Here is a 90,943-nt window from a genome sequence, read left to right as displayed (position 1 = left end):
CACCTACAACCATCACCGCCACCACACCGCGATCGGCGGCCCACCCGCCCACCGCATCCCCAACCTCACGGGACAGAACACCTAGCCCTGCAATTTGCGCCCAAAGAGCTCTGCGGCTCGGCATGACCCACGGGGCGCGGCAGGCAGGAAGCACCTGACCCCGCCTGCGGTCCATCACCGATTTCAGGGGTAGTGCCGCTGTCACAGTCGTGCGACACCGCACGACTGTGACAGCGGCCAGCATCGCTCTACCACGGCATCCCATTCGCGTGGTGCCGAACGGACCCCGTACGGGTCAGCCCACAGCGAAACACCGCGCTTGTTTCTGGGACATCTTTCGCAGAGCTGGCACAGTGAGGCGCCGCCGGAAACCTCAACGCTCCGCCGCCCGACCCAGCGTCCACACGCACAACCTGCGAAGCACCGGCTTCGTCGTGGTGATGGCGTCACCGAGACGTGCCAGAACCTCACGTAGATCCAATGACGGAGGCGCAGTGCCGACCCTGGAGGACGGTCTCGCGTTCCGTACGCTAATCGGTCTAGTCCCTCTTCCCTAGTCCCAACGTCGCCTTTCCTCATCCACCCTGTTGCGGCAATCGTTGGTTGCAGGAGGGGAAAACCTGAAGCGCACGAGCCCGTCCGGGCCCGAACGGCCGATGTCGCCGGGTCGCCAGGTCTCCCCTGTCGACGAGAGAACCCCGTGGCCGGAAAGGTGATCTGATGACGAACACGACGGACAGCTCTCGGCCGGCCAGCCGGCCCTACACGGGTGCGGAGTACATCGAGAGCATCCGTGACGGACGCGAGGTATGGCTCAACGGCGAGCGAGTCGAGGACGTCACCACCCACCCCGCCTTCCGTAACAACGTGCGGATGGCGGCCCGGCTGTACGACGCCCTGCACGACCCGGAGCAGAACGAGCGCCTCGTGGTGCCCACGGACACCGGCAGCGGCGGCTACACCCACGCCTACTTCAAGGCCGCCCGCACCCCGGAGGACCTCCGGGCGGGTGCGGACGCCATCGCCGACTGGTCCCGCATCACCTACGGGTGGATGGGCCGGACCCCGGACTTCAAGGCCGCGTTCCTCGCGACGCTCGGTTCCTACGCCGAGCACTACGCGCCGTTCGAGGACAACGCCGACCGGTGGTACCGGGAGGCACAGGAGAAGGTGATGTTCGTCGGGCACGGGATCGTGAACCCGCCGATCGACCGGCACCGCGGCATGCAGGAGCTCAAGGACGTCTACCTCACCGTCGACGAGGAGACCGACGCCGGCATCATCGTTTCCGGCGCGAAGGTCGTGGGCACCGCCGCCGCCATCACCCAGCAGATCTTCATCGGCAGCTACGCGAAGATCCCCAGCGGGGCCAAGGAGTTCTCGGCCTACTTCATCGTGCCGATGGGCGCACCCGGTCTGAAGATCATCTCGCGGCCGTCCTACGAGTTCGCCGCCAGCACCGTGAGCAGCCCGTTCGACGCCCCGCTGAGCAGCCGGCTCGACGAGAACGACGGCATCCTCGTCTTCGACCGGGTGTTCGTGCCCTGGGAGGACGTCTTCTGCTACGACGTCGACAAGGCCAACAACTTCTTCGTCGGTTCCGGGTTCTTCTACCGGGCCATGTTGCACGCCTGTGTCCGGTTCGCGGTGAAGATGGACTTCCTCACCGGCCTGCTCACCAAGGGGCTGGAGACCACGGGCACCATCGAGTACCGGGGCGTGCAGAGCCGGCTCGGCGAGGTGTTGTCCTACCGCAACATCTTCTGGGCCCTCATCGACTCGATGGTGCACAACCCGACCCCCTGGCCGGACGGGACGGTCGCGCCCAACGGCGAGACCGCCATGGCCTTCCGGGTCCTGGCGACCAGCGTCTTCCCGCGCATCAAGGAAACGTTCTTCCGCGACCTGGGCAGCGCGCTGATCTACAACAACTCCCACGCCAGCGACTGGAAGATCGACGAGCTGCGTCCCTACCTCGACCGCTACATCCGGGGCCGGGACGTCGAGGCCATCGACCGCGTCAAGCTGATGAAGCTCATCTGGGACTCCCTCGGCAGCGAGTTCGGCGGCCGCTGGGAGCTCTACGAGATGAACTACGCGGGCAACCACGAGCAGATCCGCTTCGAGGCCCTGCACGACCAGCAGCACACCGGCAAGCTCGAGCAGTACAAGGAGCTCGTCGAGCGCTGCATGTCCGAGTACGACATCGACGGCTGGACCGTGCCCGACCTGGTCAATCCGGGCGAGCAGAGCATCATCGGCCGTACGGCGCCGCGCTCCGGCTCGCTCGTGGCCGGGAGCTGAAGATGTCCGTCGTGGCCGAGCGGGCCGCCCTGCGCGAGGTCATGGGCGAGCTCGTCACCGGGGTCTGCGTGGTCTCCACCCTCGTCCACGGCCGACCGGGCCGGCCGGCCGACGCGATCGTGGTCAACTCCTTCACCTCTGTCTCACTGCGGCCACCGCTGGTCTCGATGTGGTTGCGGGAGGACTCGACCTTTCTCGGCCACGTGTTGCGGTCCGGGGTGTGGGCGGTCTCGATCCTGGCCGAGGACGGTGCTCCGCTGGCCCGGGAACTGACCGTGGCCAGCGAGCACCGGCCGCCCCTGGACGAGCTGGACCACATCGCCCGGTGGGTGCCCGGGCCGCGTACGGGCTGCCCCACCCTGGCCGGTTCCCCGGGCCGCATCGAGTGTGAGCAGCACCGCCACGTGCCGCTCGGCGACCACGTGCTGGTCGTCGGCCGGGTCGTCGGCCTGGACCGGCAACCCGGCCGGCCGCTGCTGTTCCACCGCGGCGGGTACGGCGCGCTGCCGGCCGACGACCCCGAGTTCTGCGGCGTCCACAACTTTCCTGGAGGGAACCCGTGAGCACAGACAACACCGTCTACCTGGTAGGCGACCGCTTCGCCGAGTTCGCCCGGATGGCCGGGGCACGCACGTTCTCCGCGTTCGTAGCCGACTTGGACAGCGGCGCGCTCGACGGGATCGACGAGCCGCTCGTCATCCGCGCCGGACAGGGCGTCGGCGAGTACGAGGTGCGCTATCTGCGCGACGCACTGGACCGTAGGGGCCTGCGGCCCGACCGGGTGCGGTTGCTGGTCGACGAGCCCGCGCTGGCCGACCGGCAGGACCTGCACAAGGGCCGCGCGGACAACGTGCTCGTGGCCGACCTGCGGCAGGACGGCGACGCCGTGTACGCGGCCTCGCTGCGGTTGCACAACGACAACGAGCTGCTGGTCGACCTGCAGAACCGGGCTCACGTACAGGGCATGGTGGCGATCGAGGCGAGCCGCCAGATGTTCCTCGCCGTCACCGAGCGGTTCTTCCTGTCCCGGTTCCCACAGCGGCGCTACTACATCGTCATCAACTCGATGAGCACGACGTTCCAGAACTTCCTGTTCCCGGTCCAGGCCACGCTGCGGCTGGCCCTGCAGGAGACGGAGCTGTCCGACCCCGCGCGACTGATGTTCAAGGCCACCGTGGAGATCGAGCAGGCGGGCCGGCCGGCCGCGGTGACCCACGTCGACTACGCCGCCTTCGACCCCGACATGATCGACGAGAAGGAGAGGCGCCGGGCGGGGCGGGCTCTGGAGTCCGTGCGGGAGCCGGCCGCGGCGCTGGCCTGAACACGGGGTGCTCGGTGCCGGGCCCCACGGTGGTGAGCCCGGCACCGAGCTCGACGACGGGAGGAAGAGATGTCCGCGCGTGCCCTACGGGTTGCGGTGGTCGGTGCCGGAATCGGTGGCCTGACCACGGCAATTTCCCTGCGGCGTAAGGGAACCGACGTCGTGGTCTACGAGCAGGCGGCGGAGCTGACTGAGATCGGTGCCGGTATCGCGGTGGGTGCCAACGCGAGCCGCCTGCTGCGCCGGATGGACCTGCTCAAGGAGCTGGACGGCGCAGCGGTCCGGCCGCAACAGATCCAGTTCCACCGTTGGTGCGGCGGAGAGGTCTTCTGCAGCCACGAGATGGCCGACGCCTATGAGAAGCGGTTCGGCGCCCCGTTCTACACGGTTCATCGCGCGGACGTGCAACGCGTGCTGTTAGAGGCGTATCTCGGCGAGGGCGGCAGGCTGGAGTACGGCCGCAAGTGTGCCCGGGTGACCGAGGACGCCGACGGGGTCGACCTGGTCTTCTCCGACGGTTCGGCCGAACGCGCCGACGTCGTGATCGGTGCGGACGGGGTGCACTCGGCGGTCCGCGAGGCCATTACCGGACCGGACCTCCCGGCCTTCTCCGGCACGAGCGGCTACCGTGGCCTGGTACCCGTGGAACGGCTGCCCCGGCTGCCCGAGCTGGGCTTCGATCCGCACCATCCGAAGTTGTGGCTGTTTCCCGGACCGGGCCGGCATCTCATCTCCTACCCGGTGAGCGGTGGCCGGCTGGTCAACTTCCTCGCGGTGGTGCCGGACCCGGAGTGGACACTGGAGTCCTGGGTCGCCCGCGGCGAGGTGTCCGAGGCGGTCGCGGCGTTCGAGGGGTGGAACGAGGTCGTCGCCATCCTTCTCGGCGGCGTCGACACGATTTCCCGTTGGGCGCTGTACGACCGGGAGCCCCTGTCCCGGTGGAGCACCGCCCGGATGACGTTGCTTGGTGACGCGGCCCATCCGATGTTGCCGCACCAGGGACAGGGCGCGAACCAGGCCATCGAGGACGCCGTCGTTCTCGCGGACTGCCTGGCGGGCACGTGGTCGGGCGAGGTGGCCTCGGCGTTGCGCCGCTACGAGTCGGTGCGCAAGCCCCGGGCCCGCCAGCTCCAGATGGCCTCCCGCCGTAACCGCGAGTGCTTCCAGGTGCCCGACGGCCCGCGGGCCGTGGAGCGCGACGAGAGGCTGACCCAGCTGCCGGACGACCTGGCGTGGATCCACGGCCATGACGCCCAGCTGGAAGTACTCGCTGCCGCCCACTGAGTCGCACGAACTGGAGGAACCCGTGGCCCGGGTTTACGAAATCGACGGCGTCGTGCCGCTGATCCACCCCAACGCCTTCGTCCATCCCGACGCCGTGCTCATCGGCGACGTGGTGATCGGCGCCGGTTGCTACGTCGGTCCGCTGGCCAGCCTTCGCGGCGACTTCGGCCGGATCGTCCTGGAGGAGGGCGCCAACATCCAGGACGGCTGCGTGGCGCACTGCTTTCCCGGCTCGTCCACCGTGGTCGAGCAGGACGGTCACGTCGGGCACGGTGCCGTGTTGCACGGCTGTCGCGTTGGACGCGGCGCGTTGATCGGCATGAACTCGGTGCTGATGGACCACGTGGTCGTCGGTGAGCGGGCGTTCGTCGGTGCGAACAGCTTCGTCAAGAGCGGCTTCGAAGTTCCCGCGGCCCACCTGGCCACCGGCAGCCCGGCGAAGGTGCTGCGGGAGCTCACCGAGGACGAGATGGCGTGGAAGGCCAACGGAACCCGGGTCTACCAGGACCTCGCCCGTCGCTGCCGCAAGACCCTGAAACCGGCCGAACCGCTGGTCGGGGACCCGACCGAGCACCGGCGCGCCGTGACCACGGCCGGCGGCGAGCCGGTGCACGTCACGTTGCCGGAGTACCGCAACCAGTGAGCAGCGCCACCGTCAACGGTGACGTGGCGGGCCCGTGAACCGAGGAGGGGAGTCGCAGTGTCATCCACCGCCGAGCAGGCGAGCACGGAAGCCGCCGCCATGGTGGCCGTGAGCACCGTGCGGCAACGGATCGACGATCTCGACCACGACATCATCGAGCTGCTGCGCCGCCGACAGGAGGTTTCCCAACAGATCCAACAGATTCGGACCGGTGCGGGAGGCCAGCGGGTGGAGCCGGCCAGGGAGGAACTGATCCTGGAGCGGTACCGGTCCGCCTTCGGCGGTCCCGGCCGGGACATCGCCACGGCACTACTGCGGATCTGCCGCGGCTGACGAGGCGGATTCCAGGTGACGACGACGATGAGCGACCACCACACGTGGCGGTCCCTGCCCGCCGCCCAACAGCCGGACTGGCCCGATCCGACCGCCGTCGAGGAGGTGGTGGCGGAGCTGTCCGGCTATCCACCACTGGTCTCGCCCCGCGAGTGCGACCGGCTCCGCGATCGGCTGGCCGCTGTGGCCAGCGGAAACGCCTTCCTGCTCCAGGGCGGCGACTGCGCCGAGACCTTCACCGCATCCTCCGCCGAGGCCGTGCGTGGCAAGCTGCGCACCCTGGCACAGATGGCCGTGGTGCTGGCCCGGGGAAGCGGGCTGCCCGTGGTGACCGTCGGCCGGATCGCCGGCCAGTACGGCAAACCCCGCTCGCGCCCGACGGAGACGCAGGACGGGCTGACCCTGCCGGCCTACCGGGGCGAAGCGGTCAACGGCGCGGCGTTCACACCCGCCGACCGCGCCCCGGACCCGCGCCGCATGCTGCGCGCCTACCACGCCTCGGCGGCAACCCTGGACCAGCTCTGGCGGCTGATCAGCCAGGGCTACCCGAACCTGGGCCAGGTGCACGGCTGGACCCGGGAGTTCGTGGCGCGACCGGAGATCGCCGACCGGCACCGGCGGCTGGCCGGGGAGATCGAGTCCGCGCTGACCTTCCTGCGTGCCTACGGGGCGAACCCCGACGAGCTGCGAAGCGCCGAGTTCTACACGAGCCACGAGGCGTTACTGCTGCACTACGAGGCCGCGCTCACCCGGTTCGATCCGCGCACGCGGGCCGCTTACGCCACCTCCGGTCACCTGCTGTGGATCGGGGAACGGACCCGCCAGCTCGACGGCGCACACGTTGCGTTCGCCGAGTCGATCCGTAACCCGGTGGCGGTGAAGCTCGGTCCCGCCACCACACCCGACGATGCGCTCACCCTGGTGGAAAGGCTGAATCCGGACGCCGAGCCCGGACGGCTCACCCTGATCACGCGGATGGGGGCGGACCGGATCCGGGACGTGCTGCCGCCACTGGTCGAGAAGGTGACCGCGAGTGGCGTGCCCGTGGCCTGGGTGTGCGATCCCATGCACGGCAACACCTTCACCGCGCCCAGCGGCCACAAGACGCGGCGGTTCAGGGACGTGGCTGACGAGGTGACCGGATTCTTCGCGGTGCACCACATGCTCGGCACGCACCCGGGCGGGCTGCACCTGGAGGTCACCGGCGAGGACGTGACCGAGTGCGTGGGCGGGTGTGCGGCGGTGAGCATGGCCGACCTGGGCAAGCGGTACGAGACCGCATGTGACCCCCGGCTCAACCACAACCAGGCACTGGACCTGGCGTTCGAGGTCGCCGGCCTGTTCCGGGAGCCATCCGGGCGGGCCGCCGCATGACGGTCGCGCGCACGAGGAGGGACATGCGTTACCTGGAGGACTTTCACGCCGGCGACCGCCACGAGCTGGGCCGGGTCGTGGTCACGCGCGACGAGATCGTGGAGTACGCCCGTCGCTGGGACCCGATGCCGTTCCACACCGACGAAGCCGCCGCCGCAGCGGGACCGTTCGGGGGCCTGGTGGCCAGCGGCGGCCACACCACCGCCCATGTCACCCGCTGCTACGTCACGGAGCTGGTGCTCGACTCCGACTGTCGGGGCTCCTACGGCCTGGACGAGGTGCGTTACCTGCACCCGGTGCGACCGGGTGACGAACTGACGGTGCACGCGGTGGTGGATGACGTGGAGGACCATCCGCGCCGCCCGGACACCGGGGTGGTGCATTTGCGGGTGGAAGCCGTCAACCACGAGGGCGAGGACGTGATCCGGCTACGCACGCGGCTGCTGATGGGGCGCCGGACCGCGGTCGCGGTCGGCTGAGGAGGGGTTCGAGGGGATGACAGTCGTGACCGCCGCGGCCGAACCGCGGCCTACCATTGCCGACCACACCACCCTGTTACCAGGGGACGAACCGGTGCGGATCCTCGGCACGGACCAAGCATCCACCATAGACAGTGGGCTGGTTCGCGGGTTGTATCGGCAGCTGGTACTCGGTCGGCGGTTCAACCGGCAGGTGACCGCCCTGACCAAGCAGGGTCGGCTCGCCGTCTACCCCTCGACCACGGGCCAGGAGGCGTGCCAGGTCGGCGCGGCCGCCGTGCTGGGGCCGCAGGACTGGCTGTTTCCGACCTACCGGGACACGCTTTCCGTGGTGCTGCGCGGTGTCGACCCGGTGGAGACCCTGACGTTGCTGCGCGGTGACTGGCACACCGGCTACGACTCCCGAGTCCATCGCGTGGCCCCACTGTGCACTCCACTGGCGACGCACTGCCCGCACGCGGTGGGGCTCGCCCATGCCGCCCGGCTCCGTGGGGACGACGTGGTGACACTCGCGCTTGTCGGCGACGGCGCCACCAGCGAGGGCGACTTCCACGAGGCGTTGAACTTCGCCGCCGTCTACCAATCGCCCACGGTGTTCTTCGTGCAGAACAACCGCTATGCGATCTCGGTTCCGCTGTCCAAGCAGACCGCTGCGCCATCCTTGGCGCACAAAGGGATCGGCTACGGGATTCCTGGTGTTTTGGTGGACGGCAACGACGTTCTCGCCGTGCACACGGTGCTGACCGAGGCGATGGAGCGGGCACGTGCCGGCGGCGGTCCCACGCTCGTCGAGGCGTTGACCTATCGGATCGACGCGCACACCAACGCCGACGACGCCACCCGCTATCGCACCGACGACGAGGTGGCCTTCTGGCAGGAGCGGGACCCCGTCACACTGCTGGAGCGACACCTTCGGGAAACCGGGATGCTGGACAGCGACACCGAGCGCCGGGCCCGGGACGCCGCGGAGGAGATGGCGGCCGACCTGCGAACCCGGCTCGGCGTCGACGCCACCCCTGACCCGATGGACCTCTTCCGGCACGTGTACGCCGAGCAGACCCCACAGCTGAGGGAGCAGCAGACACGACTGGCCGCCGAGTTGGCGGCGGAGTCCGAGCTGGCAGGAGGCGGACAGTGAGCGGGTCGACCACGATGGCCCGGGCGTTGAACACCGCGCTTCGGGACGCGATGCGCGCGGACCCGACGGTTCACGTCTTCGGTGAGGACGTGGGACAGCTCGGCGGTGTCTTCCGAATCACGGACGGCCTGGCGGCCGAGTTCGGTGAGGATCGGTGCGCCGACACCCCACTGGCCGAGGCCGGAATCCTCGGCACCGCGGTCGGAATGGCGATGTACGGGCTGCGACCCGTCGTCGAGATGCAGTTCGACGCTTTCGCGTATCCGGCGTTCGAGCAACTTGTCGACCACGTGGCCAAGATGCGGAACCGGACGCGCGGCAATCTCCCCATGCCGATCACGATCCGCGTTCCCTACGGGGGCGGCATCGGCGGTGTGGAGCACCACAGCGACTCCTCGGAGGCGTACTACGTGCACACCCCGGGGCTCCACGTGGTTTCGTCAGCCACCGTCGCGGACGCTTACGGATTGCTGCGGCAGTCGATCGCCAGCGACGACCCGGTGATCTTCCTCGAGCCCAAGCGGCTCTACTGGACCAGGGAGGACTGGGCTCCGCAAGCGCCCGTCGAACCGATCGGCCGGGCCGTGGTCCGCCGCTCGGGAACCTCGGTTGTCCTTGTCACCTACGGACAGACCGTTCCGGTGTGCATGGAAGCCGCGGCGCTCGCCCAGGCGGACGGTCGCGACGTCTCCGTGATCGACCTCCGCAGCCTGGTGCCGTTCGACGAGGAGACCGTGTACGCGGCGGTGCGCCGGGCCGGCCGGGCCGTCGTCGTGCACGAGGCGTCCGGATTCGCCGGTGTGGGCGCGGAGATCGCTGCTCGGATCAGCGAGAACTGCTTCCACCACTTGGAGGCGCCGGTACTGCGGGTCACCGGCTTCGACGTGCCCTACCCGCCACCCATGCTGGAACGGCACCACCTGCCCGGCACGGACCGGGTGCTGGACGCGATCGAGAGGCTCCAGTGGGCCGACGACATCGAGAGGGCCTGGCATGCCGTCAGTGCGTGAGTTCCTGCTCCCCGACCTCGGCGAAGGGCTGACCGAGGCCGAGGTGGTGCGCTGGCTGGTGCGGGTCGGTGACGTGGTCGCGGTGGACCAGCCGGTGGTGGAGGTCGAGACCGCGAAGGCGACGGTCGAGGTGCCATGCCCCTACGCGGGCGTGGTTTCCGCCCGCCACGCGTCCGAGCGCGAGACGCTGGACGTGGGACGTCCGTTGATCTCGGTGACGGTGGAGGAACCGGGGGAGTCCGCTACCACCTCCGGCACGGAATCCGGCCAGGTTCTGGTCGGATACGGCACGTCGAACGCTTCCCGATCGCGTGCCCGGCGTCGGGTGGTCACCGACTCCGCCGTTACGAGAGGTACGGCGGACGACCCGGTCGCCGTCGTGTCTCCGGTCGTGCGCCAGCTTGCCCGGCGCCACGGTGTGGACCTTGCCCGGCTGACGGGGAGTGGGCCGCAGGGGCTGATCACCCGATCCGACGTCGAGCGCACGATCGCCCTGCGGGAAAAGGAAACCTCGGCTGCCGAGACCGCCCGGCCCGTACCGGGCCGACCTGGCGGGGCGGAGCGCATTCCGTTGCGGGGAACGCAGCGCATCGCGGCCGAGAAGTTCAGCCGAAGCCGCCGGGAGATCCCGGACGCCACGTGCTGGGTCGACGCGGATGCCACCGCGTTGATGGAGGTGCGGGAGCACCTTGCGACGGGCGGCCAGCGGGTCGGCCTGCTCGCGCTACTGGCCCGGATCTGCCTCGCCGGCCTCACGCGTTACCCCGAGCTCAACGCCACGGTCGACACCGAGCGCGCGGAGATCGTGCGGCCGTCGGCGGTGCACCTCGGGTTCGCCGCGCAGTCCGATCGGGGGCTGGTGGTCCCGGTGGTGCGTGACGCGAACCGGATGACCACCGTCCAGGTCGCCGCGGAGCTCGAGCGGCTGACCGAGTCGGCGCGGTCCGGCAGGCTTGATCCTTCCGAGCTGACGGGCGGCACCTTCACCCTCAACAACTACGGCGTGTTCGGCGTGGACGGGTCGACCCCGATCCTCAACCACCCGGAGGCGGCGATGCTGGGGGTTGGCCGGATCATCGACCGCCCCTGGGCACACCAGGGCCAGCTGGCGCTGCGCCAGGTGGTTCAGCTTTCCCTCACCTTCGACCATCGGGTGTGCGATGGCGCGGTGGCCGGCGGTTTTTTGAGGTTCGTCGCCGACCGGGTGGAGCGCCCGGCCTTACTGCTCAGGGACTTCTGAGCCCTGTCACGGTGCGGCCGCGCGAGTGACTCCAGTCACCGTCGCGGTCGCACCGTGTTCGGCTGTGTCGCGGCTGAGCAGGACGAACCCGCGGCTTGTCCCACGATGAAGACACGGTTTCCGGTATTGCACTGGTGGCCTCGCCCCGGTGTGGATAGCTTCGAGGTTGTCGGGAAACAAGGAAAGGGAAAACGGCGGTCAAGGCCGCCGGTTGCGCCGACGTCTTCCTCGGTGCCCCCTTTCCTGGCGGCACTCGCCGTACATTTGTCGCGGCGGGTTGTCCGCTGCGCTCAGGTAATAACTCCCGCTACTTCGGAGGAATTCGTGGTCGACACGCAGCAATACCGGGTACCCACGGGAGTTGGCCGGCGCCGCGCCTTCGATATGGGGCGGTTGTGGACCTACCTCGTGGGCTGCATCGTGTTCGCTCTCGGCGCGTACCTGTTCATCCTCTCCGAACTCGGCACCGACCCGCTCGACGTGTTCGTCCTCGGCCTGCTGCGGCACCTCCCGCTCACGGTCGGTCTGGGGCAGGCCGGTGTCGCGGTGGTGTGCCTGCTGGCCGTCGCCGCGTGGACCCACCGCAGGCCGCAGCTCTCCCCGATGTTCACCTTCTTCTTCTGCGGCAGCATGATCGACGCCCTCCGGTGGCTCGACGTCGGCCGGTGGCTGGCGTTCCCGTCGTATCTCGTGCTGGCCGTCGCCACGTTGCTGTGCGCCTACGGTTCCGCGCTGATCATTATGAGCGGCTTCGGGATCCGCGCGATGGACCTGCTGGCGATCACCATGACCAGCCGCTGGCGGTGGCCGTTCTGGGCGGCCAAGGGCACTCTGGAAGGCCTGCTGCTGGTGTCCGGCTTCCTGCTGGGCGGTCCGCTCGGGATCGGCACGGTCTGCTTCCTCGTCGGCGTCGACCTTCTCATCCAGCCACTGATCTACCTCAACACCCGCCTGGGAGTGCGCAACCTCGGGCTTCCGGTACGGCCCGAACCCGTGCCAGCCGGCCGGTGACGGCGCTGCCCCCAGAGCGTCGTCACCCCTGCTGTCCCGCCTCCGCCCGGAGGCGGGACAGCTTTTTCCGGGTCTTGTCGCGGAAACATGGATTGCGCGCCGGTAAACCTACAATTGCAATGATTGCACTGGACGAAAGGCTCGTTTGGTCATACGTTCGGGATGTGACCAAGGAATTGAGTGGCTTGCACGGTCTTGCCGACCCGAAAGTTGGCGAGATGGTCGAATACATCGTCGGTGAACAGCAGCGGATCGACGATGTCGAACAGCCGAAGCTGCTGAAGATCGTGCGCGCCCGCACCACGCCGTGGACCCCCGGGGAACTTGTCGAGGCGTGCGCCCCGGGCTACTACGCGGCACCACTGCCCATCTGCCGGATGCTCTACACCACGGTGCGGGCCATGCGGCCGGAGCGGGTAGTCGAGTTCGGCACCTCCTACGGCCTGTCCACGCTGCACATCGCCGCCGCCCTGCGGGACAACGGCGGTGGCCGGGTGACCAGCGTGGAGATGCACGAGGGCAAGGCGGCCGCCGCACGGGAGAACATCGCCGAGGCCGGGCTGTCCGACCACGTCGAGATCGTGGTCGGCGAGGCGAGTCAGGTGCTGGCCGAGGTGCCCGGTCCGGTCGACTTCCTGTACCTGGATGGCTGGGCCGAGTTCTACCTGTCCGTGCTGAAGGCCGTGGAGCCGAAGCTGCGGTCCGGCGCGCTCGTCCACGCCGACGACACCGGCAAGTTCGCCGCGGGGGCCAAGTCCTACCTGGACTACGTCCGCGATCCGGCCAACGGCTACGTGTCGGTGGAGATCACCGACGGCCAGGGCCTGGAGCTGTCCACCTACACCGGTGCCGGCCGGGAGGCGGTGTGACCGTCGGTCGGGCGGACGCGGCGCGGCCGGCAGTGGCCGCGCCGCGGCGCGCCGCCACCGCCGCCATTTGCCTGTGCGTGGCACTGGTCTTCGGCCTCGGTGCCAGCGTCAACCTCGCGGTCGGTCGGCTGGCGACCAGCGCGCTCCAGCCCTCGGCCACCGAGGTGCTGTGGATCGTCGACACCTACCTGGTCGTCTTCGGCTGCCTGCTGATCCCGGCCGGCGCGATCGGCGACCGGTTCGGGCGCAAGGGAATCATGATCACCGGCCTGGCGGTGCTCGCCGCGGGCTCGGTTGCCTCCGCCGTGGCGCCCAGCGTGCCGCTCCTGCTGGCCGCCCGCGCGTTGACCGGGGCCGGAGCCGCGTTCATCCTGCCGTGCAGCCTCCCGCTCATGGTGGCGAACTACCCGGCCGAACAGCGCGGCCACGCCGTTGCCGTGTGGACCGCCATGAGCGGCATCGGCGGGGTGGCCGGCAACGTGCTGGGCGGATTGGTGTTGCAGTTCTTCGACTGGCAGGCACTTTTCGCCGTAGCAGCACCCATCGCCCTACTGGGTCTGGCCCTCATCGCGGCCACGGCACCTACCGTGGAACGCCATGACCACCGGATCGACCTCGGCGGCGTCGCGATCCTCGTGGTTGGTGTGTTCGCCCTGCTGTTCGGCATCATCCAGGGCCAGGAGCTGGGATGGACCTCGGGGCCGGTGCTCACCGGGTTCGCCGTGGCCCTCGTGGTGCTGACCGCGTTCGTCCTCTTCGAGCTGCGGCAGCAGCACCCCCTGATCGACCCGAGGGCGTTCCGCTACGCCGGGCTGCGCGCCGGAACGCTCGGCATCATCGTGTCGTTCATCGCCATGTACTCGGTCTTCTACCTCAACGGTCAGTACCTGATGAACGTCAAGGGTTACGCGGCGGTGCTGGCCGGTCTCGGCACGGCGCCGCTGGCTGTGGTGTTGTTCCTGGTGTCCCCACGTGCCGTCAAGCTGGCGAACCGGTTCGGCGGGCGGAGCGTGGTGACCGTCGGGTTGCTCGTGGTGGTGACCGGGCTCCTGCTGTTCTCGTTGTGTGGACCGGAAACCGTCTACCCGCTCTATGCGGCGTGCATCGTGGTCGTCGGGCTCGGCTCGGCGCTGTCGAACCCTCCGCTGTCGACGGCGATCATCAGCTCGCTGCCGCCGCACCAGCAGGGTGTGGGTTCCGGGATCAACAGCTTCAGCCGGGAGATCGGTGGCGCGCTCGGGTTCGCGATCTTCGGGACGATCCTGAACGGCCACTTCGCCACCGGGCTCCCGTCACGGGTTCGCGACATGCCCGGAGAAGCTGGTGACGTTGCCCGGCGGGCGGTGGGCTCGGCGCTCGCCGTCATCCGGGACTCCGGCGTTGACGTCGAGTCGTTGAGCCAGGCCGTGCGGTTGGCCTTCACCGACGCCATGAGCGTCGCGCTGCGGGTCGTTGCCCTGATCCTGCTGCTCGCGACCGTCCTTGTCGCCATCTGGTACCCGAAGGCGGAGCGACGCGATGCACCGGCCAAGTAGCGAGCAGGTGCGAGCATCGGCCGGAGCCTCTCTCCCGGGCGAGGCGGGGGTCGCGTCGGTGACGGCCGACCTCCGCCTGCTCGTCGCCCTGGACGCGTTGCTGCAGGAGGAAAGCGTTACCGGGGCTGCCGAGCGACTCCACCTGTCACCGCCGGCCATGAGCCGCACGCTCGTACGCATCCGCCGCGCGCTCGGCGATCCGGTGCTCGTCCGCGCGGGCCGTCAGCTGGTACCGACGCCCCGTGCGGTGGCGCTACGGACGCGGGTTCACGCCCTCGTCCAGGAGGCCCGGCTGTTGTTGTCCCCACAGGGGGATCCGGACCTGGCACGGGTCGAGCGCAGCTTCGCGGTGGTCGCGGACGACGGTTACGCCGCCGTGATGGCACCGCGGATCGTGGGCCGGCTCGAACGCGAGGCACCGCACGTCACCGTGCGGTTCCTCGCGGAGGGGCACCGGGAAGCCGCCCCACTGCGCAGCGGCGTCGCGGACATCGAGATCGGCGTGATCGACGAGGCGTCACCGGAACTCCGGATCGAGTCCCTCTTCCAGGACCGGCACGTCGGGGTTGTGAGGGCGGATCACCCCTTTGCTACCCGACGTGTCACCTTGACGCGGTTTGCCGGCGCCAGGCACCTCAGCGTCTCTCGTCGTGGCCGCCTCACCGGCCCGGTGGACGAGCAACTGGCCAAACACGGCCAGCGTCGCGCGGTAGTGGCTTCACTGCCCAACTACTCCTCGGCGCTGTTGATGTTGCTAACCAGTGACCTGGTGGCCGCGGTGCCGGAAACGCTGGCCGTGCACGCAGCCGAAGTGCTCGATCTCCACGTGTTCGAACTCCCACTGGAGATCGAACCGATCGACATCTGCCTGGCCTGGCATCCCCGCCATGATGGGGATTCGGTGCACGCGTGGTTGCGAAGATGCGTGCGGGAGATGTTCCAAGAGGGGACGACTCATCGAGCAGAGACAGCAGCGACACCAAACGCACACTCCGCGTAGCCAACGGCCTCCCTGAAGCGCGATCTGGGCGGTAGGAAGTGACTGCTTAAGCTGCAGTGTCCTCCGGCGCGTCTGATCAGCGCCGGTCGTCCAGCCGATACGCGACTTCGGAGATCTCCCGGGTCAAGCGGACGTTTTCGCCGAGACGGAACTTCTCGGTGGTCTCGGCGCGTAGGCGTTCGGCCGGGCCGGCGAGGTAGGCGTCGAACGCCGCGCGGTCCGCGAAGTGGTAACGCGCCTCGGTCGAACCGTCCTCGTGCACGAGGACCTCGGCGTCAAGTGCGCCAGCCTCGACGACGGCGGCAGCATGACCCGAGCACAGCCAGGAAAGAAAGGCATCGCGCATGCTGTCGTCGTCGAACGTGGCACGCACGGAGTAAACAATCACGAGGCGAGCGTAGGGAGAACTTCGCGGGTTAGGAACCCGTCCACCAGGAGAACACCTCGTGCGCGGCATCCGCGGCGGCCACGAGGAGCCCATCCTTGGGGAGCGGGTCAGGTTCTCCACTGCGGTTCAACACAACAGCGCCCGCCTCGATAGCCAACGCCAGTGCCGCTGCCACATCCCATTCGTGGTAGCTGTCGAGAACCGCGGCCACCGCGTGCCCCAGCGCAACCTGCGTGATCGACAGCGCACTGGAGCCGAGCACACGCATGCCACAGCTTCCGCTGGCCACGCCCTGAATGAACTCCACCATGCCCGGCCACGGGCGTCCGTCGGTCAACTCGGTGCACACGATGCCGCCCCGCAGGTCGCACCGCTCGGGCAGTCGCACCGGCATGCCGTTCGCGCGCATCCCACGCCCGCGCGCGGCGGCGTAGATCTGCGCGTGGTACGGATCCGCGATCACGCCGACAACGGGCCCGTGCGCGTCGACCAGTCCCAGGCTGTAGACACACCAGGGCAAACCGGCCACGTAGTTGGCGGTACCGTCCACCGGGTCGACGACCCAGCGGAACTCGCTCGTCAGCGCGCGGTCGTCGGGTTCGAACTCCTCACCGACGATCGGGATGTCGAACTCGTTGGCCAATACGCGGCGCGTGTGCCGCTCCAGGGTCCGATCGGTGTCGGTCACCCAGTCGAACGGGGACTCCTTCACCCCGGGTCGGGCGCCACGGCCCGCAGTGGCGGCGATCACGTCGGCGGCGTCGTTCGCCAGCCGGCCCGCCACCTCCAGGGCGCGGGAGACGAGACCGGGGTCGACGGGCGGAGCCGCGCGGTACGACAGGGCGGTCATGCCGCTCAACTGTCCCCGCGATGGGTGTCGGCGGCGCGACACCGAGGTGAACGACCGCTCGCACTTGCCTTTCCGGCTGCGTGCCAGGAGCGGAGTTGGCCCAGCGTTCCCCGCCACGTCACGCCCCCGTCGCTCCGCCACGTCACCGTGATGCCGTGCGCGTCGCAATCGTGACGGAGAGCTTCCTGCCCCAGGTCAACGGGGTCACCAACTCGGTGCTGCGGGTGCTGGAGCACCTGCGGCGCGCCGGCCACCACGCGCTCGTCGTCGCGCCCGGGGCCGGCCCGGACGAGCACGAGGGCTTCCCGGTCGCGCGGGTGCCCGCGCTCGACCTGCCGGTGGTGGACTCGCTGCCGATCGGCGTGCCGACCCGGAAGGTCTTGACCGCGATGGCCGGTTTCCGGCCCGACGTGGTCCACCTGGCCTCGCCGTTCGTGGTGGGCGCGCGTGGCGTGAGCGTCGCGCGCAAGCTCGGTGTGCCCGCCGTGGCCGTGTACCAGACCGATGTCGCCGGTTTCGCGAGCAGTTACGGCCTCGGGCTCACCGCACGAGCGGCCTGGCGCTGGACGCGCCGCCTGCACTCGCTGGCCGACCGCACGCTCGCCCCATCGACGTGGGCCGCGGACGCCCTGCGGGCACACGGAGTGCCGCGGGTCCACCGGTGGGGCCGGGGCGTCGACACCGTCCGTTTCCACCCGGACCGACGTAGCGCGGCGCTGCGATCCGAACTGGCGCCCAACGGCGAGCTACTCGTCGGCTACGTCGGCCGGCTGGCACCGGAAAAGCAGGTGCACAAGCTGGCTGCGCTCGCCCACGAACCCGGGACGCGGCTTGTTGTGGTCGGCGACGGCCCGGACACCAACCAGCTACGCCGGCTGCTTCCCAACGCGGCCTTCCTGGGCTTCCGTGGTGGCGACGAGCTGGCGACCGCGTACGCGAGCCTGGACGTCTTCGTGCACACCGGGCCGCACGAGACGTTCTGCCAGACGGTGCAGGAGGCGCTCTCGTCCGGTCTCCCGGTGGTCGCACCGGATGCCGGCGGGCCACGGGACCTTGTTCGCCCAGGACACACCGGATTCCTGTTCCCGCCCGGTGACGAGGACGCGCTCCGGAACACCGTGCGTGCCCTGCGTGACGCCGAGCTTCGTACCCGCCTCGGCATGGCCGCGCGCCGGTCGGTCCTCAACCGCACCTGGCCGGCGGTGTGTGCCGAGCTGATGAGGCACTACGCCGAGGTCATCGCGGGATCGGCGCAGCGGGCGGCGGCGTGAGCCGATGCGGATCGTCCAGCTCGCCAACTTCTACGGGCCCCGCTCCGGCGGGCTCCGCACCGCGCTCCACCACCTCGGCGCCGGGTACGTGGCATATGGGAACGAAGTCGTCCTCGTCGTCCCCGGCGGGCGCGCCGGCGACGAGATGATGCCGACGGGCGTCCGCCGCATCACGTTGCCGGCGCCGCGGATTCCCGGGACCGGCGGCTATCGCGCCGTCGATCCCTGGCGGGTGCAGAGACTGCTCAGCGAGCTCCGACCCGACCGGCTCGAGGTGTCGGACCGGCTCACGCTCCGGGGAATGGGCCGATGGGCGGCACGACACGGCGTGCCGAGCGTGGTGATCTCCCACGAGCGCCTCGACCGGCTGCTGGAACAGTTCCTGTTGCCGGGCAAGGCCGCGCGCCGGATGGCAGACTGGGCGAACACCCGTATGGCGGCCAACTACGACACTGTCGTCTGCACAACGGGATTCGCCCGGCAGGAGTTCAATCGCATCGGCGCGCGGAACGTGCTGCGCGTGCCGCTAGGCGTTGATCTCGTCGAGTTCCACCCGGGAAGGCGGGACGCCTCGCTACGGGCCGAGCTGGCTCGCGGTTCCGATGCCCTGCTGGTCCACTGTGGACGTCTCTCGCCGGAGAAGCAGGTGGAGCGCAGCGTGGACGCGCTCGCCGAGCTGTACGAGTGCGGTCACCGGGTGCGGCTGGTGATCGCCGGCGACGGCCCACGCCGCGCCGCCTTGGAGCGACGAGCCGCGGGGCTGCCCGTCACCTTCCTCGGGTTCGTCGGGGCACGGCGCTCGGTCGCCCGGCTGCTGGCGACCGCCGACGTCTCCCTCGCTCCTGGACCGCACGAGACGTTCGGCCTGGCCGCGCTGGAGGCGCTGGCCTCCGGCACGCCCGTGGTGGTCTCGGCGTCGTCGGCGCTGCGGGAGATCGTCCGGCCCGGATGCGGCGCCGCCGTGCCCGACCACGCTCCGGCGTTCGCCGGAGCCGTCACGAACCTGCTGGCCGTGCCCGAGCCGAGCCGCCGGGCGGCGGCTCGCGCCCGCGCCGAGCGTTACCCCTGGCACTCGAGCGTGGACGGGATGCTGCACGCCCTCCGCGTCGCCGACTGAGTCGCACCGGGTCATCGGAGCCGGCCGGAGCTGCCCGGGCCCGACCGGGTCCCGGACCGGGGCGTGCCCCGGCCCCGCACCCCGGAGAACCCCGGGCTGCGCGACTTGATTTTCCAGTCCACTGGAAGTTCTAGCGTCGCGGTCGGAGGTGATGACCATGGCAAGGCGCCACGTTGAGGTCTTCGTCGCCGGCTGCCCGGTCTGCGAACCGACGGTTCGCCTCGTCCAGGAGCTGGCCTGTTCCGACTGTGAGGTCACCATTCACGACCTGCGCCGGGAAGGAACGGACAAGGCGGCCGCGTACGGGGTCACGACCGTTCCGTCCGTCGTGGTCGACGGCACCCTGGCCGTCTGCTGCCAGCGGGGCGCGCCGACCCGCGACGGCCTGATCGCCGCCGGCATCGGCCAGCCGAGGTAGCCGAACCCCCGGCCGCGGGCTCGTCAGAACCCGCGGCCGGGTCCCCGCCAATACCCGATGGGCGACCCGGAGTCCGGACGGGCGCATGCGCGATGCCCCGGGTGGCCGTCGTACGCTGCGGGAATGGCCAGGGCGGACTTGCAGAAGAAGCCGAACGAGGTCGCCGCGATGTTCGACGGCGTCGCGCGGCGTTATGACCTGACCAACACGGTGCTCTCCTTCGGCCAGGACCGCCGCTGGCGGACCCGCACCGCCCGCGCCCTGGACCTGCAGCCCGGCGAGCGCGTGCTCGACCTGGCCGCCGGCACCGCGGTGTCCACCGCCGAGCTGGCCAGCTCGGGCGCCTGGTGCGTGGCCGCCGACTTCTCCCTCTGCATGCTGGAGCAGGGCCGCGACCGGGGCGTGCCGCTGGTCGCGGCCGACGGGCTGCACCTGCCCTTCGCCGACCAGACCTTCGACGCGGTGACGATCTCGTTCGGCCTGCGCAACATCGTCGACCCCGACGCCGCCCTCCGCGAGCTGGCCCGGGTGACCCGCAGCGGCGGCCGGCTCGTCGTGTGCGAGTTCTCCACCCCGGTGTGGGGCCCGTTCCGCCGGATCTACATGAACTACCTGATGCGGGCGTTGCCGCTGGTCGCCCGCAAGGTCTCGTCGAACCCGGACGCCTACGTCTACCTCGCCGAGTCGATCCGCGCCTGGCCCGACCAGCGCGAGCTGGGCGAGCGGATCCACGCGGCGGGCTGGGACGACGTCGCCTGGCGCAACCTGACCGGCGGGGTGGTCGCGCTACACCGTGGCGTCAAGCCCTGACCTGCGGTGACGTAAACCCGGCCCCGGCCCGGGACCAGGTGCTCCGGGTCGGTCGGTTCGGGCCCGTCGTCGCCGGACATGAGGATGACTAAACTCCGCAGCACGACTTCGTGAAGGCGTTCACAAGGAGGGCGCGATGCGCAGGGGGCCTGGCGAGGACGCCGAAGTGATCGTGGTCGGTGCGGGCCCGGCCGGGGCCACGGCGGCGACCTACCTCGCACGCGCCGGCGTGGACGTGCTCCTGCTGGAGAAGAGCGTCTTCCCCCGGGAGAAGGTCTGCGGCGACGGCCTCACCCCGCGCGGCGTCAAGCAGCTGATCGACCTCGGCATCGACACCAGCGAGAAGGCGGGCTGGCTGCACAACCGCGGCCTGCGCATCGTGGGTGGCGGGGTCCGGCTCGAGCTGCCCTGGCCCGAGCTGGCCAGCTTTCCGCCCTACGGCGTCGTGCGCCCGCGCCAGGACTTCGACGAGTTGCTCGCGCGCAACGCGCAGCGGGCCGGTGCCCGCCTGCTGGAGGACACCAACGTCATCGGCGCGATCACCGACGAGCGCACCGGCCGGATCGTCGGGGTGACCGCCAAGATCGGCCCGGAACGCAGGCCGGTCACCTACCGTGCACCCCTGATTCTGGGCTGTGACGGGGTCTCGGCCCGCCTCGCACTCTCCGTCGGTCTGGAGAAGCGCGACGACCGGCCGATGGGTGTCGCGGTGCGTCGCTACTACACCAGCCCTCGCAGCCACGACGACTACCTCGAGTCGCACCTGGAGCTGTGGGACCGTTCCGTTCCCGGCGAGCCGCGGCTGCTGCCCGGCTACGGGTGGGTCTTCGGCATGGGCGACGGCACCGCGAATGTCGGGCTCGGCATCCTCTCGACCTCCAAGGCGTACGGCAAGACGGACTACCGCGCACTGCTCCGCTCCTGGCTCGACGGCACGCCGGAGGAGTGGGGCCTGCGCGAGGAGAACGCCACCGGCAAGGTTGGCGGGGCCGCGCTGCCGATGGGCTTCAACCGGACTCCCCACTACCGCAACGGTTTGTTGCTCGTCGGGGACGCCGGCGGCATGGTGAACCCCTTCAATGGCGAGGGAATCGCCTACGCCATGGAGTCGGCGCGGGTGGCCGCGGAGTCGGTGGTGCACGCCCTCGCGCGCGCCGAAGGATCTTCGCGCGAGCGTGCCCTGGAGGGATATCCGACCGCGCTGCGGCAGCGCTTCGGCGGCTACTACCGGCTCGGCAACCTGTTCAGCCGGCTCATCGGGCAGCCGTTGGTGATGCGCGCCGCCACCCGCTACGGCCTGCAGATCACCCCGCTCATGAAGGTTGTCCTCAAGCTGCTCGCCAACCTCTACGACACCAGGGACGGCGACACCATCGACCGTGTCATCACCACCGCCACCCGCCTCGCCCCCAGCGTCTGATCCGATGTCGTCGGGAACCGTGGCAACACGCTGAAACCGCCGCAAGGCGGATGGTCGCCACGTCGACATGGCGCCTGTCCCCCTCCAGAACAGCCAGAGTCGCGATCAGTTGATTACGTACCACCAGCGCGACACTACTGTTAGTGAGGAGGGGTATCTCGGTGAAGCGGGCGGCGATATGGCGAGGGCGCTCGTACCGCGGTTCAGTCCACCAGTGAGCCGTTGACGAAGTCGATCAGTGCGCGGGGGGTGCTCATCTCCACCACCTGGTCGTCCGGGATGACGACACCCAGTTCGCGCCTGATGAGAGCGGCGGTTTCGAGCAGAGCAAGTGAGTCACACCCGAGCGCATCGAAGGGCATCTCCATGACCTCGGGCGTGGTCGCCAACCCCGCCACATCCCCACCACAGCTCTTCAACATGTCGAACAGGTCGTCCAAGCTGAGTTTCTGCATGGTCTTTCCCTTTCCTGTCCTGCGGAACTAACCATCGGTGCAACGAACCACGACGGCGGAGTTGAACCCGCCTTTCCCCCGCGCGAGCACGAGTGCTGACCGGAGTTCGGCCCGGCGTGGTTCGCGCAGCACGAGGTCAAGCCCGTAGCTGGCGGGCACGGCGCTCGTGTGCGCGGTGGCAGGAATGACCCCATCCCTGATCGCGAGCAAGGCGGTTGTGACGTCCAGCGGGCCACCGCCCGCGTAAAGCCGACCGGTCAACGCCTTGGGCGCGCTGACTGGTACCCGTCCCGGCCCGAACAGGTCCGCGAGAGCCGCCGCCTCGACGGCGTCCAAATTCCGAACGCCCGACCCGTCGGCGAACACGACGTCGATGTCGGTGGGCCGCAGACCCGCATCGGCGACAGCGAGCTCAGCGGCACGCCGTAGGCCCGGCGGCCGTTCGGACGAACCGGGGCGGGGATCGAAGGTTGCGGCGTAGCCGGCGATCTCACCATAGAGCCGGGCGCTTCGGGCCCGGGCGGAGCTGGCTTCCTCGAGCACGAGAAGCGCACCGCCCTCGCCGGGTACATAGCCGTTCGCATCGACGTCGAAGGGCAGGTAGGCACGTTCCGGATCCCTTCCTCGACTCAGACGGCCACTGGAGACGTGCGAGGCCCAGCCCCACGGATCGAAGGACGAGTCCACCCCACCGGTGACCATGACGGGGGTTCCGAGCCGGATGGCCCGGCGAGCATTGCCGATCGCGTCGAGACCGCCGGCCTGCTCGCTCACCAGCACGCAGCCCGGGCCACGCAGGCCATGCCTGATGGAGATCTGGCCGGTGTTGACGGCGTAGAACCACGCGAAGGACTCGTAGACGCTCACCGCCCCCGGGCCCTGGGTCCACAGTTTCTGAAACTCCCTGTGAGTGAAGGCGAAACCGCCGGTCGCGTTGGAGGTGACGACGCCGGTCCCGTAACGGGAGAACCGTGCTGGATCAACATTGGCATCAGCGAGTGCCTCGGCTGCCGCGGCCAGTGCGAACTGCGTTGAGACATCGGTCTGGGGTAACAGCTTGCGCGGAATCTGCTCGACAGGGTCGAAACCATCGATCTGCCCGGCCAACACGGCTGGATGGCTCGTCGCGTCGAAGCGGGTCAGCGGTCCGATTCCGGTGCGTCCGGACAGGGTCGCGGACCAGAACTCACTCGCGTTCCGGCCGTTGGGGGCGATCACTCCGATGCCGGTCACCACCACGGCGGTCACAGCGCCACCCCGATGCCTGGCCGCCGGAGGACCATCGCGCTCTGGAACCCACCGAAACCGCTACCTACGCTCAACACCGCATCAACAGCCATCTCGCGTGCCGTCAGCGGGACGTAGTCGAGGTCGCACTCGGGGTCGGGCTCGTGCAAGTTGGCCGTGGGCGGCACCACCCCGTGCTCGATCGCCAAGGCACAGGCTGCAATCTCGATGGAGCCGATCGCACCGAGGGAGTGACCGACCATCGACTTGATCGAACTGACCGGAATCTGTCGAGCGTGCTGTCCGAGACTCCGCTTGAACGCCGCTGTCTCGTGCCGGTCGTTCTGCTTGGTTCCGGAACCGTGGGCGTTGACGTAGTCGACGTCCTCGGCATTGAGCCTGGACTCGTCCAGTGCGACGCGGATCGCCTCCGCCATCTCCACTCCGTCCGTCTTGAGGCCGGTCATGTGGTACGCATTCAGCCGAGTGGCATAGCCGGTGATCTCCGCGTAGGGCCGGGCGCCGCGCCGCTGCGCGTGCTCGAGGTCCTCGAGCACCAAGATCGCGGATCCCTCGGCGAGCACGAACCCGTCGCGGGTCCGGTCGAATGGCCGTGACGCGTGCTCAGGGTCGTCGTTGCGGGGAGTCGTGGCCTTGATCGCGTCGAAACACGCGACGACGATCGGGGTGATGGGAGCATCCGTTGCACCCGCGATCGCGACGTCGACGCTGCCTTCACGAATGAGGCGGAAACCGTGCCCCACCGCGTCCAGCCCGGAGGTGCAACCGTCGGATACCAGTGACACCGGACCCTCGGCGCCGGCTACCCAGGCCACCTCAGCCGCGGCGACACCGGGCGTGAGGTAGTCGAACATGTGTGGCGACAGGTAGTCGTGGTCGACCATCCACTGCCGGCCCGAGTCCGACAGGACGAGGTACTCGTTCTCCAGGCTGGTCGCTGCGGCTACCGCGCTACCCAGGGCCACACCGACTCGGTGCGGGTCTGTCTGCGCCGTGTCCAACCCGCCGTCGCGTAACGCATCACGGGTGCTGGCGACCGCGAGCTGCGTCGCGCGATCCATCCGGCGGATCTCACGGGGAGTGAGCCCCTCCCGACGCGGGTCGAAGTCACACTCCGCGGCTACCTGCGAACGGAACTCGCCGGGATCGCACAGGGACATTCGCCGTGTCGCGGTGCGACCCGAGGTCAACAGACCCCAGAACTCCTTGACATCATTCCCGCCCGGGGTGCGCACCCCGATTCCGGTGATGACAACCCGACGTGCCATCAGCCCCTCCCTCCCCGTCGCCGTCCTCCCGCACCGGCAACGACACCTGACCGCACGGAGTGCTCCGGGAAAACGCGGTCGAGCCCATCGGATGCGAACAGTGTTTCGCCGCTGACCCAACCGGGTCCGGACGATCAGGTGTCGACGATGGCCACGACCCGAGCCCACCCGGCGCCTGCTCCGTGAACCGGGATGGGGAAACAGGCGACCCGAAAGCCGGTGGATGCGGGCAGCGCGGCCAGATTGGTCAGCTTCTCCAGCTGCAGGTACTCCCGGCGACGGCCATACACGTGTGCCGGCCAGAGATGGCTGCGGTCCCCGGTTCGCCGGTAATCCTCGATCATGCGTGCCATGGGGCGATCCAGACCCCAGGCGTCGATGCCGATCACCCGTACCCCGCGCTCGACGAGAAACGCGGTGGCCGCACCACTGAGCCCGGAGTAGGAGGTGAGGTAGTCGGGGCTGCCCCACAGTGCGTCGGCGCCGGTCCAGAGCAGGACGATGTCCCCGGCGGTGGGCTCGTGACGCGCGGCGGCAGCAGCCTCGAGGAGATGCTCGACCTCGATACTCTCCCCAGGCGGCACCTTGCGGACGTCCAGGACCACGCCGTCGCCGTAGCACCACTCAAGTGGGACTTCGTCAATACTCTTCGCCGGAAGTCCTGCGCTGAATGGCCCGTAGTGCAGTGGCGCATCCATGTGGGTGCCGGTGTGCGTCGTCAGTGTGACCGTCTCGTTCGAGATCGCCATTTCGTCCGGAAAGTCCGCGGGCTCCAGTCCGAGGACGCGGGCGCCATCACGGTGACTCAGCGGATGGATCGTGACGGGCGTGGCCTCGCTGGGCGTGGGCTGGATCCGGACGCTGAGGTCGACGAAACGTGTCATGACACCCGGCCCGCGCCGACGGCCTGACGTTCCGCCGCGGCCTTGACGGCGGCGAGGTCCGCCACGCTGTTGCGTTCGACCGCCGCCCGGAGTAGCTCGTCCGCCTCCTCGTAGGTGAACTTCCCCGCGACCTTGCCGTCGACTGGGGTGCGCGGGCAGAAGTCGTGAGTCAGGACGAGCTGGGTTCGATCGTCTCCGAGTGGCAGGGCGCGCCATTCGCCGCCCATGTGGCCCATGAGGGGCGCGGTCTCGAGCTGGCGGTAGGCGATCACCTTCCGCTCGACGTCGATGTCGCGACGTGAGACCCACGACTGGATCTGCCCGTTGACGTCGACGACCAGCCTGGCGATCTGGTACTCGCCGGTCTCCTCGAGGATCGTCACTTCCTGTGTGGGCGGGAAGATCCGCGCATAGCCCTCGACGTCGACGAGAACGTCCCAGACGATCTCCGCCGGCGCATCGATCGTCACGGTGTGCTCGGTGTGGCGCACGTTGGCTCCTTCTCTGCGGTCGGGGAAGTACTCGTTGGTCGTGCGGGGGTGGGAGGCACGGGAGTCAAGACGTTGCGCGCGGCGAAAGTTCCTCGTGGTTGGCGTACGCCGCCCGGTACTGGATTCGCGATCGCCAACCCCGGATGAACTCGTGTACCTGTGGAAGCTCGGAGAACTTCCGCAGGGACTCCAGATCCGGACACGTGTACCGCGCGATGGTGGTTCCGGTCATCCCTTTCGAGTGCTCGTCCACCGGCAACCAAAGATGGTCCTTGCGATCAAAACCCTCGACATATCCAGAATCAAGTACGAGATCACGCAGCCCTGCGAAGAACCGCTCCTGCTCGACATCCGAGACAGACTGGTCGAACTGATAGATGAGAGTATGCGCGATCATTCAGCAATCCCATAAGTGTCGGCGACTCTTCCGAGAGCGCTTCCGTCAATTGTCTCACGTCCGATCCCGGGACGTGCACGAGAAATTCCTGGTACGCAGTGAGAGCTCGATCCCGTCACCTATCGGCAGGCTCACGCTCAGGTAACCGTTGGCCGGGTTCCGCACGTGGTCCAGGTACTCGCGCAGGATCTTCGGCCCTTCGGGCATGCCATCTGCCACGACGAGCGCGCCGGGCGCGAGAAACGGCTCGACCAGCCGCAGCACCTCCAAGTAGAGACTGGCGAAGCCGTCGACGAGCAGGAGGTCGACCGGCCCGGGCAGCTCCCGCAAAGTGTCCCTGGCATCCCCGGTCCGAATCTCCACGAGGTCGTCGAGCCGTGCCTCCACCAGGTTGGCCTCGGCGATCGGCACCTTGTTGGGCTGCAGCTCCGTGCCGATCACCTGACCACCGCCGTTGTCCCGGACCGCCGCGGCGAGGTAGATCGTCGAGACGCCGTGCGAGGTTCCGTACTCCACGACGCGCCGGGCCCCGCACGCCCGCGCGAGCACGTAAAGCAGCTCGCCGGCCGCACGCGGTACCGGGATGGGCACCCCCGAGAGGACCTCGGCCAGCTCCTGCGCGGGCAGGTCGTGCAAGGTGCGCCGTTCCTTGTGCGGGCCAACGTCTGGGCGCTCCCGGGCGAGCTGCCGAATGACCTGTGCGTCGTCCTTCCCGGCGGCGAAGATTCGGTCGAGCACCGAGCACACGAGTTCGGAGTCCAAGGTGGACATCATTCTCCTGTTGTCCTTTTTCGGCGGTGCGGAGTCAACGTTGTTTCGCGCTTCTCAAGGGTTGCTCAAGGAACAACAAGGACCTTCGGTGGTTTCCTCGGTGCGCAACCGGAGGAAAACCTTGGTCAGGCTTGATCGGTCCTTGAGTGCATCGGGTGGATTGTGGGCTGACGGCGACGAAGGAGTGTTGGACCTCATGGTGCCTGACGAAAGCTGCGACAGGTTTGACGTCGTTGTCGCGGGGGCCGGGCCGGTGGGCCTCATGCTGGCGTGCGAGCTTCGACTGGGCGGTGTCTCCGTGCTGGTTCTTGAACGCTCACCCGAGCCGGAACGCATGACCAAGGCCGGGTCGATCGGGCCGCTCGGGTTCGAAGCCCTTGCCCGCCGTGGGCTCCTCGGTGTGGTGCTGGAGGCGGAACGCAGGACGCTACAGGGATACCGGGAGATGGCACTGGCCGCCGGTCGTGCTCCGGAGGACGGGCTTCCCAAGGAACACTTTGCCGGCTTGGAGAAATTGGACGGCACACAGGCCGGTGATGCTGACCGCCGCAGGGTACGGGTCGAGCAACCGGCATTGGTCGACATCCTGTTGCGTCGTGCGGGTCAGCTCGGCGTCCAGCTACGGCGGTCGCACGAGGTGGTGGAGGTCGACCATGAGCACGAAGCGATCCGGGTCCTGGCCAGGACGCCGTCCGGGACCAGCCGGGTGCTGGCGCGATATGTGGTGGGATGCGACGGTGCCAGCAGCGCCGTGCGGTCGCTGGCCGGCTTCGAGCTCACCGGCACCCCACCGACCCTCACCGGACGGCAAGGTGTGGTCGAATTCGCAGGCGCTTCCCCCGTTCCACACGGTTTCCACTACACGCCCGACGGGCTCATCGTCTACGGGCTCGGCGTCGACCGGGTCGCGACGGTGGAGTTCGACGGGCCACCCGATCCCTCGTGGCCTCCCCTGGACGAGCGCGAGCTCGAGCGGAGCATCCACCGGGTCAGCGGCATCGAGGTGGAAATCGCGGCGATGCGTTCGGGGGGACGGTTCACCGACCACGCCTACCAAGCGACGAACTACCGACGAGGACGAGTCCTGCTGGCAGGAGACGCGGCGCACTGCCACGCACCATTCGGTGGGCAGGGGCTCAACGTTGGCCTCACCGACGCCGCGAACCTCGGGTGGAAGCTCGCGGCCGAGCTCCAGGGCTGGGCGCCAGCGGGATTGCTGGACAGCTATCACGCCGAACGACACCCGGTAGGTGTTGAGCTGCTGCGCAACGCCAGGGCACAAGCCGCGCTGATGCGGCCGGATCCGCAGAGCACGGCGCTACGGAAACTCTTCGAAAAGCTGCTGGATATCGACGCGGTGAAGGGGTTCGTCGCTGACCGGCTGGGCGGCCTCGACACACGCTACGACCTCGGCGACAGCCACCCGCTCGCGGGCACGCTCTACCCGAACATCCGTGTGTTTCCGGTGGAGGAGACCGGTCAGCTCGGCTGCGTGCGCACCCTCGCCAACCTGCCACCGGACCCTCGCGGCCTGCTCCTCGACTTCGCGAACCGCACGGAGCTGCGGACGGTTGTGGACCGCTGGTCCCGACGGGTCCGAATACTGACCTGCAAGAGCGAGCAGAAGGAGGCCGATGCGCTCCTGCTACGTCCGGACGGCTGTGTGGCATGGGTCCTGCTGGCCGGTGCCGCCCTCGAGCAGGACGATCTCATGCTGGCGTTGCGTACCTGGTTCGGGCGGCCGGAGTGAACGGGAAGGCGCCGGAACGTCGTCCGGTCCCGCCCAGTGGTGGGTGTGGGTGCGACGGTGTGGCCCGAACCCACGACGTTCTCTTGACGAACGATCTCGTCGGTGTCTGGCACCTGGTGTCGTTCCAGGACCTCGACGAGGACGGCGGCGTGCGGGAGGGGCCCCTCGGCCCGCGACCGCGAGGACTGCTGATCTACACCGGCGACGGTTATCTGGCTGTGAGCATGATGCGGACCGAGGGTTCGGCCGACGGAACCTCCGCACCCCGGTACATGGGGTACGCCGGCTGCTGGCGGATCGAGGGCGGCCGGGTCGTCCACCTGGTGTCGGTCACCCCGAACCCGGACTGGGTGGACGTGGAGCAGGTCCGCGACGTGGAGCTGAATGGCGAACACCTCACCCTCTATGGCACCGCCGTCATCGCGGGTAGGCCCCAGCGTCGCGTCCTGAACTGGCAGCGAGGTCGAACTCCGGAGCGTCCTCGGCGATCTCGTCCGTCAAGACAGGACAAGAAAGGCTCGTGATGACAACCAACACGTCTGCCGGTGCGCGACTCTTGGCAGAGGTGGGCAGCACCGCCGAGATCGCGGCCCGATACGCGGGAGATGCCGACCGCGACCGCGTCCTGCATCCCGACGTGGCGCAAGCCCTGGTCGGGGCCGGCTTTGCCAGACACTTCGTGCCGACGGAGTATTGCGGCACGGCAGGAACGTTCACCGTGCTGGCGCGGGCACTGATCGAGGTGGGTACGGCCTGCGCGTCTGCCGCCTGGTGCGGGATGATCTTCGCCACCTCCAGCCGGATGGCGGGTTTCCTGCCCGCCGAGGGACGTCACGAGATCTGGGCGGACAGTCCTGATGTTCCGATCGCCGCTGCCCTGGTCCCGAACGGGAGTGTTCCCGTCCGAGGTCACGGTGGCTGGCGGCTGTCGGGCCAGTGGCGCTACCTCAGCGGCGTGGACTTCGCTCACTGGGCGCTTCTGTGTGCCACGCCGGACTTCCCGGGCGACCGGGAGAACTGGTTCTTTGCCGTGCCCAGCGACGATTTTTCGATCCAGGACACCTGGCACACAGTCGGAATGCGGGGCACGGGCAGTAACACCTTGCTGCTCGATGATGTCTTCGTGCCGGACCACCGGTGCTTCCCGCAGCGCACGTTGCTCCGGGGCGTGGATGACGCGGTGGCAGCTCCCTGCTACCGGATCCCACTCCTCGGCGCCCATCCACCCTTGTTCGCCGCTCCCACACTGGGGGCAGCCAGGATGGGTGTGGCGGCGTGGACAGAGATGACAGGTAGAGCAAGGACCTCGGCTGGACCAGCCGCTACCCGGACGTCGAGCCAGCTGGCACTCACCCGCTCCACCTCCGATCTCGACGCCGCCCAGCTCCTGCTGGAACGCGCCACGGCAACCGCCGACTCCGGTGCACTGGACGACCTGCTCGTGGCCCGCAATGTCAGGGACGCAACGGCTGCCGCCGAGCACGTTGTCGCCGCCGTTGAGCGCGTGTTTCGGTCGGGCGGTATGCGAGCCCAAACCGAGCAGGGTCCGGTACAGCGGGCCTGGCGCGACGTTCACACTGCTACGTCCCATGCGGTGCTCGACATTGAGTGCAGCAGTCAGCTCTTTGCCCGCTCCGTGTGGCGTTGGGGGGACTGATGTCAGCACGAAGCTCTGTTGCTCGGCACGGGTTCTGCGGTTTGGCCACGACTGTCGGGGCGAGGCATCCTTGCGGGGTGGACAAGGCGGAGCTTGCACATTTCCTGCGCAGCAGGCGCTCCCGGCTTGAACCTGGGGAGATCGGGCTACAAGTTGGGGGACGACGGAGAACCCCCGGACTGCGTCGCGAGGAGGTCGCCCAGCTCGCCGGCATCTCCACCGACTACTACATGCGGATGGAGCAGGCGCGGGGAGCCAACCCGTCCCGGCAGGTGCTGATGGCGTTGGCCCGTGCCCTGCGGATGTCCACGGACGAGCGGAACTACCTACTCTGCCTCGGCGGTGTTGCGCCCGCTCCCGCCCGTGAACGGCGGGTGTCCAGGAGTGTGCAGAGCATGCTCGACCGGCTCGACGACGTGCCCGCCGTCGTTATGGACGGCAAGTACGACATACTCGCGTGGAACAGCATGGCCGCTGCGCTGATGACGGACCTCGAGTCAATGCCGGAGCACGAACGCAACACCCTTCGGTGGATCTTCCTGCACCGCAGGTCTTGGCTGCGGACGGCCGACGGCTCCAATTACGCACGCAGGTGTGTCGCCGATCTGCGAACCGGTGGTCGGCACCACGACGAGGCCGAGGTTCGGGCGCTGGTCGACGAGCTGTCTGCAGCGAGCCGGGAATTCACCGAGATGTGGACCGCACACGATGTCGAGGTCCAACGCACCAGCGTGAAACGTACGGTACATCCGGTCGTCGGTCCGCTGGAGCTGCACTGTGAGACTCTCCAGATTCCGGGCGTCGACCAACGCCTGATGATGTACACCACGGAGCCCGGGTCAGCGACCGCACGCGCCATGAGGTCGTTGAAGAGATTGGTCATCGAGCCGAAGAAGCTGCAGGCGCAGCGGAACTGATCCTGCGTGCGGCCTTGTGCCACCACCCGGAGGCACCGCACGCTTCGCGCGTGTTGGCGGCTTCCGGAAGGCAGCCATGACCATGAGCATCTTGCGCGACACAACGCGATATGCGCACCCCTGCCGGCGACGTTGTTCCCAGCCTAGCCCTGCGAGTCCGGGGATAGTCCGTCCCTTCCTCGCTCCGGGACCGTCTTCCAAGATGTGAAGCAACAGAACAGACGGCGTCTGTCTCTGCGTTGGTATCAGAGGTTCAGCAAGGAGTTGTCGTGACGATCCTGGTAACCGGAGGGCGTGGCCACGTTGCGCGCGCCGTGGTTCAGCAACTGCTCGATGTCGGCGAGAAGGTGCGGTTGGCCAGCCGGAACCCGACCGCCGTCACGGCCCCGGACTCGGTCGAGGTGGTGGGGGCCGACCTCACCCGCGCGGACTCCCTCATCCCAGCCCTGGCCGGGGTCTCCAAGGTCTTCCTCTACGCCGATCCGGCGGGGATCGACAACTTCGTCGAGGCGGCCCAGAAGGCGGATGTCGAGCACGTCGTGCTGCTGTCCGCCAGCCCGGTCACCGGGGCCAACCCGGGGGCCAACCCGCTGGCGGTCATGCACAAGGCAGCCGAACAGGCGCTGCTCGACTCCGAGCTGTCGTGGACCTTCCTCCGCCCGGCCACCTTCGCGACGAACACGTTGCAGTGGGCGTACTCCATTCGTACCGAAGGAGTCGTCCGGGCGGCGTATCCGGAGGCGTACAACGACGCCATCCACGAGGCCGACATTGCCGCGGTCGCGGTGCGCGCGCTGACCGAGGATGGCCATGTGGGGCGTGCCTATCTGATGACCGGGCCGGAGTCAGTGACCCAGCGGCAGCAGGTCGAGGCGATCAGCGCGGCGATCGGGCGCCCGGTGGAGTTCGTGGAGCTGACCCCGGCCGAGTACCGGGAGACCCTGGCCAGGTGGGGAGGTGGCCTGGTTGACCAGCTGATCAGGTACCTGGCCGAGAACGATGGGGTGCCGATGCCCGTGATCAACACGGTCGAGTTGGTGACCGGGCGGCCGGCGCGCACCTTCGACGAGTGGGCACGCGACCACGCGGACGATTTCCGGTAAGCCGCCCGGCCGGCGCCTCACCGACGCGGGCGGGCTCCCGGAACGGGATGGGCGGCAGGCCCTGCTCCATCGGGTACCTGGAGTGCGGCCTGGCGAGACGCACCGAACAGTCCGGCGAACACGGCGGCCGGATATCCGGCCCGGAAGGCACACCACGTGCGTTCGCTGGGTGGCATGGGAAACCGCCACCCAGCGAACTACCCGGCGGCGTAGCGTTCGCTGTCAGCGACTCGAACACAGGCGTGGTGACGAAAGCTCCTCGTTGTCGATCTCCATCGAGTTCAGGATCGCCTCCTGGAGTTGCCGCAGCTTTGCGGAGGGTTCCAGACCGAGTTCCGCGGTCATCTTGGACCGGAGCCGCTGGAAGACCTCGAGCGCGCAGGTGCGGCGTCCCGACCGGTAGAGGGCCACCATGAGATACGCATGGATGTTCTCGTGAAACGGATGCTGCAGCGCGAGCGCTGCCAGCTCGCTCAGGATGTCGGCGTGCCGACCCAGCCGGAGCTCGGCCGCGATACGAAGTTCCATGGCGGTCAGCCTGGACTGGTTCAGCCGGGTGACTTCGACCTCCAGCGGCAGGCCGAGCTCGACCCCGGCCAGCGGCGGACCGTCCCACAGGTTGTCCGCCCGCCGGAGGGACCGTACGGCGGCGCGGTCGTCCCCGGCATCCAGTGCCTTTCGCCCCGCGCTCTCCAGTTTTCGGTACTCCTGGAGATCGAACACAACGGACGCGCAGTTGAAGAGGTATCCCCCGCTCCTCGTCACCAGCAGGTCCCGGTAGACCGTCTTCGAATCCGCTCGCAGCGCGCGTACGAGGCTCTTGCGGATGTTGAGGATGTAGGTCTGAACGGTGGCCAGCGCGCGTTTCGGCGGTGCGGCGCCCCACAGCTCGTCGATCATCAGGGACACCGGCACCACCCTCGAGTAATTGAGCAACAACAGGGACAGGATCCTTCGTTCCTTCTTGGCGCTCGGCGTGGCCTCGCTACTTCCGAGGCGGAGCGACAGTGGTCCCAATATCTTTATATGCAGCGTTTCCTTCACGGCGATTCCCGGTCTCGAGGTTCGGTGGTCTCCTGCCGGCCGTCAGCGTGCCGAAGGGACCGGCGACCGGCGCCCAGTGCGGCGGTGCGCGGGTAAGGGGCAGATCGCGCGGCTACCGGTCATATTCGCTCCGGGAGCGCTCGGCACTGGCGGTAAGCGCAGCCTAGGTCGGTTCAAATACTTGATCATCGCCCGTTCAGGCTAAATTCACTAATTCTTTCATGGTGGGCTCGTGGGGGAGCGTGGCATAAACCGAATAATTCGTTGTTGGTGGCCCTTATCGGACATCGGGGCCCGGCATGCTGTGGCGCCTCGGCTCGCGACGTCTCCATGAGGGCCGCGACATCCACGGGTTGCGAGGGTGCCACACGCGACGTACTGGTCGGGAACCGCGCCGACAGCACCGCGCTGCTGCGCCGGCTGCGTTCCGATCCCGTGCTCGGCCCGATCGCGGTCCAATTCCTCGTCACCGAGGGAGAGCTGGCAATGGAGGACCTCACCGAGCGGGAGCACTTCCTGGGCATCGCCGAGCAGATGATCCGGCTGCTGGAGATGGCCGGCCCGGATGCCGCCGCCGACGTCCTCGAGGAATCGCCCGACGTGGCGGCGGAGGAGGTCCCTTCGGTGGTGCTGGACTCCGGCCACCCGAACGAAACTGGCCTGGAGGAGCCGCGCACGTTGATTCTCGAACCACTGCGGGAGCGCGGGTCCCGACGCTTCCCAGCCCACCCCCTTGGCGGCCTGCGCGGAGTAAAAGTGTTGTGTGTTGGTCCAGTTGGGCGGAGGGGGCGGGGGGCGGGTCACTGTTTGACCAACGTGGGATCACGGACGGTGTTTGATCGCTAACATCCGAACATTGTTCAGGATCACCATGTTGCGGGGGAGGAGCATCTGGTGCACGTGGTGCAAGGGGGATCGGACCGTCACTTCCACGGTGGCGACAACTACGCCTCGATGTCGTTGGAGCAGCTCAAGGACCTGTTGGGCAGTGTCTCCGACGCCTCGGGCCAGTCGCTGGCGATCGACTTCCAGAAACGCGGCCAGAACGCCCAACACCTGGCCGACATGATGAGCCAGCTCGCGACCGCGTTGACGGGCCGCTGGCACGCGCCCTCCGTCGACCGGGCCAAGGACGCGGGCGACAAGCTCCGCACCTACGGCGACGAACAACACGGCACGGCCAAGGAAATCAGCTACCCGTTCCAGTCGTTCGCCACGACCGCGAAGGTTACCGCGGACAAGGTGCGCGAACTCGACGTCGACGGCCCGGCCTGGCCGGAGACCGTCTCGCCCGCCGGCCTCGACCCGGTCACGCTCGCGCTGGTCAAGCTCGACCAGGCCCGCTACGAGCAGGAGAAGGAAGCCAAGCGCCAGGAAGCCATCGAGCTGGGTCGCCAACTGGACGCCACCGCCCAGCAAACGGATGCGGGCACACCGATCTTCGCGGAGCCACCCTCGCTCTTCGATACGGACAGCAGTGGAAACACGAACTACCCGCAGAGCAGTGGTAACGAGCCGACCGGCCGCAGCGGAGTAATCCCGACGACCCATGGCACGGGTACCGGTCCGGTCATCCCGCCCCCCGCGGGAGTCCAGCCGAACGCGGTGACGCCGCCGCCGACCAACCCACCGCCCCCAAGCACGCCCCCGCCACAGAGTTCCTCCGCATGGACGCCGGTAGCAACCCCGCCGGTCGCGAACCCGATGGGATACGTGCCGCCGCAGGATGGCGGCGGCCCGCAGCCCGGTCACCACGGCAACAAGCCACCGACCGAGGGCGGCCATCAGCGGGGCCATGGAACGGTGCCGCCGGGCACGCCTCCCGGCATCGGTCCAGGCGCACCCGGACGCGGTGGCTTCCCACCGGGCCGAGGCCCGGGCGGCGGCATCACCAACTCCGGCACGGTGCGTGGCTTCAATCCCGGCGGTCCCAGTGGCCCCGGTGGCCCGGGCGGCCCCGGTGGTGGCTTTGGTGGTCCCGGCAGTACCGCTGGCGGTCAGCCGGGAACGGGCCAGGGGCCGGGCGCGACGGGTGCACGTGGCGGCGCGGCCCCCGGCCGCCCCGCCGGCTCGATCATGCAACCGGCAGGCATGGGCGGCGCCGGTACCGGCCGGGGCGAGGAGGACAAGGAGCACCAGAGCCGCGTCCCGATCGACGGCGGCGGCCTCTTCGACGACGACCGCCTGGTAGCGCCCCCGGTGATCGGCGAGCTGCCACCGAACTACCGCGACTGATCGCAGGGGAGGAGATCAGCGATGCCCATGCAGCCCGACGGCATGTCCCCGGCCGCCCACGCGGCACTGGCCAGCAACCTGGCCAATGCGGTCGTCTCCGGCGACATCAGGATCGATGACGTGAACGCCGGCTGGGTGAAGTCCCAGCTGGATGAGATGATCCAGCTCGCGCAGGAGGAGATCAACAAGTCGACGCAGTTCTACATGGCGGCCCAGCGAATCGACTTCGGTCGGACCAGAGCGGGACAAGCGATGAAGGCCAAGTTCGTGCAGCGATCCTCCGAGGAACCTGGAGGGGCGGTGTGGTTCTGGAAGCAGTACCACCAGACCCTGGTCCGCTTCCGAGAGAACGTGGTAGCCATGGCCAGGAGCTGGGAGGCTGCCGACGAGGACAGCGCCGCGAGGAACCGGAGCATCCACACCTGATGAGCCATCGACTCCCGAAGATCGTCGCGTCGGTTGCGGCGCTGGTTGCTCTGGCTGCCTGCTCGAACGGCAGCGGCGGTGAGGCAAAGCCGGCACCCACTGACACGGATACACGGCATGGAAAGGCCACCAGGACATCGGCCGACACCAAGCCGATCACGGCAGCTGACGCCTGCAGGTTCATGACGGCCGCCGACTTTCCCTACAAGGGTGAGGAGGCACGGCCCCCGGAACTCAAGGAAAAGCCCTTTCCTGAGTGCAGCTACCATATCAAGATTGATGGCGACATCACGAGGCGCCTGGTGGCGAGCCTGTCGTTCTTTCCCAAACGCCCTTTGTCTGAGCGAGGACTCAAGAACCCCAGCACAACTGAGTTTGCTGGGAAGAAGGCATTTGTTGGGCAGTCCGACGTGGCGATGAGCTCCGGTGAGTGCGTCGCCCTGTTCGAGGGGGCCGGAGGTCACTGGATGATCAACGTTACCGATAGCTCGTCGGAAGGTGTAAACGGCTGCCAGACGGCGAAGAGCATCGGGGAGAAGGTCGCGGCGAGGGTGCCGTGACCTCCGTAGTGACTGACATGACGCTTCCGCGAATCCCCACGCTCGTCTACGAGGTACTGTGGGAACGTCTGGACCTTGGGGTCATGCCGTTCCCGCTGGTGGTGTTCCAGCACGGCCGGGACGACCGCGAAAGGTCGATCTTCAAGCAGCGCGCGTACGAGTGGCTGCAGGGTCAGGGCCTCGGCGACGAAATGCGTCTCGACACCGAGCTGGACACGGCGTTGCGGACCATGGCCAACTTCGACGTCGAGCTGACGCTGTTCTACAGCGACCAGGAGGGCCAGACCCGTATCGGCTGTTTCGCCGCGGGCGGTCGGGCGCTCCGGGTCGTGCTGCGGGGCGACGAGATCGACCTGGCCTGGACCCGGACCACGCACATGGCAGCGTCCGCCTTGGAGCTTCTCCCGGCCTACGGGCCGGGCTGGACGCAGTCGCTACGGGTTCCCGGAACGGCGTTGGAACACGCGGGCAAGGCGTGGCACGAGTCGGGCATGCGTACCGAGGCGGTGCGCATGTTGGCGGAATCCGGCGCGGATCCAAGGCAGGCCGACAGGTTCCTACAGCTCTACTCGACGGCCCACGCCATCGGGCAGGCGAGTGCGCTGCGGCCGGGACCGCGACGCGACCGCTGGCTCACGGCCGACAGCCCGCTGACGTTCATCGACACCGATACCGGCCGATACGCCATCACCCAGCAAGGAGGCTGGCTCACGCTGGCGCCGGCCGACAGCCGGGGCATGCTGTCCCGGCTCGCCGGCCTGCTCGCCAGCGGTTTCTCTTGACCTGGCCAGCGGTTCCCATTGATGGAGCCGCGAGCCGACGGAGCTGCCGGAACCTGACGGGGCGGCTAGAAGTCGTCCTCGTCAGGCGGGCCGTGGCCCACCGCTGCCTGGCAGTTGCCGCACGGGACGGGCTCCTCCGGCAGGGCCACCGGGATCGGAAGTAGCGCGAGACCGCAGCAGGTTTCGTGCCAGCCGGTTCCGGTGGCTCGTCGGGTGAAACGGTCGATCGCGTGTAGCCGGCGGTCCGGGCCGCCGATCCACCAGATCATGGAACGCGGATGAGCTCGCAGCGGGTGCCGTAGCCGTAGATGTCCCGCGCCCGCTCGGCCGAGGAGAACTCGCCGAAGACCGAGCCCTCCCCGCCGCGGTGGCAGATGATGGCGTAATCCGGGAACTCCAGACCCCAGATGTATTCCTCGGTCTCGACGCCGTCCTCGTCCTCGTGCAGGAGTAGGGCGAACAGCCTGGGAACCTGCATCGGTACGCTCCTCCCCGTAGTCGATCGTGTGCTCCAGGTCACCGACGAGGCTAGCGCTCACGTGAGCGGTGACAGAGAACTCGATCAGGTGGATTCTGTCCGCGGGAGGTCCTGATGCCCGACAAGCCGAGCCTGCAACGGCGGCAGCTCGGGATGGAGTTGCGCCGGCTCCGGGAGGAGGCTGGCCGTTCACGGGACGACGCGGCGGCCACGATCGACCGCACGATCAGCATGGTCAGCCGGATCGAGAACGGCCTCACCGGCATCCGGCTCTCGGACCTGGAGCGGCTGTTGAAGCTCTACAGGGTTACCGGTGAGCAGCGTGCGCAGGTCCTGGCGCTCGGCGAAGCCGCACGCCACCGCAAGCGGACCGCGACCACCTACGTCGACTCGGCGCCCAACTGGTTCCGGAGGTATGCAGCTCTGGAACGCGAAGCTAGCGAGGTTCGGTGCGTCGAGGCCGAGTTGGTTCCCGGGCTGCTGCAATCCGAAGGCTATGCCGAAGCGATCATGGCTACGGCTCGTGCCTTCGCCGGAGCGGAGGAGGTCGAGCGGCGTGTGCAGACACGCCTTGCGCGACAGCAACTGTTGACGCGCGAAGACCCACCAGCTCCGCTCTTCTGGTTCGTCATCAACGAGGCCGTGCTTCGTCGGGCGGTAGGTGGGCCAGACGTGATGAGGGAGCAGTTGAAGCATCTGCTTGGTGCCGCCGAGTTGCCTAATGTTGACCTCCGTGTGCTGCCCTTCGCTGCTGGCGAGCATGCGGCGGTCGGCTTTTCCTTCTGGATCTTGCGGTTTGGGGATGACCCCTCGGCGGATGTGGTCTACAGCGACAGCCTTTCTGGTGCTCTTTATCCCGAACGCGGGGCCGACATCGAGTGGCATAACGTGGTCTTCGGGCAGCTTCTGGTGATCGCGGCAAGCCCAGAGGAGTCCCGGCGCATGATCACCAAAGCTGCCCGGGAGTTTCGGTGATCTCGTATGAAGGGGGCTGTCCATGATGATCCTCGACTTACCGATCGCGTCCTGGCGGAAGAGCAGCCGAAGCGCCAGCAACGGCGGCAACTGCGTTGAAGTCGGTGCATGGCGAAAGAGCAGCCGTAGTGGTAGCAACGGCGGTGCCTGTGTGGAGGTCGCTCCGGCGGCGAGCCTGACCGCCGTGCGGGACTCCAAGAAGCCCACTGGGCCTGTGCTGACCTTTGACGGGCGCGCCTGGTCCTCCTTCCAGCGCGCGCTCAAGGCCGGGCGGCTCGACCTCTGACGCTGCCCCCACCCATGAGCCGGGTCAGTCGACACCTGGCCCGGCTTCTCTCGATCTCGGCCCCCGAAACCGGGCCCGAATCGTCGCTGTCGGGGTTGCTGTGACGTACGTGGCGTTGACAAATGGCTGGCGGCCGACTGGTCCGATCGAGCAATCCGCTGGCGGCGGCTTCTATCACCCGAATGGGGGTTGACCTGGGGTAACCGCTCGGTGGTCCGCGGGGCCGCCAGACGGCGGTCGTCCAGACCACCGGTGACTCGCCTCACAGCGGTCCCGACCAGGTGTGATACCGCCCACGTAACAGCTCCCGGTGGGGTGGTGACGTCAACCACGTCCCGCGTCGTAGACTGCGCTGCAAGAGTTCGTGAACCAGTTCACAAGCTACGCGCCGAGTTAGGAGAGCCTCACTGGGGGTGAACGTGATCGCCCGCTTAGGGTCGCCGCCGAGGCGCCCGGAGGGTGGCGCGCCGCAGTGGGAGCGACGCTGACGAAAGGACGGGCACGGTGCCAGTGCTCGGGGTGACCACCACCGTTGCCGGACCGGTGATCGAGGCGGCGTTGGCCGCCCCGGTGCACCCGGCGCAGCAACCGCCGCCCGCCGACCCGGCGACCGGGCTCGCCCTGTACGTCCCGCTCGTCCTGCTGTTCGTCCTCGCCGCGGGATTCGCGATCTTCTCCGTGGTGATCGCGCCCTTTGTCGGCCCGCGCCGCTACAACCGCGCCAAGCTCGACGCCTACGAGTGCGGGATCGAGCCCTCACCGCAGCCGATCGTCGGCGGCGGTCGCATGCCGGTCGCCTACTACCTGACGGCGATGCTCTTCATCCTGTTCGACATCGAGATGGTGTTCCTCTACCCGTTCGCGGTGTCGGCGGACGCGCTCGGCGTGTTCGGGCTGGTCGAGATCGCCCTGTTCATCATCACCGTCGGCTTCGCCTACGTGTACGTATGGCGGCGCGGCGGCCTGGACTGGAACTGATCGAGGGGGAGGTCACGCCGTGGGTCTGGAAGAACACCTTCCCAACGGGATCCTGCTGACCAGCGTGGAGAAGCTGGTCAACTGGACCCGCAAGTCCTCGCTGTGGCCGGCCACGTTCGGCCTGGCCTGCTGCGCCATCGAGATGATGACCACCGGCGCGCCCCGCTACGACCTGGCACGCTTCGGCATGGAGGTGTTCCGCGCCTCGCCCCGGCAGGCCGACCTGATGATCGTCGCCGGTCGGGTGTCGCAGAAGATGGCGCCCGTACTGCGCCAGATCTACGACCAGATGCCCGAGCCGCGCTGGGTGCTCTCGATGGGCGTGTGCGCCTCTTCCGGCGGCATGTTCAACAACTACGCCGTCGTGCAGGGCGTCGACCACGTCGTGCCGGTCGACATGTACCTCCCGGGCTGCCCGCCGCGCCCGGAGATGCTCATGGACGCGATCCTGAAGATCCACGCGAAGATCATGGACGAGCCGCTCGGACCGAAGCGGGCCAAACAGCTCGCGGAGAGTGGCTACCACACCGAGCTTGTTCCGTCCTCCGTCCGCTACGCGAAGAAGAAGTGAGCGGTATGAGCAGCGACGAGCCGAGCAAGGGCACCCCCGCCCCGGGTGAGGAGCACCCGCGGCACCGGGCCGAGCTGGAGCCGACGACCGGCAACGGGGGACCCGGCGTGGTTGCCGGTCGGTCCCGCAGGGGCATGTTCGGCGTGCAGGACACCGGTGACACCACCGGGTTCGGCGGCCTGCGGCTGCCCGCCTACACCCCGCCGCCGAGCGAGCGGCCCTATGGCGGCTGGTTCGACGAGGTCGCCGACCAGCTCGCCGACGCGCTCACCGAGCACGGCGTCCCGCATGAGGCCGTGCAGCAGGTGACCATCGACCGCGGGGAGATCACCTTCTACCTCCGGCGCGAGCATCTGGTGGAGACCTGCCGGATCCTGCGCGACGACCCGGCGTTGCGGTTCGAGCTGTGCAGCTCAGTGTCCGGTGTGGACTACGGGCCGGAGGTCCCGCAGCGGCTGCACTCGGTCTACCAGCTGACGTCGATGACCTACCGGCGGCGCATCCGCCTGGAGGTGTGTGTGGACGTCGACGACCCACACATCCCCAGCGTCGTCGAGGTGTATCCGACCGCCGACTGGCACGAGCGGGAGGCGTGGGACATGTTCGGCATCGTCTACGACGGACACCCCGCGCTGACCCGCATCCTCATGCCGGACGACTGGGACGGGCACCCGCAACGCAGGGACTACCCGCTCGGTGGCGTGCCGGTGGAGTACAAGGGCGCGGAGATCCCGCCGCCGGACCAGCGGAGGGCCTACTCGTGACGCCCGTGGCGAACGGCCCACGAAGCCCGTTGCCGCGCCTGCGGCGCCTTTTTCGGAGGGCATGACCCGATGAGTACCGACACTGACTTCCACCACCACGAGATGGGCGACCCGTACGCCTCGGCCCGCGAGACGACCGAGGGTCGCGTCTACACCGTCACCGGTGGCGACTGGGACACGATCCTGGACGACGTCACCCACGACGAGCGGATCGTCATCAACCTCGGCCCACAACACCCGTCGACGCACGGCGTGCTCCGGATCGTGCTGGAGCTGGAGGGTGAGACGGTCACCCAGGCCCGCGCGGTGATCGGCTACCTGCACACGGGCATCGAGAAGAACTGCGAGTACCGGAACTGGACGCAGGGCGTCACCTTCGTGACGCGCGCGGACTACCTGGCGCCACTGCACAACGAGGCCGCCTACTGCATGGCGGTGGAGAAGCTACTCGGCATCGAGGTGCCGCGCCGTGCCCAGGTGATCCGGGTCCTGCTGATGGAGCTGAACCGGGTCAGCTCGCACCTGGTCGCGCTCGCCACCGGCGGCATGGAGCTGGGCGCGCTCACCGCGATGACCTCCGGTTTCCGGGAGCGCGAGGAGGTCCTGCACCTGCTGGAGTTCCTCACCGGACTGCGGATGAACCACGCGTTCATCCGGCCCGGCGGCCTGGCCCAGGACCTCCCCGAGGGCTACGGGCAGAAGATCCGGGACTTCCTCAAGGTGATGGACCACCGGCTGCCCGACTACGACAAACTGCTGACCGGCCAGACGATCTGGAAGAAGCGGCTGCGGGGCGTCGGGTACCTGCCCCTGGACGGCTGCCTGCAGCTCGGCGTCACCGGGCCGGTACTTCGCTCGGCCGGGCTGCCCTGGGACCTGCGCAAGGTCGAGCCGTACTGCGGTTACGAGGAGTACGAGTTCGACGTCCCGACCAGCACCGACGCCGACTGCTACGCCCGCTACCTGCTGCGGGTGGCCGAGATCCACCAGTCGCTGCGCATCGTCCGGCAGTGCCTGGACAAGCTGGAGCCGGGCCCGGTCATGGTGGCGGACAAGAAGATCGCCTGGCCGGCCCAGCTCACCATCGGCCCGGACGGCATGGGCAACTCCCTGGAGCACGTGCGGCGGATCATGGGCCAGTCCATGGAAGCCCTGATCCACCACTTCAAGCTGGTGACCGAGGGCTTCGACGTCCCGCCCGGCCAGGTCTACGTGCCGGTCGAGTCGCCGCGCGGCGAGCTGGGCTACCACCTGGTCTCCGACGGCGGCACCCGGCCGTTGCGGGTGCACGCCCGCGAGCCCAGCTTCGTCAACCTCCAGGCGATGCCAGCCATGTGCGAGGGCGGGCTGGTGGCGGACGTCATCGCGTCGGTGGCGTCGCTGGACCCCGTGATGGGAGGTGTGGACCGGTGAGCGAGTCGCCGAACGAGTCCACGATGGGCGGATCGGCCCACCGTCCGGACGCGACCGTCGGAACCGCGGTGTCCGCAGTGTTTTCTTCGGATGTCCGCACCAAGGCCAAGCAGATCATCGCGAGGTACCCGGTGGCGCAGTCCGCCCTGCTGCCGCTGCTGCACCTGGTGCAGTCGGTGGAGGGCTACGTCAGCCAGGCCGGGATCGAGTTCTGTGCAGAGCAGCTCGACCTCAGCAAGGCTGAGGTGAGCGCGGTCGCCACCTTCTACACCATGTACAAGCGCCGCCCCTGCGGCGAGCACCTGGTGAGCGTGTGCACCAACACGCTCTGCGCGGCACTGGGCGGCGAGAAGATCTACCGCACGCTCGCCGAGCACCTCGGCGGCGAGGAGCGCCCGCTCGGGCACGAGGAGACGGCCGGCGAACCGGGTACGCCCGGCTCGGTCACCCTGGAGCACGTCGAGTGCCTGGCCGCCTGCGACTTCGCCCCCGTGCTGCAGGTCAACTACGAGTTCTTCGACAAGCAGACGCCGGAGTCCGCGGTGGAGCTGGTGAAGGCGTTGCAGCGGGGGGAGCGGCCGAACCCCACCCGCGGCGCGCCACTGACCGACTTCAAGCAGGTCGGGCTGCAGCTCGCCGGTTTCTTCGGGGGCCGCGAGTCCGATGTGGATGGTCCCTCGGCGTCGCCGGAGACGCTGCGGGGCGCCTGGCTCGCCCAGGAGCAGGGCTGGACGGCACCGGCCATGCCGGACGACGCGCCCCTGCCCGACGTGCCGGAGAAGAAGTGAGGGGGCGGGCATGAACGCGACGAACGGAGCCGACGGCCGCGACGCGCGGGTCGGCCCGGTGACGCCGGTCCTCACCAAGCGCTGGATGTCCCCGCGCTCCTGGACGCTGAAGACCTACGAGCAGCTGGAGGGCTATACCGCGCTGCGCAAGGCGTTGCGCGCCCACCCCGACCAGCTCATCCAGCTGGTCAAGGACTCCGGGCTGCGCGGCCGTGGTGGTGCCGGCTTCCCGGCCGGCATGAAGTGGGGCTTCATCCCGCAGAACGACGGCAAGCCGCACTACCTGGTCATCAACGCCGACGAGGGCGAGCCGGGCACGTGCAAGGACGTGCCGCTGATGATGGCCGACCCGCACTCCCTCGTCGAAGGCGTCATCATCACCGCGTACGCGATCCGTTCCCACTACGCGGCCATCTACGTCCGCGGCGAGGCCCTGCACTGCATCCGCCGGGTGCACGCCGCGGTGCAGGAGGCGTACCGGGCCGGGTACCTGGGCAAGGACATCCTGGGCTCGGGCTTCGACCTCGACGTCGTGGTGCACGCGGGGGCCGGCGCGTACATCTGCGGCGAGGAGACCGCCCTGCTCGACTCGCTGGAGGGCAAGCGGGGCCAGCCGCGGCTCAAGCCGCCGTTCCCGGCGACCGCCGGCCTCTACTCCGCGCCCACCGTGGTCAACAACGTGGAGACCATCGCCAGCGTGCCCTACATCGTCAACGGTGGCTCAGGCTGGTTCCGGACGATGGGCACGGAGAAGTCGCCGGGGCCCAAGATCTACTCGATCACCGGGCACGTCGAGCGGCCCGGCCAGTACGAGGCGCCGCTGGGCATCACGTTGCGGGAGCTGCTGAAGCTGGCCGGCGGCATGAAGGACAACATCCCGCTGAAGTTCTGGACCCCGGGCGGTTCCTCCACGCCACTGCTCACCGCCGAGCACCTGGACGTCCCGCTCGACTTCGAGGGCGCGGCCGAGGCTGGCTCGATGCTCGGCACCACCGCGATCCAGGTGTTCAACGAGACGGTGTCGGTGCCCTGGGCCGTCATGAAGTGGACCGAGTTCTACGAGCACGAGTCCTGCGGCAAGTGCACGCCGTGCCGGGAGGGAACCTTCTGGCTGGCCCAGGTCCTGCAGCGGATGTTGCGCGGGGAGGGCACGCCGGAGGACGTCGAGACGTTGCTCGACGTCTGCGACAACATCCTCGGGCGCTCGTTCTGCGCCCTCGGTGACGGCGCCACCAGCCCGATCACCAGCGCCATCAAGTACTTCAGGCACGAGTTCCTCGAACTGTGCGAGAAGAACCAGCCGGCACTCGCGGGAGCGCAGTCATGACAGTTGCCCCGGAGCAGAACCAGCAGGGCGAAGCCCCGCCCGTACCGGAGGGCCACGTCCGCCTGACGATCGACGGCGTGGACGTGGTCGCGCCCAAGGGCGAGATGCTCATCCGGACCGCGGAGCGGCTGGGCATCGTCATCCCGCGGTTCTGTGACCACCCGCTCCTCGAGCCGGCCGGCGCGTGCCGCCAGTGCCTGGTCGAGGTGGAGATGGGCGGCCGGCCGATGCCGAAGCCGCAGGCGTCCTGCACGATGGCCGTGGCCGACGGCATGGTGGTGCGGACGCAGCGCACCTCGCCGGTGGCGGACAAGGCGCAGCAGGGCGTGATGGAGCTGCTGCTCATCAACCACCCCCTGGACTGCCCGATCTGCGACAAGGGTGGCGAGTGCCCGCTGCAGAACCAGGCACTCAAGCACGGCCGCGCGGACTCGCGGTTCGTCGACGTCAAGCGCACCTTCCCCAAGCCGATCCCGGTCACCAGCCAGATCCTGCTGGACCGGGAGCGGTGCGTGCTGTGCCAGCGGTGCACCCGGTTCTCCCAGCAGATCGCCGGGGACCGGTTCCTGGACATGCTGGAGCGCGGCGTGCACCAGCAGGTGGGCACCTCGGGCACGGCCGCGATCGAGGGTGCGGGCGGCACCGGCGAGCAGAGCTACTTCTCCGGCAACACCATCCAGATCTGCCCGGTCGGGGCGCTGACCAGTGCCGCCTACCGGTTCCGGGCCCGCCCGTTCGACCTGATGTCCACACCCAGCGTGTGCGAGCACTGTGCGTCCGGATGCGCGCAGCGCACCGACTGGCGGCGCGGCAAGGTGATGCGTCGGCTGGCCGGTGAGGACCCGGCGGTCAACGAGGAATGGAACTGCGACAAGGGGCGCTTCGCCTTCACCTACACCACCGCCGCCGACCGGGTGCTGCGGCCGATGGTGCGCGACGACAGGAGCGGCGAGCTGCGTGAGGCGTCGTGGACCGAGGCGTTGCGCACGGCCGCCGACGGCCTGCTGGCCGCGCGGAAGAAGAACGGGGTCGGTGTGCTGGCCGGCGGTCGGCTCACCGTCGAGGACGCCTACGCCTACGCGAAGTTCGCCCGCGTCGCACTCGGTACGAACGACGTCGACTTCCGTGCCCGCCCGCATTCCACCGAGGAACTGGAGTTCCTCGCCTCGGAGGTGGTCGGTACCCGGCTCGACGACGAGGGCGTCAGCTACGCCGACCTGGAGGCGGCACCCGCGGTGCTGTGCGTCGCCTTCGAGCCGGAGGAGGAGTCGCCCATCGTCTTTCTACGGCTGCGCAAGGCCGCGCGCACCGGGAAGACCCGGGTGTTCCACATCGGACAGTGGCGGACGCCGTCGGTGGAGAAGACCTTCGGCGAGCTGGTCGCGTGCGCGCCCGGGGCGGAGGCGACGGTCGTGTCCGCGCTGCCGCTGCGCTCGGAGCGCGCGGACGTCGTGGAAGCGTTGCGCCGCACCGGATCCGTTGTGCTGGTGGGTGAGCGCGCCGCCGAGATTCCCGGCCTGTTCTCCGCGGTGGTCCGGCTGGCCGACCTGACCGGAGCCCGGCTGGCGTGGGTCCCGCGCCGGGCCGGCGAGCGCGGCGCGCTGGAGGCGGGCGTGCTGCCCACGCTGCTGCCCGGCGGCCGGCCGGTGACCGACCCGGATGCCCGGGCCGAGGTCGAGCTGTCCTGGGGCCTGCGGCCCGGTGCGCTGCCCGCCCGACCCGGCCGCGACACCGGTGCCATGCTGGCCGCCGCCACCTCCGGCGAGCTGTCCGGACTCGTCGTCGGCGGCGTCGACCCCTACGACCTGCCCGACCCCCGGCTCGCCGAGGAGGCGCTGCGCGCCGCCGACTTCGTGGTCAGCCTGGAACTGCGGCACAGCGCGGTGACCGCGCACGCCGACGTGGTGCTCCCGGTGGCGCCCGCGGTGGAGAAGTCCGGCAGCTACCTCAACTGGGAGGGCCGGCAGCGGCCGTTCGGCACCATCCTGGAAGGCACCGGGGCGGTGCCGGACTGCCGGGTGCTGGACACGCTGGCCGTGGAGATGGACGCCGACCTGTTCACCCAGACCCCGGAGGCGACCGCCGACGACCTGCAGCGGCTGGGTGTCTACAGTGGACGGAGGCCGGACACGCCCCGGGAACCGGCCAGCGCGGCACACCGGCCCGGACAGGGACAGGCCGTGCTCGCCACCTGGCGGCAGCTCATCGACAACGGCTCGCTGCAGGACGGCGAGCCACACCTGGCCGGAACGGCGCGGGCGCCGGTCGCGCGGTTGTCCGCCGTCACCGCGCGGCGGCTCGGCGTCGTCTTCGGTGAGCCGGTCACGGTGGCCACCGAGCGCGGCGCGGTGACGCTGCCCGCCGCCGAGACCGACCTGCCGGACGGCGTGGTGTGGCTGCCCACCAACTCCGGGCCGTCGGCGGTGCGCCGCAACCTCGGCGCCGGTCACGGCGCGCTCGTCACCGTCACCGCGGCCCCGACCGGAGGTGAGGCATGACCCGGCTGGCACAGGGCACGCCGGTGCAGGAGCTGCTCGCGGACGACCCGCTCTGGCTGATCATCGGCAAGGTCATCGCGATCTTCGCGTTGCTCGTCGTGATGACGTTGTTCATGATCTGGTTCGAGCGGCGCGTGGTCGCCCGGATGCAGCACCGGATCGGCCCGAACCGGGTCGGCCCGTTCGGCATGCTGCAGTCCCTGGCCGACGGCCTGAAGCTGGCGTTCAAGGAAGACATCCGGCCGGTCCTGGCCGACAAGTGGGTGTACTTCCTGGCTCCGGTGATCTCCACCATCCCGGCGTTCTTGGCCTTCGCGGTCATCCCGATGGGGCCGGAGGTGTCGATCTTCGGCGAGCGGACCGCGCTGCAGCTGGTCGACCTGCCGGTGGGCGTGCTCGTCGTGCTCGCCGTCGCCGCGGTCGGCGTCTACGGCATCGTGTTGTCCGGCTGGTCCTCCGGCTCGCCCTACCCGCTGCTGGGCTCGCTGCGCTCGGCCGCCCAGGTCATCTCCTACGAGATCGCCATGGGCCTGGCCATCGTGTCGGTGGTCCTCTACTCCGGGACGCTGTCCACCGCCGGCATCGTGGAGGCGCAGGCGCACGGCTGGTTCTTCTGGCTGCTGCCGATCAGCTTCGTGATCTACATGGCGTCGATGGTCGGGGAGACCAACCGCGCCCCGTTCGACCTGCCCGAGGCCGAGTCCGAGCTGGTCGGCGGATTCCACACCGAGTACTCGTCGCTGAAGTTCGCGTTGTTCTTCCTCTCCGAGTACATCAACATGGTCACGGTCTCGGCACTGGCCACCACGCTGTTCTTCGGTGGTTGGCGGGCGCCCTGGCCGCTGTCGGCGGTCGGCGACGGCGTGCTCAACACCGGCTGGTGGCCGCTGTTGTGGTTCCTCGGCAAGACCCTGTTCTTCCTGTTCGTGTTCATCTGGCTGCGCGGCACGCTGCCGCGGCTGCGGTACGACCAGTTCATGCGGCTGGGCTGGAAGGTCCTGGTCCCGGTCGCCCTGCTGTGGTTCCTCGCGGTCAGCACGATCCGGGCGCTGCGCACCACGCAGGGCATCACCAGCCAGCAGATCCTCATCGTCGGCGGCATCCTGCTCGTGGCCCTGCTGCTGGTCACCTTCCTGCTCCCGGACCGGGCGGTGCGGCACGAGGAGACCGAACTCCCGGTGTCCGGCAGTGACTACCCGCTCCCGCCGCCGGACCTGAAGGTGCCCAGGACACCGCGGGTTCGCCGGGAACTCGGCGGCAGGCACCACCGGGAGGGCGAAGGGGACAGCGTGCCAGCCGCACAGGACACCGGGCGGACCGCGATCGGGTCCGGCCCGGGACGGAAGGAGGACGGCGATGGGACTCCTTGATCCCCTCAAGGGCTTCGGGGTCACCTTCTCCACGATGTTCAAGAAGGTGGTCACCGAGTCCTACCCCGAGGTCAAGAAGGTGCCCGCGCCGCGGTACCACGGCCGCCACCAGCTCAACCGGCACCCGGACGGGCTGGAGAAGTGCGTCGGCTGCGAGCTGTGCGCGTGGGCCTGCCCCGCGGACGCGATCTACGTCGAGGGCGGGGACAACACCGAGGCCGAGCGGTACTCGCCCGGCGAGCGGTACGGCCGGGACTACCAGATCAACTATTTGCGCTGCATCGGCTGCGGCCTGTGCATCGAGGCGTGCCCGACCCGGGCGCTCACCATGATCAGCGAGTACGAGCTGGCCGACGACGACCGGCAGAAGCTCATCTACACCAAGGAGGACCTGCTCGCCCCGCTGCTGCCGGGGATGGAGGCGCCGCCGCACCCGATGCGGCTCGGCCAGACCGAGCAGGACTACTACGTGAAGGGTCCGGACCTCGCGCGGGAGGCCGGGCAGCGCTTCACCAACGGGCCGCAGACCAACGGGTCGCAGGAGGTCCAGCGGTGAGCGCGATGCTGGTACACGCTTTCACGGCGCTGCCGCTCGCGCAGCAGGCCACCGAAACCATCACCACCGGGGAGACCATCGCCTTCTGGATCCTCGGCCCGCTGGCGGTGGCCGGCGGACTGGGGATGGTGTTCGCCCGCAACGCCGTGCACTCCGCGCTGTGGCTGGCGTTGAGCATGTTGAGCCTCGGCGTGCTGTACATGGCGCAGCGGGCACCGTTCCTCGGCGTGGTGCAGATCATCGTCTACACCGGCGCGATCATGATGCTGTTCCTGTTCGTGCTCATGCTCGTGGGCCGGGACAGCTCGGACTCGGTGGTCGAGGTGTTGCGTGGCCAGCGTCTCGCCGCCGCCGTGCTCGGCCTGGGTTTCGCCGGCCTGATGGCCGGTGGCCTGGCCCGGGCGCTGGTCGGGGTGCAGGCGGTCGGCCTGGCACACGTCAACGCGGGCGACGGGAACGTGGTCAACCTGGGTCGGCTGATCTTCACCGACTACCTGTTCCCGTTCGAACTGACCTCGGCCCTGCTGATCACCGCCGCGGTCGGCGCGATGGTGCTGGCGTTCACCGACAAGCGCCGCGGTACGCGGCGCACCCAGCGGGAGCTGGCCGAGGCCCGGTTCCGCGGCGAGTACGAGCGTCCCTCGCCACTGCCCGGGCCCGGCGTCTACGCCACCGCGAACTCCGTTGCCACGCCGGCACTCCTGCCGGACGGGTCGATCGCGCCCGAGTCGCTGTCGGAGATCATCGAGTCCACGACGCGGGAGGCGCTGGCCGGCGACATCGCCGAGGTGCGGGGCGAGGTGCCCGGACCCGACGCGCACGCGCTGGCACCGCACGAGCACGAGACGCCCGAGGAGACCTCGGGCGGCGGCAGCGGTGAGGCTCAGCCGCCCGGGCACACCAACAACGGGCACGGGAGTACCCACCCGGCCGCAGACCCGGACGACGCGCGGGAGACGCGGGAGACAACGTCCACTTCGGACGATGCGGAATCGGCGCACACAGCGCGTTCTTCGGAGGCCCGGCGGTGACCCATACCTACTACCTGATGCTGTCCGCGTTGCTGTTCACCATCGGCACCGTCGGCGTACTGGTGCGACGCAACGCGATCGTCGTGTTCATGTGCATCGAGCTGATGCTCAACGCCGTGAACCTGTCGCTGGTCACCTTCGCCCGGGTCAACGGGTCGCTGGACGGCCAGGTGATGGCGTTCTTCGTGATGGTCGTGGCCGCCGCGGAGGTGGTCGTCGGACTGGCGATCATCATGTCCATCTTCCGAACCCGTCGCTCGGCCTCGGTCGACGACGCCAACCTGCTCAAGTACTAAAAGGGGCGTCAGGTGACGAGTGGAATCGCCGCACAGGGGCCGTACTTCCTGGCCGCCAGCCCGCTTCCCGCGGAGGGGATCGCGCAGCACGCCTGGCTGCTGATCGCGCTGCCCGCCTTCGGTGCGGCCGTGCTGCTGCTCGGCGGGCGCCGCACCAACGCGTGGGGCCACCTGCTCGGCTGCGCCACGGTGCTCGCCGCCTTCGGCTACGGGCTGGCGCTGTTCCTGTCCGCCGGTGCGTTCGGTGAGGCGGCGCGGGTCCGGGAGCTGTCGCTGTTCTCCTGGATCCCGGTCAACGCGCTCCAGGTCGACTTCGGACTGCGGCTCGATCCGCTGTCCCTGGTGTTCGTGCTGCTGGTCACGGGTGTGGGAGCGCTGATCCACATCTACTCGATCGGCTACATGGCGCACGACCCGAACCGCCGGAAGTTCTTCGCCTATCTCAACCTGTTCGTCGCCGCGATGCTGCTGCTGGTTCTGGGCAACAGTTTCGTGTCGTTGTACTTCGGCTGGGAGGGCGTCGGTCTCGCCTCGTACCTGCTGATCGCGTTCTGGCACCACCGGCCGGCCGCGGCCACCGCGGCGAAGAAGGCGTTCCTGATGAACCGGGTCGGTGACGTCGGCCTGGCCCTGGCGATCTTCATCATGTTCGCCCAGCTCGGCACCACGCAGTACACCGAGGTGTTCGCGCGGGCCGGTGAGTTCTCCAGCGCCCAGCTCGTCGCGCTCACGCTGCTGATCCTGCTGGGCGCAGCCGGTAAGTCCGGCCAGTTCCCGCTGCAGGCGTGGTTGCCGGACGCGATGGAAGGTCCCACCCCGGTCTCCGCGCTCATCCACGCCGCAACGATGGTCACCGCCGGTGTCTACCTGATCGCGCGAGCCAACCCGATCTACAACCTGACCGCGGACGGGCGGCTGGCCGTGATGGCCATTGGCGCGATCACGTTGCTGCTCGGTGCGATCATCGGCTGCGCCTACGACGACTTCAAGAAGGTGCTCGCCTACTCCACGGTGAGCCAGATCGGGTACATGATCCTCGCCGTCGGCCTCGGCCCGTTCGGCTACGCGCTCGGCATCATGCACCTGCTCACCCACGGCTTCTTCAAGGCCGGCCTGTTCCTCGGTGCGGGCTCGGTGATGCACGGCATGAACGACGAGGGCAACATCCGCCGGCTGGGCGGGCTGTGGCGGTACATGCCGATCACCTTCGCCACCTGGGGCCTGGCCTACCTGGCGCTGATCGGGTTCCCGGGGCTGTCCGGCTTCTTCTCCAAGGACGCCATCATCGAGGCCGCCTTCGGCCAGGCCGGCTGGCGCGGCTGGGTCTTCGGCGGCGCGGCGTTGCTCGGCGCCGGTATCACCGCCTTCTACATGACTCGCCTGATGCTGATGGTGTTCTTCGGCAAGGAACGGTGGCGGGAGCTGAGGACCGAGGACGGTCGCGAGTACCACCCGCACGAGTCGCCGTTGGTGATGACCGTCCCCATGATCCTGCTGGCCCTCGGCTCGGTGGGCGCGGGTTTCTTCTTCGCCCAGGGCCACCGACTGACCGGGTACCTGGCGCCCTCGCTGGGCGGGCTGCAGGAGGCACACGGGCCGCTGCCCGCGCTGGCGATCACGGGCCTGACCATCACCCTGGTCGCGTTGGGTGCCCTGGTCGCGTGGCTGGTCGTCGGGCGCCGGCCGGTTCCGGTGGAGCGGCCGGAACGGGTGTCGCTGCCGGTGCGCGCCGCCCGTGCCGACCTGTACGCCAACGCCGTCAACGAGACGTTGGTCGCGCGGACGGGCACCTGGCTGGCCCGGGCGCTGGTGTTCCTGGACAACAGGGGCGTCGACGGCCTGGTGAACGGCATCGCCGCGTTGCTCGGCGGTAGTTCGAGCCGGCTCCGCCGGCTGCAAACCGGTTTCGTGCGCTCCTACGCGCTGAGCATGCTGGGAGGTTCGGTCCTGGTGATCGCCGCGCTCATGGTGGTGAGGTTCGCATGACGACCTCGGCCGTTCTCCTGCTGGCACTGATGGCGGTGCCCGTCGTCGGCGCCGTCATCGTGGCCCTGGTGCGGGGCAGCGACGTCGCCGCGCGCGGCACCGCGCTGGGCTTCTCGTTCATCGAGCTGGCGCTGGCCGCCGCCGTGTGGGCGAGCTACCAGCCCGGTGGCGCCCGGCTGCAGATGGTCAGCTCGGCCGACTGGATCGCGCCGGTGGGCGTGCACCTGTCGTTCGGCGTCGACGGCATCGCGCTCGTCATGGTCGCGGTGATCGCGCTGCTGGTGCCGATCGTCATCGGGTTCTCGTGGAACTTCCAGCCGCCCACGGGCCGCAGCCTCGGCAGCTTCCTGTCGCTGTTGCTGCTGCAACAGGGCCTGATGGTCGGGGTCTTCGCCGCCACCGACGTCTTCCTGTTCTACGTGCTCTTCGAGATCATGCTGATCCCGATGTACTTCCTCATCGGCGGCTACGGCGGCCAGCGCAGGCAGTACGCGGCGGTGAAGTTCTTCCTGTACTCGTTCCTCGGCGGCCTGCTCATGCTGGCCTCCGCGATCGGCGCGTACGTCTATGCCGCCGACAAGACGGGGTCCGGGACCTTCGACTGGCAGACGCTGGTCGGCGTGATGCGCGACGCGCCGTTGTCGTTGCAGATCTGGCTTTTCCTCGGGTTCTTCGCGGCATTCGCGATCAAGGCGCCGCTGGTGCCGTTCCACACCTGGCTGCCCGATGCCGCGTCGGAGGCGCCGATCGGCGTGGCCGTGATCCTGGTGGGCGTGCTGGACAAGGTCGGCACCTTCGGTTTCCTGCGCTACAACCTGGCGCTTTTCCCGGCTGCCAGCCAGGAACTGGCGCCGTGGGTACTCGCGCTCGCGGTGGCCGGCGTGCTGTACGGCGCGCTGCTCGCCGTGGGGCAACGCGACATGCAGCGCATGATCGCCTACGTGTCGATCTCGCACTTCGGCTTCATCGCGTTGGGCATCTTCGCCTTCAGCAGCCAGGCGCAGGCCGGAGCGGTGACCTACATGGTCAACCACAGCATCGCCACCGGAATGCTGTTGCTGCTCATCGGAATGGTCGCTGCGCGGGGCGGCTCGCGGCTGATCTCCGACTACGGCGGCATGGCCAGGGTGACGCCGGTGCTCGGCGGGCTCTTCCTCGTCGCGGGTCTGACCACACTGTCGCTGCCCGGCACCAACTCGTTCATCAGCGAGTTCCTGGTGCTGTTGGGCTCGTTCCCGCGCGAGCCGGTCTTCACCGTGGTCGCGGCGCTGGGCATGGTGCTGGCCGCGCTGTACGTGCTCTGGCTCTACCAGCGGGTGTTCCACGGCCCGGTGCGCGGCACCGCGCTGGTCGAGGCGGCCCCGGGTCCGGGCGCGGTGGGCGATCCCGCGCGGGCCGAGGTGCCCGACCTGTCCAAGCGGGAACTGGTCGTGCTCGCCCCGCTGGTGGTTGCCGTGCTGGGGCTGGGTGTCTACCCCAAGCCGCTGCTCGACGTGGTCACCCCGTCGGTCGGCGCAACCATGACCGAGGCGGGCGTGACCGACCCGGTCACCGCGCAGGGAGGCAAGTAGGTGAACGTGTCGACCCTGACCACCGTTTTCGCCCAGGGTCCGGTCGAGGCCCCGGCGATCGACTTCGCCGCCGTCGCGCCCATCCTCATCGTGTTCGGTGGGGCGTGCCTGGGCGTGCTGGTGGAGGCGTTCTTCCCGCGGCACACCCGGTGGACCTGGCAGGTTGTACTGGCGTTGCTGTCGATCGGCACCGCCGGGCTCGCCTTCGGCCTGTACCTGCGCGAGTTCACCAACCCCACCACCACGCTGGCCGACCGGCTCGCAGTGGACCGGCCCGCGTTGTTCCTGTGGGGCACGTTGATCGCGTTGGCGCTCGCGGCCGTGCTGTTGATCGCCGACCGCACGATCGAGCCCGGCGGCTCGTTCGTCGCGCAGGCCGCGGTGCGCGCCGGGTCGGTGCAGGACCACGCGCTCAACATCGCGCCCGGTGGGACGGGGCCGGCCGGGATGCGGACCGAGATCTTCCCGCTCACGCTGTTCGCGCTCGGCGGGATGATGGTCTTCACCGCCGCGAACGATCTGCTGACGATGTTCATCGCGCTGGAGGTGCTCAGCCTCCCGCTGTACCTGATGTGCGGCCTGGCCCGGCGGCGGCGCCTGCTGTCGCAGGAGGCCGCGGTCAAGTACTTCCTGCTCGGTGCGTTCGCCTCGGCGTTCTTCCTCTACGGGCTGGCGCTGCTCTACGGCTACGCGGGCTCGGTGAAGCTCACCGACATCGCCACGGCCACGACCGCCGGTGACCGGTCGGACACCCTGCTGTTCGTGGGACTCGGGTTGCTCGTGGTGGGCCTGATGTTCAAGGCGTCGGTTGGTCCCTTCCACGCCTGGACGCCGGACGTGTACCAGGGCGCGCCCACGCCGGTGACCGCGTTCATGGCGGCGTGCACGAAGGTGGCGGCGTTCGGGGCGATCGTGCGCGTCTTCCACGTCGCGTTCCAGGCCAGTAGCTGGGAGTGGCGGGGAGTGCTGTGGGCGATCGCGATCGCCTCGATGGCCATCGGCGCGGTGCTCGGTCTCACGCAGACCGACATCAAGCGCATGATCGCCTACTCCTCGATCGCGCACGCCGGGTTCCTGCTGGTCGGGGCGCTGGCCCTGACCGAGGAGGGCCGTTCGGCGACGTTGTTCTACCTGCTCGCCTACGGCTTCACGACGCTGGCTGTGTTCGGAATCATCAGCCTGGTACGGGACGCCGACGGTGAGGCGACCCACCTGTCCCAGTGGGCTGGCCTGGCGAAGCGGTCCCCGGTGACCGCCTGGGTGTTCACCTTCCTGTTGCTCGCCCTGGCCGGGATCCCGCTCACCAGTGGCTTCATCGGCAAGTTCGTGGTGTTCACGGCCGCCGTGCAGGACGGGATGGCGCCACTGGTCGTGATCGCGTTGCTGATGAGCGCGGTCGCGGCGTTCTTCTACCTGCGGGTGGTGGTGTTGATGTTCTTCAGCGACCCCGCCCCCGACGGCCCGACCGTGACCGTTCCCGGTGTGTTCACCACCGTGGCGATCACCCTGGGCGTCCTGGTTACGCTGCTGCTGGGTGTGTACCCCGCGGTCGCCCTGGACTGGGTCGGCCCCGGGCTCGCATTCGCCCCGTGACAGCGGCGATAGGGCGACGGAGACGTGACGACGAGGACATCAATGGGGGGCGGGCACTCCGACGGTGCCGGCCCGGGCGGTGGCCATGGCAACGTCCGGATGGAGCTGGCCGACTCCGCGCTGGCCGAGGCGGTGCGGGAGGGCCTGGACCGGGTAGAGGAGCTACTGCACTCGGTGGTGCAGCACGACTTCCACTTCCTGACCGAGACCTCCTTGCACCTGGTCGACGCCGGGGGCAAGCGGTTCCGGCCGTTGTTCACGTTGCTTGCCGCTCACTTCGGTGATCCGGAGCGGGAGGACGTCACCAAGGCCGCCGCCGTCGTCGAGCTGGTGCACCTGGCCACGCTCTACCACGACGACGTGATGGACGAGGCCACCATGCGGCGGGGCGCGGTCAGTGCGAACGCGCGCTGGGACAACACCGTGGCGATCCTCACCGGTGACTTCTTGTTCGCCCACGCCTCCCGGCTGGTGGCCGACCTGGGGCCGGAGGCGGGTCGCATCCTGTCGACCACGTTCGCCGAGCTGGTCACCGGGCAGCTGAGAGAGACCGTGGGGGTGCCCGAGGGGGAGGACCCGATCGAGCACTACCTGCGGGTGGTGGCGGAGAAGACCGGTTCGCTCATCGCCGCCTGCGGCCGTTACGGCGGCATGTTCTCCGGCGCCGAGCCCGAGCACGTGGCGGCGCTGGAGCGGTTCGGCGAGGTCGTCGGGGCCGCCTTCCAGATCTCCGACGACGTGATCGACATCGCCTCGCCCGGCCAGGAGTCGGGCAAGACGCCGGGCACCGACCTGCGCGAGGGCGTGCTGACGCTGCCGATGCTCTACGCGCTGGAGGAGGACGGGGAGCGCGGCGACCGGCTGCGGGAGCTGCTGGCCAAGCCGATCACCGACGACGACCTGGTCGTGGAGGCACTGGAGCTGCTGCGCGCCTCGACCGGGCTGGAGCGGGCCCGGGAGACGCTGGCCGGCTACGCCGAGCGGGCCCGGGCCGAGCTGGCGACCCTGCCGGCCTGCCCGGCCCGGGACGCCCTGAAGACGCTGACCGACTACATGGTGGCGCGCACGCACTGAGCCCGGCCTTCTGGTTCTCGCCGGCCATGCGGTACGCGCCTGCTTGCAGGCGCCGGATCCGCCGGCGGCTCCAGCCCGCGCGGTTTTCGGCGGACGCGCTGGGGCCGGCTGGGGCGTCTCAGTCGCCGGCGATCGGGGCTGTGGGCTGGCGGGCCGGCGCACCGGGATGGCGAGGGCGGCGGGCGGCGCGCACGGCGTCCACCGTGAACACCACCAGGGCCACCCAGACCAGCGCGAACCCGATCCACCGGGAGGCCGGCATCGGCTCCCGCGCCACCAGCACACCCCAGACGAACTGCAGCGTCGGGGTCAGGTACTGCAGCAGCCCGACCATCGCCAGCGGGATCCGCCGCGTCGCCGCCCCGAACAACAGCAGCGGCACCACGGTCACCGGGCCGGCCGCAACGAGCAGTAGGGCGTGTCCCACACCGTGATCGGTGAACGTTCCCTGGCCGGTCAGCTGCCACCACAGCACGGCACCGATCGCCAGCGGCCCGAGGATCAACCCCTCGGCCGTCAGGCTCCCCGCCGAATCCAGCGGCACGGTCTTCTTGAGCAGGCCATACGTCCCGAAGCTGAGCGCAAGGACCAGCGCGATCACCGGCACCCGCCCGTAGTCGACGGTGAGCACGGCGATCGCCATGCCGGCCACCGCCAGCGCGATCCACTGCCCGCGGCGCAACCGCTCCCGCAGCACCACGATCCCCAGCAGCACGCTGATCAGTGGATTGATGAAGTAGCCCAGGGCAGCCTCGACCACGTGCCCACTGGTGACGCTGTAGACGTACGTTCCCCAGTTGACGCTGATCAGCACGGACGCGGCGGCGACCATGGCCCAGCCGCGGCCGGGCAGCCGCCGTAACGCCAACCATCGGCGCGTCACGGTGGCGACGACCAGCATCACCACGAATGTCCAGGTGAGCCGTTGGGCGAGGATCTCGACCGGTCCGGCGGGGGCGAGCAACCCGAAGTAGGCGGGGGCGAGTCCCCACAGCAGGTAGGCGCTCGCACCGAGGGCGACGCCCTTCGGGTCAGGGCGGTTCTCCGGTGTTGCCGTCGACCTGTTCGGATGAAGTTTGGTGGTCGACGGCATGGCTATACCTTACGGGGAGTAGGCAAATCAGATGCTGAGCGCAATGTCACGTACTCCGGTTCGATCACCGCGCCCCATAGGGTGAAATTGTTGGTCCGGTACGACGGGCAGCGACGAGACGGGCGGAAGCGGAGGCAGGGACGTGGGCAGGGGCCCGGGTCGGGACACCGACCCGCACGATGAGCGCCGGGCGGCGTGGTGGCGCGGCGACCGGGCGGCGTGGACGAGCTGGCTGGTGGCAGCCGTGCTCACTCCCACGGTCGTGGCCGGTGCGGCGACCATGACCACCGGCCGCAGCATCGAGCAGGACCTTGCCGACCGGGCCCGACGCGCACTGCAGGGTGCCGGCATCGACGCCCACGTGACCATGGACGGCCGGGACGCCAGCCTCGCCCGGGTGCCCGCGGGCCGCGGCAACCAAGCCCACCAGCTGGTGGACGACCTCGCCGGCGTCCGCACCGTCACCGTGGCCGAGGCGCAGCCGGCCAGCACGCGCCCCGCGCCCGCCGAAGCCGAACCCGTCACCATGACCTTCACCGGGGACCAGGTCGCGCTGACCGGGCCCGTGCCGGACGAGGCGACCCGCCGGGCAATGGTGCGGGAAATCGAGCATTCCTGCGGCCGTGCGGTCATTGGCGCGCTGCAGGTACGTCCGGGCGTGGACACCGTCGGTAAACCGGAAGCTTTCGGAGAGCTGGCAAAAGCCGCCGCGCATCCGGCGGGCGAGCGCACGGTCTCGTGGGGGCCGCTGGGCGTGGTCCTGACCGGCACCGCACCCGACCCCGTCGCGAAACAACGGATAGAGAACGCCGTTCGACGCGCGGTTCCCGGCGTGGAGGTTCATAGTCGACTGGTAGTCACGCGCGAGGGATCCGCGCGTGCTGCCCGAGACAACGAACTACAGGAACGGCTCGACCGTTTGCTCGGCGAGCACCCCATCACGTTCCGGCCGAATACCGCGGAGCTCACGGCGGAGGGAGTCGAGGCCGTGCGCCGAGCCGCCCAGTTGCTGGCCGAAGCCACCGACCGCACCGTAGAGGTCGGTGGGCACGTCGCGGCCGGTCCGGGCGCGGAGGCCAATGCGGTGCGACTGAGCCAGCAGCGGGCCGAGGTGGTCCGCCGCCGGCTCGTTCACCAGGGTTTCCCGGCCGGACAGGTCGTCGCCAAGGGCTATGGGGACTCTCGGCCGCGGGCGGACAACAACACGGCAGCGGGCAAGGCGGCGAACCGCCGGGTCGAGATCACCGTTCGGTAGGAGGGACTTCCGGTGACGTGGCTGTTCGGGCAGGTCTGGCTGTGGAGCGCGCTGGCGTTCCTGGCCGGCGCGCTCATCACCTGGCTGTTGTTCGCCCGCCCGGCGCGCCAGCGGCTCGCCGAGCTGGATGCCGAGCGGGGGGCCGCCGCCGCGTCGGCCGAGATTCCCGAGGGACCGGCGTTCGCGGCCCAGCCGACCTCGGTCGAGCCGGTGTGGAGCGAGGTGCCGCCGGAACGGCGCGAGCAGCTGGAGTCGGTCCCGGAGGTTCCGCACGAGCCGGAGCTCCCGGCCCAGCCCGCCACCGCGGGGTTCGCGGCGGAGGAGTTCAAGGGACCGGAGTTCGCGGCGGAGCAGTTCACCGCGCCACCGGCCGAGCCGGCACGGCCGGCCCAGGAACAGCGGCCCGAACCGGCCCGGCCCGCTGCCGAGCCGGCGCCGCCGGTCTCGGCCGAGGAAGCCACCAGCGTCATCCCGCAGGTGCGACCCGAGCAGGAGCCGCCGGTGCCGTCGCGCCCGGCCGCGGAGGATCCGTCGTCGTCGATCGCGGCCGCGCTGGGCGCGCCGGAGCAGGCGCGCCCGGGCGAGAGCCAGCCCGAGGGCAGCCCGCTGATGGAGGACAAGGAGTACGCCCCGCGGCCTACCCCGCGTCGTATCAACGTGCGCCCGCTGGACACCGGGAGCGGGTTGCAGCCCGCGTCGAGCGAGTGGTCGGTGGATCGAGCCGACACGGCCGAGGAGGGCGAGACCCCCTACGAGCTGGTGGAGCCGTGGCGGGGCCGCCGGGCCGGCCGGACGGCCGGACCCGCCCAGCCCGCCGAACCGGTGCCCGCCGACCGCGGCCCGTCCGCGCCCGCCGAGCTGAGCCAGGGCGGGGTGAGCCGTTCGGACCGGTCCGGCGACTGGGCCGCCCCGGAGGGCGACCAGCGGGACCGGTCGCACGGGGAGCAGCCCGCGCACGAGGTGCAGGCGCCACCCGAGCCCGAGCTGGAGAGCCCGGAGCCGGTCAACGAGGTGATCGACAACGACGCCGGCGAGGCCGAATCCACCGGCCCGGTGTCGGCCGAGCTGATCGCGCAGCAGGACACCCGGGACGCCGAGGGCGGGGAGAGCACCGTCGGCCAGCCCGGCTTCCGCGCGTCCGGCGAATTCGAGGAGCACACCCTCACCGAGCGCGAGCTGATCGACCAGGAGCTCGCCGAGGACGAGCTGAGCGCGCGCACCGGGGGTGAGGAGCGCGAGCCGCGGCACGCACTGCCCGAGCCGGACGTGACCCAGGACGAGGACGCGCCGTACCACGTGGCCGAGGAGACCGAGCGGGCCGGGGAGCCGCTGCCGCCGCGGGTCGAGCCCGGTACCGAGCCGGTGGGCTTCCAGCTGCCCCGGCCGGAGCCGACGACGCCGCCGGTGCGGGCACCGTGGGAGCGGGTTGGTCCGGTCGCAGGAGAGGCAAGCCCGCTGCGGCGGGCGGTCGGGGAGCCGGCGGAGCCGGACCTCGCCGGCGAGCCGGACACGGCTGAGCGAGAGACGGCCGAGTACGACGCGGGCCAGCACGGCAGCGATGCGGACCGCGTGGCCGACAACGTGGTCGGGTTCGAGCCGCCGCGGGAGACCGGCGAGCGGCTCGGCGAGGAGCTGGCCGAGCAGATCGACCGCTCGGCCGGTGCGGAGCAGCACGAGACCGGCGGCGAGCCCTGGGAACGGGACGTCGATCGCTGGGAGAGCCGCGAAGAACCTTGGCACGGTCGCGAGGAACCGTCGGAGAGCCGAGAGGACTCTTGGCGGCGCCGTGCGGAGTTCCCGGAGAGCCTCCAGGAGGGCCGGGATGGCCGTGGCGAGCCTTGGGACCGTGGCGAACAGCGTTGGGAGAGCGGGGAAAGTGCGGCCGGCGTCGGTGCGCCGGACGAGTACGCGGCCGACGAGGACCTGGCTCGCGAGTTCCTGATGAACGAGGAGGGGGCTGGCGAGGAGCCGGCGATGCGTGGTACGGCTGAGCCGGCCGGGCCCGCCGCGTCGAGTGAGAGTGCGGAAACCGTTGCGGAACCGGGGGAACCGGGCGGGGAGCCGATGGGGGAGCGTCCTGACATCCCGAGCGTGGAGGAGCGTGTGGAGCAGGAGGAACCCGGTGCCCCGTGGCGGCGCCCGGCGCAACGCCGGGACGGTGCCGCTGAGCACTTCCCGACGGCCTCGGGCGAATGGTCCGGCCAGGAGCGGGCGACGCCGCCCCAGGGTGACCCGCTGAGCCCGCTGAGGGACCGGCCCGGATACCCGACGCCGTCCCGGGCGGAGCGGCCCGACCCGCCGGCCGGGCAACCGCGTCCGGCCGGGCCGTCCGGCACGGGCAACGGCCGGCCGGCAGCAGCCGCGGCGGTCACGCCGAACGGTTCGCCGCGTCCGGCCGAGTCGACGAGTACCGGGATGCCCGCGGCTTCGCGGGAACCGGCCGAGCCGGCCGAGCCGGCCGAGCCGACGACGTCGCCCACCGGCGCCGACCAGCAGTCCGGTGTGGACCGGCAGCGCTCGCTGTTCGAGCCGGTGGTCGACCCCGACTCGGTGGCGGAGACTGGCCCGGCGTCCGGTGCGGGCTTCGGCGCGGGTTCGGCGCCCGGCGCGCGCCCGGCATCTGGCGCGGGATCGACGCCGCCTGCTCCGGCTTCGCCGAGCCGGCCTGAGGCGGCTGGTCGCCCGCAGGCACAGGGGCCGGTGCCCCCGCCGACCCCACCTGCGGCGCCGCCTCGGCCCTCGACCCCACAGCCGGCGCAGTCGACCCCGAAACCGGCGGCACCGCAGCCGTCGATACCGCAGCGGCCGGCCCCGCCCCGGCCGACGTCGCCGCAGTCGAGGCCACGGCCGGCTGAGCCGGGCACCGGTGCCGGGGCGGCGCCGCGGCCGCCGCAGCAGGCACCGCAGCCGACTTGGCCGTCCAGCGGTCCGGCCATTCCGGCCGATGGGCTGCCAGGGCGACCCGACGTGCCGTCGGCACCGCGTTCCGCTGCAGCGGAACCGGTGCGGGGCGGGTACCAGCAGGTGATGGCCGCGGCGGCCACCCCGTTCGGGCCCAACTCGGCGCCGCCGAACCCGGACGGCTCCGCGCCGTCGCCGGACTTCAGGGTGAAGGCCAGCGCGTCGTCGATGCTGTTCCACACGCCCGACTCGCCGTACTACGCGAGAACCCGGGCGGAGGTGTGGTTCCGCAGCACCGAGGACGCCGAGCGGGCCGGCTTCCGCGCCTGGAACCAGCCCCGCTGACGCGACAGCGCTGACACGAAGGAGAACGGGGGGCGGGACCCAGGTGGTCCCGCCCCCCGTTCTGCGTTGCGCCGGCAGGATTGGCCGCCAAACGTCTGTCCACCAGGCGCGATTTCGTGATCTTCTGGAAACTGGGGGACCCCGGGCCAGGGGACCCGCGCGTGAGCTCGCCCGGTCGGGGCCGCGACCTCTCGGTGGCGGTCAGGCACTGACCTCGTGGGTGGCGGTAGCTACCGCGTAGGTGGCGGTCACGCAGGTATCTCCTCGGTGGGCAGCCAGTTGCCGTGGAAGCCGTCGGGAACCCGGACCGGGAGGTGGATCGTAGCCACGGTGTCGAGGGTGCCCGCGTCGAGCAACACGAGATCGCTGCGACCCGTCTCGGCGTTGTAGACGTAGCCCATGAGGATCCCATCATCCTCAGCGGACTCGGGGGCACGCGGAACGAACGTGAACTCGTTGACCTCCCGTCCCGCACCGAAGGAACGCGTTACCGCGGCCTGCCCCTCGGCCATGTCCTGCTTGAACACCGTGTCGCGCCCGCTGCCCGGTCCACCCACACCGATGCTGTAGCCATAGCGGTGCCGCAATCCCACAAGGCGCTCGTCGACCTGCGGGAACTCCTGGCCGCGGTCGTCGACGCACTCCTGGCGCACCGCACCGCTGGTCAGGTCGACCGTCCAGCGTTCCAGCGTCGGTATGCCCTCGGCCGGTCCGTTCCACGTGGCGAACATGCGCGGATGGCGGATCACGTCCAGCACGATGCGCTCGCCGTCCTCGTAGGCGTTGAGCTGGTGGAAGACGTAACACGGTTCGATCTCGAACCAGCGCACGTCCTTTCCGGTCGTGCTGTCACGGCGAAGCACCCCGATCCGCGCCGGATAATGGGGATCCCAGCGATAGGGAAACCGCAGTCGGCCTCGTCCCGTCGCCCTCCTCCGACCCGCCGCGGCGACCGGCGCGGGAAGACCACGGCGGATCAGACGCGCGACAAGGGGACCGAACATTCGGGCAAGAGGACGTGGAACGCTGCCCGCCGCAGCACCTTCCACATCGAACGTGACCGGAAGGTCATACAACACAACATAGTTCTCGGTCAGGGAGAAGTCGTGCATCATCGGGCTCCCGCCGACCGGGACGTCCAGGGAGCGACGGATGCGCCCATCGTTGCCCAGCACCGAGTACCGCACACGATTGCCCCACTCCCAGAAGTAGGACACCGCGTGCCACTCGCCCGTGACCGGGTCGCGGTGGGGATGGGCGGTGTACCCGCCGGGCAGCGTGCCGTCGAAGTCGCACGGCCCGACCGTCTCCAGCTCCTCGGTCAGCTCGTAGGGCACCGGACCGGCCTCGACCAGGGCGAGGGTGCGCCCCGCCTGGCCGATCACGTTCGTGTTCGCCGCGAAGTCCAGGCCGCCGTGGACCGGCCCGGGCCGGCGCGGCTCACCGAGGGCGTCGGCCACGCTCGCCGAGCGGACCCAGCGGTTGCGGTACCACTCGGCCCGTCCGCCCCGCAGGCGCACGCCGTGCACCATGCCGTCGCCGAGGAACCAGTGGTAGCTGCGGGGATCGGGTTCGCGCACCGGATTGGGGCCGATGCGCACGTAGCGACCGTCCAGCTCCTCGGGAATCGTGCCGACCACGTCGAGTTGGGTGGACGTGATCTCCTGGTGGACGGGCGCGAAATTGCCGTCGAGAAAGGGGTTGCCCATGGCCTGTGGCTCCTTCCGCACAGCGGGCGGAACTCCCCGGACCGGGCCGTCACCGGGCCGGTGGTGGACACACCGGCAGGACGCGACGCCCTGCTGGTCCGGCGCCGCTGAGCGACGCCAATAACAATGTTATGAAGCATGCATAGCGCTGTTATGGCAGGATGTCAAGGGTGACGTCGCGACCGGCCGACTCCCCGGGTCACGAGCCGCCGATCCGCGCCCGCCTGATCGAGGCCGCCGCCCGCCTACTGGCCGAGCAGGGCCCGGGGGCCCTGACCACCCGACGCCTGGCCGCCGAGGTCGGCACCTCGACGATGGTCGTCTACACCCACTTCGGCGGGAAACAGCAGCTCCTCACCGCCGTCGCGCGAGAGGGCTTCACCCGGCTCGCCGCGCATCTCGCCGAGGTGGCCCCGACCGATGACCCGGTCATCGACCTGGGAAACCTCGCGCTGGCGTACCGCGCCAATGCGCTGGCGAACCCGCACCTGTACGCCGTCATGTTCAGCGCCCTCACGGGCGGCCGGGAGCCGTCGGCCAACGCGGAGATTCCCGAGGCCCGAAGGTCCTTCGACGCGATCGTGGCGGCCACCCGGCGGGCCATCGAGTCGGGCCGCTTCCGTCCCGCGGACCCGACCCTGGTCGCCACCCAGCTCTGGAGCGCCCTGCACGGTTTCGTGATGCTGGAGCTGGCCGGGCGCTTCGTCCCCAGCATGCACGCCGACCCCGAGCACGTCTTCACGACCCTGCTGGTCACCATGGCGCTCGGCCTGGCCGAGGACCCCACGTCCATCACCCGACCGAGCGGACCGGAAGGTTCGGGGTGACCGCGAGTCAGGCGTCCCGGCGGACGCGGAGGAAGTCCTGGGTGCAGCTGAACTGGCAGCGGCCGTCCAGATCGGCGAAGTTGTCGTGCACGTAGTCACGGAGGAGGTCCCGCTTCGGCGGATCGGCGAGCGGGGCGGAATTGAGGACGAACTCCGCGATACGGACGGCGGTAGCCACGTTCGGGGTACGAATTGTGGCGGGCACGGTGTCGATACTCACCGACCAGCCCGCCATTTTCCGCTCGGCAAAACTTTTCGCGAGCTTGGCGAGATTAAATCGACGCCCGGTGAAATGGCACAGCATCCACATGCAGTCGCTGCAGGGGTGCTGCAGGGCGACCACCGCCTCACCCCCGGGCGCCAGCCACGACGCCAGCGTGTCGAGGTGATCGAGCCACTCCTCCTGCGGGATGTAGTAGAAGACGTGGGAGCACAACACGAGGTTGGCGAGCATCCCGGGCCGGGCGTCCAGGATCGGCTCGACGAGCACCTTCGCTTGCGGACAGTTGTCGACGAGTCGGGTGCGCAGGTGCGGGTTCGGCTCGATGGCCAGCACGTTGTCGAACCTCGAGGCCAGCCACGCGGTCGTGGTGCCGATGCCCGCCCCGGCGTCGATGACCAACCCGCGCGCGGGCAGGGCGGCGATCACGTCCGCCAGGTAGCCGCGTTCGCGATCCTTCTGGTTCGTGTGCTCGAGAAAAACGCTGAAAGCACGTTCGTAGTCCGGCCCCAAGGGATCCATGACCGGCACGAGCTCGTTCATCACGGCTCTTTCTGCTGGACGTCACGTCACTTTCCACGATATTGGAGAAAGGGAACATTTGACGGTATCGCCAGCAGTTCGTATAGAAGGACATGATTTATAGATCAACGTTCTGGCCGGGCGCTGGCGCCAGTGCCGCAGCGCACGGCCGTGGTGATTCGGTTGGGCTTGCCCTCCTCGGCACTCCGTTGATTGCCTCGGCGTGCGGTGGTGCGGCCGAGGACCCACCATCGACCGGTCGCCGGGCCCGGTCGGGACTTTCCTCACGCGCTCGGATGTCGCTCTCAGCCCGGGCGGCGCTCGTGCCACTCGCGGACCACGCGTTCGACGTCGAAGGGCGTCAGGTCGAGCGGGGGACCGGCGGGTGGCCGCCGGAGCGCCTCCTGGATCCTGGTGTTGATCGCGGCCAGGATCCGCCGCACCTCCGGCTCGGACTCGGCCCGCGACGCCGCGGCCAGCGCCTCCTCGGCCTCCTTGCGCAGTGCCAGTGTCGGTGGCAGGCCGGAGAGGTTCTCGCGCCGCATCTTCTCCCTGACCCACCACAACTCGTCGTAAGGCTTGTCCAGCCCGGGGATCGGCTTTCCGGCGCCCGGAAGGTTGTCGAACTCACCCCGCTCGGCCGCCTCGTGGATCTGCTTCTCCACCCACGACTCGAAGCTCACCCCAGGTGGCTTGCGCTCAGTCATCGCGTGATCTCCCTGCCCGGTGGCGACTTTCCTCCGGCATGTGAGCCCGACGCACTGTCCGGCCCGAGTTGCCCCGCGCCGGCCCGCGGTGCCGTCCCACCCCGGACGGAAGAGTGAGGGCAACCACTGCCACAAAACCCAGTATTCCCGCAATGGCCAGGAAAGCACGCCCGTAGCCCACCGTCAGGGCCTCGGGCGTGGTGGTCCCTACCTCGGCAACAGTCACCAGTACGGCGAGCCCGAGCACGCCGCCGACCTGCTTGGTGGTGTTCATCAGGCCCGAGGCCGCTCCGGCGTCGGACTCCCGTACCTTCGAAGTGACCATTGTTGTGATCGGAGCGATCAGCAATCCACCACCCGCGGAAATGACCAGCCCCGGCCAGAGCACTCCGGAGAGGTAGTCAATGTCCGGCGAGATGTGGCCCTGCCACAGGAATCCCACGGCGGCGAACGCGGCACCCATTACGATCAATGTCCGCGCATCGACGTACTCCATGACCCGCGGCGCCAAGCGTGAACCGACAATGATCACCAAAGTATGTGGGAGGAACCCCACGCCGGTTTCCCAAGGCCCGTAGTGCAACACGTTCTGCATGAACAGGGACAGGAAGTACCACATCGGCATCAGGCACGCTCCGCCGAGCAGCATCACCACGTTGCCCGTCGAGACCGAGCGGACGCGGAACAACCGCAACGGAATCAGCGGAGCCCGCGCGAACCGGCCCTCGACCACAACGAACCCGGCCAGCGCCACAGTCCCGGCACCGAGGGCCGAAACCGCCACGACATCGCTCCACCCGCGGGTCTGCGTCTGCGTGATGCCGTAGCTCAGCGACGCCAGCCCCGCCGTCACCAGCACAGCACCGGGAAAGTCGAGCCGCTGCCCCAGATCGCGGCGGTGGTCTCGGACCAGGTAGCGGGCGGCGAGCACGATGGCGAGTGCGCCGATCGGCACGTTGATCAGCAGAATCCACCGCCAGGACAGGAACTGCGTCAACACACCGCCGATCAGGTTGCCCGCGGCACCACCCGCGGCACCCACCGCTGTCCAGGTCGCCAGGGCCCGAGTGCGTTGGGCCCCTTCCCGGAACGTGGTCGTGAGGATCGTCAGCGTTGCCGGCGCGAGGACGGCGGCGCCCAGGCCCTGTGTCGCGCGGGCGGCGACCAGCGTGCCCAGGTTGCCCGCCAGCCCGCCCACCAGGCTGGAGCCGGCGAACAGCGCCAGCCCCACCAGGAAGATCCGCTTGCGGCCGTAGAGGTCGGCAAGGCGTCCGCCGAGCAGGAGGAAACCGGCGAAGACCAGTGCGTAGCCGTTGACGATCCAGTGCTCGCTGCCTTGGTCGAACCCGAGGGACGCCTGGATCGAGGGCAGCGCCACGTTCACGACCGACACATCGAGCACGACCATGAACTGCGCGGCGCACGCAAGCGCGAGCACGGCCTGGGCCGCCACTCCTCCGGCCGCGGGCCGCCGCTCGTCCACCGTGACAGTGGCGGCCCGGGTGGCGGCGTCTGCTGCCTCACGAGGTCCCATGAGCACGCTCCCCCAGCGGCGGCCGCGGTTACGATACGTCAGTATCATATACAGATGTATCATAACCTTGCCGCCGATCAGGGGAGGAAGGAAATGATCTCCGGTAGACCTCGCCGGTAGCAGGGTGGGAGAACGCGGCCGGCATGAGCTTGAACAGCGCGGCACCGGGCACGAACGAAGGAAGCAGGGTGCGGCGGCCCGGCCGAGCGGCTCACGATCGACCGGTCACACCGGGCCGACCGGGACATCACTACGCGCCCCACGACCCTGCCGAGACGGCAGTATCCAAGCAAGCAGGCCCAACTAGCGAAGGACGACCGTGCCGAGGACCGTCGACCACGCCGAGCGGCGCGCACAGATCATCGCGGCCCTGCTCCGCGTTGCCGGGCGCGCGGGTCTGCACACGGTGACCATGCGGTCGGTGGCCGCCGAGGCAGGCGTCTCGCTCCGGCTCGTGCAGTACTACTTCCAGAGCAAGGCCCAGCTCATGCACGCCGCACTCGAGCACCTCGAACGACAGAGCCACGAGCGCTGGGAAACGCGCCAGGCCCAGCTCCCCGGCCCGCTGTCAGCGCGCGACTTCCTCGAGGCGTTCCTCACCGAGGCACTGCCCATCGACCCCGAAAGCCGGACGTTCCACCTCGTCTGGACCTCTTACGCGGTCCTGGCCATGACCGACCCCGAACTCGCCGAGCAACCCTTCGTCGCAGGACCCAACCGCCTGGAACGGCAACTCGCGGACGTTCTGCGCCAAGCTCAGGCCGACGGCGAGATGGCGCCGGGGCTGGACGCGGACGCCGAAGCCGCGCGGCTCCTCACCCTGAACCACGGTCTCGGCACGAGCGTCCTGGTCGGCCAACGCGCCCCGGAAGCAGCCATGGCAGTCCTGCGCTACCACCTCGACTCCCTCTTCGGCACGCGCGAACCAATTTCACACCCTGGGTGACTGCTCGCGCTGGCAGCCCACGGGTGGGTCGGCGGAACCCGGTGCGGCCCCGGGGAAGCCGTTCGCTCCTCGGGGCCGCACCGGCATGTTCCGGATGTTTCAGGCCCGCACTGTCAGGAAACGGTCCAGGTGTCCCTGCCACGCAACAAGGCCGCCAGGTCGGCGCCCCTGTCCTCGTGAGCCTGCTGGACCTGGGAGCGCGCCAGGTCGTCGTAGCTGGTGCGCGACACCGCACGGAACACGCCGGTCACCGTGTGCTCCAGGTCCTGTCCACCCAGCCGGGACAACGCGAACGCGTACGACGGGTCGTCCAGGGCCGCATCGTGGGTGACCAGGGCGTCCTCGCCCACCTCGGCCACCTTGCGCACCTGCAGCGAGCCGGTCGCCGGATCCCGCACCACGCCGTACTCGCCCTCGGCCCCGAACCGGATCGGCTCGCCCGAGCGCAGCGGGATGATCCGCCGCTCCCGCTCACCCGGCTCCTTGAGCACGTCGAACGCGCCGTCGTTGAAGATCGGGCAGTTCTGGTAGATCTCCACCAGCGCCGTACCCCGGTGCTGGGCCGCCGCCCGCAGCACCTCGGTGAGCTGCTTGCGGTCCGAGTCCAGCGCGCGAGCCACGAACGTGGCCTCCGCACCCAACGCCAGCGACACCGGGTTGAACGGGTGGTCCAGCGACCCCATCGGCGTGGACTTGGTGACCTTGCCGACCTCCGAGGTCGGCGAGTACTGCCCCTTGGTCAACCCGTAGATCCGGTTGTTGAACAACAGGATCTTCAGGTTGACGTTACGGCGCAACGCATGCATCAGGTGGTTGCCGCCGATCGACAACGCGTCCCCGTCACCGGTGATCACCCACACCGACAGGTCCGGCCGCGCCACCGACAACCCGGTGGCGATCGCCGGCGCACGCCCGTGGATGGAGTGCATCCCGTAGGTGTTCATGTAGTACGGGAACCGCGACGAACAGCCAATTCCGGAGACGAAGACGATGTTCTCCCGGCGCAGCCCGAGCTCCGGCAGAAAGCCCTGCATCGCCGCGAGCACCGCGTAGTCACCGCAGCCCGGGCACCACCGGACCTCCTGGTCGGACTTGAAGTCCTTCGCCTTCTGCGGAACGTCCGAGTCGGACACTGTGGGCACACCCGCCAACCCAGCGATGGTGGGCAGCCCCAGATCGATCGCAGTCACGCCGCGGCCCCCTTGATGATCTCGGTGAAGACGCCCTGCAGCTCCTCGGCCTTGAACGGCAGGCCGGCAACCTTGGTGTGGCTGACGACGTCGACCAGGTACCTCGCCCGCAGCAGCCACGCGAACTGGCCGAGGTTCATCTCCGGGACGACCACCCGGCGGTACCGGCCCAGCACCTCGCCGAGGTTCGCCGGCAGCGGGTTGAGGTGCCGCACGTGCGCCTGGGCGATCTTCATGCCCAGCCGGCGCACCCGGCGGCAGGCCGCGCCGATCGGCCCGAACGTCGACCCCCAGCCCAGGGCCAGCACCTCGGCGTCAGCGGTCGGGTCGTCCACCACCACGTCCGGCACCGCGATGCCGTCGATCTTCGCCTGCCGCAGCCGCACCATCCGGTCGTGGTTGTCCGGGTCGTAGGAGATGTTGCCCTTGCCGTCGGCCTTCTCCAGGCCACCGACCCGGTGCTCCAGGCCCGGCGTGCCCGGCACCGCCCACGGCCGCGCCAGCGTCTCCTGATCCCGCAGGTAGGGCCAGAACTCGCCGGAGCCGTCCGGCGCGTTGGGCTCGGTGGCGAACTCCACCGTCAGGTCCGGCAGCTGCTCGACGTCCGGGATCAGCCACGGCTCCGAGCCGTTGGCGATGTAGCCGTCGGAGAGCAGGAACACCGGCGTGCGGTAGGTGAGCGCGATGCGCGCCGCCTCCAGCGCCGCGTCGAAGCAGTCCGCCGGCGAGCACGGCGCCACGATCGGCACCGGCGCCTCGCCGTTGCGGCCGAACATCGCCTGCAGCAGGTCGGCCTGCTCGGTCTTGGTCGGCAGGCCGGTGGACGGGCCGCCCCGCTGGATGTCGCAGACCACCAGCGGCATCTCGGTCATCACCGCGAGGCCGATGGTCTCCGACTTCAACGCCACACCCGGGCCGGAGGTCGTGGTGACGCCCAGCGCACCACCGAACGAGGCGCCCAGCGCCGCGCCGATGCCGGCGATCTCGTCCTCGGCCTGGAACGTGGTGACGCCGAAGTTCTTGTGCCTGGCCAGCTCGTGCAGCACGTCCGAGGCCGGCGTGATCGGGTACGAGCCGAGGAACACCGGCAGCTTCGCCTGCTGCCCCGCGGCCACCAGGCCGTAGGCCAGCGCGGTGTTCCCGGTGATCTGCCGGTAGGTGCCGGTGGGCAGCTCGGCCGGCGCCACCTCGTAGGTGACCGCGAAGGACTCGGTGGTCTCGCCGTAGTTCCAGCCCGCGCGGAACGCCAGCACGTTGGCCTCGGCGATCTCCGGCTTGCGGGCGAACTTCTCCCGCAGGAAGCCCTCGGTGCCCTCGGTCGGCCGGTGGTACATCCACGACAGCAGGCCGAGCGCGAACATGTTCTTGGCCCGCTCGGCGTCCTTCTTCGACAGCCCGGTCTCGGACACCGCACCGAGCGTCAGCGACGCCATCGGCACCTTGTGCACGGTGTAGGCGGAGAGCGAGTCGTCCTCGAGCGGGTTGCGGTCGTAGCCGACCTTGGTCAGGTTCCGCCTGGTGAACTCGTCGGTGTTGACGATCAGGGTGCCGCCCTGCGGCAGGTCGCCGAGGTTCGACTTCAGCGCGGCCGGGTTCATCGCGACCAGCACGTCCGGCCGGTCGCCCGGGGTCAGGATGTCGTAGTCGGCGAAGTGCAGCTGGAAGCTGGAGACGCCCGGCAGGGTGCCCTGCGGGGCGCGGATCTCGGCGGGGAAGTTGGGCAACGTGGCGAGATCGTTGCCGAAGGCGGCGGCCTCCGAGGTGAACCGGTCACCGGTGAGCTGCATTCCGTCGCCGGAGTCACCGGCGAACCGGATGACCACGCGGTCCAGCCTGCGAACCTCGGTGGGCCGTGCTGGGCTGGCGGCCGGGTCCAGTCCCACGTCCTGGGTCATGGGGTCCCTCTCTTGCGCGTGTCGGCCGGGCGGCGGCAGCCGCACGCACCGTACGCTCGCCGCCCATGCGTGTAACCGGCCGCACCGACGGGCGTCGACGGGCCGTCCCCGCTCCGGATCCGAGCGTAGCCGCCCGACAGGATTGTTCCGGTGCGTGAGACCTCGCCCGCGTGCCCGCGCACGCGGTAGGCAACGGCAGCGTCCATCCAGCCCACCGCCATCCCTCCAAGCTAAGGCTGGCCTTGCCCACGCGCCTTGCCAATGCAGTACGCGTCACAGGGCCGGGTGCCGGGGATGTTATCTGTTACCGCCGGTAACAGTCTACTGATCGGTATCGACTCTGCTACCTGCCGCTGACGCGTGCCTTCATGGCGGCCAGCCGCTCGGCGAACTCCGGCCGGTTCATCGACTCGACCTGCGGCCGCAGCTCGGCCTCGACCGCGGACGGGTGGTCCGGGATGGCCGCGGTCGCGCGCATCGTCCGCTTGGTGGTCAGGACGAGTTCCCGGGGCGCCTCGGCCGCGGTGCCGGCCAGCCGGACGGCCCCGGCCACCAGGTCGGTGGGCTCGCCGTCGACGACGCGCAGTGCCAGCCCGGCCCGTACGGCCGCCTCGGCGTCCAGCACCTCGCCGAACAACGCCATCGCGGCCGCGGTCTGCGGGCCCACCTGGCGGTGCAGCATCCACGTCATGCCGCCACCGGGGTGGATGCCCAGCTGCAGGAAGCGGGCGTCGAACCGGGCCCGCGGGCCGGCCAGCCGGACGTCGCAGGCCAGCGCCAGGTTCAGGCCCGCGCCCACCGCCGCGCCGTTGACCGCGGCCACGGTCGGCAGCGGGCAGGCCGCGACCGCCAGGAAGCCCGCGTAGATCCGGCGCAGGCCTTCCTCCTTGGCCGCACCCAGTGCGGTCAGGTCGGCACCGGCGCAGAAGGCCGGCGGTGCGCCGGTCACCACCAGCGCCGACACCTGCTCGTCCTCCGCGCACGACACCACGGCGTCGGCGAGCTGGTCCGAGAGGTCCAGCGAGAGCGCGTTGCGCCGGTCGGGGTCGTGCACCGTGACGACGGCGACGCCGTCGCGCCGCTCGACGAGGACCTCTCCGTCAGTCATGCGCCGGATCTTCCCACCTTGGTGGACGGGCGCGATGTGGGCTTGGCAACTGGCCGGTCATCGATGCGGGTCGGCGGGGATGAGGTGGTCGCGGTCGGTGGGCCGTGCGGTCCCGGAGGGCAGTACTGGCGGTGCCGGGGTGGTCCCGGTGGCTCGTGTGGTCAGGCGCCGGGGGCGGGAGGGCGCTCGAGCAGGCGGGACAACACGACCGTGGAGACCGTCCGTTCGATGAACTCCACCGCGCGCAGCCGCTCCAGCGCGCTCTCCAGGTGGTGGATGTCCGCGGCCCGCAGGTGCACGACCGCATCGGCCGCCCCGGAGACCGTGTAGGCGGCGACGACCTCGGGCAACGGCTCCAGACCGACGCGGATCTCCCCGGGCGTAACGTTCCCCCGGCAGTGCACCTCGACAAAGGCTTCCGTCCCCCAGCCGAGTGCCTCCGGGTCGACGACCGCGGTGAAGCCGCGTAGGACACCGGTGTCCAGCAGCTTGTCCACCCGTCGCTTCACGGCCGGGGCCGACAGCCCGACCGTGCCACCGATCTCCGCGTAGCTCGATCGAGCGTCCGCGACGAGACACGAAATGATCCGCTGGTCTATGGCATCCATACGCAACAGTCTGCCTCATCTGCCGCAATAAAGCGGCGTTGAGCGATGGTATTGCCGCACCATACATTTCGAATCATGTCGTCCACCCTTGACGCGCCCCTCGGGGCGAGAACACCGGACCCCGCCTCCGGTGCCACGTTCGCCGCGGGCGAGCGGGTTCCGACCCGCCGCCGTTACCTCATGTGCGAGCCGCGGTTCTTCACCGTGGAGTACGTGATCAACCCGTGGATGCGGCCCGACCAGCCGGTCAGCACGGAGCGCGCCGTCGAGCAGTGGGAGCAGCTGCGGCGGACCTACGAGCGGCTCGGGCACACCGTCGAGACGATCGAGCCGCAGCCGGGGCTGCCGGACATGGTGTTCGCGGCCAACTCCGGCACCGTGATCGACGGGCGGGTGCTCGGGTCGCGGTTCCGGGCCGAGCAGCGCGCGGCCGAGGCCGAGCACTTCCGGCGCTGGTTCCTGGAGCACGGCTACCGCAGCGTGGTGATGCCGGAGAAGATCAACGAGGCGGAGGGTGACTTCGCCTGGACCGGGTCGCTGCTACTGGCCGGCACCGGCTTTCGGACCGACCCGGGCGCGCACGCCGAGGCCCAGGAGGTGCTCGGGATGCCGGTGGTGTCGCTGCAGCTGGTCGACCCGCGCTACTACCACCTCGATGTTGCGTTGTTCGTGCTCGACGACCAGAGCGAGCACCCGCTGGTCGCCTACTACCCGGACGCGTTCTCGCCGGGGTCGCAGCAGGTGCTGCGGCGGCTGTTCCCGGATGCCGTGATCGCGAACGCTGAGGACGCGGAGTGCCTGGGCCTCAACGGCGTTTCCGACGGCAGGAACGTGGTGTTGCCGATGGAGGCGACGCACCTGGCGGAGAAGGTTGCCGAGCGCGGCTTCGAGCCGGTCCTGGTGGACGTCTCGGAGCTGCGGAAGTCCGGCGGCGGCCCCAAGTGCTGCACCATGGAACTCCGCGACTGAGGTTTTCCCGGGTCGCAAAATCCGTGACCGAACCAGGCGAACGCCGCAATCTGGACGACTGTCACCCACCACGTTCCCCGGGGCTCGCCGGAGTTTCCGGCGAGCCCCGCGACGATCCGAAGGTCCCCGGCCTGCCGGGGACCTTCCCCATATTTGCCCTTCTTTCGGCGCGCTATGGCGCTGCCGGCGATAGCTGCGATTGTTGCGCGGCCCAGGGCAAGGGGACCAACCACTCCGGCAACGAGACAGGCCAGGGCTACGACGCCGAGGGGTATGGAGAGGGCAAAGGGCCGGCACCACGAGAAGAAGTGCGGTACGTCCGGCACGTCCGCTGTCGTCAACGACATGGCGCGCCAACGCGGGACCTCGATGGTGGCGCCCGCACGGCCGGCAACCGCGTTGAGGACGGCTTTTCCAGGATGGCTGGAATGGCACCGGTGGCGGATGGCTCGGGCGGCGCTCCGGCGACCAGCATGGCCAGCGCCGGAAATCCCGGCGGTCAGATGGAACGAGGAGAACCCGATGCCCAAGGTGCTGATCGTCACCGGCGACGCCGCCGAGGACCTGGAGGTCTTCTACCCCTACCAGCGGCTGTTGGAGGAGGGCTACGAGGTGCACATCGCGGCGCCCTCCGCCAAGAAGCTCCAGTTCGTCGTGCACGACTTCGTGGACGGCTTCGACACCTACACCGAGAAGCTGGGCCACTGCTGGCCGGCGGACCTCGCCCTCGCCGACGTCGACCCGGCCGACTACGCCGCCCTCGTGCTGCCCGGCGGCCGCGCGCCCGAGTACCTGCGTGTGAACGCCGACTTCCGCCGGATCGTCGAGCACTTCTTCACCGAGAACAAGCCAGTCGCACACATCTGCCACGCCGCGGTCGCGCTCGCCCCGCTCGGCGTCCTCTCCGGCCGTCGCGTTGCGGCCTGGCCGCACTGTGCCCCCGACGTGGAGGTCAACGGCGGCACATTCGTCGACGAGGCGCCCGTGGTCGACGGCAACATGGTCTCCGCCCGTGCGTGGAACGATCACCCCGCCTGGATGCGTGCCTTCGTCGAGCTGCTGCGCAAGCACGCGCCGGTCAACGTCTGACCCCAACCCCGTCCGCCCCGGCCCCGGCGGCCCTCACCAACCCGGCGAGCACGTGATTCTCGCCATTTCCCCTAAGTACGGCGGTGAGGGCCGCCGCCCGTCCGGGCACCATGGGCGGGGGGAGGAGGTGACGACGTGCAGACCGTGGACCGAGCGATGGACGTTCTGGAAGCCGTTGCCGCGTCGAGTGAACCGGTGTCAGCCAAGGCACTGGCCCGCCGTGCCGGCTGTGGCCTGTCGACGATCTACAACCTGATCAACGTGTTGTCCGCGCGTGGCTACCTGGTCCGCACGTCCGCCGGTTACGTACTGGGACACCAGGTGTCCGGGCTGAACCGCGCCTTCTGGCAACAGATGCGGATCACCGACGACCTGCACGGCCTCCTCGGCCACATCCAGCGCGCCGCCCGCGCGACCGCCTACTACTCGACCTACCGCGACGGCGACATCGTGGTCGCGGATATGACCACACGGGACACTGATCCGGCGTTCCAGCTGGGAACCGACCGGTTCGCGCACGCGACCGCGCACGGCAAGGTCCTGTTGTCGTCGTGGACAACAGCGGCCCGTCGGCGCTACCTGACCGCGACCGGAATGCACCGCCTGACTCCCAACACCATCACCGAAGTCGACGAGCTGGAGCAGCAATTCCGCCAGGTACGGCGGGACGGGCTGGCCACCGAGTTGGAGGAAGTCGTGCCAGGAATGGCATGCCTGGCCACCCCGGTTCGTGCCGGTGACGGGACGGTGGTCGGCGCGGTGTCCGTTGCCGTGCCGGCCGACGAGTTCCACCGCCGGCAGCATCAGCTCGTGGCCGCGGTCCGACGCGGAGCCCACGAGGCGGCGGTCATCATGCGCACGTACCGGGCGGTTGTCGACCACAACGCACCTGCATAACGGCTTCTTGCCGCTACAAATCGTTGGCTGGAGCCGTGAAGGCATCCACCGCCTTGCCGCAACTTTCTCCCAGCGCACGCCCGTGCCCTGCCTCGCCGCTGACGTCAGGCCACATGTTGACCAGCTGTGCCATGACCAGCGCCACCGCGTGCGTCAACTGGCCCACAGCGTATCCACAAGGGTGAGATCCGGGGCAGGCCAGGCGAGTCGGGGAGCCCGGGATCGGGGCCGCCCGCAAGGATGATCAAGGGGAAGGGAGGTTCCGGTGGGGTTCATCCGACGTTTCCTCGCCGTTGTTGTCGCCAGTGTCAGCTCGGTGCTGTTGGTAGGGGGAACCGCTGCTGGTCAGCGAGGTGGCGAGTTGGACGGCTTCGAGGTGACTCACGTGCCGGCGGGCGTCGGCGAGCTGGTGACGGACTTCCCCTACGAGTGGGGAGACGTGCGGTTCACCCAGCGTGCGTGGGAGCGCCAGGTCGAGAGCGGCGGTCACCAGGTCGACCTGCAGGTGTTCGTGCTGCGTGGGCAGAAGCTGAGCAGTCCCGTCGCCCTGCGTGACTTCCTGGCCGACTACCACGAGCACGACCCGGGGCGGTGGCAGCTGGCCGACTTCCGCCACGACGACGGCAACGGGTTCATCGGCGACACCGAGGCGTTCTGGTTGGTGGAGCCGGGTGTTGCGGTCGAGGTGCGGATCGCGCCGAACCGATTCGACGCCGACGAGCTAAGCAGGACCGCGCGGGGAGTCCGCGCGGTTGGGCGTGTGTAGCGCAGGGCTGGGCGAAGCCTGACGGGCGGCAGAGCACCGCTGCCGGTTCAGCGAGGCGTCAGCACGCAGAACTCGTTGTCCTCGGGGTCGGCGAGGACCACCCACGAGACGTTCCGCTGACCCACGTCGCGCGTCACCGCTCCCAGCCCCTGCAGCCGCTCGACCTCCGCCGCTTGGTCGCGCTCCCGCGTGGGCGCCAGATCGAGATGCAGTCGGTTCTTCCCGCGCCTGGGCTCGTCACTGCGGAGGAACTCGAGGTCCGGGCCGCGCTCGGCGGGGTTCCGCAGCGACGCGAACACCTCGGCCGAGGAGGCGGGCGGCCAGCCCGTGGCCTCGGCCCAGAATCCCGCGAGCCGCCCCGGATCCGCCGCGTCGATCACCACGGCGACGACCTGCCCGTACCCCGCGTACTGCTCGCGTGGCTCCAGCACGCAGAACTCGTTGTCCTCGGGGTCGGCGAGGACCACCCACGGCACCCCGTCCTGCCCGATGTCGGCTGGCCGGGCTCCCAGGCCGCACAGCCGCTCGACTACCGCGGCCTGTTCCTCCCGCGACCCGCTCCGGAGATCGAGGTGCACCCGGTTCTTGCCCGCCTTCGGGTCGGCGACCGGCACGAACACCAGCGGGCAGCCGGCCGCGTCCGCCGGCGGGTCCACCACGACCTCGTCCCCGTCCGGCGTCACCGGCCACCCGAGCGCCGCACCCCAGAATCCCGCGAGCCGCCCCGGATCCGCCGCGTCGATCACCACCTGGCTGAGCTGGATCCCGTTCATCGCCACACCCCCCGAAGGAGTCGGTCGCCGAGCTAGTCCCGGCACCGACAGCCGATCTCGGGCAGCGTCCCACGGGACGGGCAGGAATGGGCCCCGAACGAGTGGAAACGGACGACCGGCTCGCGACTCGGGCCTAGCATCCGGCCGATGAGCAAGATCAATGCCGAGGTCGTGCACGAGGTCGAGGACGTGGTGGGTGAGCCCGCCCGGCTCGTGCCCGAAGCCGCGCTCCGGGACGCCACGCTCGTGCTGGACGCCCTGGCCGCGATCCTGCGCGCCGTCCCCACCGGCCCGGTGAACAAGCCACAGGTCACCGCGGAGCAGGTGCGCGCCATCGTTGCCGCGCTGGAGAACGGCCGTCGCATCGAGCGCCCCTGCTGCACCAACCCGTGGCGCGACGTCCTGGAGACCCACCTCCGCGGCTGACCAGCCGCCCATGACGGGCTTGGCCAGCCGTGTGCCGCGGGTGGCCCGCGAGATCCCCGCTGCCGCGCCGCGGGAGACGCCCGCGTGAGCCCAGCACGAGCGCAACTCGACGTTGGTGAACTACCCCGCTGATCTCCGGCTCGGCGCGAATCTTTCCGCCGTTTCTGCCAACATCGTCCGCGCCGCGTTGAGCGACGCGCCAACCGCCCGCCGAACGACGAGAGCGGGGACCAGTCGCCTGAGCAGCCCCGACAACCCTCACTGCGAGTAGCCTTCGACCTCGGACGGCCGGCGGGCGTGGGCGCTGTTCGGGTCCCTCCCGCTCTCCCGCCGGGCCCGGCGTTGCCGCAGTAGGTCCCAGCACTGGTCCAGGGCCCGCTCCAGGTCCCGCAGCTGCGCGTTGTCGCTGGGTGACATGCCCTGGCCGATGATCTCCTCGCGGAGCCGGTGCTCCTCGTCGACGAGCTCACGGATTCGGACGAACACCTCTCGGTCCTTCACGGCACGGCCTCCCTTCACCTTCCAGGCGCCTCGACCTCCGCCGGCACGCGGTCGTGCGACCCACCCGCCGCGCTGGCTTACCCTCCATTCGTGGGTACCCGCTTCACCCTCGACTGGGGCACGACCTACGAGGTCACCGTGCTCGATCTCGGCCTCGCCTGCTGCGGGGTCGAGGTCATGGCCGCGCTGCACGGCCGCGGCGACGACCGCGACCGGCGGCCGGCCATGCTCGGCGTCGAACCCGTGCCCGGCGCCCCGGAGCGGGCACACGTGCTGGTGGTCTCCGGCACGGTCACAGACGTCATGCTGCCCGCCGTGCTCTCCACATACGAGCGAATGCCCGAACCGAGGTACGTCCTGTCGGTGGGGGCCTGCTCGAACACCGGCGGCCCGTACTGGGATTCCTACGCCGTGACCAAGGGCATCGACCAGGTCCTGCCGGTGCACGTGGCGGTCCCGGGCTGCCCGCCCCGCCCGGAGGCGCTGCTGGAGGGCCTGGTGGCGCTGCACCGGCTCGTCACCCGGGGGGTGCGGGCGTGACCGCGGCGAGCAGCCGGCTGGCCGAGCTGCTGGTCGCGATCCTCCCGGAGGCCGAGGCGCGCACCGCGTTCGGGCAGACGAGCGTCCAGGTGCCCCTCCAGCGGTGGGCCGAGGCGGCCCGCCTCGCGCGCGACGAGCTGGGCTGCACCGTGTTCGACTGGCTCGGCGCCGAGGACGCCGGCCGCCCCGGCGCCGTGGGGGCGCGGCACACCGTGACCCTGCACGTGCTCGAGCCCGGGACCTGGGACGGCCTGCTCATGCGCACCGAGGTGTCGGCGGACGGCGCCCTGCCGAGCGTCGCCGGGATGTGGGCGGGCGCGGGCTGGCACGAGCGGGAGGCCGCGGAGATGTTCGGCCTCGCGCTGGCCGACGAGCCTGCCCCCGCCCACCTGCTGCTGTCCGCAGACTTCGCCGGCCATCCGCTCCGCAAGGACTTCGTCCTGGCTTCCCGGGTGGTGCGGCCGTGGCCCGGCCGGCTCGAGCCGGGCGAGGACGGCACCGCCGCGCCGAGCCGCCGACGGCTCGCCCCGCCCGGGGTGCCCGGACCGGAGTGGGGCCCGCGCAGAGAGGAACAGGAGTGACCAACATCGCAGGCCGTGACGACGAGGGCCTGCGGGTAGCGGCGAACCACCCGCCGGAGGGCCCGCGCGACAACACCGGCGACCAGCACGCGACCGAGGACCAGCGCACAGTGGCAAGCACCGAACAGGGCGGGAACGGCCCGCACGAGCAGCCCGAGCTGCCGCCGCGCTCCCGGGGCGTCATCGCGCTGCTGGAGGCCAACTGCACCGTGTGCATGCTGTGCGCGCGGGAGTGCCCAGACTGGTGCATCCACATCGCCTCGCACACTGAGACCGAGCAGCCACCCGGCGCCGCCCGACCCCGCAAGCGCAACGTCCTCGACCGCTTCGCCATCGACTACGGGCACTGCCTGTACTGCGGCATCTGCATCGAGGTGTGCCCGTTCGACGCCCTGCACTGGGCGCCCGATTTCGGCTATCCGGGAACGGGTAGCCCGGACGGGGACGGGGCGGTCGCCGAGCTCGTGCACGAGCGCGACCGGCTGGGGCAGTGGGTGGCCGACGTGCCCCCGCCGCCCCCGCTGGACCCGGCCGCCGAACCCGCCCCGGAGAAGGCGCCGCGGGGCCTGCGACCTGCGCGTTGATCGTTTGCGTCGGGAACCCTGGGACCGCGTCGACCGTTATCCGTGCAGACGCAACGACCCGGCCGCACCGGGCGTGGCGAGCACCCGGAGGTTCCAGACGTGCCTGTCCACAAGCACCACAACGGACTGAAGACGGCGCTCCTGCTCGGTGCCCTCAGCGCACTGATCGTCCTGGTCGGCGGGCTCATGGGCCGGACCGCGATGATCATCGCCCTGTTCGTGGCCCTGGGCATGAACGCCTACGCCTACTTCAACTCCGACAAGCTGGCGCTGCGCGCCATGCGCGCGCAGCCGGTGTCCGAGGCGGAGCAGCCGGCCATGTACCGCATCGTCCGTGAGCTGGCCACCGCCGCCCGCCAGCCGATGCCCCGGCTCTACATCAGCCCGACGGAGGCTCCCAACGCCTTCGCGACCGGCCGCAACCCGCGCAACGCCGCGGTCTGCTGCACCAGCGGCATCCTGCACCTGCTCACCGAGCGTGAGTTGCGTGCGGTCCTCGGTCACGAGCTCTCGCACGTCTACAACCGCGACATCCTCATCTCGTCCGTGGCCGGCGCGCTGGCCAGCGTGGTGACGTTCCTGGCCAACATGGCGATGTTCGCCGGCCTGTTCGGCGGGGGCGACGATGACCGGCCCAACCCGCTGGCCATGCTTCTCATCGCCATCCTCGGCCCGGTCGCGGCCGGCATCGTGCAGATGGCGGTCAGCCGCTCCCGGGAGTACGAGGCCGACGCCTCCGGCTCCCAGCTCACCGGGGACCCGCTGGCGCTGGCCTCCGCCCTGCGCAAGCTGGAGATGGGCACCAAGGCCCGGCCGCTGCCGCCGGAGCCGGAGCTGGTCAACCAGTCCCACCTGATGATCGCCAACCCGTTCCGGCCGGGCGAGCAGCTGGCCAAGCTGTTCTCCACCCACCCGCCGATCGAGGACCGGATCCGGCGCCTGGAGGGCATGGCCGGCCACCGGCTGCCCTGGTGACCCCCTGAACCTCTCCCGGCGGCGCACCGCCTTGGTGGTGCGCCGCTCCGCTGTCGGCCTGCCCTGACGAGACGCCGGCCGCTCAGCGCGACGCGCCCGTGGTGCCGTTCGTCGCCCGCACCACGTCCAGGTCGAGCTGGTAGACGGCGACGGTGCCGCTACGGAAGGCGGGCCACAGCCCCGGCAGCCCATCCAGCCTCCGCAGGCCCGGAGCCAGGTTGTAGGTGGTCGAGTGGTACCACTCGCTCGCGGGCGGCGGCGCGCCGATGTACGGCGCGTTCCAGTCCACATACACCCACGCGACGTTGTGGTCCAGCAGCATCCGCCGGATCTCCGGGTCCTCGGGGTACCGGTCGAACGCCTGCAGCAGCCGATAGGTATAGGGCAGGTTCGGCGCGCCGAGCGAGGTGACGTTGACGACCGGGATGCCCTTCTCGACGTACAGGAACGTCGAACCGTCGTTGCCGTTGTTCAGGACCCGCTGCCCCGGTCGCACGTGCTCGGCGAGCCAGGCGATGGCGCGCTGGTCGTCCTCGCCGACCCGGACGAAGTCCGGAGCCGCGTAACGGGCGGCCACCAGCCGGGCCCCGGCCTGGGCGTAGCGGGCCCCGGGCTGGGCCAGGTAGGCGATCGCGAACAGCAGGACCGCACCGGTGACGACCCACCGGGCCGGCACCACGTTCCAGTTCCGCGCCGCCGCGGCCACGTACGACGCGGCCACCACCAGCCCGAGACCGATGATCGCGGGCGCCAGCAGCGAGACGTGCGACCAGACCCGGAGCTGGGCGTGGTAGAAGAAGCCGGTGACCAGCGACGCCGGGAGCTTTCCCGGGTGGACGAACGCCGCGACCGTCACCGCCGCCCAGAAGGCGTAGGCCGCCAGGAGGCCCGGGCCGCGCCGGCCCACCACCAGCACCGCCGCCCCGAGCAACGCCAGCCCGCCGAAAACGACCTGGGAACGGCCCTGGTAAACCGGGCTGAACCCGCCATAGGTGAAGCCCAGCGTGTCCTCGAGCGCCGTTCTCAGCGGTGTGGCCGGGATGTCGGGTGGGAAGCTGGTGACCGCGCCCGACATGGTCGCGGCCGGGATCAGCAGCGGCAGCGCGACGACCAGCGCAACACCCCCGGTGGCCAGGAGCGGCCCGACCTGTGCCGCCAGCCGTTGCCGGCCGGTGCGGGTGAACAGCTCGGCGGCCCACCAGGCCAGCAACGTCAGGCCGACGGTCACGGCGGCCGTGGGGTGGACTGCAAGCAGGCCCGCGCAGCCGACTCCCGCGGCGACCGCGACCCGCCAGTCACGCCGCGGCAGCGACAGCAACCCCGCGACCAGCCCGGGAGCGAGCACCATGGCCGCGGCGTTGGGCAACAGGCCACCGTCATGTGCCATCGCGAACGTCGGGCGGTACAGGCCGATCGAGACGATCGACGCGATGCCGGCCACCAGCATCGCCCGCTGCTTCGACAGGCCGGCCCGGCGCGCGGCGACGTGCGCCAGGGTGGCGACCGAGAGCGCGAAACCGGCACCCAGCACCACCACGGTGACGGCGTTGAGGCCCAGGACCGTGCTGCCCGCCACCTTGCCGACGACCGTGGCCACCAGGTGCAGGCCCGCGGGGTAGAACTGGGTCGGCTGGCCGTCGATCAGGTCCAGGGGCAGCGACTGCCAGGGCGCGCCCCGCCCCGTCCGCTGGATGTAGGCGGTGAGCACCTGGTGCACGATCGTGTCGTGTTCCTGGGCGATCGTGCCCAGCCGCCGGCCCAGCCCCCGCAACCAAGCCGCCGCGCCCGCGGCGGAGCCCAGCAGGACGAGCAGGAACCCCATCGACGTGATGAGTGACGGGCGAGGCCACCGGATGCGCCCGGGCCGGGCCCGCCACCAGCGCACCCCGCCCACGACCAGCATCGCCGCGGTGACGGCACCCAGCGACAGCGGCCCGTAGGGCACCCCGAGCGGGGCGGTGACGGTGCCCACGACCAGGGCCGTACCGAAGGACGTGGCCGGCGTGAGGGTCACCAGCCACAGCGGGCGCCGCAAACCCAACGCGAGGAGCAGCGCGGCCCCGGGCAGGACGAACGCGAGACACGCGGCGACCAGGACCAGGTAGTCGGACAAGGTCATCGCACACCCTCGTGACCGGCTGTACCGAACACCCCCGGACGGCCCCCGTCATTCTCCGGCTCGGGTGACGTCGGGTTGGGGATGACCATGACAGGCAGTGAACGCTGTCCCGCGGGCAGGGTCAATGTCCCTTCGGGCAACGCAGCCGGCCACCCGAACCGCCTGATCTCGCCGGACGGCCCGGGTACCGAGCTTGGCGGAGCAGGCTCCAGGTGGGGTCAGGAGGAGGCACCCGCGGCGCGGGCAACCTCCATCACGTACTCGCCGTAACCGGACCTGGCCTGCTTGGCGCCCAGCGCGTAGCAGGCGTCGGCATCGATGTAGCCCATCCGGAGGGCGATCTCCTCGAGGCAGGCGATCCGCACGCCCTGGCGGTGCTCCAGCACCTGCACGAAGTGGCCGGCCTCCAGCAGGGAGTCATGCGTGCCGGTGTCCAGCCAGGCGTAGCCGCGGCCCAGCTCGACCAGCCGGGCCCGGCCCTGCCGCAGGTAGGCGAGGTTGACGTCGGTGATCTCCAGCTCGCCCCGGGCGGAGGGGGTGAGGCCGCGGGCGATCTCCACGACCTGGTTGTCGTAGAAGTACAGGCCGGTGATCGCGCGGTTGGACCGTGGCACCGCCGGCTTCTCCTCGATCGCCACCAGGCGACCGTCCGCGTCGACCTCGCCGACGCCGTAGCGCTGCGGGTCCTTGACCTGGTAGCCGAACAACACGCAGCCGTCCAGCTCGGCGGCGCTGCGTTGCAGCAGGGTGGAGAAACCCTGGCCGTAGAAGATGTTGTCGCCCAGCACCAGGGCGACGTCGGAGTCGCCGACGAAGTCGGCGCCGATCAGAAACGCCTCGGCCAGGCCGTTCGGCTGCGGCTGCTCGGCGTAGGCCATGCGCAGGCCGAGCTGCGAGCCGTCGCCGAGCAGCCGGCGGAACAGCGGCAGGTCGGCCGGGGTCGAGATGAGGAGGATCTCCCTGATCCCGGCGAGCATCAACGCCGACAGCGGGTAGTACACCATCGGCTTGTCATAGACGGGCAGCAGCTGCTTGGACACCGCCTGGGTGATGGGGTGCAGCCTGGTCCCGCTCCCACCGGCGAGGATGATCCCCCTCATCGTCGACCTCCGTTCAAGTGCTCGGCCATGTGCTCGCTCCGCACCTTGTCACGGCGATGCTCACTCGCGCGTGGCCTTCGCTGTGGCTGGATTGCTCGGCCACGTGCTCGCTCCGCACCTTGTTAGGGCGATGCTCACTCGCGCGTGGCCTTCGCTGTGGCTGGATTGCTCGGCCACGTGCTCGCTCCGCACCTTGTTAGGGCGATGCTCACTCGCGCGTGGCCTTCGCGGTACTCAGCGGTAGTTGGTGAACTGCAGCGCGATGCCGAAGTCCTTGTTCTTCAGCAGCGCGATCACGTCCTGCAGGTGATCCTTCTTCTTGCCGGAGACACGGAGCTGGTCAGCCTGGATCTGCGCCTGAACCCCCTTGGGGCCCTCGTCGCGGATGGCCTTGGCGATCTGCTTCGCCTTGTCCGCGGAGATACCCTGCACGATCTTCCCGGTGACCTTGTGCACCTTGCCGGCGGGTGTCGGGTCTCCGACGTCGAACGCCTTCAGCGACACGCCCCGCTTGACCAGCTTCTCCTTGAACACCTCGACGGCCGCCCGGCACCGCTCCTCGGTCTCGGCCTGGATGGTGACGGCCTCGTCGCCGGCCCAGGAGATCTGGGCGCCGGTGCCGCGGAAGTCGAAGCGGGTGGACAGCTCCTTGGCCGCCTGGTTGAGCGCGTTGTCGACCTCCTGGTGGTCGACCTTGCTCACCACGTCGAACGACGGGTCTGCCAACGTGCACACCTTTCGTCTCGGGTCCGGGACGCCACGCTACCCGGACCCGGTTGGAACCCGTTGGCAGGAGGTATGTATCCTTCTCTGCGCGGCCCGGGAGAGGGCGGCAATGGCAGGTTGCCCGAGCGGCCAAAGGGAGCGGACTGTAAATCCGTCGGCTCACGCCTACGTTGGTTCGAATCCAACACCTGCCACCCCAGCGAAATCGCCCCCGTGACCAGCGTGAACAGGTCACGGGGGCGATCTTCGTCCCGTCCGGTGGCGTCCGGCTGACCCGGTTACTGTCGGATGGCTGTGCCCAACACTTGCCCAAGATCAACGGCCACGGAGCACGGCCTGGACCCAACCAGCGGCGATGTGCGACCCGCTTTCCTCAGTAAGGTCATTACCTCGGCATGCCCGACGCCTGCGCCTCAACCGGCTGATCGAGCCAGGACGAGCAGCGCAGCCGTCGTCCCCCGGGGTTGCCCTGGGAGCTGAGAACCCAGCGACCCCTCACTGCCTTCCGCGAACATCAGATAGCGGACGATCCGAGATCATCCGGTGTGCGCAGTACTACCTGGCGACCGGAGCCTGTCCACCCGTCGTGATGACCTCGTCAGGCGAGGGGTTGGTGGGAACCGGGATCGAGCGGGAGAGCACCCCGCTGACCGACCCCGCAGTCTCACCCTCGACGAGGACGCCCTTGGCGAGAAGGCCGAACTCCCCTGCGATGCCGTTGATGTCGACCTTCAGGAACTCGATCGCCGCCCGGGCCCTGGCCGGGGCGTCCCCCTGTACTTCCTTGGCCCACCTCATCACCTGAGAGATCGCGATCACATATGCGATGGCACGTCCACCGAGGACGAGATGCTCCTGCTCGAGTTCCTGGTCGAGGAAACTCAGGTCCAGGTGGTACGCCGTGATCGCGGGTGCGGTGAGCGGGTAGCTCGCGAGGAAGCTGCTCAGCGACCTGCCCGCGCGCCTGGCCAGGCAGTACTCGCTGAGCTGCTGGCTGAGCAGGTCGTTGGTGCCGTCGAAGATGGTGAAGACCCGCGTGTCCAGGAACGCCTGTGCCGCGATGTTCGTGGGCGAACCGCAGCGGTACCCCTCGCCGCCCACCAACTGCTGGTAGTGATGCGCAGAGCCCAACATTCGTTCCGTGGCAACCGTTTTCAGCGCCTGCACGGCGGGGAAGAACTCCCTCATGTCGGCCTTCACGTTCAGCCGTGTGCGGAGGTGGTGGTCGAGCGCTTCGCAGATCGTGCACGAGGTCTCGATCGCCTTGAGCCGGTACCTGACGAAACGGATCGAGGCGAGAGGCGCCGGCCCGATCTGGCGGGTATTCGCGTAAGCGTGCGCCTCGCGGTTGATCCTCCGCAGGAAGCCGAAACCCAGCGCCGCCATCATGGCACGTGGCGGCATGAGCATCTCCACCATCGCACCGAGGTTCCTGTTCTCGGTCTCGATCCTGCGATGCTTCGGTACGAAGGCGTCGATCTCGTTGAGCCCGTAGTCGAGAACCTTCATTCCGAACGGGTGGTAGGTCTCGACGGCCCGGAAACCCTCGCTCTGCTTCAGGATGAAGTAGCCGTACTTCCTGCCATTGTCGTCGTTCTTCGCGCTCACCAACCACCAGTGCGCGGTGGAGCTGAAGCCCTGCCGGTGTTTCCTGTCACGGATCCGGTAACCCCTCGACCTCCTCATAGGTCGTCCGCATGCTGGACATGGCGGAACCGCAGCCCGGCTCCGTCGTGGCGAAGCCACAGATCATCGGCTCCCCGGAAGCGAAGGACGGCAGCATTTCCCGCTTCGCCTCCGCACCGGCCCACAGCACGACGGGCCGCAGCGCGACCGCGGTGATGGTCTTGGTGTACATGCCGAGGGGTAGGTTCCACTCGGCGAGGCACTCGACGACCCGGCATATGTCGACGTGACTGTCGCGTCCCCCGAACTCCTTGGGCAGCGCGGGCAACAGCACACCGGCCTTCACCAGGATCGCCCAGTCCTGCGCCGGAAGGTTCTGCTGCGGGTAGATCCCGCAGTCGAACCGCGATCTCGCGACCGCCTCGATGTTGCCGATGAACTCCTCCGTCGACAACGACAAGAGATCGTTGGTCATGACAGAATCTCGCTCTTCCTCGAGCCTCCGACCGATGGAGGCGTGGCCCACGGGTCCCGCTTTCGGGCCCGGTTACGCGTGTCCGCCCGGGCGGACGGCACGTTGTCGCCCTGCCACGGACCCACGCTGGTTCCGCGGCATGAAGCGACGTGTCGGCGGCCGACGATGTGGGGTCGCGATCGGCTGGCCCTCGCCGGCCCCGATAGTTGAGCGGACCTCCTTCTCAGCACGTGGTGAACAAGGAATCCGCCTGACGGCAAGGGGAAGAGCGAAGTGTCGGCTAGGTGACACTTGGTCCGCGCAACGTCACGCCTTAGTGGGGGTATGCGGTTGACGACACCGAACTCAGGTGACAGGTGGTGCGTGCTTCCCTCGCACTACCCGCTCACGTTCGGCGCGACAGAGGGCAGCGTGCGGGGGCCCTGGTGCCTTCGTCTCTCCGACGTCCACGTTCGCTTGGGCTGCGTCGACGCCGCGCGCCGCGTCACCCGTCAGCAGGGTTCTGGCGTCCTCGGCGGGGTCGTGGCTGTGACTGCTCGTGCACAGACCCCACCCTGCTTCCAGGTGGGAGCGCCGGTGGTGCGTGCGGTCCGGCTGGGAGTGGAACCGTGGCGGGGGTCCGGGACGGTCGAGAGGTCCAGCAGGTGGTGGATCCCCCGGGCAGGGGATATAGATCGTAACGTTATGGTAATAATTCATGAGTCGATCAATATGGATAACACATATCGGTAGGACTCGCGTTTGGGGGTGGCGCGACTTCCGGGGCGGTCGACAATGGGAGTTCGTGGGCCGGTCTCGCTCGGTTCAATAGCGGCCTGCGGCGGTTCCTGTGTGCCGTGCCGACATTGTGGGCCCTGTCGGTCGCCGACCCATTGTCAAGATCACGTAACGCGATCAGAACCAAGGGGAGCGACATGCTGAGGAAGATCGCCGGTGTCATTACCGCCTCGTTCGCGGCGGTGCTGTTGATGGGTGGCACAGCCTGGGCCAGCTGCGGCGCCGGCTACTGCCACTACGAGGACAACGACCTCAACGGCGCGATCAACATCGCGTCCTTCAACCAGATCCAGACCCCAATCAACGTGAGCGGCATTGGCTATGGGTTCGGTGGGCACTGCGGCGGTTACTGTGGCTCCGGCTCCGGCTACTGCGGCGGTAGCTGCACTTCCGGCTACGACTACTGTGGCGGAACCTGTGGTTACGACTACAGCCCCTGCAGCTACTCGAGCTGTAGCAGCTCGTACCACAAGCCGTGTGACAAGCCGACCAAGCCGTGCCACTCCGGCACCGGGGGCGTGACCACTATCGCCATCCAGAACTTCTGACAACTCCGGGACAGTCGAACGGGAGCGCCGGGCCCTGGGTCCGGCGCTCCTGCGTGTGCGGCGCGCGAATCGTGGGTGCAGGCGATCTCCGGCCGGCGGGGTGACCGGTATCCGGAACTCGTGACAAGGTCTTTCCGGAACCGGGTGGGAGTGGTTCGGCGGATCAGTGAGGTGTGTCGATCTGCTGCGTCTGCGACCTTCCTCGTGTGTGACTCGTGAATGTCGACATATCGACGGAGAAAAGGGGTCGATATATCGACGAAAAGAGGGCGGCTGAATTTCGGTTTGGTGGAGCGCGTCGGGCGGGACGATGTTTCCGTGGCGAGGGGCGCGACGGGGAAGGGAACCGACCACGCGCGGCCACCATGGCCCCGGAAGGCCGAAGCGCTGTGCGAGTGCGGGCAGAGGGCAGGTCTCAAGAGGTTCCCGCTCGATGAAGGCCCCATCGAGCCTCGGAAGTTCGTTGCGGCATGCAATTTCAATATGCAACAAAGTGTGGTGATGACCCTTGATGCCGGATCCGTCGGCCATTCCAGAGCCGCGCCTTCCCGCCGAGCGGGCCGGTGATGTGGCGCTGGGCCGGAGGGCGCTGTGCCGTGCCGACAACGCGAGCCAGCGCTGGCCCCCGAGGTGTCCGGGTAAAGCTGTGTCCTTCCGCTGGTCGGGCCAGCGCGTTGTCGTACCAGGCCGGCCGGCTGACGTCTCCGCCGCCAGCGTGGTCGGCACTCCCCCCAACCGTGCGCCGGACCGGTTATCCGGTGGGCTCGACGTCCTGCTTGTCCACGGCCTGCCTCAGCGTCCGGGCGAGCGCCGCAGCATCGTCGCTGGCCCAGAAGTGCATGTAGAACAGCCGCGGCTCGTCGCTCAGCGAGTGGTTGTGCAGCTCCACCACCTCGATCCCGCCGGAGCGCAGCGCCTGGATGACGTCCTGCACCTCCTTGGCGGTCATCGCGAAGTCCCCGTTGACCGCGGCCCTACCCCCACCGGTGGGCTGGAAGTTGATCGCGGTGGTGACCCCCATCCCCGGCGGGAGGACCTTGTCGTGTGCGGTGATCGTCTCCTTGCGGCGGAAGGAGAACTTGTAGATGCCGCCGTCGTTCCTGCCCTGCGTGCCCATGGCCTCGTCGATCGCCTTGGTGTCCAGGTCGATCGGCTCGTCCGGCGCGGGATCGCCGGGCGGTGGGGTGGCCGTGGCGTCCAACGCCTCCCGGAGCCCCTTCGCGACCTTCGCCGCGTCGTTGTCCTCCGCGTGG

Annotated in this window: 90 protein-coding genes and 1 tRNA gene (1 of these 91 running past the window's edge); 62 read left to right on the top strand and 29 right to left on the bottom strand. The window is 69.5% G+C overall.

Annotated elements, in window-relative coordinates; genetic code table 11:
• Positions 1-720: 720 nt before the first annotated feature.
• The 15 genes from IEY55_RS12180 to IEY55_RS12110 all read left to right on the top strand — a co-directional run bounded on the left by IEY55_RS12180 (position 721) and on the right by IEY55_RS12110 (position 15,541).
• A complete protein-coding gene (locus IEY55_RS12180) occupies positions 721-2,304 on the top strand; it encodes a 4-hydroxyphenylacetate 3-hydroxylase family protein (protein WP_189057109.1) in 1,584 nt (527 codons plus the stop codon).
• A 2-nt stretch (positions 2,305-2,306) separates the two neighbouring features.
• Positions 2,307-2,867 (top strand): flavin reductase family protein, encoded by a 561-nt coding sequence (locus tag IEY55_RS12175; RefSeq protein ID WP_189057107.1) that lies wholly within the window; start codon positions 2,307-2,309, stop codon positions 2,865-2,867.
• Complete coding sequence (locus tag IEY55_RS12170; RefSeq protein ID WP_189057105.1) at positions 2,864-3,625, top strand: AfsA-related hotdog domain-containing protein; 762 nt, start codon at positions 2,864-2,866, stop codon at positions 3,623-3,625. Before IEY55_RS12175 ends, IEY55_RS12170 begins: the two co-directional genes overlap by 4 nt.
• A 69-nt stretch (positions 3,626-3,694) precedes the next feature.
• Positions 3,695-4,909 carry an FAD-dependent monooxygenase gene (locus IEY55_RS12165; protein WP_189057103.1) on the top strand — a complete coding sequence of 405 codons (1,215 nt, stop codon included), beginning with the start codon at positions 3,695-3,697 and terminating at the stop codon, positions 4,907-4,909.
• Positions 4,872-5,552 (top strand): transferase hexapeptide repeat family protein, encoded by a 681-nt coding sequence (locus IEY55_RS12160; RefSeq protein WP_229686292.1) that lies wholly within the window; start codon positions 4,872-4,874, stop codon positions 5,550-5,552. Before IEY55_RS12165 ends, IEY55_RS12160 begins: the two co-directional genes overlap by 38 nt.
• A 57-nt stretch (positions 5,553-5,609) precedes the next feature.
• Positions 5,610-5,885, top strand: coding sequence for a chorismate mutase (locus tag IEY55_RS12155; protein ID WP_229686291.1), 276 nt, complete (start codon positions 5,610-5,612; stop codon positions 5,883-5,885).
• 27 nt (positions 5,886-5,912) lie between these two features.
• Complete coding sequence (locus tag IEY55_RS12150) at positions 5,913-7,259, top strand: class II 3-deoxy-7-phosphoheptulonate synthase (protein ID WP_189057101.1); 1,347 nt, start codon at positions 5,913-5,915, stop codon at positions 7,257-7,259.
• The gene (locus IEY55_RS12145; RefSeq protein WP_373289997.1) at positions 7,256-7,738 is read left to right on the top strand and encodes a MaoC/PaaZ C-terminal domain-containing protein; all 483 of its coding nucleotides are present in this window, start codon (positions 7,256-7,258) and stop codon (positions 7,736-7,738) included. Before IEY55_RS12150 ends, IEY55_RS12145 begins: the two co-directional genes overlap by 4 nt.
• A 16-nt stretch (positions 7,739-7,754) precedes the next feature.
• Positions 7,755-8,876, top strand: a complete 1,122-nt coding sequence (pdhA, locus tag IEY55_RS12140) for a pyruvate dehydrogenase (acetyl-transferring) E1 component subunit alpha (protein ID WP_189057097.1) — start codon at positions 7,755-7,757, stop codon at positions 8,874-8,876.
• Between the two features lie 14 nt (positions 8,877-8,890).
• Positions 8,891-9,886: an alpha-ketoacid dehydrogenase subunit beta gene (locus IEY55_RS12135; RefSeq protein WP_189057161.1), complete on the top strand. Its 996-nt coding sequence runs from the start codon at positions 8,891-8,893 to the stop codon at positions 9,884-9,886.
• Positions 9,870-11,126, top strand: coding sequence for a dihydrolipoamide acetyltransferase family protein (locus tag IEY55_RS12130; RefSeq protein WP_189057095.1), 1,257 nt, complete (start codon positions 9,870-9,872; stop codon positions 11,124-11,126). The genes IEY55_RS12135 and IEY55_RS12130 overlap by 17 nt, the downstream gene beginning before the upstream one ends.
• 324 nt (positions 11,127-11,450) lie before the next feature.
• Positions 11,451-12,137 (top strand): YczE/YyaS/YitT family protein, encoded by a 687-nt coding sequence (locus IEY55_RS12125; RefSeq protein WP_229686290.1) that lies wholly within the window; start codon positions 11,451-11,453, stop codon positions 12,135-12,137.
• Positions 12,138-12,301: 164 nt separating this feature from the next.
• On the top strand, positions 12,302-13,006 hold the full coding sequence (locus tag IEY55_RS12120; RefSeq protein ID WP_229686289.1) for an O-methyltransferase: 705 nt from the start codon (positions 12,302-12,304) through the stop codon (positions 13,004-13,006).
• Positions 13,003-14,541, top strand: coding sequence for an MFS transporter (locus tag IEY55_RS12115; protein WP_189057091.1), 1,539 nt, complete (start codon positions 13,003-13,005; stop codon positions 14,539-14,541). The genes IEY55_RS12120 and IEY55_RS12115 overlap by 4 nt, the downstream gene beginning before the upstream one ends.
• A 58-nt stretch (positions 14,542-14,599) precedes the next feature.
• Positions 14,600-15,541, top strand: coding sequence for a LysR family transcriptional regulator (locus tag IEY55_RS12110; RefSeq protein WP_229686288.1), 942 nt, complete (start codon positions 14,600-14,602; stop codon positions 15,539-15,541).
• A 76-nt stretch (positions 15,542-15,617) separates the two neighbouring features.
• On the opposite strand, the gene IEY55_RS12105 is transcribed toward IEY55_RS12110, so the two are convergent.
• A complete protein-coding gene (locus IEY55_RS12105) occupies positions 15,618-15,929 on the bottom strand; it encodes a DUF4286 family protein (protein WP_189057087.1) in 312 nt (103 codons plus the stop codon).
• 28 nt (positions 15,930-15,957) lie between these two features.
• Positions 15,958-16,779, bottom strand: a complete 822-nt coding sequence (locus IEY55_RS12100; protein WP_189057085.1) for an inositol monophosphatase family protein — start codon at positions 16,777-16,779, stop codon at positions 15,958-15,960.
• Between the two features lie 155 nt (positions 16,780-16,934).
• Between IEY55_RS12100 and IEY55_RS12095 the strand changes: the two genes are divergently transcribed.
• The 5 genes from IEY55_RS12095 to IEY55_RS12075 all read left to right on the top strand — a co-directional run bounded on the left by IEY55_RS12095 (position 16,935) and on the right by IEY55_RS12075 (position 21,815).
• Positions 16,935-18,050, top strand: coding sequence for a glycosyltransferase family 4 protein (locus IEY55_RS12095; RefSeq protein ID WP_189057084.1), 1,116 nt, complete (start codon positions 16,935-16,937; stop codon positions 18,048-18,050).
• A gap of 4 nt (positions 18,051-18,054) precedes the next feature.
• The gene (locus IEY55_RS12090; protein WP_189057083.1) at positions 18,055-19,167 is read left to right on the top strand and encodes a glycosyltransferase; all 1,113 of its coding nucleotides are present in this window, start codon (positions 18,055-18,057) and stop codon (positions 19,165-19,167) included.
• A gap of 157 nt (positions 19,168-19,324) precedes the next feature.
• Positions 19,325-19,585 (top strand): thioredoxin family protein, encoded by a 261-nt coding sequence (locus IEY55_RS12085; protein ID WP_189057082.1) that lies wholly within the window; start codon positions 19,325-19,327, stop codon positions 19,583-19,585.
• Positions 19,586-19,708: 123 nt separating this feature from the next.
• Positions 19,709-20,395, top strand: a complete 687-nt coding sequence (locus IEY55_RS12080; RefSeq protein WP_189057081.1) for a demethylmenaquinone methyltransferase — start codon at positions 19,709-19,711, stop codon at positions 20,393-20,395.
• 136 nt (positions 20,396-20,531) lie between these two features.
• On the top strand, positions 20,532-21,815 hold the full coding sequence (locus IEY55_RS12075; protein ID WP_189057080.1) for a geranylgeranyl reductase family protein: 1,284 nt from the start codon (positions 20,532-20,534) through the stop codon (positions 21,813-21,815).
• Positions 21,816-22,018: 203 nt separating this feature from the next.
• Here the strand turns inward: IEY55_RS12075 and IEY55_RS12070 are convergent, their stop codons facing one another.
• The 7 genes from IEY55_RS12070 to IEY55_RS12040 all read right to left on the bottom strand — a co-directional run bounded on the left by IEY55_RS12070 (position 22,019) and on the right by IEY55_RS12040 (position 27,332).
• Positions 22,019-22,270 carry an acyl carrier protein gene (locus IEY55_RS12070; RefSeq protein WP_189057078.1) on the bottom strand — a complete coding sequence of 84 codons (252 nt, stop codon included), beginning with the start codon at positions 22,268-22,270 and terminating at the stop codon, positions 22,019-22,021.
• Positions 22,271-22,297: 27 nt separating this feature from the next.
• On the bottom strand, positions 22,298-23,518 hold the full coding sequence (locus IEY55_RS12065) for a ketosynthase chain-length factor (protein WP_189057076.1): 1,221 nt from the start codon (positions 23,516-23,518) through the stop codon (positions 22,298-22,300).
• Positions 23,515-24,786: a beta-ketoacyl-[acyl-carrier-protein] synthase family protein gene (locus tag IEY55_RS12060; protein ID WP_189057074.1), complete on the bottom strand. Its 1,272-nt coding sequence runs from the start codon at positions 24,784-24,786 to the stop codon at positions 23,515-23,517. Before IEY55_RS12060 ends, IEY55_RS12065 begins: the two co-directional genes overlap by 4 nt.
• 134 nt (positions 24,787-24,920) lie before the next feature.
• Complete coding sequence (locus IEY55_RS12055; protein ID WP_189057072.1) at positions 24,921-25,670, bottom strand: cyclase family protein; 750 nt, start codon at positions 25,668-25,670, stop codon at positions 24,921-24,923.
• Complete coding sequence (locus IEY55_RS12050; protein ID WP_189057070.1) at positions 25,667-26,161, bottom strand: aromatase/cyclase; 495 nt, start codon at positions 26,159-26,161, stop codon at positions 25,667-25,669. Before IEY55_RS12050 ends, IEY55_RS12055 begins: the two co-directional genes overlap by 4 nt.
• 64 nt (positions 26,162-26,225) lie before the next feature.
• Complete coding sequence (locus IEY55_RS12045; protein WP_189057068.1) at positions 26,226-26,558, bottom strand: hypothetical protein; 333 nt, start codon at positions 26,556-26,558, stop codon at positions 26,226-26,228.
• A 54-nt stretch (positions 26,559-26,612) separates the two neighbouring features.
• The gene (locus IEY55_RS12040; RefSeq protein WP_189057066.1) at positions 26,613-27,332 is read right to left on the bottom strand and encodes an O-methyltransferase; all 720 of its coding nucleotides are present in this window, start codon (positions 27,330-27,332) and stop codon (positions 26,613-26,615) included.
• 193 nt (positions 27,333-27,525) lie between these two features.
• On the opposite strand from IEY55_RS12040, the gene IEY55_RS12035 reads away from it, so the two are divergent.
• The 5 genes from IEY55_RS12035 (at position 27,526) to IEY55_RS12015 (ending at position 32,756) form a co-directional block, all read left to right on the top strand.
• The gene (locus tag IEY55_RS12035) at positions 27,526-29,079 is read left to right on the top strand and encodes an FAD-dependent monooxygenase (RefSeq protein WP_229686287.1); all 1,554 of its coding nucleotides are present in this window, start codon (positions 27,526-27,528) and stop codon (positions 29,077-29,079) included.
• An 83-nt stretch (positions 29,080-29,162) separates the two neighbouring features.
• On the top strand, positions 29,163-29,603 hold the full coding sequence (locus IEY55_RS12030; protein ID WP_229686286.1) for a lipocalin-like domain-containing protein: 441 nt from the start codon (positions 29,163-29,165) through the stop codon (positions 29,601-29,603).
• A 41-nt stretch (positions 29,604-29,644) separates the two neighbouring features.
• Complete coding sequence (locus IEY55_RS12025; protein ID WP_229686285.1) at positions 29,645-30,736, top strand: acyl-CoA dehydrogenase family protein; 1,092 nt, start codon at positions 29,645-29,647, stop codon at positions 30,734-30,736.
• Positions 30,737-30,813: 77 nt separating this feature from the next.
• Entirely contained in the window at positions 30,814-31,653 is an 840-nt protein-coding gene (locus IEY55_RS12020) for a helix-turn-helix domain-containing protein (RefSeq protein ID WP_189057058.1), read from the top strand.
• 269 nt (positions 31,654-31,922) lie between these two features.
• Complete coding sequence (locus tag IEY55_RS12015; protein WP_189057056.1) at positions 31,923-32,756, top strand: NAD(P)H-binding protein; 834 nt, start codon at positions 31,923-31,925, stop codon at positions 32,754-32,756.
• Positions 32,757-32,978: 222 nt separating this feature from the next.
• Here the strand turns inward: IEY55_RS12015 and IEY55_RS12010 are convergent, their stop codons facing one another.
• Entirely contained in the window at positions 32,979-33,800 is an 822-nt protein-coding gene (locus tag IEY55_RS12010; protein WP_229686284.1) for an AfsR/SARP family transcriptional regulator, read from the bottom strand.
• A gap of 330 nt (positions 33,801-34,130) precedes the next feature.
• On the opposite strand from IEY55_RS12010, the gene IEY55_RS12005 reads away from it, so the two are divergent.
• The 5 genes from IEY55_RS12005 to IEY55_RS11985 are packed head-to-tail and all read left to right on the top strand — an operon-like array spanning position 34,131 to position 37,803.
• The gene (locus tag IEY55_RS12005; protein ID WP_189057054.1) at positions 34,131-34,646 is read left to right on the top strand and encodes a hypothetical protein; all 516 of its coding nucleotides are present in this window, start codon (positions 34,131-34,133) and stop codon (positions 34,644-34,646) included.
• Positions 34,647-34,694: 48 nt separating this feature from the next.
• Positions 34,695-36,035: a hypothetical protein gene (locus IEY55_RS32790; protein WP_189057052.1), complete on the top strand. Its 1,341-nt coding sequence runs from the start codon at positions 34,695-34,697 to the stop codon at positions 36,033-36,035.
• Positions 36,036-36,056: 21 nt separating this feature from the next.
• Entirely contained in the window at positions 36,057-36,461 is a 405-nt protein-coding gene (locus tag IEY55_RS11995) for a hypothetical protein (protein WP_189057051.1), read from the top strand.
• On the top strand, positions 36,461-37,021 hold the full coding sequence (locus IEY55_RS11990; RefSeq protein ID WP_189057049.1) for a hypothetical protein: 561 nt from the start codon (positions 36,461-36,463) through the stop codon (positions 37,019-37,021). The genes IEY55_RS11995 and IEY55_RS11990 overlap by 1 nt, the downstream gene beginning before the upstream one ends.
• A 17-nt stretch (positions 37,022-37,038) precedes the next feature.
• Positions 37,039-37,803 (top strand): ESX secretion-associated protein EspG, encoded by a 765-nt coding sequence (locus IEY55_RS11985; RefSeq protein WP_189057047.1) that lies wholly within the window; start codon positions 37,039-37,041, stop codon positions 37,801-37,803.
• 65 nt (positions 37,804-37,868) lie between these two features.
• Here IEY55_RS11985 and IEY55_RS11980 read toward each other — a convergent pair whose 3' ends face one another.
• On the bottom strand, positions 37,869-38,072 hold the full coding sequence (locus IEY55_RS11980) for a hypothetical protein (protein ID WP_189057045.1): 204 nt from the start codon (positions 38,070-38,072) through the stop codon (positions 37,869-37,871).
• Complete coding sequence (locus tag IEY55_RS11975; protein WP_189057043.1) at positions 38,069-38,281, bottom strand: hypothetical protein; 213 nt, start codon at positions 38,279-38,281, stop codon at positions 38,069-38,071. The genes IEY55_RS11980 and IEY55_RS11975 overlap by 4 nt, the downstream gene beginning before the upstream one ends.
• A 114-nt stretch (positions 38,282-38,395) precedes the next feature.
• Between IEY55_RS11975 and IEY55_RS11970 the strand changes: the two genes are divergently transcribed.
• From IEY55_RS11970 to IEY55_RS11890, 17 genes are all read left to right on the top strand, one after another.
• Entirely contained in the window at positions 38,396-39,256 is an 861-nt protein-coding gene (locus IEY55_RS11970) for a helix-turn-helix domain-containing protein (RefSeq protein WP_189057041.1), read from the top strand.
• Between the two features lie 22 nt (positions 39,257-39,278).
• The gene (locus IEY55_RS11965; protein ID WP_189057039.1) at positions 39,279-39,542 is read left to right on the top strand and encodes a DUF397 domain-containing protein; all 264 of its coding nucleotides are present in this window, start codon (positions 39,279-39,281) and stop codon (positions 39,540-39,542) included.
• A 570-nt stretch (positions 39,543-40,112) separates the two neighbouring features.
• Positions 40,113-40,520, top strand: coding sequence for an NADH-quinone oxidoreductase subunit A (locus tag IEY55_RS11960; protein WP_189057155.1), 408 nt, complete (start codon positions 40,113-40,115; stop codon positions 40,518-40,520).
• A 19-nt stretch (positions 40,521-40,539) separates the two neighbouring features.
• Positions 40,540-41,091 carry a NuoB/complex I 20 kDa subunit family protein gene (locus IEY55_RS11955; protein ID WP_189057037.1) on the top strand — a complete coding sequence of 184 codons (552 nt, stop codon included), beginning with the start codon at positions 40,540-40,542 and terminating at the stop codon, positions 41,089-41,091.
• A gap of 5 nt (positions 41,092-41,096) precedes the next feature.
• Complete coding sequence (locus tag IEY55_RS11950) at positions 41,097-41,855, top strand: NADH-quinone oxidoreductase subunit C (RefSeq protein WP_189057035.1); 759 nt, start codon at positions 41,097-41,099, stop codon at positions 41,853-41,855.
• Between the two features lie 69 nt (positions 41,856-41,924).
• A complete protein-coding gene (locus IEY55_RS11945; protein ID WP_189057033.1) occupies positions 41,925-43,268 on the top strand; it encodes an NADH-quinone oxidoreductase subunit D in 1,344 nt (447 codons plus the stop codon).
• 23 nt (positions 43,269-43,291) lie between these two features.
• A complete protein-coding gene (gene nuoE, locus IEY55_RS11940; RefSeq protein ID WP_189057153.1) occupies positions 43,292-44,056 on the top strand; it encodes an NADH-quinone oxidoreductase subunit NuoE in 765 nt (254 codons plus the stop codon).
• A gap of 10 nt (positions 44,057-44,066) precedes the next feature.
• Complete coding sequence (gene nuoF, locus IEY55_RS11935; RefSeq protein WP_189057031.1) at positions 44,067-45,383, top strand: NADH-quinone oxidoreductase subunit NuoF; 1,317 nt, start codon at positions 44,067-44,069, stop codon at positions 45,381-45,383.
• The gene (locus IEY55_RS11930; protein WP_189057029.1) at positions 45,380-47,881 is read left to right on the top strand and encodes an NADH-quinone oxidoreductase subunit G; all 2,502 of its coding nucleotides are present in this window, start codon (positions 45,380-45,382) and stop codon (positions 47,879-47,881) included. Before nuoF ends, IEY55_RS11930 begins: the two co-directional genes overlap by 4 nt.
• Complete coding sequence (gene nuoH, locus IEY55_RS11925; RefSeq protein ID WP_189057027.1) at positions 47,878-49,251, top strand: NADH-quinone oxidoreductase subunit NuoH; 1,374 nt, start codon at positions 47,878-47,880, stop codon at positions 49,249-49,251. The genes IEY55_RS11930 and nuoH overlap by 4 nt, the downstream gene beginning before the upstream one ends.
• Positions 49,238-49,807, top strand: a complete 570-nt coding sequence (gene nuoI, locus IEY55_RS11920) for an NADH-quinone oxidoreductase subunit NuoI (RefSeq protein ID WP_189057025.1) — start codon at positions 49,238-49,240, stop codon at positions 49,805-49,807. The genes nuoH and nuoI overlap by 14 nt, the downstream gene beginning before the upstream one ends.
• Before the next feature lie 5 nt (positions 49,808-49,812).
• The gene (locus IEY55_RS11915) at positions 49,813-50,838 is read left to right on the top strand and encodes an NADH-quinone oxidoreductase subunit J (RefSeq protein WP_189057151.1); all 1,026 of its coding nucleotides are present in this window, start codon (positions 49,813-49,815) and stop codon (positions 50,836-50,838) included.
• Positions 50,835-51,134: an NADH-quinone oxidoreductase subunit NuoK gene (gene nuoK, locus IEY55_RS11910; protein WP_189057023.1), complete on the top strand. Its 300-nt coding sequence runs from the start codon at positions 50,835-50,837 to the stop codon at positions 51,132-51,134. Before IEY55_RS11915 ends, nuoK begins: the two co-directional genes overlap by 4 nt.
• 78 nt (positions 51,135-51,212) lie before the next feature.
• On the top strand, positions 51,213-53,120 hold the full coding sequence (nuoL, locus tag IEY55_RS11905) for an NADH-quinone oxidoreductase subunit L (protein ID WP_189057149.1): 1,908 nt from the start codon (positions 51,213-51,215) through the stop codon (positions 53,118-53,120).
• Positions 53,117-54,691: an NADH-quinone oxidoreductase subunit M gene (locus IEY55_RS11900; protein WP_189057021.1), complete on the top strand. Its 1,575-nt coding sequence runs from the start codon at positions 53,117-53,119 to the stop codon at positions 54,689-54,691. The genes nuoL and IEY55_RS11900 overlap by 4 nt, the downstream gene beginning before the upstream one ends.
• Before the next feature lie 6 nt (positions 54,692-54,697).
• Positions 54,698-56,284, top strand: a complete 1,587-nt coding sequence (gene nuoN, locus IEY55_RS11895) for an NADH-quinone oxidoreductase subunit NuoN (protein WP_373290000.1) — start codon at positions 54,698-54,700, stop codon at positions 56,282-56,284.
• A gap of 42 nt (positions 56,285-56,326) precedes the next feature.
• Entirely contained in the window at positions 56,327-57,358 is a 1,032-nt protein-coding gene (locus tag IEY55_RS11890) for a polyprenyl synthetase family protein (RefSeq protein WP_308424747.1), read from the top strand.
• Between the two features lie 118 nt (positions 57,359-57,476).
• Here IEY55_RS11890 and rarD read toward each other — a convergent pair whose 3' ends face one another.
• A complete protein-coding gene (gene rarD / locus IEY55_RS11885) occupies positions 57,477-58,451 on the bottom strand; it encodes an EamA family transporter RarD (RefSeq protein ID WP_189057019.1) in 975 nt (324 codons plus the stop codon).
• Positions 58,452-58,593: 142 nt separating this feature from the next.
• On the opposite strand from rarD, the gene IEY55_RS11880 reads away from it, so the two are divergent.
• Positions 58,594-59,706 carry an OmpA family protein gene (locus tag IEY55_RS11880; RefSeq protein WP_189057017.1) on the top strand — a complete coding sequence of 371 codons (1,113 nt, stop codon included), beginning with the start codon at positions 58,594-58,596 and terminating at the stop codon, positions 59,704-59,706.
• 12 nt (positions 59,707-59,718) lie between these two features.
• On the top strand, positions 59,719-62,952 hold the full coding sequence (locus IEY55_RS11875) for a sunset domain-containing protein (RefSeq protein ID WP_189057015.1): 3,234 nt from the start codon (positions 59,719-59,721) through the stop codon (positions 62,950-62,952).
• Positions 62,953-63,200: 248 nt separating this feature from the next.
• Here the strand turns inward: IEY55_RS11875 and IEY55_RS11870 are convergent, their stop codons facing one another.
• On the bottom strand, positions 63,201-64,661 hold the full coding sequence (locus tag IEY55_RS11870) for a carotenoid oxygenase family protein (protein WP_189057013.1): 1,461 nt from the start codon (positions 64,659-64,661) through the stop codon (positions 63,201-63,203).
• 170 nt (positions 64,662-64,831) lie between these two features.
• Between IEY55_RS11870 and IEY55_RS11865 the strand changes: the two genes are divergently transcribed.
• Positions 64,832-65,488, top strand: coding sequence for a TetR/AcrR family transcriptional regulator (locus IEY55_RS11865; protein WP_229686281.1), 657 nt, complete (start codon positions 64,832-64,834; stop codon positions 65,486-65,488).
• A gap of 7 nt (positions 65,489-65,495) precedes the next feature.
• On the opposite strand, the gene IEY55_RS11860 is transcribed toward IEY55_RS11865, so the two are convergent.
• The 3 genes from IEY55_RS11860 to IEY55_RS11850 all read right to left on the bottom strand — a co-directional run bounded on the left by IEY55_RS11860 (position 65,496) and on the right by IEY55_RS11850 (position 68,471).
• Positions 65,496-66,251, bottom strand: coding sequence for a class I SAM-dependent methyltransferase (locus IEY55_RS11860; protein WP_189057009.1), 756 nt, complete (start codon positions 66,249-66,251; stop codon positions 65,496-65,498).
• A gap of 284 nt (positions 66,252-66,535) precedes the next feature.
• Positions 66,536-66,937, bottom strand: coding sequence for a DnaJ family domain-containing protein (locus IEY55_RS11855; protein ID WP_189057007.1), 402 nt, complete (start codon positions 66,935-66,937; stop codon positions 66,536-66,538).
• Positions 66,930-68,471 carry an MFS transporter gene (locus IEY55_RS11850; protein WP_189057005.1) on the bottom strand — a complete coding sequence of 514 codons (1,542 nt, stop codon included), beginning with the start codon at positions 68,469-68,471 and terminating at the stop codon, positions 66,930-66,932. The genes IEY55_RS11855 and IEY55_RS11850 overlap by 8 nt, the downstream gene beginning before the upstream one ends.
• 319 nt (positions 68,472-68,790) lie before the next feature.
• Between IEY55_RS11850 and IEY55_RS11845 the strand changes: the two genes are divergently transcribed.
• Positions 68,791-69,417 (top strand): TetR/AcrR family transcriptional regulator, encoded by a 627-nt coding sequence (locus IEY55_RS11845; RefSeq protein ID WP_189057003.1) that lies wholly within the window; start codon positions 68,791-68,793, stop codon positions 69,415-69,417.
• A 113-nt stretch (positions 69,418-69,530) separates the two neighbouring features.
• On the opposite strand, the gene IEY55_RS11840 is transcribed toward IEY55_RS11845, so the two are convergent.
• The 4 genes from IEY55_RS11840 to IEY55_RS11825 all read right to left on the bottom strand — a co-directional run bounded on the left by IEY55_RS11840 (position 69,531) and on the right by IEY55_RS11825 (position 74,218).
• Positions 69,531-70,607, bottom strand: a complete 1,077-nt coding sequence (locus IEY55_RS11840) for a 2-oxoacid:ferredoxin oxidoreductase subunit beta (protein ID WP_189057001.1) — start codon at positions 70,605-70,607, stop codon at positions 69,531-69,533.
• Positions 70,604-72,502 (bottom strand): 2-oxoacid:acceptor oxidoreductase subunit alpha, encoded by a 1,899-nt coding sequence (locus IEY55_RS11835; RefSeq protein WP_189056999.1) that lies wholly within the window; start codon positions 72,500-72,502, stop codon positions 70,604-70,606. The genes IEY55_RS11840 and IEY55_RS11835 overlap by 4 nt, the downstream gene beginning before the upstream one ends.
• 343 nt (positions 72,503-72,845) lie before the next feature.
• A complete protein-coding gene (locus IEY55_RS11830; protein ID WP_189056997.1) occupies positions 72,846-73,610 on the bottom strand; it encodes an enoyl-CoA hydratase in 765 nt (254 codons plus the stop codon).
• 161 nt (positions 73,611-73,771) lie between these two features.
• Positions 73,772-74,218: an Lrp/AsnC family transcriptional regulator gene (locus tag IEY55_RS11825; RefSeq protein ID WP_189056994.1), complete on the bottom strand. Its 447-nt coding sequence runs from the start codon at positions 74,216-74,218 to the stop codon at positions 73,772-73,774.
• Between the two features lie 75 nt (positions 74,219-74,293).
• On the opposite strand from IEY55_RS11825, the gene ddaH reads away from it, so the two are divergent.
• The 4 genes from ddaH (at position 74,294) to IEY55_RS11805 (ending at position 77,939) form a co-directional block, all read left to right on the top strand.
• Positions 74,294-75,187, top strand: a complete 894-nt coding sequence (ddaH, locus tag IEY55_RS11820; RefSeq protein ID WP_373289996.1) for a dimethylargininase — start codon at positions 74,294-74,296, stop codon at positions 75,185-75,187.
• Positions 75,188-75,709: 522 nt separating this feature from the next.
• Positions 75,710-76,276 (top strand): DJ-1/PfpI family protein, encoded by a 567-nt coding sequence (locus IEY55_RS11815; protein ID WP_189056992.1) that lies wholly within the window; start codon positions 75,710-75,712, stop codon positions 76,274-76,276.
• A gap of 135 nt (positions 76,277-76,411) precedes the next feature.
• Complete coding sequence (locus tag IEY55_RS11810) at positions 76,412-77,173, top strand: IclR family transcriptional regulator (RefSeq protein WP_189056990.1); 762 nt, start codon at positions 76,412-76,414, stop codon at positions 77,171-77,173.
• 265 nt (positions 77,174-77,438) lie between these two features.
• Positions 77,439-77,939 (top strand): hypothetical protein, encoded by a 501-nt coding sequence (locus tag IEY55_RS11805; protein ID WP_189056988.1) that lies wholly within the window; start codon positions 77,439-77,441, stop codon positions 77,937-77,939.
• A 47-nt stretch (positions 77,940-77,986) separates the two neighbouring features.
• Here the strand turns inward: IEY55_RS11805 and IEY55_RS11800 are convergent, their stop codons facing one another.
• Complete coding sequence (locus IEY55_RS11800) at positions 77,987-78,712, bottom strand: VOC family protein (RefSeq protein WP_189056986.1); 726 nt, start codon at positions 78,710-78,712, stop codon at positions 77,987-77,989.
• A gap of 147 nt (positions 78,713-78,859) precedes the next feature.
• On the opposite strand from IEY55_RS11800, the gene IEY55_RS11795 reads away from it, so the two are divergent.
• Positions 78,860-79,138 (top strand): hypothetical protein, encoded by a 279-nt coding sequence (locus IEY55_RS11795; RefSeq protein ID WP_189056984.1) that lies wholly within the window; start codon positions 78,860-78,862, stop codon positions 79,136-79,138.
• A gap of 258 nt (positions 79,139-79,396) precedes the next feature.
• On the opposite strand, the gene IEY55_RS11790 is transcribed toward IEY55_RS11795, so the two are convergent.
• Positions 79,397-79,639 carry a DUF2630 family protein gene (locus IEY55_RS11790; protein ID WP_189056982.1) on the bottom strand — a complete coding sequence of 81 codons (243 nt, stop codon included), beginning with the start codon at positions 79,637-79,639 and terminating at the stop codon, positions 79,397-79,399.
• Positions 79,640-79,729: 90 nt separating this feature from the next.
• Between IEY55_RS11790 and IEY55_RS11785 the strand changes: the two genes are divergently transcribed.
• The 4 genes from IEY55_RS11785 to htpX all read left to right on the top strand — a co-directional run bounded on the left by IEY55_RS11785 (position 79,730) and on the right by htpX (position 82,319).
• Positions 79,730-80,179 carry an NADH-quinone oxidoreductase subunit B gene (locus IEY55_RS11785; protein WP_229686280.1) on the top strand — a complete coding sequence of 150 codons (450 nt, stop codon included), beginning with the start codon at positions 79,730-79,732 and terminating at the stop codon, positions 80,177-80,179.
• Positions 80,176-80,760 (top strand): NADH-quinone oxidoreductase subunit C, encoded by a 585-nt coding sequence (locus IEY55_RS11780; RefSeq protein ID WP_189056980.1) that lies wholly within the window; start codon positions 80,176-80,178, stop codon positions 80,758-80,760. Before IEY55_RS11785 ends, IEY55_RS11780 begins: the two co-directional genes overlap by 4 nt.
• A complete protein-coding gene (locus tag IEY55_RS11775) occupies positions 80,757-81,344 on the top strand; it encodes a 4Fe-4S binding protein (RefSeq protein ID WP_229686279.1) in 588 nt (195 codons plus the stop codon). Before IEY55_RS11780 ends, IEY55_RS11775 begins: the two co-directional genes overlap by 4 nt.
• Positions 81,345-81,443: 99 nt before the next feature.
• Positions 81,444-82,319, top strand: coding sequence for a zinc metalloprotease HtpX (gene htpX, locus IEY55_RS11770; protein WP_189056979.1), 876 nt, complete (start codon positions 81,444-81,446; stop codon positions 82,317-82,319).
• Between the two features lie 82 nt (positions 82,320-82,401).
• Here htpX and IEY55_RS11765 read toward each other — a convergent pair whose 3' ends face one another.
• The 3 genes from IEY55_RS11765 to IEY55_RS11755 all read right to left on the bottom strand — a co-directional run bounded on the left by IEY55_RS11765 (position 82,402) and on the right by IEY55_RS11755 (position 86,264).
• Positions 82,402-84,438 carry a DUF6541 family protein gene (locus IEY55_RS11765; RefSeq protein ID WP_189056977.1) on the bottom strand — a complete coding sequence of 679 codons (2,037 nt, stop codon included), beginning with the start codon at positions 84,436-84,438 and terminating at the stop codon, positions 82,402-82,404.
• A gap of 218 nt (positions 84,439-84,656) precedes the next feature.
• Positions 84,657-85,538, bottom strand: a complete 882-nt coding sequence (rfbA, locus tag IEY55_RS11760; RefSeq protein ID WP_189056975.1) for a glucose-1-phosphate thymidylyltransferase RfbA — start codon at positions 85,536-85,538, stop codon at positions 84,657-84,659.
• Between the two features lie 234 nt (positions 85,539-85,772).
• Positions 85,773-86,264, bottom strand: coding sequence for a YajQ family cyclic di-GMP-binding protein (locus IEY55_RS11755; protein WP_189056973.1), 492 nt, complete (start codon positions 86,262-86,264; stop codon positions 85,773-85,775).
• Positions 86,265-86,375: 111 nt separating this feature from the next.
• On the opposite strand from IEY55_RS11755, the gene IEY55_RS11750 reads away from it, so the two are divergent.
• Positions 86,376-86,458 (top strand) — tRNA-Tyr (locus IEY55_RS11750).
• 361 nt (positions 86,459-86,819) lie between these two features.
• On the opposite strand, the gene IEY55_RS11745 is transcribed toward IEY55_RS11750, so the two are convergent.
• Together IEY55_RS11745 and IEY55_RS11740 are read right to left on the bottom strand one after the other, a co-directional pair.
• Entirely contained in the window at positions 86,820-87,872 is a 1,053-nt protein-coding gene (locus tag IEY55_RS11745; protein WP_189056971.1) for an acyl-CoA dehydrogenase family protein, read from the bottom strand.
• A 46-nt stretch (positions 87,873-87,918) separates the two neighbouring features.
• Positions 87,919-88,365 (bottom strand): acyl-CoA dehydrogenase family protein, encoded by a 447-nt coding sequence (locus IEY55_RS11740; protein ID WP_189056969.1) that lies wholly within the window; start codon positions 88,363-88,365, stop codon positions 87,919-87,921.
• Positions 88,366-89,279: 914 nt separating this feature from the next.
• On the opposite strand from IEY55_RS11740, the gene IEY55_RS11735 reads away from it, so the two are divergent.
• Positions 89,280-89,690: a hypothetical protein gene (locus tag IEY55_RS11735; RefSeq protein ID WP_189056967.1), complete on the top strand. Its 411-nt coding sequence runs from the start codon at positions 89,280-89,282 to the stop codon at positions 89,688-89,690.
• Between the two features lie 751 nt (positions 89,691-90,441).
• On the opposite strand, the gene IEY55_RS11730 is transcribed toward IEY55_RS11735, so the two are convergent.
• Positions 90,442-90,943: the 3' portion of a DUF1259 domain-containing protein gene (locus tag IEY55_RS11730; protein ID WP_189056965.1), read on the bottom strand. Its footprint extends 488 nt past the window's final position; the window shows 502 of its 990 coding nt (coding positions 489-990); the start codon falls outside the window, past its right edge — the gene reads right to left on this strand; it ends in the stop codon at positions 90,442-90,444.

The sequence above is a fragment of the Longimycelium tulufanense genome, assembly GCF_014645795.1.
Lineage (GTDB): Bacteria > Actinomycetota > Actinomycetes > Mycobacteriales > Pseudonocardiaceae > Longimycelium > Longimycelium tulufanense.
The sequence above is the reverse complement of the archived record's forward strand: the minus strand, read 5'-3'. Positions and strand labels throughout refer to the sequence as shown.

Bases quoted from the DNA above. Each gene is read 5' to 3' on its own strand.
- nuoI (WP_189057025.1), top strand. From the start codon at position 49,238: ATGGGACTCCTTGATCCCCTCAAGGGCTTCGGGGTCACCTTCTCCACG.
- IEY55_RS11860 (WP_189057009.1), bottom strand. From the start codon at position 66,251: ATGAACGAGCTCGTGCCGGTCATGGATCCCTTGGGGCCGGACTACGAA.
- IEY55_RS11995 (WP_189057051.1), top strand. From the start codon at position 36,057: ATGCCCATGCAGCCCGACGGCATGTCCCCGGCCGCCCACGCGGCACTG.
- IEY55_RS11985 (WP_189057047.1), top strand. From the start codon at position 37,039: ATGACGCTTCCGCGAATCCCCACGCTCGTCTACGAGGTACTGTGGGAA.
- nuoE (WP_189057153.1), top strand. From the start codon at position 43,292: ATGGGCGGATCGGCCCACCGTCCGGACGCGACCGTCGGAACCGCGGTG.
- IEY55_RS12180 (WP_189057109.1), top strand. From the start codon at position 721: ATGACGAACACGACGGACAGCTCTCGGCCGGCCAGCCGGCCCTACACG.
- IEY55_RS11850 (WP_189057005.1), bottom strand. From the start codon at position 68,471: ATGGGACCTCGTGAGGCAGCAGACGCCGCCACCCGGGCCGCCACTGTC.
- IEY55_RS11795 (WP_189056984.1), top strand. From the start codon at position 78,860: ATGAGCAAGATCAATGCCGAGGTCGTGCACGAGGTCGAGGACGTGGTG.
- IEY55_RS11930 (WP_189057029.1), top strand. From the start codon at position 45,380: ATGACAGTTGCCCCGGAGCAGAACCAGCAGGGCGAAGCCCCGCCCGTA.
- IEY55_RS11915 (WP_189057151.1), top strand. From the start codon at position 49,813: ATGCTGGTACACGCTTTCACGGCGCTGCCGCTCGCGCAGCAGGCCACC.
- IEY55_RS12075 (WP_189057080.1), top strand. From the start codon at position 20,532: ATGCGCAGGGGGCCTGGCGAGGACGCCGAAGTGATCGTGGTCGGTGCG.
- nuoH (WP_189057027.1), top strand. From the start codon at position 47,878: ATGACCCGGCTGGCACAGGGCACGCCGGTGCAGGAGCTGCTCGCGGAC.
- IEY55_RS12175 (WP_189057107.1), top strand. From the start codon at position 2,307: ATGTCCGTCGTGGCCGAGCGGGCCGCCCTGCGCGAGGTCATGGGCGAG.
- IEY55_RS12130 (WP_189057095.1), top strand. From the start codon at position 9,870: ATGCCGTCAGTGCGTGAGTTCCTGCTCCCCGACCTCGGCGAAGGGCTG.
- IEY55_RS12135 (WP_189057161.1), top strand. From the start codon at position 8,891: ATGGCCCGGGCGTTGAACACCGCGCTTCGGGACGCGATGCGCGCGGAC.
- IEY55_RS12085 (WP_189057082.1), top strand. From the start codon at position 19,325: ATGGCAAGGCGCCACGTTGAGGTCTTCGTCGCCGGCTGCCCGGTCTGC.
- IEY55_RS12035 (WP_229686287.1), top strand. From the start codon at position 27,526: ATGGTGCCTGACGAAAGCTGCGACAGGTTTGACGTCGTTGTCGCGGGG.
- IEY55_RS12090 (WP_189057083.1), top strand. From the start codon at position 18,055: ATGCGGATCGTCCAGCTCGCCAACTTCTACGGGCCCCGCTCCGGCGGG.
- IEY55_RS11900 (WP_189057021.1), top strand. From the start codon at position 53,117: ATGACGACCTCGGCCGTTCTCCTGCTGGCACTGATGGCGGTGCCCGTC.
- IEY55_RS12145 (WP_373289997.1), top strand. From the start codon at position 7,256: ATGACGGTCGCGCGCACGAGGAGGGACATGCGTTACCTGGAGGACTTT.
- IEY55_RS12080 (WP_189057081.1), top strand. From the start codon at position 19,709: ATGGCCAGGGCGGACTTGCAGAAGAAGCCGAACGAGGTCGCCGCGATG.
- IEY55_RS12100 (WP_189057085.1), bottom strand. From the start codon at position 16,779: ATGACCGCCCTGTCGTACCGCGCGGCTCCGCCCGTCGACCCCGGTCTC.
- IEY55_RS11765 (WP_189056977.1), bottom strand. From the start codon at position 84,438: ATGACCTTGTCCGACTACCTGGTCCTGGTCGCCGCGTGTCTCGCGTTC.
- IEY55_RS11990 (WP_189057049.1), top strand. From the start codon at position 36,461: ATGAGCCATCGACTCCCGAAGATCGTCGCGTCGGTTGCGGCGCTGGTT.
- IEY55_RS11945 (WP_189057033.1), top strand. From the start codon at position 41,925: ATGAGTACCGACACTGACTTCCACCACCACGAGATGGGCGACCCGTAC.
- IEY55_RS11965 (WP_189057039.1), top strand. From the start codon at position 39,279: ATGATGATCCTCGACTTACCGATCGCGTCCTGGCGGAAGAGCAGCCGA.
- IEY55_RS12150 (WP_189057101.1), top strand. From the start codon at position 5,913: ATGAGCGACCACCACACGTGGCGGTCCCTGCCCGCCGCCCAACAGCCG.
- IEY55_RS11800 (WP_189056986.1), bottom strand. From the start codon at position 78,712: ATGAACGGGATCCAGCTCAGCCAGGTGGTGATCGACGCGGCGGATCCG.
- IEY55_RS12165 (WP_189057103.1), top strand. From the start codon at position 3,695: ATGTCCGCGCGTGCCCTACGGGTTGCGGTGGTCGGTGCCGGAATCGGT.
- rarD (WP_189057019.1), bottom strand. From the start codon at position 58,451: ATGCCGTCGACCACCAAACTTCATCCGAACAGGTCGACGGCAACACCG.
- IEY55_RS11835 (WP_189056999.1), bottom strand. From the start codon at position 72,502: ATGACCCAGGACGTGGGACTGGACCCGGCCGCCAGCCCAGCACGGCCC.
- IEY55_RS11975 (WP_189057043.1), bottom strand. From the start codon at position 38,281: ATGCAGGTTCCCAGGCTGTTCGCCCTACTCCTGCACGAGGACGAGGAC.
- IEY55_RS11950 (WP_189057035.1), top strand. From the start codon at position 41,097: ATGAGCAGCGACGAGCCGAGCAAGGGCACCCCCGCCCCGGGTGAGGAG.
- IEY55_RS11890 (WP_308424747.1), top strand. From the start codon at position 56,327: ATGGGGGGCGGGCACTCCGACGGTGCCGGCCCGGGCGGTGGCCATGGC.
- IEY55_RS11870 (WP_189057013.1), bottom strand. From the start codon at position 64,661: ATGGGCAACCCCTTTCTCGACGGCAATTTCGCGCCCGTCCACCAGGAG.
- rfbA (WP_189056975.1), bottom strand. From the start codon at position 85,538: ATGAGGGGGATCATCCTCGCCGGTGGGAGCGGGACCAGGCTGCACCCC.
- IEY55_RS12055 (WP_189057072.1), bottom strand. From the start codon at position 25,670: ATGACACGTTTCGTCGACCTCAGCGTCCGGATCCAGCCCACGCCCAGC.
- ddaH (WP_373289996.1), top strand. From the start codon at position 74,294: ATGTCGTCCACCCTTGACGCGCCCCTCGGGGCGAGAACACCGGACCCC.
- IEY55_RS12040 (WP_189057066.1), bottom strand. From the start codon at position 27,332: ATGATGTCCACCTTGGACTCCGAACTCGTGTGCTCGGTGCTCGACCGA.
- IEY55_RS11830 (WP_189056997.1), bottom strand. From the start codon at position 73,610: ATGACTGACGGAGAGGTCCTCGTCGAGCGGCGCGACGGCGTCGCCGTC.
- IEY55_RS11740 (WP_189056969.1), bottom strand. From the start codon at position 88,365: ATGACCAACGATCTCTTGTCGTTGTCGACGGAGGAGTTCATCGGCAAC.
- IEY55_RS11825 (WP_189056994.1), bottom strand. From the start codon at position 74,218: ATGGATGCCATAGACCAGCGGATCATTTCGTGTCTCGTCGCGGACGCT.
- IEY55_RS12005 (WP_189057054.1), top strand. From the start codon at position 34,131: ATGAGGGCCGCGACATCCACGGGTTGCGAGGGTGCCACACGCGACGTA.
- pdhA (WP_189057097.1), top strand. From the start codon at position 7,755: ATGACAGTCGTGACCGCCGCGGCCGAACCGCGGCCTACCATTGCCGAC.
- IEY55_RS12070 (WP_189057078.1), bottom strand. From the start codon at position 22,270: ATGCAGAAACTCAGCTTGGACGACCTGTTCGACATGTTGAAGAGCTGT.
- nuoF (WP_189057031.1), top strand. From the start codon at position 44,067: ATGAACGCGACGAACGGAGCCGACGGCCGCGACGCGCGGGTCGGCCCG.
- IEY55_RS11855 (WP_189057007.1), bottom strand. From the start codon at position 66,937: ATGACTGAGCGCAAGCCACCTGGGGTGAGCTTCGAGTCGTGGGTGGAG.
- IEY55_RS11980 (WP_189057045.1), bottom strand. From the start codon at position 38,072: ATGATCTGGTGGATCGGCGGCCCGGACCGCCGGCTACACGCGATCGAC.
- IEY55_RS12160 (WP_229686292.1), top strand. From the start codon at position 4,872: ATGACGCCCAGCTGGAAGTACTCGCTGCCGCCCACTGAGTCGCACGAA.
- IEY55_RS11815 (WP_189056992.1), top strand. From the start codon at position 75,710: ATGCCCAAGGTGCTGATCGTCACCGGCGACGCCGCCGAGGACCTGGAG.
- IEY55_RS11735 (WP_189056967.1), top strand. From the start codon at position 89,280: ATGCTGAGGAAGATCGCCGGTGTCATTACCGCCTCGTTCGCGGCGGTG.
- IEY55_RS12045 (WP_189057068.1), bottom strand. From the start codon at position 26,558: ATGATCGCGCATACTCTCATCTATCAGTTCGACCAGTCTGTCTCGGAT.
- IEY55_RS11970 (WP_189057041.1), top strand. From the start codon at position 38,396: ATGCCCGACAAGCCGAGCCTGCAACGGCGGCAGCTCGGGATGGAGTTG.
- IEY55_RS12060 (WP_189057074.1), bottom strand. From the start codon at position 24,786: ATGGCACGTCGGGTTGTCATCACCGGAATCGGGGTGCGCACCCCGGGC.